Raw genomic sequence first — 112,110 nt, forward strand, 5'->3', positions numbered from 1 at the left:
ATACAAGGACAACTCCCGCCACGGTTACGATGCCACCATGGCCGATGTGATGCAGTCGATCTCCGAAGCGCAAATCGTGGAGCTGGCTTATTTTCTCGCAAGGGTGAAGTGACGTSGCGCGGGCTCACCCGCGCGACGTCATTCCGGGGCAGGCCGGGCTGCACAGCGGACCGGAATGAGCCCGGAATCCCGACATGTTCAGCTCCCACTGTCATTCCGGGGCGCGGCTGGCACTTGCCGGACGCGAACCTCAGCCATTCCACTTGGAATGGTGGGGAATCTCGGAGTGTTTTGCGCTGAACATGCTGGGATTCCGGGTTCGCGTCCGGCAAGAGCCGGCCACGCCCCGGAATGACGAGTGTGGGGCGGCGAGCCAGCACCTAACATTTTTTCCTATTTCTTATTGACAATATCCCGCCATGGATTATTTTCCCCTTCGTCCGGCCCCGATGAGAGGGGCGAGCGCGATCGTCACGTTCGCGGGGCTGGATGCGGTGGACGCCGGAGATGCGGCGTTACGCGGTTCACGGGTGACGTCTGTCTTCGGGCAGGACGGATCTGCGCCAGCACTGCCACTGGCAAGGAGACGGCCGATCTTGGGATGGAAAGACTCCCTGGACAGTGTGACGGACGACCAAGTCAAAACGCGTTCGGCTTACTCGCTTGAGGCTACCCTGTCCCTCCGCCCTGGGACATTAATTTTGGTGATGGGACCGTTCGCCATGGCAGATGTGCAGGCAACCGAAAAAACACCGTATGCGGAACGTCGGGCACTTGCTCGGCGCCTCCGAAAGTCCTGATGCACTCTAGATTGCGGAAGACCGCATTCGCATCAGGCCCAAGGGTGCAACGGGCACCCGGCGTTCCGCACGCCCTCTCGATTGAGGGTGGGAAGGAATGCTCATAGCTCGGACGCTTCGGCGCCGCGAGACTGCGAAATCGTGCCTGATTGGCAATCTCCGGCCGCCTGCGTTAACAAGCGACAAGCAATGGAGCACTGCATGAACGATCTCTGGCGCCTGTCGGCAACTGACCTCTCCGCACTCATTCGCGACCGCAAGGTGTCCGCCAAGGAGGCGACGGTGGCTGGCCTCGCACGGCTCGATGCTGTGAACCCTGCCATCAATGCCGTGGTCGACCATCGACCCAATGAGGCGCTGGCACGGGCGGATGCGGTCGATGCGGCGATTGCGCGCGGCGACGATGTCGGTCCGCTCGGCGGCGTGCCCATCACCGTCAAAGTGAATATCGACTACGCGACCTATCCGACATCGAATGGCGTGAAGATCCAGAACGAGATCATCGCCAAGACCAACAGCCCGGTGATCGACAATCTGCTGAAGGCTGGCGCCGTCATCATCGGCCGCACCAATTGCCCGGCATTTTCCTATCGCTGGTTCACCACCAATCAGCTCTATGGTGATACCAAAAACCCGCGCGATCCCTCGCTGACGCCGGGCGGATCATCAGGCGGCGCAGGCAGCGCGGTCGCCGCCGGCATCGGTCATATCGCTCATGGTACCGATATCGCGGGCTCGATTCGCTATCCCGCTTATGCCTGCGGCGTGCACGGGTTGCGTCCCACGCTCGGCCGCATCGCGGCTTACAATCAGGCGCTGCCCGAGCGCATCATTTCCGGCCAGATCACCGCGGTGTCCGGCCCGCTGGCGCGCACCATCAACGATGTCCGTCTTGGCCTCGCCGCGATGTCGCAGCCCGACGCGCGCGATCCCTGGTGGGTGCCGGCGCCGCTCGAAGGACCGACGCGCGAGAAGCGTGCCGCCATGTGCTTACGGCCTGATGGTCTCGCCATCACCGCCGACGTCGAAGCTGCCGTGCGCGATGCCGGCAAGCGGCTGGAGCGGGCAGGGTGGGTCGTCGAGGAAGTCGAGAACACGCCGGCCCTGCGCGAGGCCGCCGCCTTGCAGACGCAGCTCTGGTTCGGCGATGGCTATCAGGGCATGCTGGATGCGGCCGAACGCGAGGGCGATCCCGCAGCACTGGTCTGTCTGCGCGGACAGAAGGACAAGCTCAAGGACTTCGAGAATGGCGGCCTGTCCCGCGCGCTGGTGCGCCGTTCCACCTTCGTGCGCGACTGGGAAATGTTCTTGCAGCGCTATGCCGTGGTGCTGATGCCGATGTCCGGAGAGCTGCCGTTCCCGGATCATCTGGATATGCAGGGCCAGGAAGGCTTCGATCGCGTCTGGGCCGCCCAGATGCCGCAGATTGGCATTCCCTTCATGGGCCTGCCGGCGCTGAGCGTCGCCACAGGCCTCGTCGGCCGTGCGCCGACCGGCGTGCAGGTCGTGGCCGGCCGTTACCGCGAGGATCTGTGTCTGCTGGCCGGCGAAGCCATCGAGGCCGGCGGTACCCCGCCGATGCCTTGCGACCCCGTGACGGCCTGAGAGGGATCAGTGTGATGACCGGCATCTCCGATTTTTCTGCGAACGCACTGACAGGTGAGCCTGTCGCGCTCAAGCAGTTCGAAGGAAAGGTGCTGCTGATCGTCAATACCGCCAGCGCCTGCGGATTCACACCGCAATATGCGGGGCTGGAGAAACTGCAGCAGGATTTTGCGCCGCGCGGATTTTCCGTGCTGGGCTTTCCCTGCAATCAGTTCGGCGCACAGGAGCCCGGCGACGCCAAGGCGATCGAGAGCTTTTGCGGGGCCAACTACCACATCACCTTCCCACTGTTTGAGAAGATCGACGTGAATGGCGCCGGGGCGCATCCATTGTATAATTACCTGAAATCTGAAAAGTCCGGATTGCTGGGTTCGGGGATCAAATGGAATTTTACCAAATTCCTGATCGACCGTTCCGGACGGGTCGTCGAGCGTTTTGCGCCGACCGCCAAACCTGAATCACTGCGAGAGAAAATCGAGGCGCTGCTATGACCGACAACACCAATGCATCAGCCGATCTGCCTGATCGCCTGTCCACCGATCCGCGAAGCCCGTTCTACAATGCCGAAGTGCTGCAGCGCGATGTCGGCATTCGCTTCAAGGGTGCCGAGAAGACCAATGTCGAGGAATATTGCGTGAGCGAAGGCTGGGTGAAGGTGCCCGCCGGCGCGGCAAAGGACCGGTACGGCAATCCGCTGCTGATCAAGTTGACGGGCCCGGTGGAGCCGTATTTCCGCGACTAAACGCACCAAAAGCGCCGAAAGCCCTGCTGCGGGAAGCTGCCCTGTTCGCGGCACGCGCTGACTAGCAAAAAGGCGTTGCCCGCATAAATTTGAAGCTTAAAGTAATTGCAGTTTCCGGCTACGCTGCGTCCGTCAGCATGATGGACACAGTCGGGCCGTCGTGATTGCAATGCGTGCATGGCAAATGAAGGACCGGGAATGCAGGTGGTGTCGCTACGTTCGGACGCTCACGCCGAGTCGGAACCTTTATCCGGCCGCAAACCAGCTTCAGCCATGATCGAGATCGATCACGTTTCGCAGCGCTTCCAGACCTCCGGCAAGCAAAGCCATCTGGCGCTGTCGGATATCAACCTCACCATCGAAGACGGCGCCTTCGTCTCGATCCTCGGACCATCAGGCTGCGGCAAGTCGACCTTGCTCTATATTGTCGGCGGCTTCGTGCAGCCCACCGATGGCGTCGCCAAGGTGAAGGGCAAGGCGATCACGGGACCAGGTCCCGATCGCGGTCCGGTGTTTCAGGAATTCGCGCTGTTTCCGTGGAAGAACGTGCTCGGCAATGTCATGTATGGCATGCGCCAGCAGGGCATGAAGAAGGCTGAAGCCGAAACGCGCGGCCGCAAGCTGCTCGAGATGGTTGGCCTCAAGGGCTACGAGAATTTCTATCCGAAAGAACTCTCCGGCGGCATGAAGCAGCGCGTCGCGATCGCGCGCACGCTGGCCTACGATCCCGCCGTGCTGCTGATGGATGAGCCGTTCGGCGCGCTCGATGCGCATACCCGCACGCGGCTGCAGAACGATCTGCTCGACATCTGGGATACGCAGCGCAAGACGGTGCTGTTCGTAACCCATTCGGTCGAGGAAGCCGTCTATCTCTCCGACAAGGTGATCGTGATGTCGCGCTCGCCGGGCAGTATCAAGGAAATCGTCGATATCGATCTGCCGCGGCCGCGCAAGCGCGCCGATCTGCTGCTCGACGCACGTTTCCAGAAATACATCGTCGATATCGAGAAGATGATCGACGACGGCAAGGACCATCTGTGATGACCGTGCGCGGGGTGCTCAAGACACTTTCGCCATTGTTCGCCTGCATCGGGTTGCTGTGCGTCTGGCAGATTGCCTCGCTGCGGCTGGATACCGAAAGCTTCCCAACGGCACTGGAGTCGATCAAGGCCATTCCGTCGATCCTCGGGGACAAGGGATCGCTGCTGAACATTCTCGATTCCATCCGTCGTATGGCCATCGGTCTCGTACTCGCAGTGATGTTTGCGATCCCGCTCGGTCTGCTGATGGGGCGCATCAAGGCCGTGGCGTCGTTCTTCAATCCGCTGATGATGATCATCTACCCGGTGCCGAAAGCGGCGCTGATGCCCATCATCATGCTGTGGATGGGCGTTGGCGACGTCTCCAAGATTCTCGTCATCTTCCTCGGCGTCAGCCTGCCGATCATCTATCACGCCTTCCAAGGCTCCAAGGCCGTCGAAGAAAAGATGCTGTGGTCCGGTGCGGCGATGGGCATGTCGGCGCCAATGCGCATGCTGCGTATCGTGTTGCCCGCAGCGCTGCCTGAAATTCTCACGGGCTGCCGCACAGGTCTCGTGCTGGCGCTGATCACCATGATCACCTCCGAGATGATCGCGCGCCAGTCCGGCGCCGGCAACATCCTGTTCAATTCGCTCGACATGGCGCAATACGACACGGTGTTTGCGATGATCCTGATCATCGGCGCCATGGGCATCATCTTCGATGCGGCCTTCGAGAAGCTTCGTCTGTCGTTGGTGCGCTGGTCGCAGCCGCGCGACGACATGCCTCTCAGCTTTACGTGAGCGCAACATGAACCAGGAACGCATCAATTCGGTTCTGCTGGGCATCACGCCGATCGTGCTGTTCATTGCGCTGTGGCAGTCGCTGATCTCGTTCGGCTTCGCGCCGACGAGCTTGTTGCCGCCGCCGGGCGCCGTGTTCGGAAAGCTCGCGAAGGACTTCTTCAACGGCGACTTTCTGCACGATATTGCCGCGACGCTGATCCGTCTCTTTGCAGGCTTCGGCATTGCCGTGGTCGTCGGCGTGTTCATCGGTCTTGCCGCCGCAGTTAGCCCGGCGGTCAATGCCGTGGTCAAGCCGCTGGTGCGCGTACTGGCGCCGATCCCGAAGATCGCGCTCTATCCGGCGCTGCTGCTGATCCTCGGCTTCGACCATGCCTCGAAGATCACGCTGGTGACCGCCGACGCACTGTTCCCGATCCTGCTGTCGACCTATTACGGCGCGTCGATGGTCGAGCAGAAGCTGATCTGGTCGGCGATGGCGGCAGGCACGCCGCGCTGGCAGATCCTGTTCAAGGTCGTGCTGCCGGCCGCGATGCCGTCGATCCTCACCGGCTGCCGCATCGGCCTCGTGATCTCCTGCATCGTGGTGTTCCTCGCCGAGATGATCACCTCGACCGATGGCCTCGGTCACATGCTCGTGCAGGCCGCGCGCACGTTCCAGACCGTGGACATGTTCGTGCCGCTGATCATGATCTCGATGCTGGGCCTGATCCTGAACAGCCTGCTGCACTGGCTGCGCAGCTATCTGCTGCGGGGCTTTCCGGAAGTCTAGTTTGCACGCCATTGCTCAAGTTCGTCATGCCCGGCCTTGTGCCGGGCATCCACGTCTTAGCGACATGTAAAGACGTGGATGGCCGGGACAAGCCCGGCCATGACGGCGTTTAAGTTGCGCGTGAATGCTTCAAAGCACCGGCGGCTTCTGCAACTGGAAGTGCTTAAGCAAATCCACAAACGCCGACAGCCGGCCCTCGCGATAGGCATCCACATCGAGCCCCTCGTAATTGAGAAAGCCTTCGCCGGTCTTGAGGCCGATCTTGCCCTCGGCCATGTTGCGGCCGACGATTTCCGGCGACGAATAGCGATCGTTGTTGAGCGCGCCGGTCAGGTACTTGCTGGCGTAATACAGAATATCGCCGCCGCCCCAATCGACGAATTCGAGAAGGCCCAGCACCGCGAAGCGGAATCCGAAGCCGTATTTGATCGCCTTGTCGATATCCTCGGGGCTGGCAACGCCTTCCTCGACCATGCGCGCGGCTTCGTTCATGGCCATCGCCTGGATACGCGGCACGATATAGCCGGGCGTCGCGGCGCAAACTACGGGAACCTTGCCGATGCCTTCGAGCATCTCCTTCACGCGTGCGGTGATTGCCGGATCGGTCTTCGCGCCCGGCGAGACTTCGACCAGCGGCACGAGATAGGCCGGGTTCAGCCAGTGCGCGTTGAGAAAGCGCTCGGGATGTTCGACGGCGCTGGAAATGTCATCGACGAGAATGGTCGATGTGGTCGAAGCGATGATCGGTGAGGGGCCTGCGAGCTTTGATGCGCGGGCCAGCGCATCGCGCTTCTGATCGAGCACCTCCGGCACCCCCTCGAAAATGATTGCCGAACTGCTCAGCGCAGCGCCTGCGCCGGCTTCCGGCACGACGCTGACGCGCGACACCAGTGTTTCGATATAGGCCTCGGTGAGCAGGCCGAAACGCGCCATACTGGCGAAGGTCTTGCGGATTTCGCCGAGCGCCTCGGCTTCCAGCGCCTTGAACTTGTCGGCGTCGCGCGCCTTGAAGTCGACGATCGCGACATTGTGGCCGGCATAGGCAAAGGCGACGGCAATGCCGCGGCCCATGCGGCCTGCGCCGAGACAGGCGATGGCGGGACGGGCGCTCATGCGGCAAAGCCTTCGCGCAGCAGCTTCAGCAGCCCGGCCTGATCGAGATCGCCGAAGCCGAGGCTTGCGAGCGTACGGCCGCCCTGCAGGAAATTCTCGCCGCAGATCGCGCCGCCGATGGCGAGGAACGCCTTGACCAGCGGCGTCTCCACGCCGGCAAGCATGGCACAGGACAGGAAGAACGAAAGGCCGGTGCGCAGATCCTCACGCATATAGCGATGCTCGGTGAGCACGATGTGCTCGCGCCAGTCGCCTGAATCCGTCAGGCGATCGTGCGAACCGCGGCCATACATCCACTCTTCGCCTTCCTTGGCGTAGTGATCCGCCAGCGGGAAATGCGCCCCGTCGTAACCGAAGGCTTCGCGGATCGCGATACGTTCGCCGTCGAGTTGGTCGGTGACGCGGCGGATCGCCAGCTGGGTGCCTTCCTTGTGAATGTCCCAGGTCGGAAAATGCTCAAGAGGGCCGGCATTCATCACGATCAGCGGCGGATGGATGATCGGACCGGCATTCATCAGTGCGCCCGACAACGCATCGCCGCATGGCTCGATGACACCGGGGAAGGCCTTGTCGATGACCTTGCAGGCATAGTCGGACATCGACAGCGGGAATACGCCGGTCGGCAGCCGCTTGGCGCGGATGGTGATGGCGACCTCGAACGGGCCGTGCTTGCGCGCAAGCCAGGGCAGCGTGCCCGTTTCGGCGAAGGCGACCTTGGCGGTGTTACCGGCATCATGCGCAGCCTTGGCGAAGATCATCGAGCCGAAGGTTGCGGGCGGCAGATAGACCACTTGGCCGTCCTTGAGGTGAGGCGCGATCCGTTTGGCGATATCGGGCTGCGCAAAGGCAGGCGCCGGGCAGAGGATCAGTTCGACATCCTTGATGGCCTCAGCAATATCGGTCGTGATCAGTGTCAGCTGGGTGTCGTGCGTGCCCTGGGCGTTCTTGACCTTGATGCGCGAGCCGGCCTTCTTGTGTTCGGCCACAGCTTCGGCATCGCGGCGCCACAGGCGGACGTCATGGCCCTGCAGTGCGAAATCACCCGCGGCTGCGAACGAGCCATTGCCGCCACCCAATACTGCGATCTTCATCTTCGTCCTCTAAGTTCTAGTGTAGGATGGGTAGAGCGAAGTGAAACCCATCGCTCTGTGCCGTGTCGTTGATGGTTTTCGCGAAGACGCTCTACCCATCCTACGAAGGATTGTCCTGCTTCAGTTTGAAATGCTGCACCTTGCCGAGCGCAGTGCGCGGCAGGTCTGTGACGAACACGATGTCGCGCGGCTGCTTGTAGCGCGCGAGCTGCGTCAGAACATGGGCCTTCAGCGCCTCGGCCGTCACGCTGCAATTTGGCCGCAGCAGGACATAGGCAACCGGGACTTCCTGCCATTTCGGATCGGGCACGCCGACGACGCCGCAATCGGCGACATCGGGATGTTCGAGCAGCACGCGCTCGACTTCGGCGGGGTAGACGTTTTCGCCGCCGGAAATGATCATGTTCTTCTTGCGGTCGTGGACCCAAAAATAACCGTCTTCGTCGCGCGTGCCGATATCGCCGGTGCGATACCAGCCGTCATGCAATGCTTCGCGCGTTGCGGCCTCGTTGCCCCAGTATTCATAGAACACGTTCGGGCCGCGCACAGCGATCTCGCCGGTGGCATTGGCGGGAAGCTCATTGCCGTTGTCGTTAATGATCATGGCTTCGCAGCACAGGCCGGGCAAACCCGTCGATCCCGTACGCGACAGGTCGCCGCCGAGCCGCGTATAGACCGAGATCGGACAGGTCTCGGTCGAGCCATAGACCTGCAGTACGGGAATGCCGCGCGCCGTCAGGCGTTCGATCAGATGCGGCGGTACGATGCTGGAGCCGGTGGAGACGGCCTTAAGGCAGGACACATCGGTCGCGGCCCAGCCGGGATGCTCGCTCATCGCCTGGATGATCGCGGGTACCCAGACGGTCAGGGTCGGTCGCTCCTGCGCGATTGCAGCCAGCGTGGAGTCCGGGGTGAAGCGCGCATGGATTGTCACGGTGGCGCCGTGATGCAGCGCCGGCGTCGTCTGGATGTTCAGGCCACCGACATGGAAGAATGGCAGCACGGTCAGGACGTGATCGTCCGATGTGAGGCCATGCATGTGCTGGCTCATCACGCCGTTCCACAGCAGCGCTTCCTGGCGCAGCACGGCGCCTTTCGGACGGCCGGTGGTGCCTGACGTGTAGACGATCAGCAGCGGGCAGGAGAGGTCGGTATGCGGATTGCGGCCGTCGCCGGACGCATGCGTTAGCAGATGGTCGAAAGTCTGGCCGGGTGCGGGTGGCGCGAAATCGAGCGCGATCACGCGCGTATCCGGTAAGTCCTTCGCAAGCGATGGCAGGATGGCCGCAAAGCCTTCTTCCAGCACCAGCACCTTCACGGAGGCGTCAGAGAGGATGAACAGTTGCTCGGCGACCGCGAGGCGCCAGTTCAGCGGCACCATGATCGCGCCGAGACGTGCGCAGGCATAGAGCAGCACCAGATAATCGGGCCGGTTCATGCTCAGGACCGCGACGCGATCGCCGCGACCAACGCCGCATTCCGCCTTCAGTGCCTTCGCCGTCGCCTCGATCCGCGCATTGAACGCGGCATAGCTGAGTGTCCTGCCCTCGAAATGAATCGCGGGCTTGTCCGGTGTGAATGCGGCATTGCGTGCGATGAGGCTGGAGAGATCCACGATTACTCGTCTTTCTCACCGGCCTCGTATAGTGCTTCTCGGCCAATACGGTCGAGGCAGAGTTCGGCGGTCCAGGGCAGCATCAGCGCACCGCAGCGGCTGTCGCGATAGATGCGCTCCAGCGGCAGCGTCTTCAGCATGGCCTGACCGCCGCAGGTGCGGATCGCCAGTGCGGCGAGTTCGTTGGCGCCTTCCATCACGGTGTACTGGGCGGCATAGGCGCGCAGCACCTGCTCCTTTGACGGATTGGCGCAGGCTTCGGTCACAGCCTGGAACCAGGTCGACTTGAGCTGTTCGAGCTTGATCTGCATCTGCGCCACGGCGATCTGCTTGGTCGGATACATCCGGCGCTTGACTGGCGGCATGCCCAGGATTTCGCCGCGGAGATACTTCACGGTGAAATCGTACGATGCCTGCGCGAGACCAACGTAAGTCGGCGACAGCGTCAGGAACATGTGCGGCCAGCGCATCGCGGCCTGGAAGTAGACGCCGCGCGGCATCAGCGCTGCATCTTCCGGCACGAACACGTCCTTGAAGATCAGCGTGCGCGAAACGGTGCCGCGCATGCCGAGCGGATCCCAGTCGCCGACGACGGAGACGCCTTCGGACTTGGCGGAAATCGCCAGATACAGCGTGTTGCGGCGCGAAGCCTTCTCGCCCTCAGCGACCTCGGTGCACAGCACGCCGTAGTAATCGGCGAAGCCCGACAGCGAGGCGAAGATCTTCTTGCCGTTGACAATCCAGCCACCTTTGACGGGCCTGGCTTCGGTGCCGAAGGCAACGCCGCCTGCGGCCGCTGCGCCACCTTCGGAGAACGGCTGCGAATAGATCGCGCCATCTTCGACGATGCGCTTGTAGTGGATGGCGCGGCGGCGGTGCTGTTCGGCGCGGGTCTCGGCATCCATGTCGAGATCGTCGGCCAGCGGGCCGGACCACAGCGTCGAGCAGACGTGCATGTTCCAGGTCAGCGCGGTCGCGCCGCAATAGCGGCCGATTTCGGCAGCAGCGAGCGAATAGGTCTGATAGCCGGCGCCCGAACCGCCATTGGCTTTCGGGATCGAGATGCCCAGCAGACCCGCCTTGTGCAGGTCCTTGTAGTTCTCCAGCGGGAAGGTGGCCTCGGTATCCCACTTCGCCGCGCGACCGGCGAAATTGGTCTGTGCCAGCTCGCGCGCCTTGGTGATCAGCCCGGCCTGTTCGTCATCGAGACGATAGGCCTTCGGATCGAACATCGGCTGGTCGAGAACGATGCTGTCGAGATCGGGCTTGCTGGCAGGCTTGTTCATGAGGATGACCCCGAAAGGTTGTGGCTGGTTTTGAGGAAGTCGGCGAGCACTTCGTTGAATTCGCGCGGGCGTTCGAAACTGGCGAGATGCCCAACGCCTTCAAGTTCGACATAGGTCGCGCCCGGCACAAGTGTGGCCATCTTGGCCATTGTCTTCGCGGGGGCGTTGTTGTCTTTCGAACCAGATAGGACTAAAGTCGGTATTTTGATGTCTGCGATATTCTTGCGGAGATCGAAGCCGATCATCGCCTTCATCGAGGCGCGATAGGTGTCGGGTTTCACGGACGCCATGCAGTCCTGCGCCAGCGCAATGCCCACAGAATCGGGATTGTCGCCGATCAGGCCGGCGACCAGCTTCGGCGCCATCGACACCATGGTCTCGCCGCGGTCGAGCGGGCCAAGCCGCGCGTCGATGAAATTCTTCTGCCATTCGCCGTCGAAGCTGCCGAAGGCGGAAGTGGTCTGCGCCAGCACGATAGCGCCGGGGATGTGCGGATAGTCCACCATCAGTCGCTGCACGATCATGCCGCCGATGGAATGACCGACCAGCACGGGCTTCACGGCGCCGATCTGCGCGAGAAAGTCCTTCAGCGCCTCGGCGAAGGCTGGGATGCTGGGAGTCTCAAGTTGCTTCGAACCGCCATAGCCCGGCATGTCCCAGCCGATGGCGTAGTAGCGGTCGCCGAACGCCTCGAGCTGGTTACGCCAGCCGCGACCGGCACCGCCGATCCCGTGCAGAAACACCAGCGGCGTCGCGGCGGGGGAGCCTTTGGCTTCAAAACCGAAGCGGCCGTCCTTCGTCGTCAGGGCTGCAGAATTTGGCACGCATAGGCCTCCTGTGCTGTCGGACAAGAGTGATCCTAGCATGTCCGAGATATATGAAAAGCGATAGTTTTAGACTTAAAGGGTTCTCGATTGCCTGTTCGGAAGGCAGTTGGGTTATAGCCGAACAGGTTTTGGATCCCGACATTTAGCCCGTGTCGCTTTGCCATGTTGTGACCCTAAGGCGTTCTCGTGTTGCCGCGCGCAATCGCGCTTGTCGAAAATTTCTTTAGGTTTAAAACAATATCGATTGCCGACGCATCCAGGGAGGAAGCCATGTCCGATCAGTCATTTTTGTCCTGGCCGTTTTTCGAGGACCATCATCGCGAGCTGGCCACGGGTCTGTCGCGCTGGGCCAAGGCGACATTGCCCGGTCTGGTCGATCATCACGACGTCGATGGCTCCTGCAAGCGTCTGGTGAAGGCGCTTGGTGATGGCGGCTGGCTGCGCGCGGCAGTGCCGGCGAGCCATGGCGGAATGTTCCCGACCTTCGACGTGCGCTCGCTGTGTCTGATCCGCGAAACGCTGGCCTATGAGACTGGTCTCGCCGACTTCGCGTTTGCAATGCAAGGCCTGGGTACAGGTCCGATCAGCCTGTTCGGTTCGGAGGCGTTGAAGTCGCGCTATCTGCCGCGCGTCGGTAGCGGTGAGGCCATTGCAGCTTTCGCATTGTCGGAGCCCGATGCAGGCTCGGACGTCGCAGCGATGACGACGAACGCGGTGCCTGATGGTCCGGATCATGTCCGCATCAATGGTCTCAAGACCTGGATTTCGAATGGCGGCATTGCTGACCAGTATGTCGTGTTCCTGCGCACCGGCGAAGCCGGCGCGCGCGGCATCAGCGCATTCGTTGTCGACGCGGGTACACCTGGCTTCACCATTTCGGAGCGTATCAACGTGATCGCGCCGCATCCGCTGGCCACGTTGAAATTCGAGGATTGCCGCGTGCCTCTGGCGAACCGTATCGGCAAGGACGGCGAGGGCTTCAAAGTGGCGATGGCGACGCTCGATGTGTTCCGCTCGACAGTCGGCGCAGCCGCGCTCGGCCTCGCACGACGTGCGCTCGACGAGGCGCTGCATCGCTCGGTAACGCGGAAAATGTTCGGCCATACGCTGGGCGATCTTCAGCTGACGCAAGCGGGGCTCGCGGAGATGGCCACGTCCATCGACGCATCCGCCCTGCTGGTCTATCGCTCGGCCTGGACCAAGGATCAGGGCGCGGCGCGCATCACACGCGAAGCCGCCATGGCCAAGATGTTCGCGACCGAAGCGGCACAGACAGTGATCGACCGTGCTGTGCAGATTTTCGGCGGTCTCGGCGTGCAGTCGGGCGTCAAGGTTGAGGAGCTCTATCGCGAGATCCGCGCGCTGCGCATCTATGAAGGCGCAACCGAAGTCCAGAAGGTCATCATCGGTCGCGAGCTCATCAAGGCGGCGCAGACCAATTGAGCGGAAAAAGGCGAGCCGATCACGGCTCGCCTGACGCCTCACGCGGCTGTCGCTTCGGCCTTGTATTTCGGCGCCGAGGCGAGAAAACGCGCATAGGCATCGGCGTCCGGCGGTGTGAATTTCTCCACCAGCGCGCCGCGCCGTTTGCTGGCGGCGCCCATGTCGTCGAGCAGTTCGTCGAAATGCTTGAAGTGATACGGCGCCACGCATAGTCCGCCATAAACGCCGGCTGCGGGCCGTTCGACTCGTTTGAAATGTAGCATCTTGTCCATATCCGCATGCATCTGAGCGGCGGTCGGCTGCTTCGCCAGCTTGCCGTCGGCGTAGCGCACCAGCCAGTTGGCGGCCATTTCCGCTGTCAATACCGAGCAGAAGCTGGAATTGAAGCCGACGAAACCCATGTCTGGCAGATCCGGATTCGCGATGACGCGATACAGCCGATACTGCCCGTCAGCCTGGATGAGCTTGTCGCGATATTGCTGCGGCAGGAATGGCACGCCGAGTGTGAAGCCGATAGCCAGAACAGCAACGTCAGCTTCGACGCGCTGGCCGCCTGGCATTACGATGGTCTTGCCGTCATAGTGATCGAAGGTGCCGCGGATCGCCTTGATGCGTCCGTCGGCAACCATCGGGAAGAAATTCGGCGTGGCGATCGGCACCGAGCAGTTGATGCCGTCCTCGATGCGTCCTTCTGGCACCATGTCGCATTTCTTCAGCTTGAGCTGGGTCTTCAACATGGCCTCAAGCCCGCGCCAGTTGGCCCAGATAAATGGCTTGGCAATGGCGTGATTGAGCCGCGAGAGCGCAGTCAGGCCCCAGCCCCGAAACATCTCTTCCTGCGCGCGGATATAGAGGATGCGCTTGAAGTTGATCAGGCCGCCTATGAAATAGGGAATGCGCCAGACCGGCTCGCGATAGACAAAGGTAACGGCGCTGGCGCCGGCATTGACCGAATGCACGGCGATATCAGTGGCCGATTTTGAGCCGCCGAGCACGACGACCTTCTTGCCTTTGACGATGGATGAATCCGTGTGCTCCGCCGAATGCAGGATCACGCCGCCGGCGGCCTTGAACTTGTCTTCGCCGGGATGATGCAGTTCCTTGCGCTCGTTGAATTGTCCGGTACAGACCGCGACGAAATCGAATGTTTCCTGCGCGGTGTTGCCAGCCGCATCGCGTGTCTCAAGTGTCCAGCCGGGCAGGTTATCGTCGCGGCGTTTCATGCTCACGACGGTCGTGTTGAAGCGCATCAGCGGGATCAGATTATAGTCGCGTGCATAGTCGGTGAGATAGGCATGGACCTGCGGTCCCTTCGGCCATTCCGGATAGCTGGCCGGCATCGGCTTGTCGGTGAAGCGATAGAGCTCCTTGGGGCTCTGGGTCTGGACCTCCGGATAAGATCGCGCGGGCTCCCAGACGCCGCCGAGATCGCCGCTGCGTTCCAGCACCGTGACCATGTGCCCGCGTGCCGTGAAGGACTTGGCGGCGGCAACGCCGGCAATGCCGGCGCCGATGACGCAAACGTTCTTCTGTTTGACCATGGCTCGTCTCCTGTTTGCATGCAGCGCTGTATGGCGGACGTGCGGGCTCATGCGCGCAGACGGGTGTCTGCGCGCAACGTCCGCGATGCGTTAAAGCTGGGGGCGGCTGTTGAAGCCTAGTCGTTGGCTTCCGGCGGCAGGAAGTTTACTTCATGCTCGGCGGAGACCCGCACAATGGCTTCGATGTCGCTCATATTGTGCAACTGCTTGAACAGGGCTTCGAGCTTCTGTGTCGGCGAAACCCAGAACAGTGCGCGGGCCGGTTTGTCCGACTTGTTGAAATAGCCATGCGGAATGCCGCGCGGCAGGCGAACCAGATCGCCGGCATGCGCACGGACCCACTGGCCATCGAGCTTGAGGTCGAGAATACCCTCCTGCACCAGGATGAACTCTTCCTGGGTCGGATGGATATGCACCGGCACGAACTGGCCGGGATCGCTGTTGGTCTCGAAGGCAAAGGTGGAGTCGGTCACGGCCTTCGGGAAATAGACCTGCCCGAGGATGTTCCAGGTCGTGCCGCCATATCCGGTGCCGTTCTGGGTAATGCCTTTTTCAAGTGCCGCCATGGTCCTGCTCCCTTGGGTTTCAATCTACAAGGATGCTGCGTTACCTCGTGGTTTGTCTCTAGCCGTTGAACGAATCCGCTATCCAAACGACGAAATAATTACCGGCGCAGGCGAGGGCGCGGCTACGCTGCGCCGCACACCTATCTTTGGCGGCGGACTGCCTGCGCATTCGTTGTGCAGCACGGCAATATTTACGGCGGGGCGCCGGCTATGCGGCGTGATGCGACATGGATAGTCTAGGGTTCAAACAACGCAGGCGATCGGACCATGGTGTTGGACGCAGCCGTATCAGGGAATGCCCAGCCGGCCCGCGCTGCCAGGCTTGCGGCATTCTCTCGCGTGTTCACGACGGATATCGACGAGGCTGCTGATTCGATCGGGCGCATCTTCTGTCCGCATGCGCTGGATCCCTTGCAGCGCTCCTGGCCGGATTTTCACGCGCTCCACAATTGCGCGGCGTTCGATGGCTTCTCGGTGAACTACGTCTCCTATGGCGGCTCGGTGTCGATTGATCCCGGCTGTCTCGATCGCTTCTTCCTGCTGCAGGTACCGCTGCATGGCGGCGCCCGCATCAATACCGGCGGCCGGACGATCGAGGTGTCAGCAGGGCGTTCCGCTTCCTTGCTGTCGCCGACCATGCCGACAAAGATGGTCTGGCAGGACGATTGCGCCAAGCTGATCCTGCTCGTTGAACGACGGCTCGTCGAGGAGCGCGCGGCGGCGCTGGCGGAGAGATCTGGAGCAGTCATCGAGTTTGATCCGGAGGTCGACCTCAATACGCCGTTCGGTCTCGCGATCCGATCCCAGATCGAGTATCTGGCTGATCTCGCGGAGCATCGCGGACCAGGGCAGCAGATCTCGCCCGTGATGGCGGCGACCCTGCGTGACTCCGTGATTGGACTGCTGCTGACCGGTCAGCGGCATACGCTCACTGACACTATCGACCGCTCTTTGGCGCGCCTTGGTCCGCTGCCGTCAGTGCTGAGAAAGGCACGGGACTATCTTGAGGCTCATGCCACCGAGCCGCTCGATCTCGATGGGCTCGCGCGCGCAGCTGGCATCGGGATACGTTCGCTGCAGCTCGGCTTTCAGAAGCATTTCGGCATGTCGATTTCCGATGCGCTGCTCGATATCCGGCTGACCCATTTGAATGCACGACTGCTGCGGGCTGAGCCGGGCGAGCGCGTCATTGATATGGCCTTCGATCTTGGCTTTACCCATCCGAGCCGGATGGCCAGCTTCTACCGCGCCCGCTATGGCGAGAGCCCGTCGGATACGCTCCGCCGCAGCCGCTAGCGGCATGGCCTGGCTGTTTCTTGCAAAAGCTTGAAGTATAAAATAATATCCGGACAGGCTCATGGAGAGCCTGCGGAAGGTGATGCATGTCCGGATTGTCTCGCTCCTCCCACGCTCTGGTGACCGGCGGCGGCCGCGGCATTGGCCGCGCCATTGCGGCCTCGCTGGTGCAGGCCGGTGCGACTGTGACCATCATGGGGCGCAATCTCACAGTGCTGAACGAAGTCGTGGCAGCCGGTGACGCGCATTATGCTGTTGCCGCCGATGTGTCCGATCAGGCCGCGCTGAATGCTGCGATTGCGGACGCCGCGAAACGCCAGCCGATCGATATTCTGGTCGCCAACGCCGGTGCGGCAGAATCCGCGCCTTTCGTGAAATCAGATGCCGCGCTGTTCCAGCGCATGATGGACGTCAATTTCATGGGCGTCGTCTATGCGGCGCAGGCCGTGCTGCCCGAGATGGTCAAGCGCAAGAGTGGCCGCATCATTGCTGTTGCTTCGACGGCTGGCCTCAAGGGCTATGGTTATGTGAGCGCCTATAGCGCTGCGAAGCACGCCGTTGTTGGTCTCGTGCGCTCGGTGGCGCTGGAAGTCGCGAAAAGTGGCGTCACCGTGAATGCGGTGTGCCCGGGTTTCACGGAGACCGATCTGCTCGAAGGCAGCATCGACAACATCATGAGCAAGACCGGCCGCACGCGCGAACAAGCTGTGGCCGAATTGGCGAAGCACAATCCGCAGGGCCGTCTGGTGACGCCCGGCGAAGTCGCCGACGCGGTGCTGTGGCTGTGCGGCACCGGCGCCAGTTCCATCACCGGCCAGAGCATTGCCGTCGCCGGCGGCGAAGTCTGATTGATACGCAACAACAAGAACCGAACGAATTTCTGGGAGCCAATATGTCAGTCATGGTCAAGAACAAGGTCGCCAATCCCGTCACGCTGCCGCTGGCCGAGTTCAAGCCTGAGCATTTCCTGCTGGCGGTGGCCGACGGCATCGCGACGGTGACGCTGAACCGGCCGGAGCGCAAGAATCCGCTGACCTTTCAGAGCTACCGTGAGCTGACGGATTTCTTCCGCGCCTGTGCGATGGATGATGACGTCAAGGTTGTGGTCGTCACCGGTGCCGGCGGCAATTTCTCGTCGGGCGGCGACGTGTTTGAAATCATCGGGCCCTTGATCGAGATGAATACCAAGGATCTCACCGCCTTCACGCGCATGACCGGCGATCTGGTCAAGGCGATGCGCGCCTGCCCGCAGCCGATCGTGGCGGCCGTGGAAGGCATCTGCGCTGGTGCCGGCGCGATCATGGCGATGGCTTCCGACATGCGTTTGGCGGCGACCGGCGCTAAGGTCGGTTTCCTGTTCAACAAGGTAGGTCTCGCCGGCTGCGATATGGGCGCCTGCGCGATCCTGCCGCGCATCATCGGCCAGTCCCGCGCCTCGGAGCTGCTCTATACCGGCCGCTTTATGACAGCCGAGGAGGGCGAGCGCTGGGGCTTCTTCAGCCGCATCGTTGCGCCGGCAGAGGTGCTGAGCCAGGCACAGACACTGGCCAAGCAGATTTCCGAAGGCCCGACCTATGCCAACACCATGACCAAACGGATGCTGTCGATGGAGTGGGCGATGTCGGTAGAAGAGGCGATCGAAGCCGAGGCGGTGGCGCAGGCACTGTGCATGACCACGGAGGATTTCGCCCGGGCGTTCCATGCCTTCGCGAACAAGCAGAAGCCGAAGTTCGAGGGTAATTGAGACACACGCACCGTCATGCCCGGGCTTGACCCGGGCATCCATCTTTGGCGGCAATGCGGGTGGTAAGATGGATGGCCGGGTCAGGCCCGGCCATGACAGAGTTTCAACAAGTCGCCTCGCGCGGGCGCGAGCAAATTCAAGATGCATCGCGCCGACTGATAATTTGATGTGCATCAAAGCTGGCGAATTGCCGGTTTGTCAGGCTTGCCAGGAATTGTTTTAGGTTTAAAATATCTCCATCCAGGCACGACTGCGGAGGTTGTCATGAAGATCGCGATTATCGGTGGCGGGCCGGCGGGCCTCTATTCTGCGATCCTGCTGAAGAAGCAGCGGCCGCAGGCAGAGATCACGGTTTACGAGCGCAACCGTCCCGACGACACCTTCGGCTTCGGCGTGGTGTTTTCCGACGCCACCCTCGATAATTTCGAGAAATACGATCTTCCAAGCTATCAGCGCATCACCCAGGAATTCGCTTACTGGGATGATATCGCCGTGCACTTTCGCGGCACGGTCCACCGCGTCGGCGGCAACGGCTTCTGCGGCTGTTCGCGCCGCACGCTGCTGATGATCCTCCAGGACCGTGCCCGCGAACTCGGTGTCCATCTGCTGTTCGAAGTCGATATCACCGACGAAGCACGTTTCGCCGATGCCGATCTGATCGTGCTGGCTGATGGCATCAACAGCCACTTCCGTAACAAGTATATCGAACACTTCGCGCCCGAAGTAGATTTGCGCTCGAACAAGTTCACCTGGATGGGTTCAACCAAGCCGCTCGATGCTTTCACCTTCCTGTTCCAGGAAACCGAGTGGGGGCCGTTCATTGCGCACGCCTATCAGTATGAGGCTGGCCGCTCGACCTGGATCTTCGAGACCGATCCGGAGACCTTCAAGCGCGCCGGCCTCGAAGGCCTCGGCGAGCAGGAATCCGCTGATCGCATGCACGATATCTTCAAGGGCTTCCTTGGCGACCACAAGCTGTTGATCAACCGCTCGATGTGGCGCAATTTTCCGATGATCCGCAACAAGCGCTGGGTCAAGGACAACATGGTGCTGCTTGGCGACGCCAAGGCGACCGCGCATTTCTCCATCGGCTCTGGCACCAAGCTGGCGATGGAAGATGCTATCGCGCTGCATGATGCAATGGCGAAGGCCCCGACTGTTGAGGCCGGTTTGCACGACTACGAACACGGTCGCCGCGAGGAGGTCGAGAAGATCCAGCATTCAGCGGACGTGTCGCTAGTCTGGTTCGAGCACGTGGATCGCTTTTGGGATTTTGACCCCGTGCAGTTCGCTTTCGGCGTCATGACCCGCGCCAAGGCGATTACCTACGATAACCTGACGCTGCGCGCGCCGGACTTCGTCAAGGAAGTCGACAAGTCGTTTGCGCAGAAGGTGTGCGCGCAGGGCTTCGACGTCGATATTGATAAGCCGGAAGTGCCGATGTTCCAGCCGTTCAAGATGCGGGATATGGTGCTGGCGAACCGCGCGGTCGTCTCGCCGATGTGCATGTATTCAGCGGAAGAGGGCGTGCCGAACGATTTCCATCTGGTGCATTACGGCTCGCGCGCCATCGGCGGCGCCGGTCTCGTCTTCACCGAAATGGTCTGTGTTGGCCGTGACGCACGCATCACGCCCGGCTGCGCAGGTCTGTGGACCGACGAGCAGGAAGCGCAGTGGAAGCGTATTGTCGATTTCGTGCACAACACGTCCGCCGCCAAGATCTGCCTGCAGCTCGGTCATGCCGGCCGCAAGGGCGCGACCAAACTGATGTGGGACGGCATGGACCGTCCGCTCGCCGATGGCGCATGGGACATCGTCTCGGCGTCGCCGCTGCCTTACTATCCGGACAGTCAGGTGCCCGCGGAAATCGATCGCGCCAGCATGGATCGTGTGAAGGCGGAGTTCGTCGCCGCGGCCATCCGCGGCGAGCGCTGTGGCTTCGACATGCTTGAGATGCATACGGCGCACGGCTATCTGCTGGCGAGTTTCCTGTCGCCGCTCACCAACAAGCGCACCGATGAATATGGCGGCTCCCTTGAGAACCGGCTGCGTTTCCCCCTCGAAGTGTTCGAGGCCATGCGTGCGGCATGGCCGGCGCATAAGCCGATGTCGGTGCGCATCTCGGCGACCGATTGGGCCGAAGGCGGCAACACCGGCGACGATGCGGTGCAGATCGCCCGCGCCTTCGCCGAAGCCGGTGTCGATCTCGCCGATATCTCGACAGGCCAAACCGTCAAGGAGTCGCGTCCGATCTACGGCCGCATGTTCCAGACGCCGTTCTCGGATCAAGTCCGCAACGAGGCGCGTGTTGCCACCATGTGCGTTGGCAACATCACGTCAGCGGATCAGGTCAACACGATCCTGGCCGCCGGCCGTGCGGACCTCGTCGCGCTTGGTCGTCCGCACCTGACCGACCCGTCCTTCACCATCAAGGCGGCCGCCTGGTATGGTGCAAAGGATGCCTATTGCCCGCCACAATATATGCCCGGCAAAGATCAGATTTTCCGCAACAGCGTCAGGGACAAGCAGGATTTCGAAGACCTGAAAATTAAGGCTAAGCCGAAGACCCGCGCCGAGATGCGGGCGGAGGCCGCCAAGCCACTTGCGGCTGAATGACTGGGCATGCGAGTTTATTGATCACAAACGTAGGATGGGTAGAGCGAAGCGAAACCCATGACTGCGGCGCGTATCGTTGATGGGTTTCGCAAGGGCTCTACCTATCCTACGGCATTGTATCGAGTGGAGTTGAGCTGATGAAAGCAATCATCGTGGGCGGCGGCGTTGGCGGTCTGACCACCGCCTTGATGCTGCGGGCGCGGGGCATCAATTGCGAAATCTACGAACAGGCTGACTCAATCCGCGAACTCGGCGTTGGCATCAACACGCTGCCACACGCGATCCGCGAACTCGCTGGTCTCGGTCTGCTCGATCGCCTCGATGCGGTGGCGATCCGCACCGATGAGCTGCATTATCTCAACCGTCACGGGCAGGAAGTCTGGCGCGAGAAGCGCGGCTTCGGCGCCGGCCATGACGTGCCGCAATTCTCGATCCATCGCGGCCGCCTGCAGAGTGCGATCCATCGTGCGGTGGAAGAGCGCCTTGGCGCCGAGGCGATTCACACCGGTCGTCGCCTGGGTCACTTCACGCAAGACGAAGGTGGTGTCACCGCTTATTTCTTCGATCGCAATAACAACCATGTCGAAACCGCGCGCGGCGATATCCTGATTGGCGCTGACGGTATCCACTCCAAGGTTCGGAGCACGCTGTTCCCGAATGAAGGACATCCGGTCTGGAATGGCCTGATGCTGTGGCGCGGTGCGCGCGATTGGCCGGCCTTCCTGACCGGAAATTCGATGATCGTCGCCGGTGGTCTCCATGCCAAGGTTGTGGTCTATCCGATCGCCGAGGGTGAGACGCCGGGCAACCGGCTGACCAACTGGGCGGTGCTGGTGAAGACCGGCGAGGGTGGCACATTGCCGCCGCGCCGCGAGGACTGGTCACGCCCCGGCAAGCGCGACGAATTGATGCCGCATGTGGCGCGTTTCAATGTGCCGCATATCGACGTGCCCGCGCTGATCACGGCGACGCCGGAATTCTGGGAGTATCCCTGCTGCGACCGCGATCCACTGCCATACTGGTCAGGCGGCCGCGTCACGCTGCTTGGTGACGCCGCGCATCCGATGTATCCGGTCGGCTCCAACGGCGCCTCCCAGGCTATCCTCGATGCGCGCGCGCTGGCTGACTCGCTGGCCCATGCCGAACATCCGCGCCAGGCGCTGATGGCCTATGAGCGCAAGCGCCTGCCGATGACGGCCGAGATCGTGCGCTCCAACCGTCGCGGTGGCCCGGAGGGCGTGATCGATGCCGTCGAGCAGATTGCGCCGGATGGCTTCGACAATGTCGAGAACGTCCTGAGCTACGCCCAGCGCGAAGCTATCGTGAAGGGTTATGCGCACAAGGCTGGCTTTGCGGCGCAGCCCGGGCTTGCGGTAGTGAACGGCTGATCCAACCGCTACACGCGCGATCAAGTTGATACGAAAATGGCCGGGCTCTTTGCCCGGCCATTTTGCGTTGATGTCTGAAGCTAAAAGCGCCGCGCCTCACGCCCCGGGAGGCGGCGGCAGGAAGTGGATGTTGTATTCGGCAGCGAGCGCCACAACGTCCTCGGGCTTCTGTTCTTTCATGTTGTGGATCGCCCAGAACAGGTCATAGAGCCGGCGGCTCGGCGAAACCCAGAACAGCACCTTCGCGTTCTGATCGGATTTGTTGAAGATGCCGTGCGGAATGCCGCGCTGCAGCCGCACCAGATCGCCCGGAGTGGCCGATGTCTCGGAGCCGCCAAGGAAGAAGTCGAGCTTGCCTTCGAGGATGTAGAGATACTCATCCTGGTCAGGATGGATGTGCGGCGGCACGAAGGTGCCGGGCGGGAAGGTGGCGTGCCACGAGAACGAATCCTCGGTGCAGTTCTTGGGCACATATGTCTGGCCGAGGATGTTCCAGGTGATGCCCTGCATGCCTTCATTGGCGCGGGTGATGCCGGCGATCTCGGTTTTCATGGTTGGTCCTTCCTTGGGTCACGCATTACGACGCGTCGGGTGGTACTCGAAAACAGTTGATCAAACGTGGAGGAAACGATCCTTCACGGTGGAGTCGTTCTTGAGCTGCTCGGATGTGCCGGTCCACACGACACGGCCCTTTTCGATGACCACGTGGCGATCGGCGAAGCCGGCCAGCGCATCGACATTCTTGTCGATCACCAGAATGGACTGACGCTCGGCCTTGAGCTTCTTCAGGCAATTCCAGATCTCAAGACGAATGAGCGGCGCAAGGCCTTCGGTGGCCTCATCGAGAATGAGCAGCTTCGGATTGGTCATCAGCGCGCGCCCGACCGCCAGCATCTGCTGCTCGCCGCCCGACAACTGTGTGCCGAGATTGCTGCGACGCTCTTTGAGGCGCGGAAACAGCTCGTAGATCTTGTCCAGTGTCCAGCGCGCCGGCGGATGCCGCACGGCGGCGGTGGCGACCAGGTTTTCCTCGACGGTCAGCGTCGGGAAGATTTGGCGACCTTCCGGCACGAGACCGATACCGGCCTGAGCGATACGATAGCACGGCAACCCGGCCATCGGCTTGTCGTCGAAGGTGACGGTGCCACCGGTTGGATGAATCAGGCCGATGATGGCGTTGATGGTGGTGGTCTTGCCCATGCCGTTGCGGCCGAGCAGGGTAACGACTTCACCGGCATTGATGGTGAGCGAGATATCGAACAGCACCTTGGCCGCGCCGTAAGCCGCCTGGAGATTTGAGACTGAGAGCATCAGGCGGCCTCCTCGCCGAGATAGGCGGCGCGCACTTCCGCATTGTCACGAATGCTCTGCGGCGAACCGGACGCGATGATTCGGCCATAAACCAGGACCGAGACCCGGTCAGCCAGCGCGAAGACGGCGTCCATATCGTGTTCGATCAGCACGATGGGAAGCTCCTTGCGCAGTTCCTGCAACGTGTTGATCAGTCGCTGTGATTCATCGTGGCTGGTGCCGGCGAGCGGTTCATCGAGCAGCAGCAGTTTTGGCTTTGCAGCCAGCGCAATGGCGATTTCGAGCTGGCGTTTCTCGCCATGCGACATCTGCCCAGCCGGCACGCCTGCGCGAGCGGCGAGGCCGAAGCGCGACAGCAGGGCCATGGCGGTGTCGTTCAGCGCTGGCTCCTTCGACGCATTGCCGAAGAAGCTGAAGCTCGAACCGCTGCGTGCCTGAACGGCGATGGCGACATTCTCCAGCGCGGAGAAGCGCGGCAGGATCGAGGTGATCTGGAACGAGCGCACCAGGCCCATCCGCGCGCGCTCCGCCATCGGCAACCGCGACACGTCCTGACCGTCGAAAATGATGCGCCCGGAATCCGATTGCGCGTGGCCGGAGATCTGGTGGATCAGCGTGGTCTTGCCGGCACCGTTGGGGCCGATGATGGCGTGCAACTCGCCGGCTTCGATGTTCAGCGACACGTCGTCGGTGACACGCAGGGCGCCGTAGTTCTTGCAGATGTTCTGCAGCTGAAGCGGAGCGCTGCTCATGATTTGCTCCCGAACAATCCGGTAATGCCGCCGCGGGCATAGAGCACGACGAGAATGAGGATGGGTCCGAAGATCAGTGCCCAGTTCTCCGTGTAATGCGACAGGATATCTGCCAGCAGGCTGAACACGGCGGCGCCGATGATTGCGCCATGCAGCGAGCCGAGGCCGCCGAGCACCAGTACGAAGATCAGGTCGCCGGAGCGCTGCCAGGCCGTATAGGCCGGGCTGACGAATTCGGTCTGGTTGGCGAGCAGAAACCCGGACACGCCGGCGATCATGCCCGCAATGACGTAGGCCGTGAGCTGATAGCGATACGGCGCAAAGCCGATCGCTTCCATGCGTACGGGATTCTCGCGAATGCCGCGTAGCACCCGACCGAAGCGGGACGCGACGATAGCGCGGAGCAGCAGATAAGCGCCGAGCAGCACGCCGAAGGCGACATAATACATCGCCACGTCGTTCTTCAGGAACTTGGAGCCGAAGAACATGCTGCGCGAGGCCAGCGTCAGCCCGTCGTCGCCGCCATAGGCAGCCAGCGAAGTGCCGAGGAAGAACAGCATCTGGCCGAAAGCCAGCGTGATCATGATGAAATAGACGCCCTTGGTCCGCAACGAGATCGCGCCGGTGAAGAGAGCGAAGAGGAGGGAGACGCCGAGCGCCACCGCAAGCTGGATGAAGCCGTCGGTGATTCCGTGGCTGGAAAGGATCGCGACGCTGTAGGCGCCGAGGCCGACATAGGCGGCATGGCCGAATGAGATCATGGCGCCGTAGCCGATCAGCAGATCGAGCGACATGGCGGCGAGCGCCAGGATCATGATGCGCGTGACCAGCGCGAGGATGAAGCTCTGCGATCCCCACAGCACCGAGAGCGGCACAAGGGCGAAGATCGCGAAAACGATCAGCGGCAGCACATAGGCGCGGCTGGTACGCAGCGGCGTTGTGAGGGCAGGCGAAGCGGGGGTGTCGAGGTCGACGAGATTGTTCATGGTCTGCTCCCGTTACTGCTTGGACGGGAACAGGCCGGATGGCCGGAAGAACAGCACCGCAGCCATCAGGATATAGATCAGCATCGGCGCAATGGCGCGGCCGGTCTGGCTGGCCGCCGAGGGATCGAGCAGCAGCTTGAGCAGCGTGGGCGCGAAGAAACGTCCGAGCGTATCGACGAGACCGATCAGCAGCGCCGCGATGAAGGCACCGCGGATCGAGCCGATGCCGCCGATGACGATCACCACGAAAGCAAGAATGAGCACGTTGTCGCCCATGCCGGGCTCGACCGAGAGGATCGGTGCAACCATGGCGCCGGCGAAGCCCGCGAGCATGGCGCCGACGCCGAACACGATGGTGAACAGCAGGCGGATGTTGACGCCCAGCGCGGAGACCATGGCAGCGTTGCTGGCGCCGGCACGCACGAGCATACCAAGCTTGGTCTTATTGACGACGAGATAGAGCGCGAGGCCGACAGCAAGACCGACGGCGATGATGACGAGACGCCACACCGGATAGAGCATGCCGTCGGTGATCTCGACCGCGCCCGACAGCGCGTCAGGAATTGCAACATTTAGCGGCGCAGCGCCCCAGATGTATTTCACGGCCTGATTGAGGAAGATGATGACCCCAAAGGTGGCGAGCACCTGATCGAGATGGTCGCGATCATACAAATGTCGAAAGATCAGGACCTCCAGCAGGAGCCCGAAAATCAGGGCTGCTGGTAGCGCCAGTGCGAGGCCGGCGACGAAACTTCCGGTCATGGCGGTGAAGGCGGCGACCAGATAGGCGCCGACCATGTATTGCACACCATGCGCAAGATTGATGAAGTCCATGACGCCGAACACCAGCGTGAGGCCGGCGGCGATCAGGAACAGGATCAATCCGAACTGCAAGCCGTTCAGGATCTGGACGAGGGCAAGCGTGAGGGTCATCAGATAACTTGGTTTCTATACTGAGATAAACACGGGCCGATAAAGCACCGGGCCGTCCCGCCTTCGCGGCAACGGCCCGGTGATGAGTGATCGCCAGGACGATTACTGCGCAGCGCAGTCCTTGGCGTAGCGATCGCTGTAGTTCGAGAACACCTTCTCGACGATCTCGGTCTGGAACTTGCCGTCAGCGCGCTTGGCAACCTTGGTCAGGAAGAAGTCCTGAACGGGGTAACCGTTGTTGCTGAACTTGAAGCCGCCACGGATCGACGGGAAGTCGGCCTTCTTCATGGCTGCAGCCACCTTGGCCTTGTCCGAGAGGTCGCCCTTCACGGCAACGACGGCGCTGTTGATCAGCATGGCCGCGTCGTAGGACTGGAAGGCGTAGGTCGCCGGCACGCTGTTATAAGCTTTCTCGTATTCTGCGACGAACTTCTTGTTCTGCGGAGTGTCGAGGGTCGGTGCCCAGTTCGAGCCGCCGAACATGCCGATCGCCGCGTCCTGCTGCGCCGGCAGCGTCGATTCATCGACGGTAAAGGTCGACAGGAACGGGATGCGGTCGAGCAGGCCGGCCTGCTTGTACTGCTTGACGAGGTTMACGCCCATACCGCCCGGCATGAAGGTGAGCACGGCGTCAGGCTTCATCGATGCGATCTTGGAGAGCTCGGCCTGGAAGTCGAGCGTGCCAAGCGGGATGAAAGACTCTTCGAGAATCTCGCCCTTGAAGTCCATCTTCACGCCGGCGACGAAGTCCTTGCCGGCCTGATAGTTCGGGGTCATCAGATAGATCTTCTTGTAGCCGCGCTTCTGGGCGACGTTACCGAGGATCTGGTGGATCTGATCGTTCTGATACGACGTCACATAGAAGTACGGATTGCACTCCTTGCCCGCGTAGCTCGACGGGCCGGCATTCGGAGAGATCAGGAAGGTCTTGTTCTCGGTGACCGGCTTGTGGATCGCGCCGAGGATGTTGGAGAAGATCGGACCGACCACGAAGTCGACCTTGTCACGCTCCAGAAGGCCCTTGACCTTGGTCACGGCGACGTCCGGCTTGAGTTCGTCATCGACGACGATGACTTCGACGTCCTTGCCGCCCATCTTACCGCCGAGATCCTTGACCGCGAGATTGAAGCCGTCGCGGGCCTGCTGGCCGAGCACGGCACCGGCGCCCGACAGCGACACGATCACGCCGACCTTGATCTTTTCCTGCGCCATGGCCGGGATGGCCGAAACGCTCATCATCAGGGCGGCCAAACCGGCCAGTTTGAAAGACTGCTTCATTAACTTCTCCTCCACTCGGCCGCGACAGGCAGCCGAAAAACGTGCCAACCCAGAATTCTGTTCTTTTGCCTAGATTATGCTCACGACGGGCGCAGCCGCAAGCAATGTAAATGACTTCCAGGCGTCAGAAATCAGCCGAATACGCTATGCAAACCGTAGGCCAATTTATTTGAACCTTAAAGAAATATTCAAAATCGACGGCGGTCAAGGCTGCGGCGTTTTGGCTTGCGGTCGGACGGAAATTCCTTGAAGGTCAAAGGATCGGTATGGGGCGGTACGAGATTGTGGATTGCCGGTCTCTCGGCCGCCGCAGGAGCTTCAAGCAGGTAAGATTGCATCATGATTCTCGATTCCGAGACCAAGGCCGTCGAACTTCCCGATGATCACGGCGATGAGCTGCGCCTGTGGCTCCGGCTCTTGACCTGTACGACCTTGATCGAGGGCGAAGTCCGCAGCCGCTTGCGCGAGCGCTTCGATGTTACGCTCCCACGCTTCGATCTGATGGCTCAGCTCGACAAAGTGCCCGACGGTATGACCCTGTCGGATGTCTCGAAGCGGATGATGGTGTCGAACGGCAACGTGACCGGCTTGGTCGAGCGTCTTGTGGAATCCGGCCACGTCGATCGCCGCACCTCCGACACCGATCGTCGGGTGCAGGTGATCCGGCTCACCAAACTCGGCCGCGCCGAGTTCCGCAAGATGGCCGAAGAGCATGAGACCTGGATCGCCGAAATCTTCACGGATCTGGCGCCGAAGGATGTCCGCGAACTGATGCGGTTACTCGCCAAGACCAAGGCTTCTGCGCAGAAGGCGGCGCAAAAGGCAGCAAACGGCAAAGCGCCGTAAACGCGACGCGGTGTGCGCAGTGATCGATCTCGAAGCTGAATACAACAATCGTGCAAAAGTCCCGGAAAGCTCCGCGCTGATCGCCGGCTGGGCGCAGGATGCCAAGGCCTATCGCGATAGCGGCGTGCCGATACGGGCCATCCCATATGGTCTAGGCGCACGGCACAGGATCGACTACTTTCCCGCTGGCGACAAAGGTCCGATTGTCGTCTTCATTCACGGTGGCTACTGGCAGGCGCTGGATGCCTCGTTCTTCAGCCATCTGGCGCGCGGGCTGAACAGCCATGGCATCAGCGTGGCGATCCCCAGCTACGATTTGTGTCCGAACGTCTCGGTCGGTGATATCATCGCGCAGATGCGTGCGGCGACCCGCGAGCTGGCGAAGCTCGGCAGGCGGCTCGTCGTGTCGGGCCATTCGGCGGGCGGTCATCTCGCGGCCTGCATGCTGGCGACGGACTGGCGCGCGTTCGATTCCGCGCTGCCGCGGGACCTGATTGTCGGCGCCTATGCGATCTCCGGGCTGTTCGATCTGGCACCTCTGGTGCCGACGTCCATCAACAATGCGTTGCATTTAAACGATGTCGGCGCCCGTGAAGTCAGTCCGCTTTACTGGCCGGCGCCGTCGCACGGATCTCTCGATGCCGTGGTTGGCGGCGACGAGGGCGTCGAGTATTTGCGGCAGAGCCAAAGCATTGTCGATGCCTGGGGTGCCCATATTCCCGCGCGCTTCGAGGCGCTTCCCGGCGCAAATCATTTTACCGCCGTCGCGCCACTGGCCGATCCGCAGTCCGCCATGGTGCTGCGGCTGAAGGCGCTGGCCACGCTTTAGGCTGACTTGCCTAAACAATCCGCGCAAATCGACGTTGTCAGCCGAAAATTTCGGCGTGCCCCAAGACTCCGCAGTTGCGGAAAACTGTTTTAAGTCTAAAATGATATTTGGATGACGTTGCCGGGCATCTGACGTGACGGGAGCATTGCAATGGCCGCTGATACTCAGCTGACAAAGCCTTATACGGCGCATGTTGATACGTTTGCGCGGGACAATATGCCCCCGCCGGAACAGCTACCGGAGTTTCTGTTCACCCGGCCGGAATTTCATTATCCGCCGCGCATCAATTGCGTGGTGCCGTTTCTCGATCGCTGGGTTGCTGAAGGGCGCGGCGATGCGCCGTGCATGATCGGGCTGAACGAGAGCTATACCTATCGCGAGCTGTATGAGCTCGTGAACAAGATCAGCAACGTGCTGGTCAACAAGCTCGGCCTTGTCACCGGTGGCCGCGTGCTGCTGCGCTCGGCCAATAATCCGATGATGGTTGCGACCTATCTCGCCATCATCAAGGCCGGCGGCGTCTGCGTGTCGACCATGCCGCTGCTGCGCGCCAAGGAACTGTCCTATCCGCTGCAGAAGGCGAAGATCTCGCTGGCGTTATGCGACAGCAAGCTGTCCGACGAGATGGAAAAGGCTAAGGCGGTTTCGCCCGAACTCAAGCGCGTTGTCTATTGGGGCACCGGCGAAGCCGAACTCGACAAGATGATCGCCGAGGCGAGCCCGGAATTCACCGCTGTCGATACGGCTTCGGATGATATCTGCCTGATCGCCTTCACGTCGGGCACGACGGGCGACCCGAAGGGCACCATGCATTTCCACCGCGACATGCTTGCGGTGTGCGACGGCTTTGCGCGCAATGTGCTACGCGCTAGCCCGGAAGATCGCTTCATCGGTTCGGCGCCGCTGGCCTTCACGTTCGGTTTCGGTGGCGTACTGTTCCCGCTGCATATTGGCGCGTCCTTCGTGGTGCTTGAGAAGGCTGGTCCCGACGAGCTGCCTGTGGCCGTTGCCAAGCACAAGGTGACGGTGTGCTTCACCGCGCCGACCGCCTATCGCGCGATCCTCGGCAAGATTGATCAGTACGATCTCTCGACGCTGCGCAAATGCGTCTCCGCCGGCGAGACGTTGCCGAAGGGCACCTATGATGCATGGCTGAAGGCGACCGGCATCAAGCTGATGGATGGCATCGGCGGCACCGAAATGCTGCACATCTTCATCTGCGCCATTGAGGAAGAAATCCGTCCGGGCTCCACGGGTAAGCCGGTGCCCGGCTATGTGGCCAAGATTATCGACGACGAAGGCAACGAAGTGGCACCCGGCACGCTAGGCCGTCTCGCCGTGAAGGGCCCGACGGGCTGCAAGTATCTCGCTGATCCGCGTCAGCTCAAATTCGTGCAAAACGGCTGGAACATCACCGGCGATACGTTCCTGATGGATGAGGACGGTTACTTCTGGTACCAGTCACGTTCTGACGACATGATCGTGTCGGCGGGTTACAATATTGCCGGGCCGGACGTTGAAGCTGCGTTGCTCACCCATGAAGCCGTGGTCGATTGCGGCGTTGTCGGTTGCCCCGATGCCGACCGCGGTATGATCGTGAAGGCTTACGTCGTTCTCGCTGCCGGTCAGGCTGCGAGCGACGCGCTGGCGACCGAGTTGCAGAACCACGTGAAGCGCGAGATCGCGCCTTACAAATATCCGCGCGCCATCGAATTCGTGACACAACTGCCCAAGACCGAGACCGGCAAGCTGAAGCGTTTTGCGCTTCGCCAGCAGGCCGCGGCGGGCGCGTCACCGACCGTTGCTGCATAAGTTTGAAGACGTTTCTTTCAGGGAGGATTGCCCGGTGAATGCACCAAAGGGCCCGACATTGACCGTGGTGCCAAACGCAAAGGGCGATGTTGCAGCATCCGTTTCGCGCGCATTGCAGCCGAGTGGCTGGCCGAAGCCCAAAGGCTATGCCAACGGTATGACGGCAGATGGCCGCATCGTCGTGACCGGTGGTGTAATTGGCTGGGACGCCGAGGAGAAGCTGAAGCCGGATTTTGTATCGCAGGTGCGTCAGGCACTGCAGAATATTTCCGACATCCTCGCGGAAGGTGGCGCGAAGCCCGAGCATCTCGTGCGGCTGACCTGGTATGTCGTCGATATGGAAGAATATCTCGGCAATCTCAAAGCGCTCGGTCAGGCCTATCGCGAGATCTTCGGTGCACACTATCCGGCAATGGCGCTGGTGCAGGTCGTGCGTCTGGTTGAACTCGCTGCGCGCGTCGAGATCGAGGCGACTGCGGTGGTGCCGCGCTAAGCGGCGCTACTTTGCCTCGATAAACTCTGTCGGGCTCTTGCCCGTCACTTGCCGGAACGCGTGCGAAAACGCCGAGAAGCTGGCATAGCCGAGATCGGCAGCGAGTTGCTTCACCGACACGTTGCGGTTCATCGATAGTCGTTCGATCGCCTCTGCGATCCGGGCGCGTTGACACCAGCTCTTGAAGCTCAATTGCGTCTCTGCCGAAAAAAGCCGCGATAGTGTACGTGCAGACGTGCCCACGGTGCGCGCCAATGTTTCGATCTCGTAAGTCTGCGTCGGATCGGCCAGCACCATCTCCGCCGCGCGTCGGCAGCGCGGCTCTTGCGGCAGCGGCATGAAGGTGGCTGGATCGCCAGCCTGATGCAGTTCGAGCATGGCAATCTCGATCAACAGCTGATTGCGCGTGACGTCATCGCGCCCGTCGAATAGTGCCAGGATCGACTCGTGTAACAGGCGCGACACGCGAACCACGAACTCCGCTGCGAGATCGCCATTGCGTCGATCCCGCGCCAGCCAATCGACGTTGAAATACAGCGAGCGCATCTCGATGTCGGCCAGAACGTCGATGGCGTGGGGCAGGTGGGCCGGCACCCAGACCGCGCGATCCGGTGGCACCAGCCAGCGGCCCTTTGGAGTCGTGACCTGCATAGTGCCCGCAGCGGCGAATACGAGTTGCGCCTCGCGATGGGCATGGGTGTCCAGCCGGATGCCCTTGCGGTAGCGCGTCGCCAGGATGTGGACACCGTCGGTCGCCGAGCGCCGGCGCTCCGATAAGTCCAGGATTGGCGGTTCTGCGACATTCATTGGCAACATCCCGTTAGAGCAAGCTCATATAACGGCATTCCAAGGTTGCCAAGGAATCGATTCATGAACGTCCCCAGCCGGGTCATCACCCTCGTTAATGTCGCCCATTTCATCGACCACTACGCGATGCTGATCTTTGCGGCAGCGGTGCTCGTGATGGGTCCGGCCATGAATATGACCTATACCGAGCTGCTGCCCTATGCGACGCCGGGCTTCATGGCGTTTGGGGCCGGCTCGTTGGTGACCGGCTGGCTCGGGGACCGCTGGAGCCGTCGCCACATGATGGTGATCTTCTTCTATGGCATCGGTCTGTCGATGATGGCTGTCGGCCTGGTGCAGACGCCTTTGCAGCTTGGTGCGGCGCTGTTCTCGGTTGGCCTGTTCGCGTCGATCTATCATCCGGTCGGCACGGCGATGATCGTCTCCTATGCCGACAAGCTCGGCAGCGCGATGGGCATTAACGGCGTGTTCGGCAATTTCGGCGTGGCGTCTTCCGCACTGATCACCGGCGTACTCGGTCAGTTCCTCGGCTGGCGCTGGGCCTTCATCATTCCCGGCCTCGTCACTGTTGCAGCTGGTGTTGTCTTCATGCGCGAGGTCGCGCATGAAGATCGCTCGGGATTCAAACAGGCCGCGGCGCAAGCGCGCGTCGCGAAGTCCGACATGTGGCGTGTGATCCTTGCACTGTTGGTCACGGTGGTCGCGATCTCCACCGTCTTCAACGCCATCACCGTCGCGCTGCCAAAACTGTTTGCCGAGCGTCTGTCCGACATGACGGACAGCCCGGCATTGCTCGGCATCATTGCCGCCTGCGTCTACGTCTTCGGCGCGGCAACCCAGTACAACATCGGCAAGCTGATCGATAAGCACTCGCTGAAGGCGGTGAGCGTTCCGTTGTCGCTGGTGCTCGCGCCGTTCCTGTATTTCGCAGCGTCGCAGTCGAACATCTCACTGATTGTCGTCGCGATTGGCATTATCATTGGTCTGTTCGGGCAGATCACCGTCAATGAGGCGATCGTCGGCAAGTATACAAGCGAGGAGTGGCGATCGCGCGCCTACGCCGTGCGTTATTTCGTTGGCTTTACCGCAGCGGGAGCCTCGGTCGGGCTTGTCGCGTGGTTGTACGAGCAGGGTGGCTTCATCATGATGTTGCACGCCTTTGCCGCCTTGTCGGCGCTGGTGATCGTCGCTGCATTGATTTTGCCGCGGGAGTTGCCGCCGGCAAAAGCGCCTCTGGCGTAAAACTTCTCGCTTTACACTGGCGAGCAGCGCGGGACCGGTCTAGTTAGGCGGTGAATACCATTCGCCTCCTGAACGGCGGCTGGCGAAAGTGGCATTTCGCGCACATCAGCATCGTGATCGCAGATTTCCGAATGGTCTCGGGAATTGTCTGGTGTCTGCGGTGTTGCATGATGGGTGCTGCTTTCTCACCGTGATGACCGAGACGCGAGCCGCCGGAAACCGTGTTGCTGGATACATCCGTGAATTTTGAAACGCTCGTCGACGAGATTTATGAAGCGGGAGTTTTGCCGGAGCGTTGGCCGCAGGTGTTCGATCGCCTGGCGGCGATGGCAGATGCCGAAGGTGCGATGATTTTCGCATCCGCGCCTGGCATTCCGCGGTGGACGTCATCTGAGAGAATTCGCGAGCGGATCGATCGTTGGACCAAGAGTCCCTATGCGACCAAGAATCCACGAAGCGCCAGACTAATCGCGGAAAACGAGCCGTGGTTTCTGACGGACCTGGACCGTTTCACGATGGAAGAACTCGACAATGAGAGCTTCTATCGGGACATTCTCCGGCCGGCGGGTCTCGGCTGGTGCGCCGGTACCTCGGTACGGTCTCCCTCCGGTGATACGCTCGTGATTTCGGTAGAGAAGGCTTACGCCAAGGGGCCGGTTGAACGCGCTGTGGCGGATCAACTGGATGGCCTCCGGCCTCATCTGGCCCGCGCGGCGGTGTTGTCTGGTCGTCTGGGCTTCGAACGTGCCCGCACGGCGGTTGCGACACTTCAGATGATTGGCCTTCCCGCCAGTGCGGTCAGTCAGGAGGGGCGCGTTATCGCGGCCAATCCTGGGTTCATTTCCAGCACGACGATTGTCGGCATTGGCGCGCAGGATCAGGTGCAGTTCGCCTCGCAGGTCGCTCAGACCATGTTTATCGAGGCGCTGAGCAAGCCCTTGTCTCTGTCGAAAACGGGCCGTTCAATTCCAATTTCTGGGACTGAGCACAGCCCACCCTTGATCGCGCATGTGCTGCCCCTCCGTCTGGCTGGCCTCGATGTTTTTGCGGGCGCTATGTCGATCCTGCTCCTGACGCCGATCACCCACCAGCAGCGCAGCCCGGGTCCGGAGCTTCTGCAGGCTTTGTTCGATTTGACGCCGGCTGAAGCGCGGATCACCAGCCTTTTGATCGATGGCAACTCAGTCACCGCCATCTCGAAAATGCAGAGCGTCAGCCTGAACACCGTGCGGACCCAGCTGAAATCCGTCTTCTTGAAAACCGGCGTCGAGCGGCAGGTGGACCTGGTTCGGCTTCTGGGCCAGCCGCGAGTTCAATTGATCCCGGACCGGGACGCCTGAAAAATCCACGAAAAAGGCCGGCACGATGGCCGGCCTTGATGCGTAAGTATGTCCGGTGAAAAATCGTGCAGTCGTCAATACACGGTCCGCCGAAGCGGTAATAAGAAACCGCTGCTATGCTGCTGAAGCAGCGGCGAAACAATTCCCGGTATCGACGTAGGTTATTCCTGCGACATCCGCGTCACCAATTTGGGTGAAGCGCCCGACTATTTGTATACAACGCAGGGTTTCACGAATTCACGTGAACAAAATCCCGCAGCAGCGGGTAGATCTCGTTGTTCCAACGGCGTCCGCTGAATACACCGTAATGGCCGACACCGGCCTGCATGTGATGGACTTTGCGATAGGCTCGCACGCCGGTGCAGAGATCCTGGGCTGCTAGAGTCTGGCCGATCGAGCAGATATCATCCTTCTCGCCCTCGACCGTCATCAGCCCCATGCGCTTGATCGATGCGCAGTTCACGGTCCGGCCCTTGTAGGTCAGCTTGCCTTGCGGCAACAGATGCTCCTGGAACACGTCGCGGATGGTGTCGATATAGAACTCTCCTGGCAGATCCATCACGGCGAAATATTCATCATAGAACGTCTTGATGACTTCCGCCTTCTCGGTCTCGCCCTTGGCGAGATGCTCGGCGAGATCGACATGTGACTTGATGTGCCGCTCGAGATTCATCGAGACGAATGCTGTCAACTGAATGAAGCCGGGATAGACCTGCCGGAACGCGCCTTTGCACTGGAATGGCACGTAGTTGATCATGTTGTCTTCGAACCACTTCAACGATTTGCTCTTGGCGAACTCGTTGACCTTGGTCGGCTGAATGCGCGTATCGATCGGGCCCGCCATCAGCGTCAGGCTTGCCGGTCGCGCAGGGTGATTGTCTTCCGACATGATAGCTGCTGCAGCTAGCGCCGACACGGACGGTTGGCAAATCGCGACCATGTGGGAACGCGGGCCGAGCTCATTCATGAATGTGATCAGGTGCTCGGTATATTCGTCGAGGCCGAATTTGCCCTGATCGAGCGGTATGTCGCGCGGGTTGTGCCAGTCTGTGATATAGACGTCATGGTCCTGCAGCAGGGTCTTCACAGTGCCGCGCAGCAGCGTCGCGAAGTGGCCGGACATCGGCGCCACCAGCAGCATGCGTGGCTGCTCCGGTGCATTCTCTTTCTTGAAGTGTAGCAGCGATCCGAATGGTGTCTTGAAGGTGACTTCTTCCGTCACCTCATGCTCGCTGTTACCGACCATCACCTTGCCGATATCGAATTCGGGCCGATGATAGGTGAGGGCGGAGCGCGAGATCAGCTCAAGTGCTGCCGCAAGGCGACCGAACAGTTTCTCGGACGTGCCGGCCGGGACGAGATTGAGGTACTTCAATGCGGCAGACGCACCGGTGCGCCACGGTGCTGTCAGATCCATGTGATTCTGGTAGGCCTGATACATCATTGACATCATCCGGAGCTATCCCTGCTTTGTTGCTATGCAATATTGAAGCCAGAGAAGAGTCAATTCGTCTGGAAAACTGGCACGTGGTTTGCTGAGTAAAATTAAAGCAGCACAAGCAATGGGCAGCCGGGAACCGGTTACCCCGAGGGCTGACGGGCTGCCTGGGTACGGGCGTAAGGGGATAGGTCATGGCCAACGCAACACTCACCATCAGCAGCAAGAACTACTCGTCGTGGTCATTGCGAGGGTGGCTGCTGACAAAATTCTCAGGCCTTGAGTTCGACGAAGTCGTTACGGCGCCGGACGATGCTTCCGCCAAGGCCGAGATCCTGTTGCTGTCTTCATCGATCCTGGTGCCCTGCCTGCGCCATGAAGGGGCGGTGGTCTGGGATACGCTGGCAATCGCCGAATATCTCAACGAGATCATGCCGGAAGCTAAGCTATTGCCGGCGGACCGCATCCTGCGGGCGCATTGCCGCTCGATTTCGGGCGAAATCCATTCCGGCTTCACGACATTGCGCGCGTCGCTGCCGGTCAACATCAAGGGGCATTTTCCGAACTTCAAGGTCTGGTCGCGCGCGCAAGCCGATATCGACCGGATCTGCACGATCTGGCGTGAGTGTCTGTCGAAGTCCGGCGGCCCTTTCCTGTTCGGCACCCGCAGCATGGCGGACGCCATGTATGCGCCGGTGGTGACGCGCTTCGCGACCTATGACGTCAAGCTCGATCCGCAGCTATCAGCCTATGCCAGCATGGTGATGAACCTGCCCGAAATGCAGGAATGGATTGCCGCGGCCAGGCAGGAGCCTACCGATATCGAGGAGCTCGAGGTCGAGTACTGATTGATAGTTCGGCAACGCCCCGCCGGCTTACGGATCGGGCACGGCGTGCTCAACTTGTATCCAGAATTTGTAGCGCTCGCCCGAGGATTTGCGCGGTTTGGCCGCCAGATCACCTGCTGACGAGCGCGATTGGTATCAAAACGCCTTTGACGCCAGCTGGCGCGATTTTCGCATAGCAGCAATTTCTCGCGAGCCGCATTGCGTTGGCTGCCGATCGATTGCACGCCAATCACAGTTCGGTCCCCGGGTGTTTTTAAACACGTTGGAGGATCCCATGAATGTACATGCTGCGATCGACCTCAAATGGCCTGGGCTTAAGCACCCGAACGGCGATCCTCTCCGCCTGAATCATGGGGATTTCGTAGCGATCGATCGGCACAAGGACACGACATACGAGGCGACCTATCGCCCGCAGGCACTTTATAGCCGCGCCAATGAGGGCTTTCACGCCAACAACGAAACTTTCCTGCTCCATGAGGTCGCGACCAATCTGCCGATCTATCGCGAAGATACTGGTCCTACCGATTTCCATCTCCACCTGCCACCAGGCGGCTTCCAGCTCGTGCTGGTTACGTCGGGCATGTTCACCTTCGATTACGATGGGCGCTTCTACAATGTCGGCCCTGGCGCAGTGATGCTGCAAAGCGCGATCGTGCATCGTCAGCTGTTCTACACCTGGTCGGGATTGTCTACCGAGGAGAACCTGAAGACGCCGCAGACGGTGGTGCCCGATCCCCTCTCCATGGGCTACTCCGGCAAGTTTCTCGAAGCCTTCGTGACGGATCCGACGACCTTCCCGAACCCGACAATCGTGGGTCCGGATCAGATCAACGAAGCCGAGACGCCACGTATGGCCTGGACCCATGCGCTGCATGATCGCCCGGATGATGCAGGCTTCTGGCTTCAGGACCCGCTGGCACTGGATGCGCTCTTCAAGCCGCTGGTTGATGACAGCATCAAGTCGGCGGCGCCCGTCTATGTGCGCGATATTGGCATCGAGGCTCCGAGCGGTCATCTTGTTACGGGTCATATCATCGCAACCGATCCGCATGGCAAGTCACTCTTGCCGAAGAGTTCAGCGGCGGCCGTGGATGCCGCTTCTTTCGCGAGAGGTGAGGTTGTCGTCTATCGCGTCATTCGCGGCACGGCCGAATTCGTGGATAGTGCTGGGAAGACGTTCGAACTTGCCGCCGGTGACGTGGTGACGGCAGGCAAGAGATCCACCAGCCTCATCGGTCTCGGCGAAAATACGCAAGTCCTTCGACTTGGCCTTCTGAAGGGCATGGAGCAGCTTCGAAGCTGGACGCCGACCCAGCGCGACGAAATCGACGGCCTGGCAGCCAAGATTATTACACAGAAGGACATTCGCCCGCTGCGGACCGAAGGCAAGCCGGTCGGGTATCTGTACGAGTAAGTCGGTCGTCCGGAGCCCCGGCCCCCTAAAGCAGGCACACGGCCATCACGATGTACGTGGCAGCCGCCATCCGACCACGCGTGCCTCGACCATGCTGCCCGTCTCGGCATTGCGCCATTCGCCATCCGTGAACACGCAAGGGAAGGGCAGTTGATAGGTGCCGCTGTGGTCCTCGCACAACACTTGCACCGCCTGATCAGGCTCAGGATCACCCTGGCCATCGAATTCGGCTAGCCGTCGTTCACGCGTCGCCATGAGGTGCTCCGGTCCAAGGAACGGGCGGACATCTTCTTCGTTTCCATCACACCTGGTTGACAGCCGGGCGCCAGCACCGCTTGGTCTTGGCGGCATGACGGACATGATGGGGAAAATGATGCGCGGCCGAACAATCCTAGCGATGACATTGCTGACCATTTTGGGCGCCGCCAAGGCGCAGGCGCAGGATGTGCCGGGAATCGAGATCTGCACGGTCGAAAAGACCATGGAGCGCCGCACCAGCTGCCTGCAAAGCAACGTCAATTTCCTCCAGCAGACGCTGGGCAAGCTGCGGCTTGATCAGCAACAGCGGCTTGATGCGACCAACCGTCAGGTCGAGGCGCTGAAGGCTACCGTCGTTGCCCTGCAGAAAACGGTGGAGGAGCTGCAGGCGGCGCAGAAGAAGCCGGCGCCGGCTGCGAAGGAAGCTCCAGCTGCCGCGAAAGACGCGCCGGCGGCCAAGGATGCACCAGCGCCTGCCAAGGATGCAGCGAAGTAGGGCGCTCTCGTCCTACTCGCTGCTCAGCACGGGTCCGAACAGTTCCCAGCGTTCGCCCTTGAAACGCATCATCTGCAACTGCTGCAGCGGGCTGTAGTCGGTTGGGCTGGTCTTGACGCGGGTACCGGGCAGGAAGATGCCGACCTCATAGTCGAGACTGGTGGCCTGCTTCATCACGTTCTCCCGTGTGAGCGTGTCGCCGCAACGTTCGAGAATATGCGCCAGTGTGCGCGCGATGCCGAAGCCGTACAGCGTGTAGATGTCGTTCTTGTCGCCGTCGGGATAATACTTGTCCATGAAGGCAAGCCATTCCTTGATGGTCGGATCGTCCTTCCACTGCGGATCGGTGGGGTCCTTCATATAGGCTGCGCTGATCACGCCCTGCGCATTGTCGAAGCCTGCGGGCTTGATCACCGAGCCGACCGATTGCGACACGTTGACCAGCATCTGCACCGGTTTCCAGTTCAGCTCGGCCACCTTCTTGATCGCCTGCGCGGCGAACTTGGGCGAGGCGATGTTCAGGAACACATCGGGATTGGCGGTCCTGATCTGGACGATCTGCGAATCTACTGTCGGTGAGCTGGTCTCGAAGCTCGCCTGTACCGTGATCATCTTGTCGGCCTTGTCGCCGAGTCCTTCGCGTACGCCGCTGAAATAGTCCTTCCCCATGTCGTCGTTCTGGAACAGCACGCCGATCCTCGCATCGGGATGGTTCTTCAGAATCCATGCAGCCCAGATGCGCCCCTCATTGTGGTAGCTGGGCGACCAGCCCATGGTCCACGGGAAGTGCTTTGGGTCGGCCCATTTCGAGGCGCCGGACGATACGAAGAGATGCGGTACTTTCTTGAGGTTCATGTATTTCTGGATCGCGGAATTGGTCGCCGTGCCCAGCGGATTGAACAACAGCAACACTTCATCGCTCTCGACCAGCTTGCGCGCCTGTTCCACCGTCTTCGGCGGCGAGTAGGCATCGTCATAGCTGATGAAATTGATCTTGCGGCCGTTGATGCCACCTTGGTCGTTCAGCATCCTGAAATAGGCCGCCTCGGATTTTCCGATCGAGGCATAGGAAGATGCCGGCCCGCTATAGGGCATGATATTGCCGACCTTGATCTCGGTATCGCTGGCGCCCGGATCGTATTCCTTTTGTGCGTGAGATGGCGTGGCCAGCACGCCGAGCATGAGCGCGGCAAAAGCGAGAGTCATTCCCCGGGGCAGTATCCTGAGCATCGTTTCCTCTGACGTCTTGTATTTCCGCGGTGCGGTCCATCTGGGTGGACCATCGATTGCCGCGGCTTGCGTCGAGTATGCACGATTGAGGAGAGGGGGCCAGCAACGAGAGCGCGTGGCTCAGCACGCGTGCGTCCCCTCTGGCTCAGGAGAGGGGACGCCGGAGCGTATTGCTTACGAGTTCTTCTCGCCGGACATCAGCGGGCCGAACAGCTCCCAGCTTTCGCCCTTGAACCGCTGCATCTGAAGCTGCTCCAGCGGGCTGAAGTCGGTCGGGCTGGTCTTGATCTTGGTGCCCGGCAGATAGATGCCGATCTCCATGTTCAGGCTCGCCGCCTGCTTCATGATGTTTTCGCGTGTGAGATCGTCGCCGCATTGCTTGAGCACCTGGACGATGCCTTGCGACACGCCGTAGCCGAACACGGTGGCGCCGTCTTCCTTGTCGCCTTCGGGATAGTATTTGTCCATGAAGGCCGACCATTCCAGCATGCCCGGATCATTCTTCCATGTCGGATCCTTGGGATCCTTCATATAGGCGGCGCTGAGCACGTCCTGCGAGTTAGCATAGCCCGCGGGCTTCATCACGCTGCCGACAGATGCCGAGACATTGGTGACGATGTGAACGGGCTTCCAGCCCATCTCGCCGACCTTCTTGATCGCCTGTGCAGCGAATTTTGGCGTGGCGATGTTGATGAAGACATCCGGATTGGCTGCCTTGATCTGCACGATCTGTGAATCCACCGTCGGTGACGCCGTCTCATAAGGCACCTCAGAGACGATGTAATCTTTGACCTTGTCGCCGAACCCCTCGTGCAGTCCGATGATGTAATCCTTGCCGAAGTCGTCATTGGCATAGAGCACGCCGACTTTCTTGCCGGGATGATTTTTCATGATGTATTGCGCGTAGATGCGCGCCTCGGCCTGGTAGCTCGGCTGCCAGCCCATGGTCCATGGGAAGTTCTTCGGATCGGCCCATTTCGCGGCGCCCGTCGAGACGAACAGCTGCGGCACCTTCTTGGTGTTCATGTATTTCTGGATCGCCGTATTTCCTGGCGTGCCGAGCGGGTTCATGATGAACAGCACTTCGTCATTCTCGACCAGCTTGCGCGCTTGCTCCACCGTCTTCGGCGGGCTGTAGCCGTCGTCATAGCTGATGAAGGTGATCTTGCGGCCATTGATGCCGCCCTTCTCGTTGATCATCTTGAAATAGGCGGCCTCGGTTTTTCCGATCGTCGCGTAGGAGGACGCCGGGCCACTATACGGCATGATGTTGCCGATCTTGATCTCGGTATCGGTGGCGCCAGTATCGTATTTCTTCTGCGCGTGGCTTGCGGTGGACGTAAGCGCTACGACAACGCCGGCGAGCAAAGTCACTCGCAGAACTTTCCAGTCATGCTGCATAATCAAATGTCCTCCCTGTGGTTCGATCAACCGCATCGGCCCGTCTATGCAGGCTTTTGTGATGCGGCTCGAATGCCGGGAGTATGCACCAAGCCTTGAAGTTGGAAAGCTGACTTAATCAGCAAAGCATGACGCGGCGCACAACACCGCGTCGATATGTTTGTGCGTCGCGCTCACTCACCGGTGAATTTGGCTGGGCGCTTCTCGAGAAACGACGCCATGCCTTCGCGGAAATCCGCTGTGCGAAACAGCGGCAGCAATTGCAGGAACACGTGATGGACGTGATCGCCAAAGCTCTCGGACAGGCCTGAGCGCATCATGCGTTTGGCAGCCTGCACAGCGAGTGGCGCGTTGGCGGCAATCTCGGCCGCCACTGCATTGGCGTGCGTCATCAATTCCGCATCATCAACCACCTCGTTGGTAAGGCCCATTTCGAGGCTTTCGCGCGCCGACAGTGTGCGGCCTGTGAAGATCAGCTCGGCTGCCTTGGCCCAGCCAATCATCCTCGGCAGAAACCAGGTGCCGCCGGATTCAGGCACCACGCCACGTTTCACGAAGGCCGCGGCGAATTTGGCACTCTCCGCCATGATGCGCATGTCGCAGCCGAGCGCGACGTCCATGCCATAGCCGGCTGCGGCACCATTCATGGCGCAGATTGTCGGCTTCTCCATGTTGAACATCACGATCGGGGGCGCTGTCTTCAGATCGAGCGTGGTGCGGCTGTTGTTGGCATCGTTGGCGGAGCCGATGCCGGTGCCCTTGGTGGCGCTGGCCATGTCGAGCCCAGCGCAGAAGGCGCGGCCGGTGGCCGTCAGGATCACCACGCGGACTTCGGGATCAGCGTCCGCTTTCAGGAACAGTTCGCTGAGCTGCGACAGCATCTCGCGGGAGATCGTGTTCAACCGTTGCGGGCGATTGAGCGTGACGGTCGCGATGCCATCGGCGACAGAGTAGAGCACTTCGTCATCGGCTTCAGGCGCAACTGCGGTGTCGGTCGGCATCGGTTTCCTCGGATTTTTGTGTTTTCGTTGTCCGCAGCTAAAGCTGAATGGAAATTCCACGCAAGTGGCCATGCATTTGCGCGGCTTGGCAGCGCGGGACATGTTTGCTCTACTTCGGCCACGCTGCGTCACCCGCCCAAGGTGCGATAACAAACCAAGAAAATGTCAGGGAGTTTCCATGTCCAGCCCCAACATCCGCGTCCTCGCCACCGATCTCGCATTCCCCGAAGGCCCGGTGGTGATGCCGGACGGCTCCGTCATTCTGGTCGAGATCCGTGCGCAGCAGTTGACGCGGGTGTGGCCCGATGGCCGCAAGGAAGTGGTCGCGAAAATCCCGGGTGGCCCGAACGGCGCAGCGCTCGGTCCGGACGGCAAGATGTATCTCTGCAACAATGGAGGTTTCAGCTGGGCGGCATCGCGCGGCGCCATCATGCCCGGTGCGCCGGAGCCGCATGAATATATCGGCGGCTCGATCCAGCGCGTGGACCTCTCTAACGGCAAGGTCGAAACCCTGTTCGACAAATGCGGTGCGCATCCGCTGAAAGGGCCGAACGATCTGGTGTTCGACAAGCAGGGTGGGCTCTGGTTCACCGATCTCGGCAAGCGTCGCCATCGCGACATGGATGTCGGCGCGTTCTATTACATGAAGCCCGGCGCCACCGAAATCGTCGAAGGTCATTTCGGCATGTTGCCCGCGAATGGCATTGGCCTGTCGCCCGATGAGAAGACCGTCTATGTGGCCGAGACGCCGACGGCGCGGCTGTGGGCCTTTGACGTCGGTGCACCCGGTGAGGTGAAGCCGGCTGATGTGATCTATCGCGGCGAGCGCGGTCGACCCATCGCGGGCCTCGGCGGTTACCAGATGTTCGATTCTCTCGCGGTTGAAGCCTCCGGCAATGTCTGCGTCGCAACGCTGGTCAGCGGCTGCATCTCGGTGATTGCGCCGGATGGAAAATTGGTGGAACAGATACAAACTGGCGACCGCGTCACCACGAATATCGCATTCGGCGGCCCCGAGCTGAAGACGGCCTATATCACGCTGTCGGGCAAGGGCGAGCTGATCGCAATGGATTGGCCGCGCGGTGGCTTGCCGCTCAATTTCTTGAACAAGTAGCCCGAGCGCGATCAGCAAAAGTGGAAGCCGGTTTTGCGTCCGATCGCGCGTCTAGAACGAAGGAACGATCGATGCCGTGGCTTGAACCCGTTACGCTCAGTGGACCTCACGCCCGGCTCGAACCTCTTGCCAAAGATCACTGCGATGGCCTGATCGAGGCCGCCAAGTCAGGCGACCTTTCGAAGATCTGGTACACGGCGATCCCAACGCCCGAAAAGATGAGCGCCGAGATTGACCGTCGGCTCGCTCTGCAGGCATCAGGCGCGATGCTGCCATTCACGGTGAAAGATGCCGACGGCAAGATCACCGGCATGACGACCTATATGAATGCCGATGCCGCCAACCGCCGGGTCGAGATCGGTTCGACCTGGTATGGCAAGTGGGTGCAGCGCACCGCGCTCAACACCCAATGCAAGCTGCTGTTGCTCGGGCATGCGTTCGAGAAGCTGGATTGCATCGCGGTGGAATTCCGCACGCATTTCTTCAACCATCAGTCCCGTCGCGCCATTGAGCGGCTCGGCGCCAAGCAGGACGGCATCCTGCGCAATCACCAGATCGCGCCGAACGGCACGCTGCGCGATACGGTTGTCTATAGTATCTTGCCCGGCGAATGGCCGACGGTGAAGGCGCATCTGACCTATCAGCTGGACGAGAAGCCGCGCTGACGATCAGCCGGCGGTGCGTCGCTTGCGGGCAGGCGGATAAATCCGGTCAATCAGGCGATTGCAATAATCGGATGTCGGTATTTGTTCGCTGAACAGCGCGCGATAGATGATCGGCGCCACCACATGGTCGATCACCTCGTCGATGTCGAACGGCGTCTCGCCGCGCGCTTTGGCGCGTGCGTTAAGGGTGGTGAGGTGATCGCAGGTGAAGCCCGCGCAGGCGCTGGGCAGTCCCTCCTTGAGGGCCGACAACACGTCCCGCATCAAGGCCTGGCCGACCGGAGACGACATCTCTTCGGCATATTGCTCGATGAAAGCGCGCAGATCGCTTTCGACCGCACCGGTGTCGTCGGGATCCGCGATCGGCCGCAGCCGCGCCACGGCGACGTCGGCGAGCAGCGCGGACAGATCGCCCCAGCGCCGATAGATGGTCGACGGCGTTACGCCAGCCTCGGCAGCGATCTGCGGCACAGTGATCTGGTTTCGGGTGGAAAGAGCGCCCAATTTGCGGACAGCATCATGCACGGCGTTCTGAATACGCGCGCTGCGTCCACCGATCCGGACCCGTTCCTTCACCGTCACATCGTTCTCCGGCAATCGCGGCATGCACAGGAAACCCGAAATTCTTAACGCAAAATATTTGCATTAAGGCTTGGGCAGACCTAGATGCCTAATGCAATTACTTAGCTTTTAGGAACGGGCCATGCAAGGCAGCGCCGAAAAGACCTGTGTTTCCAATGCTCAAGCATCACCAGCCAGAGGCGGTTGGGTGTTGAAGCCATCGGTCATGACGGCATTCAGTTTTGCCGGAGCCGCGCTGGTCGCAGCCAGCAGCAGCGCGGTGACGCCGCTGTACCGGCTCTACCAACAGTCGATGCACCTCTCGCCGCTGATGATCACGCTGGTGTTCGCGGTCTATGCGATCAGCCTGCTGGCCGCGCTGCTGACCGTCGGCGGCCTGTCCGATTATGTCGGACGCCGCCCGGTCATTCTCGGCGGTCTGTTGCTGAATGCCATCGCGATGGTGCTGTTCTCCTATGCCAGTGATGTCGGGCAATTGATCCTCGCGCGTGCCGTGCAGGGCCTGTGCGTCGGCACGGCGACAACGGCCTTGGGCGCTGCGATCCTCGATACTGACCGCAAGCGCGGACCGCTCCTCAACAGCGTGACCGCCTTTCTTGGCCTGATGGTCGGCGCGCTTGGCGCGGCGGCGCTCGTCACCTTCGCGCCCGATCCGCTGCGTCTGGTCTATGAGGTTCTATTCGCGCTGACGGTTGTGATGATCGTGCTGCTGTTCGTGATGCCCGAGACCGTCTCACGCAAATCGGGCGCGCTGGCCTCGCTGCGGCCGCATGTGCGCGTGCCCAGCCAATCGCGCGCCGCGCTGCTGCGCGTTGCACCGGCCACCGTCGCCACATGGGCGTTGGGCGGCTTCAGCCTGTCCTTGATGCCCACGGTGGTCGCAACAACGATGGGCGTCTCCGCGCCTTGGGTCGGCGGCGTCGTGGTCGCGACCCTGATGCTTGCTGCAGCACTGACCGTGGCCGCCCTTCGGCAGCTTCCGGCGCAGCGGTTGCTGGTGATTGGCACGGCCGCACTGTCGCTGGGCGTCCTCGTCTCGCTGCTCGGCATCTGGCAGCACAGCGTTGCGATGCTGTTTGCCGGTTCGGTGATCGCAGGTTTCGGCTTTGGCGCGTCCTTCGCCGGCTCGCTGAGCACGCTGCTGCCGACCGCGGAGGCGCATCAGCGCGCCGGTTTGCTGGCGGCGTTCTATGTGTTGTCCTATCTGGCCTTCAGCCTGCCGGCACTCGCTGCAGGTGTGGCTGTGCCATATGCCGGACTGGCCGTCGTGGCTTATGTCTATGGCGCCGTGGTCATCCTGCTCGCGATCATGTCGATGATTGCGTCGCTGCGCGGTGAGCGCTGACGGTCAGACAGCGTCCGGCTGATACAACGTGTCCACCGTCACCGTGCCGACGACGCGTGAGACGCAGGGACAAATCTTCGTGTTGCCGCTCTTTTGGTGATCGCTGAAGAACACGTCGCGATGATCGATTTCGCCGTCGATGGCGAGGATATCGATGGCGCAGACCCCGCATTCGCCGCGTTCGCAGTCCGACATCACCTCGAAGCCGGCGTCGTTGAGCGCTGCCAGCATCGAGCGGCTTTGCGGGACCACGATCTCGGCACCGCTGTCCTTCAGCCGGACGCGAAATTCCGTAGTTGGCAGGAGACCGCTGGAGCCGAATGTTTCATAGCGCAGATCAGCGGGCGCGCGCCCGGCAGCGTTCCATTCGCGCCGGGCTGCTTCCAGCATCCGCATCGGGCCGCAGAGGACGACAATGGCATCGTGAGGCAAGGCAGCAAAGGTCGCGGCGAAATCCAGTCGTGCGCCTTCATGGCTGGCGTGCACCGTCAGGCGGTCGCCGAGCAGCGTCGATAGTTCATCGAGATAGGCGGCTTCGCTGCGAGCCTTCACCGCATAATGCAGCTGCAGGTCGATGGCTTTGCTGTGGAGCGCTGCGGCAATGCCGGTGATCGGCGTGATGCCGATGCCGCCGGCGATCAGGCAGTATGTCCCACGATTCCAGTCGATGTCGTAGAGCGATGACGGGCTGGAGATTTCCAGCCGCGCGCCGACTTGCAGTGCCCACATGGCTTTGGAGCCGCCGCGGCTATCCGGTGCCAGCCGCACAGCGATACGCAGCAACTCGTTGCTGCGTTCTCCCACCAGCGAATAGGATCGCGTCTGTGGCTGGCCGTCGATCAGGAGGCTGACATTGATATGGCTGCCGAGAGGGTAGGAAGGCAGCGGTGTATCCGGCTTCAGTGTGATCTCGCGAATGTTCGGCGCCACATTGCGCGTGGCCTCGACGCGGCATCCCATCCAGTGTTCTGCAAAACGCATGAAGGTCTCCGTCAATCCGCCGGTGTCGAGGTCAGCAATGCCAGTGCAGGCAGCAGATCGAGATGGTTGCGATTGCGCAGTGCCAGCCGCAGATTGCGCACGGCAAGCCGCGCATGTTCGCGCATGATCGCCTCGGCGCGTGCTCCTTCGCGATTCTCGATGGCGTCCACGACGATGCGGTGATGTTCCTGGCCGATCAGCAGGATGTTGTGCGCTTCCGGCAGCGCTGACTGCGCCATCACGAAGGCGCTGGGCGAGGCAAAGGGCATCGCCGAAACACGATCTATCTGCCGGATCACCGGCGCGCTGCCGGAGAGATCGGTCAGCAGCGCATGGAAACGGGCGTTCATCGTCACGTAGGCTGAAAAGGCCTCGACCGAGATCGGATCCTGTCGCACCAACTGATCCAGATCCGACAGGCATTCCTTCAACGGTTCGAGATTGCGGGCACTGGCGCCGCGCTCGGCGGCGAAGCGCGCCGCAAGACCTTCCAGCGTGCCGCGCAGCTCGATGGAGTCGAGAATGTCGCGCTCGGAAAACGCCTTCACCATGAAGCCGCCGGATGGGATCGCCTGCAGCAGGCCCTCGTCCTCCAGGCGTACCAGCGCGAGGCGCACCGGCGTGCGCGACACGCTGGTGATCTCCACGGCCTGCAGCTCGCTGATGCGTTCGCCCGAGCGCAGCGTGCCGGACAGGATCATGTCGCGCAGTGCGAGCTGCGCGCGCACGGTCTGCGAGACGGAGCGTTCGGATTCGCGTTCACTCATGATTTTACTCTGCCGCCTGCAGTTTGGGTGGCGTAGTTTCCTTTGCCACCATGCGGTCGATCACCCGTCGGCACCACATGGCACCGGCATCGATATTGAGGTTGTAAAATACGCGGTCCGGATTCTCGGTCATCGCCTTCTGCTGCGCTTCGAGAATGATCTCGTCCTCGCGGAAAATACCCGCGACGCCTTCGCGGATTTCCGTGGTGATCTTCTGTTCGGTGATGCGGTGGTTGCGTACAAAGGCCCAGAAATAGTGGCAGGTGGTCTCGGTTTCCGGCGTCATGGTGTTGAGCACGAAGCCATTGACGCCCTGCGAGCGATCGCCTTCCGGCGCGCCGGTTCCCGCCGGTGCGACGCCGACGTCGATATTTACCGTGCTCGGCGCCTGGAAGTGGATGATCTGCCAGCGATCGACGGGGCCGGGCTTGCGCAACTGCGCGGCCCAGAATGGCGGCGCTTCGATGCCCTTCATCCAGCGCGTCACCGTCACGGTCTTGTCGCCGTGGGTGACATCGAAAGGAGATTCAGCGACGTCGTCCTGGCCGATGCTGGAGCCGTGCACGAAAGTCTCGTGGGTGAGATCCATCAGATTGTCGACCACGAGGCGGTAGTCGCACTTCGCGTGAATCGTCTTGCCGTCGCCGGCCCATTCCGGATCGTCATTCCAGTGCATGTCCGGCACTAGTGCCGGATCTGCCAGCGCCGGGTCGCCTATCCACAGCCAGATGAAGCGATGCCGCTCGACCACGGGATAGGAGCGCACGCAGGCGGAGGGATTGATGGTCTCCTGCGAGGGCATAAAGGTGCAGCGGCCTTGCGCGTTGTATTTCAGGCCGTGATAGCCGCAGACCACCGTGTCGCCCTCGAGACGTCCCTTGGAGAGCGGCACCAGCCGGTGCCAGCAGGCATCTTCCAGCGCGCTGACGCCGCCATCGGAGCGTCGGTAGATCACCACATGCTTGCCGCAGATCGTGCGCGGGAAAAGCTGGTGCTTGATGTCGGCATCCCAGGCGGCGGCGTACCAGGCGTTCAGCGGGAATGAAGCGGGCATCGTGTTCCTCCTTGGCGCAGTCCTTGCGTCCTATCTGTATACAGGAATTGCGCTTGAAGGGACGATACTCCAATAAAATCGAGATGAGAACCGATTTATGTATACTGAATCTGGCTAATATTTGCGGAATAGGTATCAAAAAACCGCCCCTAAGGGCGGTTTTCCGTGAAGGCTATATACCTTGATGGTGGATCAGACTTCTCGTCTGTTCAGAAACGCCAGCCGCTCGAACAGGTGCACGTCCTGCTCGTTCTTCAACAGGGCGCCATGCAGCGGCGGGATCAGCTTGCGCGGGTCGCGCTCCCGCAGCATCTCCGGCGACATGTCCTCATTGACCAGCAGCTTCAGCCAGTCGAGCAGTTCCGACGTCGACGGCTTCTTCTTGAGGCCGGGCACGTCGCGCACCTCGAAGAAGATGCGCATGGCTTCGGCGACAAGGCGATGCTTGATGCCGGGGAAGTGGACCTCGACGATCTGGTTCATGGTGTCGATGTCGGGGAACTTGATGTAGTGGAAGAAGCAACGGCGCAGAAACGCGTCGGGCAATTCCTTCTCGTTGTTCGATGTGATCATCACGATCGGGCGCTTTGCCGCCTTGATGGTCTCGCCGGTCTCGTAAACATGGAATTCCATGCGGTCGAGTTCGAGCAGCAGGTCGTTCGGGAATTCGATGTCAGCCTTGTCGATTTCGTCGATCAGCAGCACCGGTCGCTCTGCGTGGGTGAAAGCTTCCCACAGCTTGCCGCGCTTGATGTAGTTGCCGATATCCGAGACGCGGGGATCGCCGAGCTGGCTGTCGCGCAGGCGCGAGACGGCATCGTATTCGTACAGGCCCTGCTGCGCCTTTGTGGTCGACTTGATGTGCCAGGTCAGCAGCGGTGCGCCCAGCGCCTTGGCGACTTCTTCGGCCAGTACGGTCTTGCCAGTGCCCGGCTCGCCCTTCACCAGCAGCGGGCGTTCGAGCACGATAGCGGCATTGACCGCGACCTTGAGATCATCGGTCGCGACATAGTTTTCGGTGCCGGTAAATTTCATGGAGACTTTGCCTTGTTCTTCTTGTCGCGCGGACGCGCGCCGCCGAAAATGATGGAAATCGCGGTAGGCGATCGCAGAGTGAGGGGATGCGACGTTAGCGCCGGATCAGCGACAGGATGACGAGCACGATCACCGCGCCGATGGTGGCGTTGATGATGTCGCGGATCGCGCCGACGCCAAGGCTCACACCCAGGCGCGGCAGTAGCCAGCCAGCGACCAGTGCGCCGATGATGCCGATCACGATATTGCCGAGCAGGCCGAAGCCGGCGCCACGAACGATCAACCCGGCCAACCAGCCGGCAATGGCACCGATCAGCAATGCTGCGAGAATTCCCATGGATCAATCCTTCGCGGGCGACATCAAGTGACGCGCCATTCCTGTTGTGATCATCAGCCGTCGGCCAATTTGGCCAGCCGGCACGTTTCCGGGCGAAGTTTAATTGAATTATTGGTCAGGTCCAGCCACCATTCCGGGCACTTCGCGGGACCTTTTTCGATGACGAAGAACATATCATGGCGGGGAAAAGCCGGGCGGTCTGGCGGCAATTGGCGGATCAGCCGTTGTGCGAAAAGCCCGCGCTGAAATATTCGCGTTGCAGCGCCGAATTGGCGACAACGCAATCTCGACCACGTCGTTTGGCCTCGTAAAGCGCCAGATCGGCCTCGCCGACCAGGACGGCTTCGTTGGAGGTTGGGCTGTTCCGGCTGGCGACGCCGACGCTGATCGACAGGTGGCCACGGGTTGATGCCATATTTGGAATCTCCAATGCCCTGACCCGAAGGCGCAGGGCTTCCGCGATAGTGATCGCATCGGCCTCGGATACGTCCGGCAAAACGATGGCGAACTCCTCGCCGCCATAGCGTGCGGACAATGCTGGCGTATTGATCGTGGCATCGGCAATGACGGCTGCGACGCGTTTCAGGCATTCGTCGCCGGCTTGGTGGCCGTTGCTGTCATTATAGCCCTTGAAGTTGTCGACATCGATCAGCAGCACCGACATCTGCTCATGCTGCTCATAGGCGCGGCGCAGAAAGCCGTCGAGCGTGCGCCGGTTTGCCAGTCCCGTCAGCCCGTCGGTGGTCGCGAGTTCGGCGAGTTTGGAATTCAGCGCGGTCAACTCGTCCTGCATCCTCTTGCGCAAGGTGACGTCGCGCAGCACACCGACAATCTCGACCTTTTCGCGATCCGTCGCGCGCATGGCCAGCTTGAAGTTTACTTCTACCCACGCCAGTGACTTGTCGTGGCGATAGGTCCTGAAGATCACCGTGCGGTTTGCGGTGAGATCTGTAAGCTGCGCGCTGGCAGCCTTCACGGTTTCGACATCGTCCGGATGCACCAGTTCAAAGCAGGACCGCCCGAGCAGCTCGTTCGGACTGTGTCCCAGGACGAGTTCGACCGAGTGCGAGACGAAGACGATGTTCCCGAAGCGATCGAGCAGAATGATGACATCAGCGATGTTGTCGGCAAGCAGGCGATAGTGGGACTCGCGCTCGCGGAGCGCGTGTTCCATGTTGAGCCGGAAGCGAAACTGGGTCGATAGCAGGGCGGCGAGCAGGATCACGGTGCAGAGCAGGACTGAAGCAACGATAACGTCGGACAGCAGATTGCTCTTCCATATCGCCAATACCTGATCTTCCGGAATCGCGACTGTGACGATCAGCGGATACTGCGTGGTTTGCTCGTAGCTGAAATATTTGGTGATGCCGTCGAACGGCGAATCGATCTTGTAGAAGCCTGCCAGACTCTGTTTCAGACGGGTCTGAATGAGCTGAGTTCCGGAGAGGTCCTTCCCAACTTCCATCGATGGCCAGTGAATCAGCAGTATGCCGTCGCTTCGGATCAGGCTGATGCCGCCGCTCTCGCCGATCTGGAATGTTTTGTAGAAATCGCTGAAGTACTGGTTGTCGATTGCGCCCGTCAGCACACCTTTGAAGGTGCCGTCGGGCCCGTCGATCCGCTTCGACAGGATGATTGACGTGCGGCCGGTTAGCCGCGACGTGATGGGAGCGTTGATCCTGATATTGGCGTCGGTGTGATCGCGATGATAGGTGAAATAGTCGCGGTCGGAATTATTGTGCGTTGGCGTTTCCGGCAACGAGGAATAACGCCAGTTGCCGCGCGTATCGAATACACCGATTTCGCGGAGCTGTGGCAGTGCATTCGCCGTATTGGCCAGAAACGTGTTGAAGCGATCCGGCTGCGGGTTTTGGTACTTCAGCAGATCTGCCATCCCGCTCACGGCGATATCGATGGCCTGTATCGAGCGCGAAGCATGTTCGACCAGCGAATGTGCGAGGTTTCGACTGTCGGTCTCGCTTTGCGCCAGCACGGCTTGGCGGGCATCGAGCGCCTTCCAGACGACAAGCCCGAGCACGCACGCACTCATCGCCAGCACGAACAGCGTGACGATCACACCCGGCGCGGAGGGTCGGCTCGGCGAACTGCTGGTCAGTGTCGTGGGTACGGTCATTCGATTCTATGTTGACAGCAAAACAGGCCATCACCATGGCCGTCGTTGCTTTCACGATAGCTAAGAATGCCCGCCGATGGCGGGACACCGCGCTGCGTGGTTACTGACGCCGGAATTGTTGAAACAAATACCTGCAATCTGACAAGCGATTGCTTCACCATGCCGCGGAGCGGAATTCGCCCCGGTTTGACTGACAAATCTCGCTTATTCCGGATATGCGCCGCGATGGCGCACCACGGAGCCGTGTAACCTTCTACCGCATCCGGCCCTTGACGGACGCGGGTGGTCGGGCAATCTGTCAATCATGTTCTTGCAATTCTTCACATCGCTGCGCGATGCGCAGGTCCCCGTGACCCTGCGCGAATATCTCACGCTGATGGAGGCTCTCGACGCCGACCTAGCGGATCAGTCGGTAGAGAATTTCTACTATCTGTCCCGTGCAGCGCTGGTGAAGGACGAGCGCAATCTCGACAAGTTCGATCGGGTGTTCGGGACGGTCTTCAAGGGGCTTGAGAGCCTGCTCGACGCTATGGAAAAGGCGGAGATTCCGGCCGAGTGGCTGAAGAAGCTCGCCGAGAAATATCTCACCGAGGAAGAGAAGAAGCAGATCGAGGCCATGGGCTGGGACAAGCTCATGGAAACCCTGCGGAAGCGCCTTGAGGAGCAGAAGGAACGCCATCAGGGCGGCAACAAATGGATCGGCACCGCCGGGACCTCACCGTTTGGCGCCGAAGGCTACAATCCTGAAGGGATCCGCATCGGACAGGAGAAGAGCCGCCACCGGCGCGCGGTGAAGGTCTGGGACAAACGCGAGTTCAAGGATCTCGACGGCAATGTCGAGCTTGGCATCCGCAACATCAAGGTGGCGCTACGCCGTCTGCGCAAGTTTGCCCGCACCGGCGCGCCCGATGAGCTCGATCTCGACACCACGATTCGGGAGACCGCCAATCACGGCTATCTCGACGTCCATATGCGGCCGGAACGGCGCAACGCGGTCAAGGTGCTGGTGTTCTTCGATATCGGCGGATCCATGGATTCGCATATCGAGCAGGTTGAGGAGCTGTTCTCGGCGGCAAAGAGCGAATTCAAGCACATGGAGTATTTCTACTTCCACAACTGCCTTTATGAAGGCGTGTGGAAGCAGAACAAACGCCGCTTCACGGACCGCACGCCGACTTGGGACGTGCTGCACAAATATGCCCATGACTATAAGATCGTGTTCGTCGGCGACGCCTCGATGTCGCCTTACGAGATTATGGTGCCCGGCGGTTCGGTCGAACATGTGAACGAAGAGTCCGGCTCGGTCTGGCTGGAGCGCATCACGCAGACCTATCCGAATGCGGTGTGGCTCAATCCTGTCGCCAAGCGGCACTGGGATTACTCGGAGTCCACGACCATCATTCGGCGACTGTTCTCGGAACGGATGTATCCGCTGACGATTGAAGGTCTCGAAGGTGCAATGAAGGAACTGGTGCGAAAAGCATGACGCAGACGATTACCCGCGGCTACAAGGCGCTGCTCGACGAAGCCAACGCGCAGATCGAGACCATGAGCGTCGAGGACGTAATGAAAGCGGCGGAAAGCCCGGATGTGGTCATCGTCGATATCCGCGATCCCCGCGAGATCGAACGCGAAGGCAAGATCCCCGGCTCGTTCTCCTGCACCCGCGGCATGCTGGAATTCTGGATCGATCCGGAAAGTCCCTATGGCAAGCCGATTTTCCAGGAAGACAAGAAATTCATTTTCCATTGCGCCAGCGGCTGGCGCTCGGCGCTGGCGGCGAAGACGGCGGCCGATATGGGCCTGAAGCCGGTGGCGCATCTGGGCGGTGGCTTCACCGCCTGGCGCAATGCAGGCGGCGCGGTCGAGAAGGTCGAGCCGAAGGCGTCGAAGTAGTCGTAACTCTCGGCCGTCATGCCCGGCGAATGCCGGGTATCCACGTCTTGCCGCGAGTGAAGACGTGGATGGCCGGGACAAGCCCGGCCATGACGGTGTTTCAAAATAAAAGGGCACTTGTGCATGACATCCACCGATCCTCTCGTCTCGACCGAATGGCTCGCCGCGAATCTCGGCGATCCCAAGGTGAAGGTCATCGATGCGTCGTTCAAGATGCCAGGCGTGCTGCCGCTGCCGGTTGATGATTATCTGGCGGCACACATTCCCAGCGCTGTGTTCTTCGATGTCGATGCGGTCTCCGATCACTCTGTGTCGCTGCCGCATATGTATCCGGATGCCGACCAGTTCGCGCGCGACATCGCCGCGCTCGGCATTTCCTCTGATGATACGGTCGTCACTTATGATGCCGGTGGCTGGGTCGCGGCACCGCGGGCGTGGTGGATGTTCCTCTCTTACGGCCACGCCAATGTGAAGGTGCTCGATGGCGGGCTGAAGAAATGGAAGGCCGAAGGTCGCGCGACGGAGACCGGAAAGTCGTCACCGAAGCCTGGCACTTTCAACGCCACGCTCGACAAATCGTACATCCGCAGCAAGGCGCAGGTCGTTGCCAATCTGGATTCGCGCAAAGAGCAATTGATCGATGCGCGTGCCGCCAATCGCTTTGAGGGAAGTGTCCCTGAACCGCGCGCGGGCATTCGCTCCGGTCACATCCCCGCCAGCCGCAACCTGCCTTACAACCTGTTGTTCGACGCTGCGACCGGCACGATGAAGCCGCTCGAAGAATTGCGCGCAGCCTTCACCGGCACGGGGCTCGATCTGGACAAGCCCGTCGTCACCACATGTGGCTCGGGCGTATCTGCGGCGGTGTTGACGCTGGCGCTTTATCGTCTAGGCGTGCGCGGTTCAGCGCTCTATGATGGCTCGTGGTCGGAATGGGGGCAGCCCGATGGTCCGCCCGTCGCGACCGGACCTGCGTAACCGGGATCGAGGTCAGCGCGCGACCGGCAGTCCGAACGGGTCGGTTGGCTGTGGTGCAGCGGCCGCCATAGGCCTGGCGGCCACACGTCGCTTTTTGACGACGATGCGCTTCTTCACGATCTTCTTGGCGGGCTCCGCAGCAGGCTTCGCTTTCGGCAGTGGAACCGACTCGGTATCGATGGGCGGTCCGCCCAGCATCGCAATTTTCGTCGAAGCCAATTTTGCATCATCGTCGGTCAGCGTGGCCGTCTGTTGTGGCCCCGCTACAACCTCTGCTGCGGCGGCTGGTGCTGGAACGGTGGCAGGCTCGGGAGGAGGGGCAGCAACTGGTTCGACGAAGGTCGCTGGGGCGACGGCAACCGTCGTTAGAGGTTCCCGCTCTTCGACCTTCGTTGCTTCCGACTTCGCTGCAACTTCAGGCTTCGGCGTCGCCGCCACCGGGGCAGTCATCTCGATTGTCGGTGCGGCCAGTGTCGACAGGGGCGCGGCGGTCTCGGGCAAGGCGATCTTTTCCGGCTCCGCAGGAGCCGCGATGGGGGGCACTTGTTCTGCCGCCGATGTCACGGGGACCGCTGGTGGCGCGACAGCCTCAGGGGTGGGGGCTGGTGCCTCGACGCGCAGCATGGCCAATGTCGGCGGAGCTTCGACGGGCTGCTGGGCAAAGACGGTCGGCGGCGCGCGCCTGGTCGGAATGGTCGCGAATTCCTGATGGGCAGAGCGCAGCAGGGCTGCGGCACCAAGGCCGAAGACCACCAACGAGACTGTGAGCAGGACGGCTGCGAACAGAAATCGGAAACCCGGAAGCATGAATGGCAGTTCCGCCTTCGGACAGACCGTGGAAGGCTTTCGAACGACGGGGACGCGGTGACAACACTGGAAGCGGCCCGTTCCGCAGAATCGGCTGCCGCCAAAGCGTCGCGAATCAGGACCATTTGAGGATAACGCACGGCCTCAGGAACCGTTTGTTAAAAAGTGAGATGCACAACTGAGGACGCATTCCTGAGCAGTGATTTCAGCGGGGGTGAGGCAAGATAGCCACGCCGGCGTGTGATCTCGCGAATATGACCGAAATGGGAAGCTTTTTTCCGGAATTGTCTTGAATGCGCCGCTATCCTGCGCGATCTGACGGCATGTTCCGGTTTTTGCTTGAGCTTATACAAGGGCAATGATGATCAAGCGTGTTTTGACGACATTGGCGACCGTGGCTCTCGGTAGCGTCGCGGGTCATTCGCTCGCGGTGGCGCAGGGCTATCCTGTGGGCACGCCAAGCGGCTATTCGATTCCGGCCGATCCCAACTATCCCCCGGGCGGCTATCCGGCCAATTCGCGCGCCGATCGCGCGCTGGACGCCATGCCGGACTTTGACGCACTCGACGAAGAGGACGCGCCGCCCTCTCGTGGTGGCCGGCCGATGACGGGGCTGTCCGCGCCCGGAATTGCGCCCCAGAGCCCGGTGATGTCTCCGGATGATCCGCGCTATGGTCGTCCTGCTGGTGCTGCCCCGGTTTATTCCGATCGCGCCATGCCGCAGGGGCCGGTGATGTCGCCGGACGACCCGCGTTACGGCCGCCCGATGGCGCCGCCGGCGGTGGTCTATTCGAACCGTGGCAACGGTGATGGCGCAGTGCGTCCGCCTGAAGGCATGGGCGGGCAGGGTGCCCCTGTGACCGGCTCGGTGCAGGGACAGGGTCTTGGCGCCAATGGCAGCTCCGTGATGGTGGCTTCATTGCCTCCGGAAGATCAGCCGGAAACCGGTCCGGCGCAGCTGCCGCCGCAGTTCCGCCGGCAGGAAGTCAATTTCGTCACGAAGGAGCCCGCGGGCACCATCGTCGTCGATACGCCGAACTTCTATTTGTACTATGTGCTCGGCAACAACCGCGCGATGCGCTATGGCGTCCGTGTCGGCCGCGACGGCTTCACCTGGAACGGTGTGCAGAAGATCACTCGCAAGGCAGAGTGGCCGGATTGGCATCCGCCGACCGAGATGATCGAGCGTCAGCCCTATCTGCCGCGCTTTATGGCCGGCGGCGAAGGCAATCCGCTCGGTGCCCGCGCCATGTATCTCGGCTCGACGGTCTATCGTATTCACGGCACCAACCAGCCGTCGACTATCGGCAAGTCCGTGTCGTCGGGCTGCTTCGGCATGCTCAACGACGACGTCTCGGATCTGTTCGAGCGCGTCAAGGTCGGTACCCGCGTGGTGGTGATGCCGGGCAAGGCTCCGGCAACGACCGCCTCCGCGCAGCCGGTCCCCGGCCCGAGCGCCAGCGCCGCGCCGGCACCGCTGCCCGGTACCCAGCCGACATCGGTTCAGCCGCTACCGGCCCCGGTCAGCATTCGCTGATTTCCTTCAGCTGATTTCAAGAAAAACGGGCGCTGTGTGATCACACAGCGCCCGTTTTCTTTTGCGCTTTGAACGCTTGCGTCAGTTGAGCTTGCGGACGGGGGCGCTGTTCAACCAGCCGCCGATGCCCTCGATCATCTCCACATAGATCCGCTTGTAATTTTCCGCGGTGACATAACCGAGATGCGGTGTGATCACGACATTGTCGAGCTTGCGCAGCGGGCTGTCGAGCGGCAGCGGTTCGTGGGAATAGGTGTCGACACCTGCACCGGCAATTTTCCCGGCTTGTAGCGTCTCAAGTAGCGCCGCTTCGTCGACGATCGGGCCGCGTGCCGTGTTGATGAGATAGGCGGTTGGTTTCATGCGTGCGAGATCCGCCCGTGACACCAATCCGCGCGAACGGTCGCTCAACACCAGATGGATGGTGATGACATCGGCGGTGGCGAACAGTTCTTCCTTGGTCGCGTAGGTCACGCCGGCTTTTTCGCAGGCCTCGGGTGTCAGATTGGTGCTCCAGGCAATCGTCTTCATGCCCAGCGCGCGGGCAATGCCGGCGACCTGACTTCCGAGCTTGCCGAGGCCGATGATCCCGAGCGTCTTGCCTTCGATGTCCTCGCCGACGGTAACCTGCCAGGGCTTGCCGGCCTTCATGCGTGCGTTTTCAAAGCCGATCTTGCGGGTCAGTTCCAGCATCAGGCCGATGGTCAGGCCGGCCGTCGGATTGCCCACCATCGCGGTACCGCAGACCGTTATGCCACGAGCCTTCGCAGCCTCGAAATCGATCGCGGCATTGCGCATGCCCGAGGTGATCAGCAGCTTGAGTTTCGGCAGCGCCTCGAACATCGCGCGCGGAAATGGCGTACGCTCGCGCATGGCGCAGATGATCTCGAAATCCTTCAGCGCTGCAGCCGCTTCGTCCGCTGAGGCGAACGGCTTGTCGAAGACGGTGATCTCAATGCGGTCGGCGAGTGCGCTCCAGTCACCAAGCGTCAGGGCCACGTTCTGATAGTCGTCGAGAATTGCACAGCGCAGCCGCGTCATGGGATCGTCCATCCGGTGTGGTGATGACGGTGTTGAAGCCGTCAGGGGATGGACACATTGCGCGCCTCGCGGGCGTGCGCAAGGGTCTGCATCGTCGGCGGCAGTGCGATCAGCTTAATGTGAGGGCGGGACCGGCGCGGACGGGTCCTTGGCGCGACAGGCAGGGCCTGGGCCGCGCATGTAATGCTGCTCGGGCCGGTAAGGATCGAAGGCGGCGACGAAGAACAGCTGCCAGAACGTCCGGATTTCGTGGAGTAGGCCTGGGCGCGCCGCGCGGGTTTCGGCGGCGGCGGGAGAGGGGACTGATGTAATGATCGCCATGACGAGGCTCCGCCTGTCTGCCCGCGACTTCAGTCGCGAGGGGCATGATTGATCGCCCTGCGAGCACTCTTGGCGGAAGTCGTTAAAAAGCGGTTTTAATTGTCATAATGGCTGCCTCGAAGAAGTGCAGAGTTACCAAATCCTTAAGACCCCCGGTTGCCCTTTCGGGGCCACGCCGCTACATCAGCGACAACCCATTTTTCACGCCCGCGACGGTTTTCAAGGATCACGATGGCTCGCCAATTCGTCTACTTCATGCAGGGTCTGACCAAGGCCTATCCGACCCGCAAGGTGCTGGATAACGTCCATTTGTCGTTCTACCCGGACGCCAAGATCGGCGTGCTCGGTGTCAACGGCGCCGGTAAGTCGACGCTGCTCAAGATCATGGCGGGGCTCGACAAGGAATACACCGGCGAGGCCTGGGTCGCGCAGGGCGCGCGCGTCGGCTATCTCGAACAGGAACCGCAGCTCGATGCGTCTTTGAACGTCCGCGAGAACGTCATGCTTGGCGTCGCCAAGCAGAAGGCTGTTCTCGATCGCTATAACGAGCTGGCGATGAACTACTCGGAAGAGACCGCCGACGAGATGACCAAGCTGCAGGACGAGATCGAGGCGCAAGGCCTCTGGGATCTCGACAGCAAGGTCGACCAGGCGATGGACGCGCTGCGTTGTCCGCCTGACGATGCCGACGTCACCAAGCTCTCCGGCGGTGAACGCCGCCGCGTCGCGCTCTGCAAGCTGCTGCTCGATGCACCCGAACTGCTGCTGCTCGACGAACCGACCAACCATCTCGACGCCGAATCCGTGTCGTGGCTGGAAGGCCATCTGCGCAACTATCCCGGTGCGATCCTGATCGTGACCCATGACCGCTATTTCCTCGACAACGTGACGTCCTGGATTCTCGAACTCGATCGCGGTCGTGGCATTCCCTACGAGGGCAACTACTCGTCCTGGCTGGTGCAGAAGCAGAAGCGCCTGGCACAGGAAGGCCGCGAGGACGCAGCCCATCAGAAGACGTTGGAACGCGAGCAGGAATGGATCGCCTCGTCGCCCAAGGCACGTCAGGCCAAGTCGAAGGCGCGCTACCAGCGTTATGACGAGCTGCTCAAGAAGGCCAGCGAGAAGCAGACCCAGGGTGCGCAGATCACCATTCCGGTGGCCGAGCGCCTCGGCGACAACGTGGTCGACTTCGAAGGTCTCACCAAGGCCTATGGTGATCGCGTGCTGATCGACGATCTGACCTTCAAGCTGCCGCCCGGCGGTATCGTCGGCGTCATCGGCGCCAATGGCGCCGGCAAGACGACGCTGTTCAAGATGATCACCGGCCAGGAGAAGCCCGATAGCGGCACGATCACCGTCGGCGAGACCGTTCATCTCGGTTATGTCGATCAGTCGCGCGATGCGCTCGACGGCAAGAAGACTGTGTGGGAGGAAATCTCGGGGAATAACGAACTGATCCTGCTCGGCAAGAAGGAAGTTAATTCGCGCGGCTACTGCTCGTCGTTCAACTTCAAGGGCGGCGATCAGCAGAAGAAGGTCGGCGCATTGTCCGGCGGTGAACGCAACCGCGTGCATCTCGCCAAGATGCTGAAGTCCGGCGCCAATGTCCTGCTGCTCGACGAACCGACCAACGACCTCGACGTCGACACGCTACGTGCGCTGGAAGAGGCGCTGGAAGACTTCGCCGGTTGCGCCGTGATCATCAGCCATGACCGCTGGTTCCTCGACCGTATCGCGACGCATATGCTCGCTTTCGAAGGCGACAGCCATGTCGAATGGTTTGAAGGCAACTTCCAGGACTACGAGAAGGACAAGATGCGCCGTCTCGGGCAGGATTCGATCATCCCGCATCGCGTGAAATACAAGAAACTGACGCGCTGAGGAGAACTCTCAAATGGCCGACTGGAGCGCGCAGCAGTATCTGAAGTTCGAGGACGAGCGAACCAGGCCGGCACGGGATCTGCTCGCGCAGATTCCGCTTCTCGATGCCCGCAAGGTCGTCGACATCGGCTGCGGGCCCGGCAACTCGACGGAGCTTCTGGTCAATCGCTGGCCGCAAGCGTCGGTCATCGGTGTCGATACGTCGGCTGATATGTTGCGGCAGGCGCGGGAACGTCTGCCCGCGCAGACTTTCATCGAGGCCAATATCGCCCATTGGGTGGCGCCGGCCGGCTCCGATGTCTTGTTTGCCAATGCCGTGTTTCAGTGGGTGCCGGATCACATCAAGCAGCTGAAGCGTCTGGTCGGTGCCTTGCCTGACGGTGGCGTGCTGGCCGTGCAAATGCCGGATAATCTCGACGAACCCTCGCACATCCTGATGCGCGAGGTCGCCTATCTCCAGCCGTGGCGCGCGCAGCTCTCGAAGGCTGCGGAGCTGCGTGACTCATTGCCGAAGCCCGGCGCGTATTACGATGCGCTGCAGCCGCTGTGTTCCCGCGTCGAGATCTGGCACACTGTCTACTATCACGCGTTGGCCGATGCCGCCGCGATCGTGGAATGGGTGAAGGGCACCGGGCTGCGTCCGTTCGTCGATCCGCTGGAGCCGCCGGAGCGCAAGGCTTACATCGCTGAGTATACCGCGCGCATCGCTGCCAGCTATCTGCCGCAGGCGGATGGCAAGGTTCTGCTGAAGTTTCCGCGGATCTTCATTGTCGCTGTCAAATAGCTGATGCGGCGAGTCGCCGCGCACGCCGACATCATGGCGTCCACAACCCGCGTTATATAATCGGCACTTCAATCGCGCCGCGATTCGTCCCTCAAGCGAGCCCCGACATGTCCATGACGCCTGAAACGCCCCTCCCGCCGAAGGGCTTCCCGTTGCGCCCGATCCCGATGCTGATTTTCGGATCGCGCTGGCTGCAACTGCCGCTATATGTCGGCCTGATCGTGGCGCAGGGCGTTTACGTGGTGCTGTTCCTTAAGGAGCTGTGGCATCTGTTCCACGGCGCTTTCGATTCCACCGAACAGCAGATCATGCTGGCGGTGCTCGGCTTGATCGACGTGGTGATGATTTCCAACCTGCTGGTGATGGTAATCGTTGGCGGCTACGAGACCTTCGTGTCGCGGCTCAACCTGCAGGGCCATCCGGACGAGCCGGAATGGCTGAGCCACGTCAACGCAAGCGTGCTCAAAATCAAGCTTGCTATGGCGATCATCGGCATCTCCTCGATCCATCTGCTGCGTACCTTCATCGAGGCTGGCGCGCTGGGCTCGTCCCGCGCCGGCAACTACACAGAGACCGGCGTGATGTGGCAGACCATCATCCATACGGTGTTCATACTTTCGGCAGTCGGCATCGCCTATGTCGATCGGTTGTCGAACCTTGCCACGGAAGAAGCGCGGCGGCAGGGCGCCCACGAACTGGCCGATGGCCATGGCAAGCATCATTGAGGGCGATGATCCGTATTCTGAAATATGCACTGCTGGCGCTAGTTCTGTCGGGCAGTGCCTCGGTTGCCCGCGCCGCCGACGCCGGTTTCACCACCTTCATTGCTTCGCTCTGGCCGGAAGCCCAACAAGCCGGCGTCTCGCGCAAGACCTTCGATGAGGTCACGCGCGGGCTGGAGCCGGACTACAAGCTTCCGGATCTCATTCTGCCCGGCCGTCCTGCGACCGGCGCGCCGTCGCAGGCGGAATTCGTGCAGGTGCCCGCGGATTATGTGAAGGAAGCCAGCAWCATCCGGCTGGCCGGCGAAGGGCAGCGGCTGCTGCAGAAGCATCGCGCGACACTCACCGCCATCGAGCAGCGCTTCGGCGTGCCGGCAACGATCATTCTGGCGATCTGGGGGCGCGAGACCGATTACGGTCGGTATGCGTTGCCCTATGACGGCATTCGCGTGCTGGCGACGCAAGCCTATGTCGGTCGCCGCAAGGACCAGTATCGCGGCGAGTTCATCGCGGCATTGAAACTGATCGAGCGCGGCGACGTATCGCGCAAGGATCTGCGCGTGTCCTGGGGCGGCGCGACGGGGCTCACGCAATTCCTGCCGTCGGAACTGGATAAGCACGGCGTCGATTTCGACGGCGACGGCCGTGTCGATATCTGGAAGTCGGTGCCGGATGCGCTGGCATCAGCGGCGCAGCAACTCACGAACAAGGGTTGGCAGCGCGGTCTGCGCTGGGCCTATGAAGTGCGTGCGCCGGCCAATGCCGACTGTACGATGGGTGTGCCAGAAGTCACCCGGCCGATTGGGGAGTGGATTCGTGCCGGCTTCATTCCGGTCCGTGGCGAGAAGCTCAGCGCGGCGGAGCAGGCGCAGCCGGCATCGCTGCTGCAGCCGGAGGGGATCTATGGCCCGGCCTTCCTGACGACGAAGAACTATTTCGTCATCAAGGAATACAATTTCTCCGATCTCTATGTGCTGTTCGTCGGCCATCTCAGTGATCGAATGGCCAATGCGCAGCCCTTTGCAACGCCGTGGTCGGCATCGAACCAGTTGCGCAGCACCGATGTCGAGGCCATGCAGCGGCACCTGACGAAGCTTGGTCTCTATGCCGACAAGATGGACGGTAAGGCCGGCATGAAAACGCGTGCCGCGCTCGGAGCGTATCAGAAGTCCGCGGGTCTCAAGGTCGATTGCTGGCCCAGCGAGACGGTGTTGCGCGCGATGAACGCGAGATAGTCGCACCTTCAATCGCCCAACGAAAAACCCGGCCGCGTAAACGGCCGGGTTTTGAATTTGGATCGTGCGCGCGAATGCGCGGTCTTCAGATCGGATCAATCGCAAACTTCGACCGGGCGCGAACGCCAGACGCCGCGATATTCGTCCCAGACGCGCTGGCGGACGACACGGCATTCCGGTTCGACATAAACCGGAGCGGGGGCGTAGCCGTAGCCATAGGCCGGAGCCGGACGGCTGGCTGCAATGGCGCCACCGAGGAGAGCGCCACCGATCAGGCCACCGGCAACGCCAGCGGCGATGCGGCCACCGTCGGCCTTTGCGGCAGGCGCAACAGCAACCAGCGAACCGGCAACCGTCGCGGCGGCGAGCAAGGCGGAAATCGTCTTCTTCATCTCAAGTCTCTCCAGAAGGGCGCCGCAAGCGACGCACGGTTAAAGGTCTACTCACGCTGCGATTCGAACTGACGGCCTCACTTAGAAGCGCCCAACCGTCAATTCGATGTAAACGTTAGCCAGTCAATGATCCGAAAAAGCGGTTTTTTCGGGCCATTGCAAGCATCACGCACTGGAAATGTCGTAGGTTTCCGATGCGTAACAGGAGATCAGAGTGATCTCAGAGATCACATGATCCCGCGATCTCAGCCGCACACGCGGACGCGGCGAATGCGCCAGCCATAGCCGTCCCAAAAACGCTGACGTTGCCAGAAACAATCGCCGTAATAGCCCGGGCCGGCCACATAGGCAGGACGGCCGTAATAGCCGTAGCCGGGACCATAGTATCCCGAGCCGGCAGCGATCGCGCCGCCAAGCAGGGCGCCGCCAATCAGACCTGCAGCCACCGCGCCACCGCCGCCATGTCCACGCCAGTGCTGCGCGCTTGCCGATGTCGGAGCCATGGCGGAAACGGCCAGGGTGGCAACGGCGGCAATGGCCATCAGAGTTTTCTTCATGGCATTCCCTTTCTCAATCGGGCTGCGCTCACACATAGCGCGGCCTGACGCGAAAAGTTTCATACTTCACTTGAATGATCAATGAACGGGACCGCGCGATCCAGGTTACATCTTGATATTAAAGCCATTCCGGACGGAGGTCCGCGACCCTCCCCAAGGGCATGCCGCGTTGCAGGCGGTTACTGGATAGGGGCATCTGTCGGCTAGCCGTCTTCCGATCATGGCGCTTGCGAGCGCTCAGACGAATTTTAGATTCGTTCCAATTTCTTCCATGCGATCAGTAGTTTGGAATAGCTTCAAAGTCGGCGTTTTCCTTTTGCATCGGGTCGGTCTCTTACATATCCAAGAGGGGTCCTGACCTGCGAGTTCGCCTTCATCTCATGATCGTTTGTTCCTGCAACGTCTTTTCCGACCATGATGTCCGTAGTGCCGTTGCCGGAGCGCGTCCGCCGCGTACGCCGGGGCAGGTCTATGGATGCCTCGGTTGCAGCGCCCAGTGCGGACGGTGCGTACGGACGATCAAGAAGATCATGGACGAAGCGCTGGGCGCCTGCGCCAAGTCCTGCTGTGCCGGATGCCCGCATACAGCGGCCCACGGGCAGTCTCACACCGAGACTCATGCGCATATCGAACTGGCAGATATTGCCTCGATCGAAGCGGCAGCCTAAGCGCTTATAAATTCAACAGCTTTCCAGCTTTTCCACGCCCTTTGCCGAATTGAGCAAAGAAGGGTTGTCCTGTCGTTGAATCTGATTTAGAAGCATTCTAAATTCAAACGAGGGCCTGTTTCGGACGGGTTCAGCAGACAGGAGAACATCATGAAGGGCGACCCGAAGGTCATCGAATTCCTCAACAAGGGCCTGCGCAGTGAGCTCACCGCGATCAGCCAATATTGGCTGCACTTCCGGCTCCTGAATCACTGGGGCTTGGTCGACATGGCCAAGATGTGGCGCAAGGAATCCATCGAAGAGATGAATCACGCGGATCGTTTTACCGATCGCATTCTCTTTCTGGACGGCTTCCCGAACATGCAGGTTCTCGATCCGTTGCGCATCGGCCAGACGGTCAAGGAAATCATCGAATGCGATCTGGCCGCCGAAATCGGCGCCCGCACGCTTTATGAAGAAGCGGCCACCTACTGCCACGGCGTCAAGGATTACGTCTCGCGCGATCTGTTCGAAAAGCTGATGAAGGATGAGGAAGGTCACATCGACTTCCTCGAAACCCAGCTCGACCTGATCGAGCGGATCGGCATTGATCTCTACACCCAGAAGCACATGGGTGGCCTTGAGAGCGAGTTCTAAGCCTGGATCTTTGCGGTGTCTCAATAGACGCCGGACAATGTCGTCCGCCCCTGTTCTGGCAGGGGCGGTTTCGGCATATCGCATTTCGCGAATGCCGCGCGGATCGCCGCAGTCGATCCCTCCAGCGGATATTCGACGGCCGTTCGGCCCCCGTTGATCGACCTGATCCGGACGTACAACGTCTTCGCACCGGCAAGCTCGCTGACGAAGGTCGCGATCTCTGCCCTGTCTTCGATGACGATGATCTGGTTTCCCCGCACCACCCGCGAGCCGACGTCGTCGTGACCAGGTTTTCCATCGAAGCGATAGCCGAGCACCGTGTTGCGGTTGCTGCCGATCTTGAAATCAAAGGCGAAGCGGATCAACGGCGCGCCATCGATGCATGTCAGCAGCAATGACGAGACGCGTGGAAAATCCACATTGCTGTTTGACGCTTCGGCAAAGACATAGGCGCTGGGCAATTCGGCCCCGGTAATGCGGTCGATTTGGTGCGGGATCAGCCATTCGCCCGCATAGGTTTCGTCCCGCTCCGTTACGAACGGATCACGCACGCAGCCGCCAAGCATGAGGCCCGCGACTGTCATCAGCTGGATCAACGCAACGCCATGCACAACGCTCTCCCCAAGCGTCGTGATTATACAACCTTAAGTGATAATTTCAAATAGAGGTTGTGCGTGGATGACCGCGGCTGCCGGAGCTCCTTTTGGATCCGGGCGAGGCCGACGAGCTACAACTGCTGGCGATAGGCGACGTCGATCTGTTCCTGAGTCATCGGTTCACCGAGTTTCGTCTGGTCGTGAACCATTTCGGAGATGCTCGGCATCACGGAGCGCTTTACCTGCACCTCCGGCGACCACAGCTTCGAGCGCATCAGCGCCTTGCCGCAATGGAAATAGGCTTCGGTCACGGCGATGCTCAACACTGCGCGCGGGAGCTTGCCGAACTCTTCCATCGACGCCATCAGTTCCGGGTCTTTAATCAGCTTGGCGACGCCACTGACACGCAAGGTGTCGTCGATGCCCGGAACGAAGAAGATCAGCTGCACATGGCCGCTGCCCGCCATCAGATTCTGGAACGTATCGATGCGGTTGTTGCCGGGACGGTCCGGCATCTGCAACTCGGTCGGCGAGGCGATCCGCACGAAGCCGACGCCGCCACCGCGCGGCGATGCATCGACGGTGCCGTCGGGACCCGACGAAGCAAGCACGCAGAACGGCGACAGCGAGATGAACTTGCTGGAGTGCATATCGAGCGTCGGTCGCGCCTTGGCGATCACGCGCGGATGCGGCGTTGGATAAATGGTGCGGAGTTCGTCTGCTGCGACGTCGGTCACGTCTGCTCTCCCGATATGATTTGATAACTCAAAACTAGCATGGTGGCGCCTTGCGGAAAAGTCGCGCAGACAGCACCGCAACCGACGCCGGAGTCACCACGCGACTCCATAACGAATGTTGTTTGCCGATTTGGCCCGTTCGCTATGAGTCTGTGGCGTCTTTGTGTGGCCCGGGCCAATTGATGACGCCGGCCCCCAACGCAACCGTGTGCGTGTCACGAGTGCAAGCGATGCGGCAATTTCAATGACGCCGCTGTCGATGATGAGTTCGCGCGCGAAGGGCATCCAGGCGGGCGTGATGAGCAATAAATTCGCCGGCATGGCGAGATACGCAATGCCGGCGCCATTGGACGCGTTGAGGTCAGTTGGATCATTCACCTGTCTTCGCGATCAGGCCTTGTCGATGATGTGGGTGTTGGGACGATCACTGCCCGAGGCAGTTTCCTCGTGCCACTGCCCTTTTTCGTCCTCATAGGCAATCACCTCGGTGCGTCCCGGCACCCTCTGCTCGGCCGCGGCGCGCTTGGCGGCTGCGGTGGCGAGTGCGTGCGTCGCATACGGCTCGGAGAAGACGGCGCCAACCTTATAGGCCCAACCGCCATCATGCTCGACGATCACATAGGTCACTTCCGTCATATCAGTCTCTCTTTATCCTGTAGTGCCCGCGGCGAGGTGACGGCGGGGCCAGAGTGACCTAACGCGCCGCGCGCAGAATTAGCCTCAAATTGGGCCCGATTGCCTGTGGATTGCAAGGCCGCACCCTGGCACCGTTTCGTGATCGTCATCATGCGGCGTCAGCCGGAACGAAACAGCTGATGATGATCTCGCCGCGATGGCGCACATACCAGACGACGGCTTCGCCGACGGGGTTGCCGCGATCGCGGATTACGGCACGCGTCGGCACCTCCGTCCATATGCCTTCGATCGGCACCCAATAGGCTCCGTTGCGGACGTCATATTCGGTGCGATGGCCGTCGGAGATATCGCAACACGGCACGCCATTACGGCTGATGACGCTTTTGAACCAGTTCCGGATATCGTCGGGCACATCGCTGAACTGGCCGCGATCGATGGCGTGTGCTGACGCGGTCATCACGGTGAACACTGCAAGCAGCACCACTTGAATCAATCCCCGCATGCGAACCTCACATCGGTGTTGTATCACGCGCGGACGCCGGGTGCCGCACGGGACGACTCGGATTCTTGCGATGATTAAGCCCGAGCTATGGCGGCGACGCCTGCCCAAAAATTATACCCGGAGCGACGAGCTGGGGATCGCTGCGCTGCAGTATCGATCTGTTGGTCTCCTGGCTCACGCTGCCGTGCTAGCATCTGTGTCAAGCGGCCCGATCAAATGGCTGCGCCGGGGAGGATGACGATGCCCAGCCGTTCTATGCGCGCGTTGTGCGCTGCTGCTGTCGTGACATGTGCTTCGCTTGCTGCCGTGACCGCGTTCGCCGCTGATTATCCGGCGCCAAAGCAGGGCGACTGGATCGCGAAGGATTTCAAGTTTCATACTGGCCATGTGATGCCGGAGTTGAAGCTGCATTACACGACGGTGGGCGAGCCGAGCGGCCAGCCGGTGCTGGTGCTGCATGGCACCGGCGGTTCGGCGCAGAGCATATTGACGCCTGCTTTTGCGGGCGAGTTATTCGGCGCGGGCCAGCCGCTCGATGCCACAAAATATTACATCATCATTCCCGATGCGGTCGGCCACGGCAAATCGTCGAAACCCTCTGATGGCATGAAGACCGCATTTCCGAAGTACAATTACGACGATATGGTCGATGCCCAGCACCGGCTGCTGATCGAAGGGCTCGGCATCAAGCATGTGCGCATGGTGATCGGCAATTCCATGGGCGGCATGCATGCGTGGATCTGGGGCACGAAATATCCCGATGTGATGGATACCCTGGTGCCGATGGCATCGCAACCGACCGAGATGAGCGCGCGAAACTGGATGATGCGGCGCATGATGATCGAGACCGTGCGCGCCGATCCAGACTACAAGGCCGGCAACTACACATCGCAGCCCGGCATGATCAAATTTGCCAGCGTGATGTATGGCATCGCGACAGCCGGCGGCACGCTGGCCTATCAGATGCTGGCGCCGACCGGCGAGGCTGCCGACAAGAATGTCGATGACCGGCTCAAGGCGCCATTTGTCGCTGATGCAAATGATTTCATCTATCAGTGGGAATCGTCGCGCGACTACAATCCATCAGCAGGCCTGGAGAAGATCACATCCGTCGTGCTCGCGATCAATGCTGCCGATGACGAGCGCAATCCGCCGGAGACCGGGCTGATGGATGCCGCGCTGAAGCGGATCAAACATGCGAGGATGCTGCTGATCCCGGCGAGCACCGAGACCCGTGGTCATCTCACGACAGGCGGTGCGAAATTCTATAAGCAACAGCTTCAGGAGTTGCTGCAGACCGCACCGCAGCGGACCATGTAAAAAGTAAAGGCGACGGGCCGGCATTGCGGCGCGTCGCCTGATCTGTTGTCGCGCGTCCGTATCGAACGACGCAGCGGTGCTAGTCGTCCTTGTTCTTCTTACGCTTCTTCTTTTTCTTGCCGTCGTCGGTGTCGTCAGACTCATCCGCGATGGCGGCTTCGGCCTCGATCATCGCGGCGACACGTTCAACGGCTTCCTGCTGCTCGCGCAGCAGCGCCTCTTCGCGCTCCTGGGCTTCGCGCAGGCGCATCTGGCGGTGGTCTTCCCAGGCGTCAAACACCATGTGCAGCCACGGCATGATCTGCTCGAGGCTCGGCAGCGTGCCGGGAGGACCCTGCTCGCCGCGCGGCCCGGCTTCGCCCTGCACGCCCGGCTTGCCCTGAAGGCCCTGTTCGCCCTGTGGTCCGGCTTTGCCCTGCGGTCCGATCGGACCGGGCTTGCCGTTGGCGCCAGCCTTGCCATTGACGCCGGCCTTACCTTGGGGGCCTGCTTCGCCGCGCTTGCCCTGCGGCCCCGGCTTGCCATTGGCGCCGGCCTTGCCGGCCACGCCCGGCTTGCCCTGCGCGCCGTCCGGCCCCGGCCGTCCGGGATGGCCCTGCGGTCCGGGAAGTCCCGGTTCGCCGCGGGGGCCGCGCAATCCGGTCTGGCTGATCGTTTCTTTTGCCACGCCTCACACTCCGTATTGATTCTGTCCGGCCGCTTTTAACAGGGGATGGATGACGGCTTCAATTCGCCGCTGCTGCCATGCCACCACAGACATTGCCGGTTGCGCTTCACCACATGCGGACTAGCATCGGCTGCCGCTTGACCTGCTGGCACCCGCGCCAGTTTGGCGTGGCGGCGAACAGAAGATCAGGGAGGAGAACATGCGGAGAGGGCAGGTTCTGTGGTTGCTGTGCGGCGCTGTGGCGCTGCTGGGGGCACCTGCGCCGGCCGCGGCTGCCGGACAGCTCGCTGTCGCGGTGGCCGATTTCGACTATAGCGACACCTCCGGCGAGGAGGCCGACCAGTCCGCGCAGCATCGTGACCGCATGACCATCTTCGCTGCACTGCTGCGCGACGGGCTGGCGCAGCGCGACTACCGCGTGGTGCGCCCGGCATGTCCGCAGCCCGCCTGCACTGCCATCAGCATGGCGCCCGACGATCTCGTCGCGGCGGCGCGGCGCGACGGGGCGCGTTACCTGGTCTATGGCGGCATCCGCAAGATGAGTACGCTGGTGCAATGGGGCGAGGTGCAGTTGTTCGATGTCGAGCGCGAGCAGCTGGTGATGCGTCGCGCCGTCACCTTCCGCGGCGATACGGACACCGCGTTCCGCCGCGCCGCCGATTTCGTCAGCGAGACGGTGAAGGATGCGATGGCCGGCCGATGACCGTCGTCAGAACGTGCAGGATCGCGTTCAATGCGCCGCTGGACGCGCCGCGCAGCCTGCGGGTTATCGATCACGCATCCAGTAGCGAAGCCACACATTCGATCTCGATCAGCATTGCCGGATGGGGCAGCGCCTGAACCACGCAAGTGGTACGCGCCGGATACGGCGGCGGTCCGAAGGCTTCGGCATACAGAGCGTTCATCGGAGCCACGTCGGACGCGCGCGTTAGCAGAACGTTGACCTTGACGAGGTGCGAGATGTCGGTGCCGGCATCCTTCAGCACCCGTTTGATCGTGCGCACCACAAATCCGAACTGCGCCTCGAAGTGTTCCGGCAATTGGCCATCAGCGTCGAAACCGGGAATGCCGGAGACGAACAGGAGATCGCCGACCCGCGCCGCATAAGACAGCGGCGGCGCCTTGATTCCGGGAGGGGGCGGGAAGTGCTGGATGGGCATGATCAGGCCTCGCGGTCATGTGGGACGTGCCAGCGTAGCAGGTCTAGGCAAGGTGCGCCCGCGAATTGCCGAGCCCTGTCGAACCGGAACGGGATCCGCGGCGACTTACGCTCTCATCAGGGCAACGGGCGACGACATATGAAATCCTATCTGGCGCTGCTGACCTTGTTGGCCCTCACGAGCGCAACGCATGCCGGCGAGATACGCCTAGGGGCGTCCATGCAGGTGAAACCGGATTCGATCTGGTTCGGCGATCGCGCGAATCTGGCGCGATGGCAGGCACTGAAGAAAGCCGGCGATTCAAAAGCTCTGGGGTCGTATCAGGAGGGCCTGCTGCAGGCGCGCGAGGCATGGCAGTTCACCAGGCCGCTCACTGTCAGAATTCGCGGCTTTGAGCCGAAGGCGCATCTGGTCGATGTCGAGATGCAGACCGAAGGCCGGCTGCAGAGCTCCACATGGGTGCTGGATACCGACGTGCTCCAGCAATAGCGCCATCAGCTAGCCGTGCGCCGGCACGTCGGCCCCATCCGCTGAATACTGTTTGATCTTGTTACGCATGGTGCGAACGGAGACGCCGAGCACGCGGGCGGCATGGGTGCGATTGCCGTCGCAGCGCGCCAGCGTCTGCAGCATCAGTTCGCGTTCGACCTCATGGACAGTCGCGCCGATCAGCATCGTCACGACCTCGCTGGGATCTGACGAGGGCGCAAACATGTCCATTTCAGCCGGCGAATCGTCACGCGGGCGGCGAAGGGACTCGTAAAGGGATTCCTGGATCATGGGTATCTCCCGATCAACGCCTGCTTCGTTGCGCGAAGCAACAACATCGAGAACGAACAGCCCCCAGCCGTTGCGTTGCGGCAGGTTGGGCGCGATTGGTTAACGAAAGGTTAATCAATGGGTACCATTGGGTGTATCGTCGGGATTTTGCAACAAAGAAAGTCGCTTTGTCTGCGCTCGGCGCCTTGGAACCCGGCATGTCGATAAGCGCACATCGCGCTATGTCGCCGTCGTGGCGTCGGTCGCGGTAGAGGTCACAACAGGTTCATGCCCTCCGTTAGACGGGGAGCATCAGGCGCGTGAAGCCGCGATGTCCCTTTGTTCAAACAGGAAGCATGGGCGACAAATTTTTAGTAGCCAAAGCTTTGTAGGTCTTTTCGAAAGCTCTGAAAGCTTGGGGATGCATTGCGGGTCGCATCCACGAGCGGACCTATGATGCCGGCCCAGATGAATTTTTCATATCCGATTGCTTGCCAGCCTTTGGACTTTAGTGCTGCCGACCCACCCGGATACACGGCGTCTGCCAACAACTCCCATGTGCCGCAAATAGAGTCGTATTTATAAGATTGAAGCACCGCCTTTTGAGCTTTTGGATAAGCGGTCTCAATGGCAGTCTTATCTCCAAGTAACCATGCCTCGCCTTCTTCGATGGCAAGGCAAAAGGCTGTTGCAGGCTTTTTCTTGCAGCGATCCAAGGTGTCGGAAAGCTCTTTGAGGAACCCCTCTGCATTTTTGTTGTCGAGATCACATATGACTGCAACGTGAGCCTCGTATCCATCTGGATACTTTGAGAATGCGTTGCCATAGCCTTCAAGCAGTCGTGGAAGCTGATCAAGCAGTATCCGCTTTGAAGGATCAGTCTTGCCCTTTAGATTTTTTGGGATGCGGCCAATGCCACGGTAGGCGTGAACCCGAAAAGTATGATTTGCCCCAATAAGCTTGGGGACGATAATGTCTAACAACTTCTTGCCCGACTGATCTTCTATCAGGATCTCAAGGTGCATCAGCGCGCATCCAAGTAGTCACTATACCATAGCCCGCCAAGCGGAAGCCCTTGCTCGACCATGCTTTGGACGATCACGTCGCTGCTAGCGCGTGTTACCTTAGAGAATCCGTTATCCGATTTTTCCATCACCCAAACTTCTTCAGGCGAAAGCGAGTCGACGAAATAGGGCTGATGCGTTGTGACAAAAATTTGAGAGCCACCCTTTCGCCCTGTGGCGTGTTCTCTAAATTCGGCGGCTAGAGCATCGAGCAGCTTGTGGTATAGGCCGTTTTCCGGCTCCTCGATGCATAGAAAAGGCGGCGGCTCTGGATCCTCAAGAAGCAGGAGGTAGGCGAAGAGCTTGAGTGTCCCGTCGGACATCTGCTGCGCGAAGAATGGATCCTTAAAGCCTTGATCGTTGAAACGGAGCAATAGTCGTCCGTCCTCGGTCTTGTGAGTATCAATCTTCTGAACGCCGGGAATCTTCGAAGATATTCGTTTGAGAATGTTGCGGAATAGCGTCGGGTGTTCGCGCTCCATAAATTGGACGACGTTTCCAAGATTGTCGCCATGTATGTTCAGGTGCTTTTGAGGGCCTGCGAGTGGCAAGCTCCTCGCCGCGTCGGGCGTAAAATAACTTAAATGCCACCCCTCGATGAATTGCCGAAATGCTGAGATGCGAGGGTGTTGCTTCAATGATCCGAGTGTCGCGATTCCAAGTTTTCGCTTGTCGTCGAGTTCAACGATTTCTCGATCTGCGCCTTCGTCACCGGGGGCCTTTTCAGCCGCTCGCGAAAGAAGATCGGATATGTTGACCTCGTTCTCTCGAACGCCGATTTCCTCGCCCTTCCAAGCGACGCCGCGACCGTTCTCCAAGATCAGGAATGAGAACGGCCATCCGGTGGTTTGACTTTTGCGTCGCTGCCTCAGTCGCTCTTTGCTGACATAAGGACGACCGCTTCTGTCCTCTTGAATCGAAAGTTCGTATGTAATTGGGCGAGAGTTGGCATCTTCTTTGTAGTAAATCTCGAACTCAATAGGACCGTCTTGACCCTGAGATTTGATGCGCGACAAACCTCCGCGACCTCGCAAATCGCAAGCTTCCTCTACGCCGATCTTTAAGCAGTCAGCTAGAAAACCGAAGGCGTCAAACAGGCTGCTCTTGCCGACACCATTCTTGCCAATAACGGCGGTCATCGGTGTAAGTGGGCTAATATCTCGCTGGTTCCATAATTGACCCAGCGTGACGTCTTTGAGCGCCAGGTAATTCCGCACTCGGAAGCCTTCGATTTTCGCCACTTGCAAGCCTCGGATTCAATTTGGAAGAGGAAGTGAGTAACTCTAGTTGTGTTTTACAGGAGTGGGAAACCGGATTTTTGATTTCCCACTCCTAGCATCATTAAAGAAGCGGCACTCTACAACGCCTTGTTACTATCCTTCACCGCCTGCGCCTGGACATAGACCTGCTCGCCCATGTCCTTGAACTTCTGGCTCATGCTGGCCATGCCGTCCTCGATCACGCCACTCATCGACATGCCCATCGTCGCCGTGCCGCCGAGGTTCAGTGCGGCCTTTTCGTTGTCGCCGAGGGTCGCTGCATAGTCGCGGACGTCCTGCGTGATCTTCATTGAGCAGAATTTTGGTCCGCACATCGAGCAGAAATGCGCGACCTTGTGGGCGTCCTTGGGCAGCGTTTCGTCGTGATAGGCGACGGCGGTTTCCGGGTCCAAGCCGAGATTGAACTGGTCCTGCCAGCGGAAGTCGAAGCGCGCGCGGGACAGCGCGTCGTCGCGGAGCTGCGCGGCGGGGTGGCCCTTGGCGAGATCCGAGGCATGCGCGGAGATCTTGTAGGTGATGACGCCGACCTTGACGTCGTCACGATTGGGCAAGCCGAGATGCTCCTTCGGTGTCACGTAGCAAAGCATCGAACAGCCGAACCAGCCGATCATGGCAGCGCCGATGCCCGAGGTGATGTGGTCGTAGCCCGGCGCGATGTCGGTGGTCAGTGGCCCCAAGGTGTAGAACGGCGCTTCGCCGCATTCCTTGAGCTGCTTGTCCATGTTGATCTTGATCTTGTGTAGCGGTACGTGGCCGGGACCTTCGATCATCACCTGACAGCCCTTCGCCCATGCCACCTTGGTGAGCTCACCGAGCGTCTCCAGTTCGGCGAATTGCGCACGGTCATTGGCATCCGCGATCGATCCGGGACGCAACCCGTCGCCGAGGGAGAACGACACGTCATACTTGCGCATGATGTCGCAGATCTCTTCGAAATGCGTGTAGAGGAAGCTCTCCTGGTGATGCGCCAGGCACCACTTGGCCATGATCGAACCGCCGCGCGAGACGATGCCGGTGACGCGATTGGCGGTGAGATGGATATAAGCAAGACGCACGCCGGCATGGATGGTGAAGTAGTCGACGCCCTGTTCGCACTGCTCGATCAGCGTGTCCTTGTAGAGCTCCCAGGTCAGCTTGACCGGATCACCGTCGCACTTCTCCAGTGCCTGATAGATCGGCACGGTGCCGATCGGGATCGGCGCGTTGCGCAGGATCCATTCACGGGTGGTGTGGATGTTGCGGCCCGTCGAGAGGTCCATCACGGTGTCGGCACCCCAGCGGATCGCCCACACCATCTTGTCGACTTCTTCCTCGACCGACGAGGTCACGGCGGAGTTGCCGATATTGGCGTTGATCTTGGTGAGGAAGTTGCGGCCGATGATCATCGGCTCGAGTTCGGCATGGTTGATGTTGCAGGGGATGATCGCGCGGCCGCGTGCGATTTCCGAGCGCACGAATTCCGGCGTGACGAACAGCGGCACTTCGGCACCGAAGCTCTCGCCATCGGCGCGCGCGGCCTCGGCGCGCTCGAGCTGGACCTTGCGGCCGAGGTTCTCGCGCTCGGCGACGTAGATCATTTCCTTGGTGATGATGCCGGCGCGGGCGAACTCATATTGCGTGATCATGTGATCGCCGACGCCGCGCAGCGGCTTGTGATAGGCCTTGAACGACTTCGCAGCATGGGCTGCGCCGACATTGCCATTATCTTCCGGCTTGATCTCGCGGCCCTGATATTCCTCGACGCCGCCGCGCTCCTTGACCCAATCGAGACGCGCGCGAGACAACCCGTTGTTGACGTCGATCAGCACGTCCGGATCGGTATAGGGACCCGACGTGTCATAGACGGGCAGGTTCGGCTCGCCGGCGCCTTCGGAGAGAATGATTTCGCGCAGCGGGACGCGCAGGTCCGGCGCGCTCTCCGGGATCGCGTAGATCTTGCGCGACGAGGGTAGGTTGCCGGTGGTGACGGCGGGCAGGGTGGTGTCGGGATTGGAGCGGATGTTCATGGACTAATCCTCCGTTGTCGTTCTTGAAATGTCAGGCGGCTTTGGCGGATGCGCCAAGCCATTGATGGACGCGTGCGTCCGGGTCTGCGTGTTGGGTAACGTCGCTGACGACGGCGATGGAATCCGCGCCGGCGGCAAAGATCTCTTCGGCCTGTTCGAACTTGATGCCGCCGATGGCGACCAGCGGCAGGGTGCCGATGCGCTTCTTCCAGACCGAGATTTTCGGAATGCCCTGTGGCGCGAAACGCATGGACTTCAACGTCGTGAAGAAGATAGGCCCGAGCGCGACGTAATCCGGATTGGCGCGCAACGCGATTTCAAGTTCTTCCTCGTCATGGGTCGAGAGACCCAGCGTGATGCCGGCCTTGCGGATCGCGGCGACGTCGGCCTCGGCCAGATCTTCCTGGCCGAGATGCAGATGCTGCGCCTTGAGGTCGATGGCGACGCGCCAGTAGTCGTTGACCACCAGCTTGGTCTTGGTGCCGTTGGTGACATCGAGCGCCTCGCGAAACAACGTGGTCGCCGCTGTGTCGTCGAGATCCTTGGCGCGGAGCTGCACGGTGCCGACGCCCAACTGCGTGAGGCGCTTCACCCAGGCTACGGTGTCGACGACGGGATAGAAACGGTCAGGATACGGCATGCCAGAACGGTGTCCCGATGACTGGAGTGGAAGGAGAAGCGAAATCGCGCGCGCCCATCAGGCCGGCTTCATAGCCGATGCGGCCGGCCTCGACGGCGAGGCGGAAGGCATTGGCCATGGCGACGGGATCGGCCGCCTTGGCGACGGCGGTGTTGAGCAGCACGGCGTCATAGCCGAGCTCAAGCGCTTCGGCGGCGTGTGACGGCGCGCCCAAGCCGGCATCGACAACGAGCGTGATATCCGGCAGGCGGTCGCGCATCAGCTTCAGTGCGTCGGCATTGATGATGCCGCGTGCGCTGCCGATCGGTGCCGCCCATGGCATCACCACCTTGCAGCCGGCATCCACCAGACGCATCGCGACGCTGAGATCCTCGGTGCAATAGGGGAACACCTCGAAGCCGTCCTTGATCAGGATATCGGCGGCTTCGACGAGACCAACCACGTCGGGCTGCAGCGTGTCATTGTCGGCGATCACCTCGAGCTTGATCCAGGACGTGCCGAACAATTCGCGCGCGAGCTTTCCGGTCGTGACTGCCTCGCGCACGCTGCGGCAGCCCGCGGTGTTGGGCAGCACGGTGACGTCGAGTTCTCTAATCAGCGACCAGAACGCATCGCCGGTCTTGCCGCCGGCGGATTCACGCCGCAGCGAGACAGTCACGATGCCAGCGCCGGAGGCACGGATCGCGTCCTGCATGACCGCGGGCGACGGATAGAGCGCCGAGCCGATCAGCAGGCGTGACTTAAACTCTTTGCCGTAGAAATTCACCATGAACTCGCTCCATGGTTTACGTGCTCCCTCCCCCCTTGCGGGGGAGGGTTGGGGAGGGGGGTAGAGCCAGGCGAGAGCGTCGCTGTAAGAGTCCCTTTGTGGACCCCCGCCCCCGACCCCTCCCCGCAAGGGGGAGGGGAGCACAGCGGCCTTTGCGAATTGATCACGTCAAGGAGGTGCACGTTCTCACCCTCCCTGCCGTGGCGTGATGATCTCGATCTCGTCGCCTGCTTTGAGCGGCGTTTGCGCCCATGCGCTGCGTGGCACCACGTCGAAATTCAGCGCAATGGCACAATGCGTGCCTTCGTAGTCCAGTTCCTGCAGCAGCGCACCGACATGCGACGCCTCGATCTCGCGGTGCTCGCCATTGACGATCACTTGCATTGCATCACCTCATTATCGATCTCGCCCCGCTTGATATAGTTGAGCGTCAGCTCCGCCAGCGCAGGCGCCAGCAGGAAGCCGTGGCGATAGAGGCCGTTCACCGCGATCATGTTCTTGTCGATCGCGATGCGCGGCAGGTTGTCGGGAAAAGCCGGACGCAAACCCGAGCCGAATTCGAGAATGCGCGCTTCGGCAAAGGCCGGATGCACCGCATAGGCAGCGCCGAGCAGCTCGAGTGCAGAGCGCACGCTGACGCCGGTGTCCTCGCCTTCGATGGAGGTCGCACCGAGCATGAAGCGGTTGTCGGCGCGCGGGATCACGTAAAGCGGCCATCGCGGATGCATCAGGCGGATCGGGCGCGAGAGCTGCACCTCGTCGGTCTCGATGATGATGATTTCGCCTTTGACGCCGCGCAGCTTCGGCGTGCTGGCATCATCACGTGCTGCAAGCCCGCGGCAATCGATCACCAGGCCGTCGAGGTCCTTCGGCTGCTGCTCGCTGTTGTATTTGATGATGCCGCCGGCGGCGGTGATCCGGGCGTGTAGTTGCGGGAGCACGCGGCGCGGCTCCACATGGCCTTCGCCGGGATAGAACAGCCCGTCGCGAAACCGGCCTTCGAGCGAGGGCTCGATCTCGGCGACGCCTGCTGCATCCAGCCGCGTATGGCCGGAGGTCATCTTGGCGAAGCGTTCGAAATCGGCGCGGTCGCGCGCATGTGCAACGACCAGCGAGCCATTGAACGGTGTGTCGGGGAGTTCCTCGCGCCACAGATCGAGTGCACGTAGGCCGAGGCGGGAGACCACAGGCTCGGAGACTTCGGCTTCGCACCAAGGCGCCAGCATGCCGCCGGCCCAATGGCTGGTGGCATCGCGCATGCCGGAATCGCTGCGCTCATGCAGCGTCACAGCGTGACCGGCCTTGGCCAGCATCAACGCCTGCCAAGCGCCGGCAATGCCAGCGCCAATGACTGATATCGATTGACCCGCCACGGGAGAGTCCCCGCGCGGAGATTGCGTAGTCTGAAACATCCCTGTCCCTTCGCCGGCATGACCCGGATCAGGTTCAAAGGGTCACCGCGGTCTCGCGCGTCTCTTCCGGAACAGGAAAAGTGCAAGCTTGCGGTATCTCAGCTCCTCGTCGGAGCCCCCCTCGGAACGACTCTAATGTAAACCTATGGATGGGCGTGTCAACGCGCCCCGGGAATCCCTTGACGTGTAATCCCTTGGGATTCCACCCGATCACGCACAATTACGGCTTCGGAGCCTGCGCGTTGGCATTGGCCGTGTTCTGCAGGTGCAGGCGCTCGGCGTCCTTGGCGAAGAGCGGCTGATGCGGCGGCGCAGAAACCTCGTGGCGCTGGCGCTTGGCGGCATAGTAGTAGCCGCCGGCATAGTAGGACACCGCGCGGTTGTGATTGCCGTTCGCAGCGCGGTAGGCGCCGGCGAGATACTTCACCGCGTAAGTGAGATTGGTGTTGGGATCGCGGAGGCCTTCGGCGGTGCCGGTGTAGCCAACGCCGCGCGCGGTCGCGAGCTTGATCTGCATCAGGCCGATGGTGCCGCCGCGGCCGATCAGATTGGGGTGATACTTGCTTTCGCGCACGATCACACGATGCACCAGCGCCTCGGGCACGCCATTGGCCTGGGCATGGGTGGCAACCATGGCGTCGTAGTCGGCACGCTGCTGTGCGGATGCCAGTTGCGGAAGAGCGGCAAGAGCCAGAATCGTCGCCAGGGACAGAGAAATACGTTTCATGAATGGTCTCGAAAACTTCGGTCCCCCGCCAGTAGCGGAGGCAGTCTTTCAGACGGCCTAAACCATCCGATTCAATTATCCGAGATGAGGGCTCGAATTGCGTCTTTCTGTAGGCCAGATTCGCGAGTTCCGCCCGGTATTTACCCCAAATTATGCCCTGTCATGCTTTCTTGCGGTATTCCTGCGCTTTTCTTGCGACTTTCTAAGGGCATGCCGAGCATGACGATGTCCGCCACCCATCCCGCCGAAGCCCGCAAGACGATGCACGGGCTGCTCCCGCTCTGGGCGGGAATCGCGGTCTATGCGCTGCTGCTGGCGGCGGGCAAAGCACTGCTCAACGATCCCGACACCTATTGGCAGATCGCAGTGGGGCAGTGGATTCTCGATCATCAGGCAGTTCCGCAGACCGACATCTATTCCTTTACGATGCGTGGCCAGCCGTGGATCTCCACGCAGTGGCTGGCGCAGGTCCTTTACGCGCTGGTCTATGGCGTCGCCGGTTGGACCGGCCCTGTCGTACTCGGCGCGGGTGCGGTCGCTCTCACCATCGCGGTGCTGACGCGGTTTCTCGACAAGCGTCTGCCGACCACGGCAACACTGGTGCTGGTTGCAACGGCTCTCGCGCTGATGGCGGGGCATGTTGTTGCGCGGCCGCATCTGCTGGCGATGCCGGTGATGGTGGCATGGGTCGCCGGCCTTGTGAATGCGATGGATCGCAGGAGTGTGCCATCCTTCTGGCTGCTGCCGCTGATGGCGCTTTGGGCCAACCTGCACGGCGGCTTCATTCTCGGATTGGCGCTGATCGGTCCGATCGGCATCGATGCGATCTGGCATGCACCGAAGACGGTGCAGCGCGCGCTGCTGCTGCGCTGGGCGCTGTTCGGCATTGCCGCGTTGGCAGCAAGTTGCGTGACGCCTTATGGCTGGGACTCGCTGCTGGCGTCGCGTCGCATTCTCAATCTCGGCGAAGCGCTGGCGCTGATCGGCGAATGGCGGCCTGCGAATTTCAATCATGCCGGGCCTCTGGAACTGACCGTGCTGGCAGCGTTCGCGCTGGCGCTATGGCGCGGCGTCACGCTGCCGCCGATGCGCATTGTGCTCGTGATCGGCTTCGTGTTCATGGCGCTCAGTCACGTGCGCAACGCCGAAGTGCTGGCGCTGCTGGCGCCGATGGTCTTGGCGACGCCGCTTGGTCGACAAATCGGTGGACCTCAGATGCCAGAGGCCAATCATGTATCGCCGCAGCGCAGCTTGTTATTCGCGGGGATCGCGATCTGTCTAATCGCCGGGACATTCGTGTTGGCGTCCGTGCAGCGCTACATGCCGCGTGAGGCGGCTGCGCCCGCAAAGGCGGTGACCGAACTCCAGAAGCTCAATCTCAGTCGCGTGTTCAACGATTACGACTTCGGCGGCTATCTGATCGCGCGTGGGGTGCCGACCTTCATCGATGGCCGTACCGAATTGTTCGGGACGAAGCTGATGGTCGACCACAACAATGCCAGCGGTCTGATCGAGCCTGACAATCTGTTCCGGCTGCTGAAGGACTACGACATCGAGGCGACCTTGCTGCGAACCCAGAGCGCGGCGACCAAGTTGCTCGATCGCGTCGATGGTTGGGAAAAGATCTATAGCGATGACATCGCTACGATCCATCTGCGCAAGCCGGGTGCGGTCCACAGCGTTGCGCCAGCGGTGAAGGCGAACTGAGCGCTACGCTGCGGCTCTGTCCGTATCGCGTGCCGGCAGCGTGATGCGGACGATCAGGCCACGCGGCTGACGATCCAGCAGTGTCAATTCGCCGCCATGGGCCAGCGTTACGGCGCGGGCGATCGATAGGCCGAGGCCGAAGCCGGCAGCTTCATGATCCATGTTGCGGGCGTCGTCGCCGCGTACGAAGGGTTGCAGCATCGCGCTCTTTTGTGCGTCCGAAATGCCAGGACCGTCATCGGCGACGTCGATGATGGCGCCGCCCTCGGACATCGTCAGAGAGATATTCGCTTCCGAGCCGAACTTCACGGCGTTCTCGACCAGGTTGGTCACTGCACGATGCAGATCGTCGGGCCGGGCCATCGCCATGGCGTGGGACGGGCCCTGATAGGTCACCATATGCCCGATGTCGGCAAATTGGTCGGCGATCAGCTGCAGGGTTGTGGCGATATCCGTCAGCGTCATCTCTTCCAGCCGGCGGTCGTTGCGCAGGAACGAGAGCACCGCTTCGAGCATCGATCGCATCTGGTCGAGGTCGCGCAGCATGTGGCGGCGATGGCCGTCGTCCTCGATGAATTCCGAACGGAGACGCAGCCGGGTGATCGGTGTGCGCAGGTCGTGGCTGATCGCGGCCAGCATCTTGGTGCGGTCGTCAATCAGCGTGCCGATGCGCTCGCGCATCCGGTTCAGCGCGCGTGCCACCGAGCGAATTTCTTCGGGGCCGCGCTCGGGCAGGGGCTCAGCCGAGCCGTTCAGGCTGAACTCTTCCGCTGCCTTGGCAAAGGCCGAAAGCGGCGCGGACAGCATGCGGCCCGCCCACAGGCCCAGCAGCGTCAGGCTGATCACCACGAACAGAAACGTCAGAACCCAGGGACCGCCCAGAAAGAAGCCTGGTCGTCGCTCCGGCAGACTACTGAAGGAGAACATGTCGCCGTCCGGGAGGGTGACCCCGATCCGGTCCGGCGCGCCACCGATCGTCAGCAGTCGCGCGTCGGAACCAAGCAGCCGGCGTAAGCTGTGACGCGGATAGTCGGGGCCATTGTCGGTTGTGACCGTTGCATCCCGAGGGACTGGCCGGATGTCGAATTTGGGAAAGGCGTTTTTCAGATTGACCAGAAGTTCCGGGCGATCGGCGATCGGTGTCGCCTTCAGCAAGCGAACGATCGCGATCAACTCGCCATGGCCACGATCCCGCTCCTGATCATTCGGGTCCGGTCTCATCAGCGTGAACAGCAGCGAGAGAACGATGTGGATAGCCACGATCGACATCACCACCAGGGCGGTGATCTGGCCGCTGATCCGACGCAGATTGAGGACGCTGAACATCTCGCTGAAACTAGTTGGTCGTCGCCGTCGCGACCGCTTCCACCGTCGGCGTAAACATGTAGCCGCCGGAACGCACCGTCTTGATCATTTGCGCGTCCTGCGGGTCGATCTCGATCTTGCGGCGGATGCGGCTGACCAGCACGTCGATGCTGCGTTCGAACGATCCGGCGCTGCGGCCTTGCGTGAGATCGAGCAGGCTGTCGCGCGACAGCACGCGGCCCGAGCGCTCGACAAAGGCACGCAGCAGATCGAATTCGGCCGAGGTCATGGCGACGCGCGCGCCTTCGGGATTGCGCAATTCGCGCAGGCGCAGGTCGATCTGCCAGCCGGCGAACGACAGCGCCGTGGCGTTCGGCGTGGCGCTGGCATTGAGCGCCGTGGCCTGTCGGCGCAGCACTGCATTGATGCGTGCCAGCAATTCGCGCGGATTGAAGGGCTTTGGCAGGTAGTCGTCGGCGCCCATTTCGAGGCCGAGAATGCGGTCCACGTCTTCGCCGCGCGCCGTCAGCATGATGATCGGCAGTTGCGACTCGGCGCGCACCTTGCGGCACAGGCTGAGGCCGTCTTCGCCGGGCAGCATCACGTCGAGGATCAGCAGGTCGACACGGGTGTCGGCCATCACCTTTTCCATCTCGCGCCCGTCGGCAGCGGTGGTGACGTTGCAGGAATTGGTACGCAGATACTTCGCGATCAGCGTACGGGTTTCGCGGTCGTCTTCTACGACCAGGATGTTCGGTACGTTTGCCATGCGAACTCTTTTGGCCGGGATCGGCGCGGGCTGCAGAAGTTTTTTGTTTCGGACTATTGCTGGTGGCTGGGGCGCAACAAACCGCAACATGTCAGCAAGGCAATAACAAGACCTCGTTAAGAAGGTTAACCGCAAGTTGCGAGCACTAAGCAAGCACCTTGGAGCAGATCATGACCTCTATCTCGGCTGCGTCCAGCAGTTCCTACCAATCCCCCCTTCAGAAACTGCAGCAGGAGCTGCAGGCCGAGCTTTCCTCCGGAAAGATCAGCAGCGGCGATCAGGATGCGCTGTCCTCTGCTTTAACCGATATCGACTCGTCGCTGCAGGCCGACCGTTCGAGCCAGAGCAGCGGCAGCCGGCCGTCGCCGGACGAGATGAAATCGAAGATCGACGATCTCATCAGTGCCCAGGTGTCCAGCGGCAAGCTGACCTCGGACCAGGCCACCGAATTGCAGGGCGTGTTCCAGTCGGCCTTCGCCGATGGCGGTCCGGGTGGAGCAGGCGGCGCTCGCGGTGCCGGTGGTCCACCTCCCGGCGGTGGACCCGGCGGCCCACCGCCGTCGGATAGCGCCGATAGTACCGACAGTACCGATGATACGGACAGTGCGACGAGTATCTCCGATATCATGAAGCAGTTCCTGGACTCGCTGAAGCAATCGCTGGAGGCCTCGTCTTCAAGCTCCTACAGCGCGAGCGGCACCAGCGCTACAGCATCCAGCAGCAAGGCGTCATTCACCGCCCTGCTGATCGACTACCAGACCTGATACGAAGACCGCGACGCTTACGACCAGGCTGACGCCACCATCTTTCCCGCAAGGGATAAGGTGGTGGTTTCTTTTGTGCAGGTCACTTTCGCGCTATTGCCGGAACAAGGAACACGTCCGGGCATTGTTACCCCTTCAATTGATTTATGGAGGCGACAATGACTCCCGACGTCATGACGAAGCCGCATAGCCTGATTGCGAGCGACCGGATCGAGGGAACGGCGGTACGACGTCCGAATGGCGAACGCATCGGTCATATCGAACGTCTGATGATCGACAAGATCAGCGGCAAAGTGTCCTACGCGATCCTGAGCTTCGGCGGCTTTCTCGGTCTCGGCTCGAATCTGCTGCCGCTGCCTTGGGCGCGGCTGACCTTCAATCGCACGCTCGACGCGTATCAACTTGATATCAGCGAAGAGGAATTGCGCAGCGCGCCGTCATTCACCGAGAAACGCGAGTTCGACTGGGGCGACAGGTCGCAGGAAGAAGCGCTGCATCGCCACTACGGCGTCGCACCCTATTGGGGCGAATTCTAACGACCAATTTCGGTGGAACCGGAACAGTCATTGTACCTCTGCGTTGGTTTTGGACGACCCACAACGACAGGAGGAACATATGTTCAAGAAATACATGACGGCTGGTATCGTTGGTTCGGCGTTGCTGGCAACCGCAGCTTTCGCGCAGAGCCCGAGCGCAACTACGACAACCACAGCCCCGGCAGCTGCGCCGGTCACTGCATCTGATACGACGTTCAATGGCAACTGGCGTACATCGAAGGTGGTCGGTCTGAGCGTATATAACGAAGCCAATGAGAGCCTCGGCTCGATCAACGATCTCCTGACCGACAAGCAGGGGAACATCAAGGCGGTGGTGATTGGCGTCGGTGGTTTCCTCGGTGTCGGCGAACGCCTGATCGCCGTGCCTTATGACAAGATCAAATTCGTGAACGAGCCGGTCGCAACAATGGCGTCTTCAACTGGCGGTTCATCGGGCATGAAGTCGACCTCGCCGCCAAGCGGCATGACCACGGGTGCAGCCACCTCGGGTGCAGCTCCCGCAGCCGCCAAAGCTAATCCTTGGTACCCCGACCATGCGGTGCTCAGCGGCGCCAGCAAGGATCAATTGAAGGCGATGCCTGAGTTCAAGTATGCGATGTAAGGCCTTTTTGCGTCACGTTGTGACAACGCGAGCCAAGAACCAGTAGGCTGACTATATGGGCGCCCCCATTTTGCGGGTGCGCCCTTCGCCGTGTCATCGCGTTAAATCTACAGCCCCGGTAAGGCCGTCACATTCACATTGATGGCGCCATCCGCTTCCGCGATCACCCGGAGTGTTTTGGAATCGAAGGCGATCCCGCCAAGGCGGAGGCTGCTGATCTCGGCGCCGACGCGGATGCCGTTTTCGTTTTTCTGGAAATCGGCGATGACGGCAGCGATCTTCTTTTGCGCGTTCGAGGCAAAGGGCTTCAGATCGATGGTCGCTCGTTCGGCCAGCGTCTTCTGTAGCAATGGCATAGCTGCACGTGCTGCCGCGCCGAGCAGGCCAAAGGCCGCTTCTGATTCAACGGCAAGTTCCAGATCGGTAAAGCGCAGCGTCTGTGCCGCTTGATCGAGCGCAGGCTTGCCCCAGACATGGACGGTTGCTTCGCCGCCAAGACCGAACCAGCTCTGCTTCTCCTTGGCATTCACCAGCAACGAGATGAGCAGGCGGTCGCCGGATGCCGAGACAGTTGCCTTCTTCACCGTCACTGCGACTGCGCCGGAATTGTCTTCCGGGAATGTCTTGCCGACGAGCTGCGCCTCGATGATCTTGTTCAGTTCAGTGAAAGGCATGTCCACGGGCACACCGATGCTGAGTTTGCCGGGGCCGGGCGGCACGATGGCGAGTGTGGCAGGGAACGGACAATTCGGCTGCGTCTGTGTTGAGGTTACGCGTGTTTCGGCCTCGACGCCGAGTGTCAGCGTCAAATTGCTGGCATCGATGCGCGGCTGGGCGGCGACGGCACGCGTCGGCTTCAGTTCGATGAACAGGTTCTGCAATGCGCTCGCACCTTGCAGCGGGATCGACCGGCAGAGTTTGGCCCATTCGCGCCGGGCATTCTGTTCGAAAGCGGGATCGTTGCGCAGGCGCTGCTGCAGGGCGATGATCTGCTCGTTGACAGCATTGTCGATCATCGGCTTGACCTGCGCGGGCACATTGATGCGGGCACCGGCGACCGCGACATTGGTATCGCCGAGTGTCACCTGCGCGGCCAGGTTCGGGTCGATCCGCCAGTTCGGGGTCAGCCGGGGCTGCGCCGAGACCACCACATTGCCGCGGATTTCCGCATTGGCATTGACGTTCTTGATGTTGATGTTGCCAAGCTGCTTGGCAACATTGCCGCCAAGCAGGTTGCCGAGCGCGCCGCCCAGCGCATCGCGCACATTCGTCGAGATGGCGCCGGTGACATTGAGCGCGCCGGTCAGCGGCGCGGACATGGTCAGCGTGTCCTGCGCGCCGGTCGCCGCGATCGGACCGCGTGCGGCGGTCCACTTGATATCGGCATCCTGCAGCAATTGCTGTACGGGATTGTCAGCCGTGCCGTTGAAGCTGCGCGGTGCGCCGCGGTCTGCGGCATCGCGGATCGCGGTGAGTGCAATGGCGACCGGCGCGATGATGCTTGAACTGCGTGCGGGTGAGGGTGGCAGTGGCGGCAATGCGACCAGCACCGGCGCCGATCCGGTGCCGCGCGGAGCCACATAGTCCATCACCTTGAGTGCGACCATGAAAAAGACGGCGACCAGCACCGCGCCGATGAGAATTGGTTTCAGACGCATGATGTCCCCGCTCGAAAACGCGGGGACATTACAATGCTGTGGTGACGCGCGCCAGTTAGGAGCCGCGCCTCAGATTAGCCACGCTTGCCGCTTGCGCTGTCTGCACGGCGATCCATCGGCAGCACGACGACCTTGGTGCCGACTGTGACGCGGGAATACAGATCAGACACGTCCTGATTGGTGAGGCGGATGCAGCCGGACGACACCTGCGTGCCGATGGTCTCCGGCATATTGGTCCCGTGGATGCGATAGATGGTGCCGCCGAGATACATGGCACGGGCGCCAAGCGGGTTGCCGGGGCCGCCGGCCATGTGGCGTGGCAGATAGGGCTGGCGTGCGATCATTTCAGCCGGCGGGGTCCATGCCGGCCATTCGGCCTTGCGAGTCACGGTTTGTACGCCGGACCATGTGAAACCATCGCGGCCGACGCCGATGCCGTAGCGTAGCGCCTGACCGTTGCCGAGCACGTAATACAGATAGGTGTTCGGCGTATCGACGATGATCGTGCCGGCGGCCTCGCGGGTCGGATAGTTGACGATCTGCCGCCTGAAGCGCGCGGGCTGTTCGATGGCAGAGCGCTCGTCATCCATCTGCGGCGACTGCACATAGGGCGCAGGCTCGCTCTGGACCGGCGGCGCCATGAAGAACGGAAACAGCGGCAGCGGCGTTGCGGCTGCCGGATGGGCAAAGGAGAATGCGCCGGCAAGGAGCGCGCCGATTGCGACGGCAGCGCGGCGAATTTTTCGTTCGAAAGAAGCGAGGGTGATCATGGGAATCTCCGTTTGAGCGCCTGTGAATGAGCGCCCGTTCGGCGCCTCGTTGGCAGGAGATGTACCCAGCGGCCGTTTCAGGAGATTTGCGTCAATTCTGCAAAACGGTTTCGTCGCGGCGGGGAAATGTGTCGTCGCGGGGGGAGGCGGACAACATTGTTGCACTGGGAATGACCGCCGGCGCGCTGATTTGAATCAAGCGCGCCGGGCTTCAGTGGTCACTCGTTAACGGTGGTATCCGGGCGCCAGGTCAGCAGCCGGTTTTCGATCATGGTCAGGATCCATTCGGCCAGCAGCGCCACGATCGCGATAACGATCATCGCGGCGAACACGCCGTTGGAATCGAACGAGCCCTGTGCGGTCGCGATCAGCAGGCCCATGCCTTCGCGGGCGCCCAAAAACTCTCCGACGATGGCACCGACCAGCGCGAAGCCGAACGAGACATGCAGGCTGGCGAGAATCCAGGACAGCGCCGAAGGCAGCACCACCGCGCGGGTCATTTGCCAGTTGCTGGCGCCGAGGATGCGTGCATTCGCGATCAAATTCTTGTCGGCCTCGCGCACGCCCTGGAAGGCGTTGGCGAACACCACGAAGAACACCATCACGACGGCGAGTGCGATCTTCGATGCCGCGCCAAGACCGAGGGCCACGATGAAGATCGAGCCGAGCACGACGCGCGGGATCGAATTCGCGACTTTGATGTAGATCGAGAACACGTCGGACAGGAGTTGGTTACGCCCGAGCGCGATGCCGCACAGGATGCCCATGGCGGAGCCGATCAGGAAGCCGGCGCCGGCCTCGTAGATTGTCACCCAGATCTGCTTCCACAGCGGCCCGATCGAGGTGCCGTTTTCGGTCCAGTCGATCAGCTTGGTGACGATGCCGGATGGCTGGCCGAAGAAGAACGGATCGATCACGCCGAGGCGGACGCCGAATTCCCAGCCGCCGATCAGGAATACGAGAACGGCAAGCCGCAGCGCCAGCACCAGGCGCTGATGGCGGCGCAGGCGCTGCACGGCGGTCTCGATGCGGCCGTCGGTGGCGAGGGGGGCGGTCACTGTTGTCTCGGTCATTCTAGTGTCCTGCCCGTGCGCGCAATACTTCCTCGCGCAGGTCGTCAGAGATCTTTCGCGCGATGGCGATGAAACGTTCGTCGTAGCGCAGCGTCGCGACATCGCGTGGACGCGGCAGGTCGATCGTGTGGACGGACTTCACGCGCGCCGGTCGTGTGGTCAGAACGGCGACGCGGTCGGCGAGCAGGATGGCTTCGTCGAGATCGTGGGTGACGAACAGCACCGCCGATTTCGCCTGCGCCCAGAGCTGCAGCAATTCCTCCTGCATCAATTCGCGGGTCTGCACGTCGAGCGCGGAGAACGGCTCGTCCATCAAAAGGACCTGCGGATTGTTGATGAAGGTCTGCGCCAGCGCCACGCGCTTGCGCATGCCACCAGAGAGCTGATGCGGATGGTGATGTTCGAAGCCCTTCAGGCCGACGCGAATGATCCAGTCGCGCGCGGTAGCCTCCGCCTTGTCTTTCGGGACACCGCGAAACAGCGGCCCGGCCATGACATTGCCGAGCACGTCGCGCCACGGAAACACTGCATCCTGCTGGAACACGAAGCCGACGCGGCGATCGACACCGGTCACCGGCGCATCGAACAATGTGACCTCGCCGCCTTGCGGGCGGGCGAGCCCGGCGATCAGTCCGAGCGTCGTCGACTTGCCGCAGCCGGTCGGGCCCACCACGGCCATGAATTCACCGGGCGCGATGGTGAGGTCGAAATCCTCAAGCGCGGAGAGAACGTCACCCGAAGGCGTGACGAAGCGGCGCGCGACGTTCTTCAGCGCGACGGCAGAGGGTGCGGGAGCATTCATGATTGCATTCGCTTTATTATCAGAGTCGTTGTTGAAGTCGGCGGGTAAAGCGCGCTCGTTCTGCTCCCTCCCCCCTTGCGGGGGAGGGTCGGGGAGGGGGGTCCACAAGTGACGTCCCTTGTGGCTACCCCCACCCCCGGCCCCTCCCCGCAAGGGGGAGGGGAGAAGGGCCTCAGTTCGTCGCGTTGGCTTTGACCACGAAATCCGTGGTGTACGTCTTGGCGAGGTCGATGGTCTTGCCCTTGAGGTTGGGCGAGAAGCTGTTCAGCACGCTCAGCACCGATTCCGGCGCACCCGCCGGCATCATGCCGTCCACGGAGTATTGCGGCTTGCCTTCGCGCAGACCCTGCACATAGAGATCGAGTTCGCCGGCATAATAGTCCTTCGGCATTTGAGCTGCGATTTCCTCGGGCGAATGGGTATTCATCCACTTCAGCGTTTTCACGAAGGCATTGACGACCTTCTGTGCCGTCTCCTTGTTAGCTTCCATCCAGGCGCGGTCCATATAGAGACACGCGGCCGGATAATCGCCGCCAAGTGCAGCGCGGGTGCTTTCCGGGGTCCGCAGATCGATGCCGACTTTGGCCGTGCCGTTCTTCACAGCGCGCGCCACCGTCGGCTCCGTCGTCATGCCGGAAACGATCTTGCCCTGCTGCATGGAAGCCAGGAACGTATCGCCAGCGCCGACTGGCACCAGCGTGTAGTCCTGCATCTTCAGCCCTGCTTTGGCGGCGAGCGCGCGGGTCAGGAAGTCGGTGGCAGAGCCGAGACCGGTGACGCCAAGCGCCTGGCCCTTCCAGTTGGCGGGATCCTTCAGCTTGTCGGCGTCGGCGGCTTTCACCAGCACGACTTCGCCCGGCGCGACGGCGAATTGCACCACCGAGGTGATGAACTTGCCCTTGGACTGCAGGTCGATGGTGTGATCGTAGAAACCGACCACGCCTTGCACTTCGCGCGCGAGCAGGGCGGTCGCCGCCTGTGAGCCGGAGGTGGAGTTGAACAGTTCGACGTCGAGCCCCTGTTCCTTGAAGAATCCGAGCTGCGCCGCGAGTTTCGCCGGCAGATAGATCTGCTTGTCGATACCGCCAACCATGATCTTGATCGGGGTTTGCGCCGCAGCAGGGGCTGCAAGTGCAGCGGCGAGTGATACAGCCGCAATGGCTGCGGCAAAGAATTTGCGCATAGGCGTTTCCTGACTTCTGAATTCGGCGCTGGTCTACTGCGCGGGCGGTTGTCCCGGTCCATGCGCAAGCGCTCGTAACGGGGCATCAGGCCCCGGCCTGCGTCAAACTGTCAATCGGTTACTGGCAGGTCACAACAGCAAAAAGCGCCCGCTCGGGAGAGCGGACGCCATAGGTGAGAAAGCTTTATAGGATTAGGGCTCTACAGCACGCCAAATACGATAGCGCCGACGAAGGCGATTGCCGCATAGGCGGCCACAACGCTCAGTTGGCCGAACATAGTCATGGGAACCCTCCCTTTGACGTTGTCGCGCGGAGTAACGCGAAAGCTGGCGGTCCGTTCCCGCAGAAAAGAGAAGGAAGTCGACCAACTGCGGCCGTAGCGGTACGAGCGTCGGCAACATGGTAAATCAAACGTGAATTCAATGCGTTGAAGAGTCTTTAAAACATTTCGACCACCTTGCGCGAATGACGCGCAGAGTTCGTTTGTATCTCGTCGGCTCCGTCGTCCTTGTATCGCTTGCGGGTTGCGGACGCGGTCTGTTTCAGACCCAGGAACGTGAACCATGGCGTGCCGAGGCAGAAGTCGCATGTCTCAAATCCGGCACGGTGAAAGAGGGCGCTGATCTCGTTCGGATCAACCCGATTTCCGGGCCCGGTGTCTGCGGCGCAGAATTTCCCTTGAAGGTCGCAGCCCTTGGCGAGGCCAGCAGCAGCTATGGTTTTGCCGATGAAACCTTGCGGCCGCCTGGCGGCATCAGCGGCGCAAGCCAGCCGCGTTGGCCGGTGCAGCAGCAGCCACAAACCATGGCGCGTCCTGCGAACAGCTATCCGAGTGCCTATCCGCAAGCCGCGCCGCAGCAGCCGTCCTATGGCGGTTCATCCTATGGCGGCGCTGCCAATAACGGACCGATCTCGCTGAACGCGCCGGGCGTGCCGCCGGACAATGAAGACGAAATCGAACTGCCGCCGGAAGGTTCGCCGCAGACGATGCGCGCGCCGCAGCAAGAGCAGCCGCGCGCGCCTTACGGCCGCTATAGTTCAGGTGTGCAGCAGAGCCAGCCGCCGCAGGATTATGCGCCGCAGCGTCTTGGACCGGGACAGGGCAATGTCACGGGCTCGGTCGGCCCCGTCGTCGTGAAACCGACGGCGACGCTGGCCTGTCCGATCGTCTCGGCACTCGACAAGTGGCTCGCGGAGTCCGTGCAGCCGGCAGCGATGCGCTGGTTCGGCGTCCGCGTCGCCGAGATCAAGCAGATCTCCGCTTATTCGTGCCGCGGCATGAACGGCAACTCGCGCGCGCACATCTCCGAACATGCATTCGGCAACGCGCTCGATATCTCCGCCTTCGTCCTCGCCGATGGTCGCAGTGTCTCGGTGAAGGCAGGCTGGAAGGGCATGCCGGAAGAGCAGGGCTTCCTGCGCGACATCCAGGGCGGCGCGTGCCAAGTCTTCAACACCGTGCTGGCGCCGGGATCCAACGTCTATCACTACGATCACATTCACGTGGATCTGATGCGCCGGCCCAAGCGCCCGGTGATCTGCCAGCCCGCGGCCGTGTCGGGCGAGGAGATTGCCGCTCGCGCGCAAAGTCGCAATCCCTATGCCGGGCGCAACAGCAATGACTACGGCGGCGTGACCGGCTCGATCGGGCGCACGGCCAAGAAGTCGACGCGCAAATCGCCTGACGACGAGGACTTCTACGAGAACGAATAGGCCGGCTCGTCAGATGCGGTAGGCCGCGAGGAACATCCGCACGGCGCTGTCGACGACCTTGTCGATCTCCGCGCGCGTCGGTGTCGGCTTGGCCTGGAAGATGAAGGGCTGAAACAGCGTCGCCTGGCAGGACATCATGAATTGCGCGGCGGCAAGTTCGGTATCCTTGATTTCCAGTTCCTTCGCAGCGACGCGGGCATCGAGATAGGCCGCGACCTGCCGGATCGCGTGTGCCAGCACCGCTTCATAAAAGCGTTTGCCGACATCGGGCATGCGTTCCGCGATGGCCATCACGGTGCGGATCGCCGAGCCGCCGCCGGGACGGCACAGCAACTGAATATAGGCGCGGCCGAATTCGCCGAGCGTGGTCACCGCATCGCGTTCCGGGTCAAGGTTGAAGACGGCCTTGCCCTGTTCGAGCTTCTCCTGCTCGACGATCGACTCGAACAGCGCGCTCTTGTCGGTGAAATAGACATAAAGCGTGCCCTTGGAGACGCCGGCGGCACGCGCGATCTCGCCCATGCTGGCGCCGTCGAAGCCCAGATCCAGGAAGACTTTTCGCGCGCCGTCGAGAATTTGGCGGCGCTTGGCGCTGTCTTCCTCGCCTACGGGCGAGAGGGGGGCAGGGTGGGAGGCAACCATTCGTTCAGCCTGTTCGATGAATCAGCGGGATATCGCCCGCGATGAAACCGGAATAACGCGAAATCGTGATGAACTGGCCAAACTCTATCTTGACCGAACCGTTCGGTCAATTTACATATTGCCGCAGCAAGCGGGACCCGGCATGTCCGATGGTGTCCGCATTCTCACGTTTGAGGAGGCCGGAATGGCCGGACCACGCGACCAGGCTGCCCGTATCATTCGCCCCGAAGGCGAGGCTGACAGCGCGCCGGTGCGCGTCGTGTCGCCCGCAGCGGATGAGCCTGCTGCCCGCGGTCCTGCGGATGCGCCCGCACCTGAACAACCTGCCACAGCAGCACCGGCCGCGACCGCGCAGACCGCTGCTCCAAAATCCGGCAAGAAGAAAAAAGTGCTGCTCGGTGTCGGCGCGCTGCTCGCCGTCGCAGGCGTCTATTATGGCGTGAACTATTATCTGGTCGGCCGCTTCATCGTTTCGACCGACGACGCCTATGTCCGCGCCAGCAACACCACGCTGGGTGCGCGCGTATCGGGCCACATTGCGCAGATCCTGCCGGGCGACAACGTCGCGGTGAAGGCCGGCGAGGTGATCTTCAGGATCGATGACGGCGACTATCGCATCGCCGTCGATGCCGCCAAGCGCAAGATCGACACCCAGAAGGCCACCATCGAACGGATCGGTCGTCAGGTCGGCGCGCAGGAAAGCGCCGTCGAGCAGGCGCAGGCCCAGCTTGCATCGGCCGATGCCGCTGCCAATCGCGCCTCGCTTGAATTCGACCGTCAGGAAACGCTGAGCAAGCAGGGTTTTGCCTCGCGCTCGGTCTACGAGACCTCGCAGTCGAACCGCGACCAGACCTCGGCTGCCGTCAAGGCCGCGAAGGCATCCGTCGACTCCGCCAAGAGCAGCGTCGAAGTGACGAAGGCGCAGCAGAACGAAGCGCGTGCGCAGCTCGCCGAATTGCAGAGCGCGCTGGACAAGGCCGTGCGTGATCTCGACTTCACCACCGTGAAGTCGCCGGTGGATGGCATCTTCTCCAACCGTCTCATCTCGACCGGTGATTTCGTTTCGATGGGTCAGCGTCTTGGCAATGTCGTGCCGCTCAACGACGTCTATATCGATGCCAACTTCAAGGAGACGCAGCTGCGCCGCCTGAAGCCGGGCCAGCCGGTCTCGATCGAGCTCGATGCCGATAGCAGCCGCGCCATCGAAGGCACGGTGGAAAGCCTCGCGCCGGCAGCCGGCTCGGTATTCACGCTGCTGCCGCCGGATAACGCCACCGGCAACTTCACCAAGATCGTGCAGCGCGTGCCTGTGCGCCTCAGGGTGCCGGCTGACGTCGCCAAGGAAAACCTGCTGCGCGCCGGCATGTCGGTCTATGTCCGCGTCAACACCAAGCCGGGTGCAGAACCCGCGCGCTAAGTCAGGACAAGCAGATGTCCACGACCACCACCGTGTCAGGCGCACCGCCGGCCGCTCCGGCTGCGGACTATGTCGCGCCGAAACGCCTGATCGCGTTTCTGATCATGGTGTTCGGCATGTTCATGTCGATCCTGGACATCCAGATCGTCTCGGCATCGCTGTCTGAAATCCAGGCCGGATTGTCCGCGTCGTCCAGCGAAGTCTCCTGGGTGCAGACCGCCTATCTGATCGCGGAAGTGATAGCGATTCCGCTGTCCGGCTTTTTGTCGCGCGCACTCGGCACGCGGCTGTTGTTTGCGATCTCGGCCGCCGGCTTCACCTTCGCCAGCCTGATGTGCGGCTTCACCTCGTCGATCGAGCAGATGATCCTGTGGCGTGCGATCCAGGGCTTCCTTGGCGCCGGCATGATCCCGACGGTGTTCGCCTCGGCTTATACGGTGTTTCCGCGCTCCAAATTCCACATCGTCGGCCCGATCATCGGCCTCGTCGCGACGCTGGCGCCGACCATCGGCCCGACGGTGGGCGGCTACATCACCGATGCGTTGTCATGGCACTGGCTGTTCTTCATCAACGTGGTCCCCGGCATCGGCATCACCATCGGCGTGCTCGCGCTGGTGGATTTCGACGAGCCGCATTTCGAACTGCTCGATCATTTCGACTGGTGGGGCCTCGGCTTCATGGCGGGTTTCCTCGGTTCGCTGGAATATGTGCTGGAAGAGGGGCCGCGTAACGACTGGTTCCAGGACACGTCGATTGCGATCTTCGCGGTGATCTGCTTGTTCTCGGCCATCGCCTTCTTCTGGCGAGTGCTGACGGCGAAGGAACCCATCGTCGACATCCGCGCCTTCACGGATCGCAATTTCGCGCTGGGCTGTCTGTTCTCGTTCTGCGTCGGCATCGGCCTCTACGGCCTGACCTATCTCTATCCGCGCTATCTCGCCGAAATTCGTGGCTACAGCGCGCTGATGATCGGCGAGACGATGTTCGTCTCGGGCGTTGCGATGTTCCTGACGGCGCCGCTGGTGGCGCGTCTGATGCAGAAAATCGACATGCGCTATCTCATCATGACGGGATTGGTGCTGTTCGCTGCCGGCACATGGCAGATGACATGGGTGACGCGCGATTTCGATTTCTACGAATTGCTGCTGCCGCAAATCCTGCGCGGCGTCGGCATGATGATGGCCATGGTGCCGATCAACAACATTGCGCTCGGCACGCTGGCGCCGCAGATGCTGAAGAACGCCTCCGGCCTGTTCAACCTGACGCGCAATCTTGGCGGCGCACTCGGCCTCGCGCTGATCAACACCGTGCTCGATCACCGCACCGACTTCCACATCACCCGGCTGCACGACAAGGTCACCTGGGGCAATGCGCAGGCGGTCGAGATGCTCAACATGTTCACCCAGAAGTTCCAGGGTATGGGTGACGCGTCGCGCATGGCGATGAAGCAGCTGTCGCAGATCGTGCATCGCCAGGCCGTGGTGATGAGCTTTGGCGATGCGTTTTTCGCGCTGTCGGTGTTCTATGTCGGTCTCAGCCTCATGGTGATGCTGCTGAACAAGCCCAGCAATCCCGCGGCTGCAGGTGGCGGACACTAGAGCGTTTTCGAGCGAAGTGGATGCCGGTTCGCGTCAAGAAAACGCGTCAAAACAAAAAGCTAGAGCGGCTGGAGCGGTTCTATCGCCAATCAGCGATTGAAGCCGGCCATCATGTTGCCAAAAGTCGGCAGCACATCTATAAAACTACCTTCCATTGCTCGAACTCGAGGGAGAGTCTGCATGAAGTCGATTGATCTGCTCTCCGGAATTCTCGGTTCGGTGCACGCATGCGGGTTTATGCGGGCTCATTGAGCCCCGGTTCCGCCTCTGCCGGTCGGGCCTGATGTCCCGATCATCCTGATCTTTCCCGTTTCTGTACTTTTAGGACGCTCGCGCTCGGTCTGGCCGTTGCGCGTCAAACCATGGAGCCGGTCTGCGCAGGGGCGCTGCCGGATGAAGTCATGACTCTGAAATCGAAGGACCGCGCCGCCGCCATCCGCGTGGTGATCCCTTTCGTGATCCGGCATTGGTTCCGGCAGCCCGGACGCGCGGCGACGGTTGCTGTCGGTCTGCTCGGCGCAACGGTGGCCGATCTGTTCATGCCGCTATTCTCCGGGCAACTGGTCGATGCCGTCACCAAAGGCGGTGCCGATCCGGTGGCCCGGCAGGCGGCACTCACAGCCTTCGGCGCCATCGTGGCGCTTGGCGCGATGTCGATGTTGCTGCGGCTGCTCGGCATCCACGCCATCGTCCCGTTCACGCTGCGCATCATGTCGGATCTGTCGCGCGAGTCCTTCGCGCGCGTGCAGCGTTTTTCGACCGACTGGCACGCCAACAGCTTCGCGGGCTCCACGGTGCGCAAGGTCACGCGCGGCATGTGGGCGGTCGATCTGCTCAATGACACGCTGTTGATGGCGCTGCTGCCGTCGCTGGTGGTGTTGCTTGGCTCGATGCTGCTGCTCGGCTGGCACTGGCCGGCGCTGGGCGGCGTGATCGCCGTCGGTACGGTGGTCTATATCGCCATGACCGTGTGGTTCTCCACGCGTTACATAGCGCCGGCCGCGCGCGTGTCGAATGCATGGGACACCAAGGTCGGCGGTACGCTGGCCGATGCGCTGACCTGTAACGCCGTGGTGAAATCCTTCGGCGCGGAAAGCCGTGAGGACGGTCGGCTGGGGCAGGTGATCGGCCGCTGGCGCGTGCGCGTGGCGCGCACATGGTATCGCTACAACACCACGAGCACGGTGCAGCTCGCAGTGCTCCTCTGCGTGCGCACGGCGGTGATCGGCGGCGCCTTGTGGCTGTGGCTGGACGGACAGGCCACGGCCGGTGATGTCACCTATGTGCTGACGAGCTATGTCGTCATTCACGGCTATCTGCGCGATGTCGGCATGCACATCAACAACCTGCAGCGTTCGGTGAACGACATGGAGGAGCTTGTCGCGATTCATGATGTCGCGCTCGGCATCGCCGACGTGCCGGATGCGCAGCCCATTGCGATCACCGGCGGGCGCATCCTGTTCGATGATGTGACGTTCCACTATGGCGGTCATGCCACGCCGCTCTATGACGGGCTGTCGGTCGACATTCGCGCCGGCGAACGTGTCGGTCTTGTCGGACGTTCGGGCTCCGGCAAGACGACCTTCGTGAAGCTGATCCAGCGGCTCTACGATGTGTCGGACGGCCAGATCATGATCGACGGCCAGAACATCGCCGATGTCACGCAGGAGTCGCTGCGCAACCGGATTGCGATTGTGCAGCAGGATCCGATCCTGTTTCACCGTTCGCTGGCCGACAACATCGCCTACGGCCGGCCCGGCGCCAGCATGGCGGCGATTGAACAGGCGGCGCGGCTGGCGAATGCGCATGACTTCATCACCCGCCTGCCGAAAGGTTACGGCACGCTGGTTGGTGAGCGTGGTGTGAAACTGTCGGGCGGCGAGCGGCAGCGTGTCGCGCTGGCGCGTGCGTTCCTCGCGGATGCGCCAGTACTTATTCTGGACGAGGCGACATCGAGCCTCGATTCAGAGTCGGAGGCGTTGATCCAGGAGGCGATGGAGCGGCTGATGAAAGGCCGCACCTCGATCGTGATCGCGCATCGCCTGTCGACGGTGCGCAGCCTCGATCGCATTCTGGTGTTCGATCACGGGCATATCGCGGAAGAGGGCACCCATGCCACGCTCACAGCGCGACCGGGTGGTATCTATCGCGGCCTGTTCGAACGGCAGGTGCTGGATCTCGATCGCACCGCCGCCGCGGAATGATATCACGAAGGAACGGGGGCCGCCGTTGGCCCTCGTTCGCATTTTGGCGCATGTCGTGAATGCGTTCGTCCCCCGTGGGCGAGCCGATCGTGGCGACACCCGCACGGTGCCCGTCGTGGCAAAATCGGATGTCGTTGACAGTTCCTGCTTTGCGCAACACTCTGTCGATCCTGCGACCAGTATAGACCGTATTGGGGCTCGACGATGGATTGCTCGCCGGACATTCAGACATGGTCGACTGCTCTCGTCGAGCCGGAACGACGGCTGGATTACTGGATTTCCGCTGTCTGCGAAGGCTTTCTGGAGATGGATATCGCCAGCCTCGCGCCCGCGAGCTTTGCGTCCGAACTACAGCGCGGGCAGCTCGATGTGATTGGGGTCAATCAAGTTCGAGGCGATCCCCAGCATGTCTATCGCACCAGACGCGCCATCGCGCGCGGCCGGTCCAATTTTTACTATCTGCTTTGCAAGACCGACCGGAACTGGTCGGCCACGCAATGCGAGAGAACGGCGATGTTGCGCCCCCATGATCTTCTTCTGGTGGATTCGCGGCGCCCCTATGAATTTCATTTTCCGGTGACGTCGGACACGATTTCGCTGGAGCTGCCGATGGGATGGGTCGAGCGCTGGCTTACTACGCCGGAGCAGCATCTTGGCCGGGTGATTGATGCGCAGTCTGGCTGGGGACTGGCACTGAGCGGCTTCGTCCGGCAATGGTCACCGGAACTGGCCGTTCGCAGTCCGCTGCCGGCGCCTCTCCTCGTCGATCAATTGGGAGCCCTGCTGGCTCTGACACTGGAAGGCGATGTGACGCAGTCGCCGGCGGCTTCGTCCGGCACGGCCGCGTTGATTGATCGGATTCGTCGCGCTCTGCGCGAACGCTATGCCGAGCCCAGCCTCACTGCAGCGTCGATCGCCGCGCAACTGCAAATCTCGGAGCGCACGCTGCATCGCGGTCTCGCCAGTGCATCCGTAACCTTTAGCGGGCTGCTTGCCGACTGCCGCATGTCAACGGCCCGCAAGATGCTGGCCGAGCCGCGCTTCGACCGTGTGAGTATCGGTGGCATCGGCCAGAAGGTCGGCCTGACAGATCCATCACATTTTATCCGCCAGTGCCGCAAATATCTGGGTGTGACACCTGGCGAGTTCAGGCGCCGACGATAGGCTGTGACGCAAATCGTCGATTGGGCTGGCGCAATCCGGCCATCTGCCCGGCATGTCGGTGATTATGAATGTCCGGGAAACATCGGGAGGATTGCATGGCAGATCTATACGTCCTGGTTCACGGCGCCTGGCACACGGGGAAGGAGATGGACGCGGTCGCCGGTCATCTGCGTGCGAGCGGGCATGTGGTTCATTGCCCGACGGTCGCTGGCAACAACGCGAATGACGACCGCAGCACAGTTGGGCTTGCGCAGGCTATCGCTTCGATCGCTGATTATATCGAGAAGGAAAATCTGCGGGACATACGCCTTGTCGGACACAGCTATGGCGGCATGGTGATTTCGGGCGTCGCGGACCGTATGGCAGAACGGATCAAGCGGCTGGTCTATGTCAACGCCTTCGTTCCGCTGGACGGACAGTCGCTCAACGACATGGTGCCGCCGCATTACCTTGGCCTGTTCGATTCCATCGCTGCCGCCAACAACAACGCGGTGATGCTGCCGTTCGAAATCTGGCGCGACGCCTTCATCAACGATGCCGATTTCGGACTGGCGAAGTCGGCCTATGAGCAACTCAATCCGCATCCCTACAAGACATTCACCGACAAGATTTCGCTGAGCAAGCGTCTCGCCGAACTTGCGGTCGGGAAATCCTACGTGAATTGTCAGCAGGACATTGCGCTGCCACACAGCCTGCCATGGCATCCCCGACTATCCGAACGTCTTGGTCTGTTTCGGCTGGTCGAATGTCCGGGTAGCCATGAAATGTTCTTCAGCAATCCTGCACGCCTCGCAGAGGCGATCATTCAGGCAGGACGGGACTGAAGCAGATTTCGGTGCGGTCATCGGCGCCAAAACTGGCGAAGGGCCCGGCGTTTTGCGCCGGGCCCTTCGTTGTTCAGAAAGTTATCAGCCGGCCTGTAAGCCGGGTTCTGTAGGGCATCGCCGATTTGCACCGGCGATACGTGACGGCCATTCCTCTGGGACCATAGTTGCCTATGGCCTCAAGCAACCTACCCGGACAGCGAGCAAGACATTGCCCCGCAGTGTTATCGCTCAAGGTGAGCGAACTGACTGCTTTGCCGTCCCTATTCGGTTTTGCTCCCGGTGTGGTTTGCCATGCCGTTTCCGTTGCCGGATACGCGGTGCGCTCTTACCGCACCTTTTCACCCTTACCCGCCTTCACCCTTGCGGGTTGCGGCGTGGCGAGCCCGAGGGCCTGTCGCGCCGAAGCAGCGAAGCTGCGTAGGAGGGCGGTTCGTTCTCTGTGGCACTTTCCCTGGGGTCGCCCCCGCCGGACGTTATCCGGCACCGTATGTCGATGGAGCCCGGACTTTCCTCTCCCACAGCCTTTCGACCATAGCGGGAGCGGCCGTCCAGCCGACTGACGGCACAGGCATGGAGGCTCAGAGCCGTGGCGTCAAGCCAGGAACGCGCGCAGTCTTTGCCAAAATAAATTATCCTGAAGATGTCGTTCTGCTGCCGGTTCGTTCGACTGACCGCATGATCCCGGAAAGTGGCAACCAGTTTTCGGACCCGATCATGCCCATGTCACGGCGAATGCGCCGCTCAAGAGGAGAGAACGCAATGCAGTATCTGCTGATGATCTACCAGAACGAAGCCGAGTACGCGAAAATGGACGCCGCCACAGGCAAGAAGATGCTTGAGGAATATGGCGCGTTCACCCAGTCCATCGTCCAGAGCGGCAATTTCAAGGCCGGTGACCGGCTGCAACCGACGACCACAGCGACCACGGTGCAGGTGCGCGACGGCAAGATGCTCACCACCGATGGTCCGTTCGCCGAGACGCGCGAACAGCTCGCTGGTTACTATCTGGTCGACGCGAAGGATCTCGATGCCGCACTGGCGATTGCGGCGCGGATTCCCAGTGCGCGGGTCGGTTCAATCGAGGTGCGGCCGATCTGGGTCTATAACTGACACCATGACGCTGGCCGAAATCGACAGGATCTTTCGCAACGAGGCGGGTCGCGCGCTGGCGACGCTGATCCGCCTCGTCGGCGATTTCGATTTGGCTGAAGATGCGCTGCAGGATGCCTTCGCGGTTGCGCTTGAAAAATGGCCAACCGCCGAGCCGCCGGCAAATCCGCGTGCGTGGCTTGTCAATGTCGGGCGCAACAAGGCGATCGACCGTGTCAGGCGTCTGGTATCGTTTCGCGGCAAGCAGGAACAGGTGACGCACGAGCTGTTGCTGAATGCGTGCGCAAATGACGATCGCTGTGATGACGTCGTTCTCGACGACGACATGCTGCGGCTGATTTTCATCTGCTGCCATCCGGCTTTCGCGGTGGAGGTGCAGGTGATGCTGACGCTGCGGACCGTCTGTGGATTGAGCACCGCTCAGGTGGCACGGGCGTTTCTGATCGGCGAAGACGCCATGGCGCAGCGTCTGGTGCGTGCCAAACAGAAGATCCGCATCGCCGGAATTCCCTATGAAGTGCCTGTGCTGGATGCGCTCGAACAGCGCCTGCGCGGCGTGTTGGCCGTGATCTATCTGGTTTTCACCGAAGGCTACGCTGCCACGTCAGGTGACGATCTGATGCGGCCGGACCTGGCGCGGGAAGCAATCCGGCTGGCTCGTTTGCTTGATGCGCTGATGCCGCAGCGACGCGAGATCAAAGGCCTGCTGGCGCTGATGCTGCTGCACGACGCGCGCCGCTCCGGTCGTGCGACGGCAGATGGCGATATCGTGCTGCTGGAAGCGCAGGATCGGTCGCTGTGGGATCACCAACAGATTGCCGAGGGATTGCGGCTGGTCGAGGACGCGTTGCACGCTCCGGGCCGACCCGATGACTACGTAGTGCAGGCCGCGATCGCGGCGCTGCATGCGCAGGCGCCAAGCTATCAAGCCACCGACTGGCCGCAGATCGCCGGGCTCTACGAAGTCCTGCTGCGGATCAGGCCATCGCCGGTGATCGAGCTCAACCATGCCGCCGCGGTGGCGATGGTCGATGGTCCGCTGCGTGCCTTGAATCTGGTCGACGCATTGCAGGCGAGGGGCGGACTCGACGGCTACGATCTGCTGCCGGCCGTGCGCGCCGACCTGTTGCGCCGTCTTGGCCGGCGCGATGCCGCCCGCGATGCGTATCATCGGGCCAGTGCGGCCACACAACTTGAGCCATTGCGTCGGCTTTACGCGCGGCGATTGGCTGAGCTGGACGAGATGACCGATCCCGAGATCTAGGCTGTCGCTTCGCTGGGCAGGCTGGCGAGCAGGGCCTGCAGCGTGGTCAGCGTCGAGTGATCCACGAGACCGTCGACGCGCTCGGGACGGAAATGGCGCTGGAAGGCGGTGATCACTTCCATGGTCGGAGCATTGTACTGGCCATCGGTCTCGATGCCGTAGCCATAGCGCGCCAATGCATGCTGCAGCGCCAGTACGTCGTCGCCTGCAGTGCCGAGTTTCATGGTTTCGCCGCGCACGATCGGCGCCGGCATCACCCAGTGTCCGACGCCCGAATTGGCCAGCGAGTGCCACGGGAATTTTTCGCCGGGATCCTTCTTGCGCGAGGGCGAGACGTCGGAATGGCCGAGCACGCGATGCGGCTGCAGGTCATGACGCAGCATGATGCCGCGGCATAGCGCGGTGACGGCGGCGATCTGCCGGCTCGGAAAATCCGGATAGCCCCAGTCATGGCCGCGATTGATGATCTCGATGCCGATCGAGCAGGAATTGATGTCCTCTTCGCCGGCCCAGAAACCGACGCCGGCGTGCCAGGCTCGCTTGGCTTCCGGCACCGTCTGCACGATGCGGCCGTCCTCGAGCACGATGTAATGCGCAGAGACATCGGTGCCCGCGCTGCACAGGCGCGCGATCGCGCCTTCCGGATCGGGCATGCCGGTATAGTGCAGCACGATCATGTCGGGCACGAGGCCCTTGTTACGCTCACCGAAATTCGGCGACGGGATCACGTCGGAAACGACGGATGAATCCGGGGTAAAGGTCGGCATGTCCGCGGCGCCCTTGGGAATCGGGAGGGCGCGTTGACGCTTGGAGTCGGATCCAGCGGGTGCGGACGTAGGTGAAGCCATCAGAAAACTCAAATCAGTCACGAGAACAGCGACACATATCGGTTGTGCCGCAGGCGCGTACTATCCTCGACCGGCACCTTGCTATGCAACGACTGCATGACAGTTTTGCCCCATTTTTATCCACTGTGGGCTTAAAGCATCAGCACTACGATGAAACCGGCACTTGCAATTGATCAACTGCTCTCCAACCCATCAACGCTTTCTTAACGCTAAGTGCCGTTACTGAGTGGTGAAGAGCCAACCTGAAAAGGGCGGCCAAAGTTCCATTTTGACGTTCAAATCCCATGGCAATCCCGACAAATCCATGCGGACGTCCGGCCTTTCCCGCGCCAAACGCGGGTGGTGCGTCGAATGGAACCCGCAATCGCGCGGCGACCGGGCTTTTCAGGAGGAAAAGCCAGGCGGCGCGCCGACAGTTGAGGCGACATGGGCCTGTTCGTGTCCAGTTTGATTTTGCGCCTCGATGCGAAGGAACGGAACGCGCTGTCTGCGTGCTTCCGGCAGGCGCGCCCATGAGCACGCCCGATACACGACATATCTCCGTTCTCGGCGTTGAAGCTGTGGACATGCTGAGCCCGCGCGCCGGTGGCATCTATGTCGATGCCACATTCGGCGCCGGCGGCTACTCCCGCACGATTCTCGCGACGGAAGGAACCCGCGTCATCGCCATTGATCGCGACCGGACGGCCATCGCCGGTGGTTTCGATCTGGTCGACGCGTCCGACGGCCGTCTCACCTTGGTCGAGGATCGCTTCTCCAATCTCACCGATGTGTGTGCCGCCCAGGGCGAGCCGCTCGTCGATGGCGTCGTGATGGATGTCGGTGTGTCGTCGATGCAGATCGATCAGGCCGAGCGCGGTTTCTCATTCCGTTTCGACGGCCCGCTCGACATGCGCATGAGCCAGCATGGGCCGACCGCGGCCGATGTGGTGGCGAAGGCCTCCGAAGCCGATCTCGCCAATATCATCTATATCTTCGGCGAGGAGCGGCATTCCCGCTCTGTTGCGCGCGCGATCGTCGCGGCGCGCAAGGAAGCGCCGATCGAAACGACGAAACAGCTCGTCGATATCGTGCAGAAGGTCGTGTGGGCCAAGCCCGGCGAAATCCATCCGGCGACGCGCACGTTCCAGGCGCTGCGCATCTTCGTCAATGCAGAGCTCGACGAACTCCACACCGCGCTCGCCGCCGCCGAGCGCGTGCTGAAGCCGGGCGGCCGGCTGTCGGTGGTCTCGTTCCATTCGCTGGAAGACCGTATCGTCAAGAATTTCATGACCGAACGCAGCAAGACCGGCGGCGGATCGCGGCATCTGCCGGAGGTCGCGCAATCCCGTCCGCGCTTCTCGCTCGTCAACAAGCGCCCGATCACTGCTGGCGACGAAGAACTCAAGGCCAATCCGCGCGCGCGCTCTGCGAAGCTGCGCGGCGCCGAGCGCACCGATGCGCCGGCGCAGGATGCCGGGCCGTTGCCGGGCTGGCCGACGCTTGCCTCTGTGATGAGGGGAGGCTGACCATGCGGATCATCCACCTTCTCGTCATCGCGGTTCTCGTCTTCGCCGCCGCCTATGTCTATCGCATCAAGATGGAATCCACGGTGCGCACCGAGAAGGTGCTGCGCCTGCATGCCGATATTCGCGAACAGCGCGATGCGATCGCGTCGTTGCGTGCCGAATGGGCCAAGCTGGATGCGCCGATGCGGCTGCAGGGTCTGGCTGAACGTCATCTCAAGCTGCAGCCGGTGACGGCGCAGCAATTCGACACGATGAAGAATCTGCCGGATCGGCCGCCGAATTTTGCCAAGCCGGGTGAGCCTGATCCGATCGGCGCGATGATCCATACCATCGATCCGGATATCGTGACCGGTTCGCTGCCGGCGCCGGAGGATCCGCAGTGACAGGCCCGCAACTCGACCCGAACAAACCAATCGCCCGGCCGCCGGAGCCCTGGCGCCAGCGTCTGATCCGCAGTCTGCTCTACGGACGCAACGTCGATCGTGCGGCGAAGGCACGCGCGCGCGTCGGTCTTGCGATGATCGCGTTCGGCGGCGTGTACGGCATCATTGCCGTGCGCCTGATCATGTTCGCCGTCAACGGCGACACCCATGCGGAGCGCCGCTCTACGCGTGACGCTATCGCCACTGCACGTCCCGATATCGTCGACCGCAACGGCGCGATCCTGGCGACCGACGTGAAGTCACCATCGCTGTTCTCCGAGCCACGCCGCATCATCGACAAGGACGAAGCGGTCGAATTGCTCACTGGCGCATTGCCCGATCTCGACGGCGCCGAAGTGCGCGAGCGGATCATGAGCAAGAAGGGCTTTGCCTGGCTGAAGCGCGAGATCACGCCGCAGCAGCAGCGCGACATTCATCGCCTCGGCATTCCCGGCATCGGTTTCCTGCGCGAGAACAAGCGCGTCTATCCGAGCGGTGCGGCGGTCTCGCATCTGATCGGCCTGACCAATATCGACAACCAGGGCATTGCCGGCATCGAGAAATGGCTCGACAGCAACGGCCTTGCGGATCTGCATCGCGCAGGCTTTGCTTCGGATCGTCTGCAAAAGCCGGTCGAACTCGCCGTCGACCTGCGCGTCGAACACGCGCTACGCGATGAGCTGCTCAAGGCCAAGGCGAAGTACAGCGCCAAGGCAGCGTCGGGGCTCGTCTCCAACGTGAAGACCGGCGAGATCGTCGCCATGGTCTCGCTGCCCGACTTCGATCCGAACAATCCGAAGGAAGCGCACGATCCCGACCGCATCAACCGCCTGACCACCGGCGTCTATGAAATGGGCTCGACCTTCAAGACGCTGACGCTGGCGATGGCGCTGGACAGCGGCAAGGCCAATCTCAATACGATGTATGACGCGCGCTACCCGCTGAGCTATGGCAAGTTCAAGATCCACGACACCCATCCGGTGCCGCGTCCGATCTCGCTCACCGAAGTCTTCACTTTTTCGTCAAACGTCGGTGCTGCGAAGATCGCGCTCGGGCAAGGCGTCGAAGCGCACAAGGCCTTCCTGAAGAAAGTCGGCCAGCTCGATCGCCTGCGCACCGAACTGCCGGAAAGCGCGATGCCGATCGTGCCGAAACGCTGGGGTGAACTGAACACCATCACCATCGCATTCGGTCACGGCATGGCCGTGGCGCCGCTGCAGGCGGTGATGGGCGTCAATGCGATGATCAATGGCGGGCTGCTGATCCCGCCGACCTTCCTGAAGCGCACCGAAGAGGAAGCGCGGGAGATCGGCAAGCGCGTCATCAAGAAAGAGACCAGCGACAAGGTGCGCTACATGATGCGCCTGAATGCCGAGACCGGTTCGGCGCGGCAGGCCGAAGCCAGGGCCAAGGGTTACTATCTCGGTGGCAAGACCGGTACGGCCGAGAAGGTCGTCAACGGCCGCTATTCGAAGAAGCAGGTGCTGAATTCCTTTACCGCCGTGCTGCCGATGGACAATCCGCAATTCCAGGTTCTGGTGATGCTGGACGAGCCGAAGGCGCTGCCGGAAACCCATGGTTTCATCACCTCGGGCTGGAATGCGGTGCCGACGGGGGGCAACGTGATCGCCCGTATCGCGCCGCTTTTGGGGCTCGAGCCGCGCTTCGATCTGGCGCCGTCCGACCGCCTTATTCTTGCGACATCCAAGGTGACTCAGTAACGCCGCATCTGCGCTTTACAGCCGGTGCAAAATGCGGTTTGCGTGGCGTTGCGGAACCCGATGTGTCACTCGATCTGGCCTGCCCGGAGCAGCATGAAACTACGCGATTTGTTCAACCCTGATGCCGTGATGGAGCAGTCCGCAAGGGACGTCACCGTCACCGGACTGGCTGTGGACAGCCGCGCAGTGAACCCGGGCGATCTGTTCTTTGCACTCGCCGGTGCGAAGACTGACGGTTCGCGTTTCATCGCACAGGCACTGGCGTCGGGTGCCGTCGCTGTCGCCGGTGACCACAAGCCCGACGATCTGTCCGTGCCTTTTGTGCGCACGCCCAATCCGCGCCTTGCGCTGGCTCTGGCCGCCGCCAAATTCTATCCGCGCCAACCTGCGGTCATTGCCGCCGTCACGGGGACATCGGGCAAGACCTCGGTCGCATCCTTTGCGCGCGAGATCTGGGGCCGTCTCGGATATGCCTCTGCCAGCATCGGCACCATCGGTCTCGTCTCGCCGAAGCGCACCGTCTATGGCTCGCTGACCACGCCGGATCCGATCTCGCTGCACCAACAGATCGACGAGATCACCGGCGAGGGCGTCACCCATCTCGCGCTCGAAGCGTCGTCCCATGGCCTCGATCAGTTCAGACTTGACGGCGTGCGGGTCTCTGCCGCCGGCTTCACCAATCTGTCGCGCGATCACATGGACTACCATCCGGACGTCGCGCACTATCTCAGTGCCAAGCTGCGGTTGTTCCTCAATCTGGTCGCGGACGGCGGCGTCGCCGTGATCGCCGCCGATCACGAGCACTCGCCGCAAGTGATCCATGCCGCGCAGTCGCGCCACCTGCGCCTGATGAAGGTCGGTCGCAAGGGCGACGGCGTGGGCGAAGGTATTCGCCTTGTCGATGCCACGGTCGAAGGCTTCGCGCAGAAACTCACACTTGAGTATCGCGGCAAGAGCCATCAGATCAAGCTGCCACTGGTCGGCGAATTCCAGATCGAGAACGCGCTGGTCGCGGCAGGTCTAGTGATCGGCACCGGTGGCGATGTCGATGCGACTTTCGCCGCGCTCGAACATCTCGAAGGCGCCAAGGGGCGGCTCGAGCAGGTTGGCACTCATAATGGCGCGCCGGTGTTCGTCGATTACGCACACAAGCCGGATGCGCTCGCGAAGGCGCTGCAGGCGCTGCGCCCTTACGCAAAGCGCAAGCTCGTCGTGGTATTCGGCGCCGGCGGCGATCGCGATGCCGGCAAGCGGCCGCTGATGGGCGAGATCGCCAGTGAAAATGCCGACAGCGTGATCGTTACCGACGACAATCCGCGCAGCGAGAATCCTGCAAGCATCCGCGCTGCCATTCTGGCCGCTGCGAAAGGCGCTATCGAAATCGGCGACCGCGCCGAGGCCATTCGTGTGGCTGTCGAAGGCCTGCAGCCCGGCGATGCCCTGCTGATCGCCGGCAAGGGCCATGAAACCGGACAGATCGTCGGTGACCGCACGCTGCCGTTCAGCGATCACGAGGCCGCCGCAGCGGCGCTTGCCAAGAGGACTGCATGAGCGAGTTTCTTTGGACATCAGCCGCGATAGCCGACGCGATGCACGCCACGGTGCAAGGCGCGCTGCCGGAAGGCATCACCGGCATCTCCATCGATACCCGCACCATCAAGCGGGGCGAGGCCTATTTCGCGATCAAGGGCGACGTGCATGACGGCCACGCCTTCGTCGAAGCCGCGCTGAAAGCCGGTGCTGGTCTTGCTGTCGTCGAAGCGGCGCAGCGTGACAAGTTTCCCGCCGATGCGCGCCTGCTGGTGGTCGACGACGTGCTCGCAGCGCTCGTCGAACTCGGCATCGCCTCGCGTGCACGTCTGAAGGCGCCGATCATTGCGATCACCGGCTCGGTCGGCAAGACCTCGACCAAGGAAGCGCTGCGCCGCGTGCTGGAAGCGCAGGGCAAGACACATGCCTCGGTCGCGTCGTTCAACAATCACTGGGGCGTGCCGCTGACGCTGGCGCGCTGTCCGGCCGATGTACGTTTCGCGATCTTCGAGATCGGTATGAATCACGCCGGCGAAATCGAGACGCTGGTGAAGATGGTGCGACCGCATTTTGCCGTCATCACGACCGTCGAGCCGGTGCATCTGGAATTCTTCGCCGGTGTCGAAGCCATTGCCGACGCCAAGGCCGAAATCTTTTCCGGGCTTGAGCCCGATGGCGTCGCGATCCTCAATCGCGACAATGCGCAATTCGCGCGTCTGCAGAAGAGTGCGAAGAAGGCCGGCGTCTCGCGCATTGTCTCGTTCGGCGCAGACGAGAAGGCTGAGGCACGGCTGCTCGACGTTTCATTGCATCCGACCTGTTCGGCCGTGCATGCCAATATCCTCGGCCATGACGTCACCTACAAGCTCGGCATGCCCGGCCGCCACATGGCAATGAATTCGCTCGCGGTGCTGGCCGCAGCCGAATTGATGGGCGCTGATCTCGTTCATGCCGCGCTGACGCTGTCGCAGGTCGTGCCCGCTGTGGGCCGCGGCGCTCGCCATGTGCTCGAAGTGCCAGGCGGCGAGGCGACGCTGATCGATGAGAGCTACAATGCCAATCCGGCTTCGATGGCGGCCGCCATCAACGTGCTGGGCGCTGCGGCTGTCGGGCCGAAGGGTCGCCGCATCGTGGTGCTGGGCGACATGCTCGAACTCGGCGCCGATGGCGCGAAACTTCATGCCGGGTTGCTGGATGCGGTGCAGTCCAATGGCATCGATCTGGTATTTTGCTGTGGTCCCCTGATGTGCAATCTTTGGGACGCCCTTTCCACGGGCAAGCGGGGCGGCTATGCCGGGGATGCGGCGGCGCTCGAATCGCAGGTGCTGGCCGCGATCCGCGCCGGTGACGCCATCATGGTCAAGGGCTCGCTCGGCTCGAAGATGAAACCGATTGTCTCCGCGCTCGAAAAGCGCTTTCCCGGCAACGCCGCGCTCGACGACGCCGCGGTATAGGGCGGACTGAATGTTCTACTGGCTGATCGATTTTGCGGGCACCGTCCCGGTGTTCAACGTGTTCCGCTACATCACCTTCCGCACCGGCGGCGCTGTGGTCACCGGCGCACTGTTCGTGTTCCTGTTCGGGCCATGGATCATCGACAATCTGCGCCTGCGCCAGGGCAAGGGTCAGCCGATCCGCACCGACGGGCCGCAATCGCATCTGGTCAAGGTGGGCACACCGACCATGGGCGGGCTGATGATCCTGTCCGGCCTCGTGGTCTCCACACTGCTCTGGGCCAATCCGCGCAATCCCTATGTCTGGATCGTGCTGGCGGTTACCCTCGGCTTCGGCTTCGTCGGTTTCTATGACGACTATCTCAAAGTGACCAAGCAGAGCCACAAGGGCTTTGCCGGCCGCACACGCCTGTTGATCGAATTCATCATCGCGGGTGCCGCCTGTTTCGCCTTCGTCAAGCTCGGCCGCGATCCGCTGTCCTCCTCGCTGGTGATCCCGTTCCTCAAGGACGTGATCGTGAATTTCGGCTGGTTCTTCGTGCTGTTCGGTGCCTTCATCGTCGTTGGCGCCGGCAATGCCGTGAACCTCACCGACGGTCTCGACGGTCTCGCCATCGTGCCTGTGATGATCGCGTCGGCCTCGTTCGGCATGATCGCCTATCTCGCCGGCAATGCGGTGTTCTCTGATTACCTGCAGATCAACTACGTTGCGGGGACCGGCGAACTCGCTGTGCTCTGCGGCGCGGTGCTCGGGGCAGGGCTTGGTTTCCT

112 protein-coding genes, 1 other RNA gene and 1 riboswitch (2 of these 114 only partly in view) are annotated in these 112,110 nt (G+C 61.4%); of the genes, 56 read left to right on the plus strand and 57 right to left on the minus strand.

From position 1 onward, the window contains the following. From AC1DUY_RS10945 to AC1DUY_RS10975, 7 genes are all read left to right on the plus strand, one after another. Positions 1–112, plus strand: partial view of a c-type cytochrome gene (locus AC1DUY_RS10945; protein WP_439063282.1) — the end only. It extends 476 nt beyond the left edge of the window; only the last 112 of its 588 coding nucleotides appear in the window; the start codon falls outside the window, past its left edge; its stop codon occupies positions 110–112. 889 nt (positions 113–1,001) lie between these two features. Then, a complete protein-coding gene (locus AC1DUY_RS10950; protein WP_441232160.1) occupies positions 1,002–2,405 on the plus strand; it encodes an amidase family protein in 1,404 nt (467 codons plus the stop codon). Between the two features lie 14 nt (positions 2,406–2,419). Further along, positions 2,420–2,896 (plus strand): glutathione peroxidase, encoded by a 477-nt coding sequence (locus AC1DUY_RS10955; protein ID WP_478114220.1) that lies wholly within the window; start codon positions 2,420–2,422, stop codon positions 2,894–2,896. Continuing rightward, positions 2,893–3,147, plus strand: coding sequence for a DUF3297 family protein (locus AC1DUY_RS10960; protein ID WP_120288969.1), 255 nt, complete (start codon positions 2,893–2,895; stop codon positions 3,145–3,147). Before AC1DUY_RS10955 ends, AC1DUY_RS10960 begins: the two co-directional genes overlap by 4 nt. Before the next feature lie 198 nt (positions 3,148–3,345). Beyond that, on the plus strand, positions 3,346–4,188 hold the full coding sequence (locus AC1DUY_RS10965; protein ID WP_231081171.1) for an ABC transporter ATP-binding protein: 843 nt from the start codon (positions 3,346–3,348) through the stop codon (positions 4,186–4,188). After that, complete coding sequence (locus AC1DUY_RS10970) at positions 4,188–4,970, plus strand: ABC transporter permease (protein ID WP_439063285.1); 783 nt, start codon at positions 4,188–4,190, stop codon at positions 4,968–4,970. Before AC1DUY_RS10965 ends, AC1DUY_RS10970 begins: the two co-directional genes overlap by 1 nt. Positions 4,971–4,977: 7 nt before the next feature. Next, entirely contained in the window at positions 4,978–5,742 is a 765-nt protein-coding gene (locus AC1DUY_RS10975) for an ABC transporter permease (protein ID WP_068732140.1), read from the plus strand. 129 nt (positions 5,743–5,871) lie between these two features. Here AC1DUY_RS10975 and AC1DUY_RS10980 read toward each other — a convergent pair whose 3' ends face one another. The 5 genes from AC1DUY_RS10980 to AC1DUY_RS11000 all read right to left on the minus strand — a co-directional run bounded on the left by AC1DUY_RS10980 (position 5,872) and on the right by AC1DUY_RS11000 (position 11,671). Further along, entirely contained in the window at positions 5,872–6,855 is a 984-nt protein-coding gene (locus AC1DUY_RS10980) for a 3-hydroxybutyryl-CoA dehydrogenase (protein WP_478114223.1), read from the minus strand. Continuing rightward, complete coding sequence (locus tag AC1DUY_RS10985; RefSeq protein ID WP_478114225.1) at positions 6,852–7,946, minus strand: NAD/NADP octopine/nopaline dehydrogenase family protein; 1,095 nt, start codon at positions 7,944–7,946, stop codon at positions 6,852–6,854. The genes AC1DUY_RS10980 and AC1DUY_RS10985 overlap by 4 nt, the downstream gene beginning before the upstream one ends. Before the next feature lie 100 nt (positions 7,947–8,046). Further along, positions 8,047–9,561 carry a class I adenylate-forming enzyme family protein gene (locus tag AC1DUY_RS10990; protein WP_478114227.1) on the minus strand — a complete coding sequence of 505 codons (1,515 nt, stop codon included), beginning with the start codon at positions 9,559–9,561 and terminating at the stop codon, positions 8,047–8,049. A gap of 2 nt (positions 9,562–9,563) precedes the next feature. After that, entirely contained in the window at positions 9,564–10,847 is a 1,284-nt protein-coding gene (locus AC1DUY_RS10995; RefSeq protein WP_478114229.1) for an acyl-CoA dehydrogenase family protein, read from the minus strand. Next, complete coding sequence (locus AC1DUY_RS11000; protein ID WP_478114231.1) at positions 10,844–11,671, minus strand: alpha/beta fold hydrolase; 828 nt, start codon at positions 11,669–11,671, stop codon at positions 10,844–10,846. The genes AC1DUY_RS10995 and AC1DUY_RS11000 overlap by 4 nt, the downstream gene beginning before the upstream one ends. 273 nt (positions 11,672–11,944) lie before the next feature. On the opposite strand from AC1DUY_RS11000, the gene AC1DUY_RS11005 reads away from it, so the two are divergent. Then, complete coding sequence (locus tag AC1DUY_RS11005) at positions 11,945–13,117, plus strand: acyl-CoA dehydrogenase family protein (RefSeq protein ID WP_478114233.1); 1,173 nt, start codon at positions 11,945–11,947, stop codon at positions 13,115–13,117. 38 nt (positions 13,118–13,155) lie between these two features. Here AC1DUY_RS11005 and AC1DUY_RS11010 read toward each other — a convergent pair whose 3' ends face one another. Together AC1DUY_RS11010 and AC1DUY_RS11015 are read right to left on the minus strand one after the other, a co-directional pair. Further along, positions 13,156–14,658: a flavin-containing monooxygenase gene (locus tag AC1DUY_RS11010; protein ID WP_478114235.1), complete on the minus strand. Its 1,503-nt coding sequence runs from the start codon at positions 14,656–14,658 to the stop codon at positions 13,156–13,158. Between the two features lie 116 nt (positions 14,659–14,774). Continuing rightward, the gene (locus tag AC1DUY_RS11015; protein WP_315841244.1) at positions 14,775–15,224 is read right to left on the minus strand and encodes a cupin domain-containing protein; all 450 of its coding nucleotides are present in this window, start codon (positions 15,222–15,224) and stop codon (positions 14,775–14,777) included. 267 nt (positions 15,225–15,491) lie between these two features. On the opposite strand from AC1DUY_RS11015, the gene AC1DUY_RS11020 reads away from it, so the two are divergent. The 5 genes from AC1DUY_RS11020 to AC1DUY_RS11040 all read left to right on the plus strand — a co-directional run bounded on the left by AC1DUY_RS11020 (position 15,492) and on the right by AC1DUY_RS11040 (position 22,268). Continuing rightward, positions 15,492–16,520, plus strand: a complete 1,029-nt coding sequence (locus AC1DUY_RS11020) for an AraC family transcriptional regulator (protein WP_478114238.1) — start codon at positions 15,492–15,494, stop codon at positions 16,518–16,520. 86 nt (positions 16,521–16,606) lie between these two features. Further along, positions 16,607–17,368 (plus strand): SDR family NAD(P)-dependent oxidoreductase, encoded by a 762-nt coding sequence (locus AC1DUY_RS11025; protein WP_478114240.1) that lies wholly within the window; start codon positions 16,607–16,609, stop codon positions 17,366–17,368. Positions 17,369–17,421: 53 nt separating this feature from the next. After that, positions 17,422–18,264, plus strand: a complete 843-nt coding sequence (locus AC1DUY_RS11030; RefSeq protein WP_478114641.1) for an enoyl-CoA hydratase family protein — start codon at positions 17,422–17,424, stop codon at positions 18,262–18,264. A gap of 264 nt (positions 18,265–18,528) precedes the next feature. Beyond that, positions 18,529–20,880, plus strand: coding sequence for a bifunctional salicylyl-CoA 5-hydroxylase/oxidoreductase (locus AC1DUY_RS11035; RefSeq protein ID WP_478114242.1), 2,352 nt, complete (start codon positions 18,529–18,531; stop codon positions 20,878–20,880). Between the two features lie 137 nt (positions 20,881–21,017). Further along, the gene (locus AC1DUY_RS11040) at positions 21,018–22,268 is read left to right on the plus strand and encodes a flavin-dependent oxidoreductase (protein WP_478114244.1); all 1,251 of its coding nucleotides are present in this window, start codon (positions 21,018–21,020) and stop codon (positions 22,266–22,268) included. Positions 22,269–22,364: 96 nt separating this feature from the next. Here the strand turns inward: AC1DUY_RS11040 and AC1DUY_RS11045 are convergent, their stop codons facing one another. The 6 genes from AC1DUY_RS11045 to AC1DUY_RS11070 form a co-directional block, all read right to left on the minus strand. Further along, positions 22,365–22,820 carry a cupin domain-containing protein gene (locus AC1DUY_RS11045; RefSeq protein ID WP_089267419.1) on the minus strand — a complete coding sequence of 152 codons (456 nt, stop codon included), beginning with the start codon at positions 22,818–22,820 and terminating at the stop codon, positions 22,365–22,367. Between the two features lie 60 nt (positions 22,821–22,880). Next, positions 22,881–23,579, minus strand: coding sequence for an ABC transporter ATP-binding protein (locus tag AC1DUY_RS11050; protein WP_478114247.1), 699 nt, complete (start codon positions 23,577–23,579; stop codon positions 22,881–22,883). Further along, a complete protein-coding gene (locus AC1DUY_RS11055) occupies positions 23,579–24,331 on the minus strand; it encodes an ABC transporter ATP-binding protein (protein ID WP_089267417.1) in 753 nt (250 codons plus the stop codon). The genes AC1DUY_RS11050 and AC1DUY_RS11055 overlap by 1 nt, the downstream gene beginning before the upstream one ends. Continuing rightward, on the minus strand, positions 24,328–25,317 hold the full coding sequence (locus AC1DUY_RS11060) for a branched-chain amino acid ABC transporter permease (RefSeq protein WP_478114249.1): 990 nt from the start codon (positions 25,315–25,317) through the stop codon (positions 24,328–24,330). The genes AC1DUY_RS11055 and AC1DUY_RS11060 overlap by 4 nt, the downstream gene beginning before the upstream one ends. A gap of 12 nt (positions 25,318–25,329) precedes the next feature. Next, a complete protein-coding gene (locus AC1DUY_RS11065; protein WP_089267415.1) occupies positions 25,330–26,250 on the minus strand; it encodes a branched-chain amino acid ABC transporter permease in 921 nt (306 codons plus the stop codon). A 102-nt stretch (positions 26,251–26,352) separates the two neighbouring features. Beyond that, entirely contained in the window at positions 26,353–27,528 is a 1,176-nt protein-coding gene (locus AC1DUY_RS11070) for an ABC transporter substrate-binding protein (protein ID WP_478114252.1), read from the minus strand. Between the two features lie 339 nt (positions 27,529–27,867). Here AC1DUY_RS11070 and AC1DUY_RS11075 point away from each other — a divergent pair, with 339 nt between their 5' ends. The 4 genes from AC1DUY_RS11075 to AC1DUY_RS11090 all read left to right on the plus strand — a co-directional run bounded on the left by AC1DUY_RS11075 (position 27,868) and on the right by AC1DUY_RS11090 (position 31,508). Further along, a complete protein-coding gene (locus tag AC1DUY_RS11075) occupies positions 27,868–28,374 on the plus strand; it encodes a MarR family winged helix-turn-helix transcriptional regulator (RefSeq protein ID WP_184514565.1) in 507 nt (168 codons plus the stop codon). A 19-nt stretch (positions 28,375–28,393) separates the two neighbouring features. Next, the gene (locus AC1DUY_RS11080) at positions 28,394–29,203 is read left to right on the plus strand and encodes an alpha/beta hydrolase (protein WP_478114254.1); all 810 of its coding nucleotides are present in this window, start codon (positions 28,394–28,396) and stop codon (positions 29,201–29,203) included. Between the two features lie 144 nt (positions 29,204–29,347). Further along, positions 29,348–31,015 (plus strand): AMP-binding protein, encoded by a 1,668-nt coding sequence (locus AC1DUY_RS11085; RefSeq protein ID WP_478114643.1) that lies wholly within the window; start codon positions 29,348–29,350, stop codon positions 31,013–31,015. Positions 31,016–31,049: 34 nt separating this feature from the next. Beyond that, the gene (locus AC1DUY_RS11090; protein ID WP_089267412.1) at positions 31,050–31,508 is read left to right on the plus strand and encodes a RidA family protein; all 459 of its coding nucleotides are present in this window, start codon (positions 31,050–31,052) and stop codon (positions 31,506–31,508) included. 6 nt (positions 31,509–31,514) lie between these two features. Here the strand turns inward: AC1DUY_RS11090 and AC1DUY_RS11095 are convergent, their stop codons facing one another. Beyond that, positions 31,515–32,315 carry an AraC family transcriptional regulator gene (locus AC1DUY_RS11095; RefSeq protein ID WP_439057658.1) on the minus strand — a complete coding sequence of 267 codons (801 nt, stop codon included), beginning with the start codon at positions 32,313–32,315 and terminating at the stop codon, positions 31,515–31,517. A gap of 63 nt (positions 32,316–32,378) precedes the next feature. On the opposite strand from AC1DUY_RS11095, the gene AC1DUY_RS11100 reads away from it, so the two are divergent. Together AC1DUY_RS11100 and AC1DUY_RS11105 are read left to right on the plus strand one after the other, a co-directional pair. Beyond that, positions 32,379–33,557 carry an MFS transporter gene (locus tag AC1DUY_RS11100; RefSeq protein ID WP_089267410.1) on the plus strand — a complete coding sequence of 393 codons (1,179 nt, stop codon included), beginning with the start codon at positions 32,379–32,381 and terminating at the stop codon, positions 33,555–33,557. A gap of 224 nt (positions 33,558–33,781) precedes the next feature. Beyond that, on the plus strand, positions 33,782–34,897 hold the full coding sequence (locus tag AC1DUY_RS11105; protein ID WP_478114258.1) for a helix-turn-helix transcriptional regulator: 1,116 nt from the start codon (positions 33,782–33,784) through the stop codon (positions 34,895–34,897). Positions 34,898–35,126: 229 nt separating this feature from the next. On the opposite strand, the gene AC1DUY_RS11110 is transcribed toward AC1DUY_RS11105, so the two are convergent. Beyond that, a complete protein-coding gene (locus AC1DUY_RS11110) occupies positions 35,127–36,350 on the minus strand; it encodes a polyhydroxyalkanoate depolymerase (protein WP_439057660.1) in 1,224 nt (407 codons plus the stop codon). Between the two features lie 179 nt (positions 36,351–36,529). Here AC1DUY_RS11110 and AC1DUY_RS11115 point away from each other — a divergent pair, with 179 nt between their 5' ends. Both AC1DUY_RS11115 and AC1DUY_RS11120 read left to right on the plus strand, forming a co-directional pair. Beyond that, positions 36,530–37,183 carry a glutathione S-transferase family protein gene (locus AC1DUY_RS11115; protein ID WP_093760630.1) on the plus strand — a complete coding sequence of 218 codons (654 nt, stop codon included), beginning with the start codon at positions 36,530–36,532 and terminating at the stop codon, positions 37,181–37,183. A 274-nt stretch (positions 37,184–37,457) separates the two neighbouring features. Beyond that, on the plus strand, positions 37,458–38,597 hold the full coding sequence (locus AC1DUY_RS11120; protein WP_439076387.1) for a hypothetical protein: 1,140 nt from the start codon (positions 37,458–37,460) through the stop codon (positions 38,595–38,597). A gap of 45 nt (positions 38,598–38,642) precedes the next feature. Here AC1DUY_RS11120 and AC1DUY_RS11125 read toward each other — a convergent pair whose 3' ends face one another. Next, entirely contained in the window at positions 38,643–38,852 is a 210-nt protein-coding gene (locus tag AC1DUY_RS11125; RefSeq protein WP_478114261.1) for a hypothetical protein, read from the minus strand. Between the two features lie 118 nt (positions 38,853–38,970). Here AC1DUY_RS11125 and AC1DUY_RS11130 point away from each other — a divergent pair, with 118 nt between their 5' ends. Further along, entirely contained in the window at positions 38,971–39,351 is a 381-nt protein-coding gene (locus tag AC1DUY_RS11130; RefSeq protein WP_374725678.1) for a hypothetical protein, read from the plus strand. A 12-nt stretch (positions 39,352–39,363) separates the two neighbouring features. Here AC1DUY_RS11130 and AC1DUY_RS11135 read toward each other — a convergent pair whose 3' ends face one another. The 3 genes from AC1DUY_RS11135 to AC1DUY_RS11145 form a co-directional block, all read right to left on the minus strand. Next, complete coding sequence (locus AC1DUY_RS11135) at positions 39,364–40,557, minus strand: ABC transporter substrate-binding protein (RefSeq protein WP_478114263.1); 1,194 nt, start codon at positions 40,555–40,557, stop codon at positions 39,364–39,366. 198 nt (positions 40,558–40,755) lie between these two features. Next, a complete protein-coding gene (locus AC1DUY_RS11140) occupies positions 40,756–41,982 on the minus strand; it encodes an ABC transporter substrate-binding protein (protein WP_120288995.1) in 1,227 nt (408 codons plus the stop codon). Positions 41,983–42,155: 173 nt separating this feature from the next. Further along, positions 42,156–42,983, minus strand: a complete 828-nt coding sequence (locus AC1DUY_RS11145; RefSeq protein WP_478114266.1) for an enoyl-CoA hydratase/isomerase family protein — start codon at positions 42,981–42,983, stop codon at positions 42,156–42,158. 178 nt (positions 42,984–43,161) lie between these two features. Here AC1DUY_RS11145 and AC1DUY_RS11150 point away from each other — a divergent pair, with 178 nt between their 5' ends. Further along, positions 43,162–44,097: an SMP-30/gluconolactonase/LRE family protein gene (locus AC1DUY_RS11150; protein WP_478114268.1), complete on the plus strand. Its 936-nt coding sequence runs from the start codon at positions 43,162–43,164 to the stop codon at positions 44,095–44,097. A 71-nt stretch (positions 44,098–44,168) separates the two neighbouring features. Further along, entirely contained in the window at positions 44,169–44,762 is a 594-nt protein-coding gene (locus AC1DUY_RS11155; RefSeq protein WP_309946710.1) for a GNAT family N-acetyltransferase, read from the plus strand. 3 nt (positions 44,763–44,765) lie between these two features. Here the strand turns inward: AC1DUY_RS11155 and AC1DUY_RS11160 are convergent, their stop codons facing one another. Further along, entirely contained in the window at positions 44,766–45,344 is a 579-nt protein-coding gene (locus tag AC1DUY_RS11160) for a TetR/AcrR family transcriptional regulator (protein ID WP_309947114.1), read from the minus strand. Between the two features lie 205 nt (positions 45,345–45,549). Here AC1DUY_RS11160 and AC1DUY_RS11165 point away from each other — a divergent pair, with 205 nt between their 5' ends. Continuing rightward, positions 45,550–46,689 carry an MFS transporter gene (locus AC1DUY_RS11165; protein ID WP_478114270.1) on the plus strand — a complete coding sequence of 380 codons (1,140 nt, stop codon included), beginning with the start codon at positions 45,550–45,552 and terminating at the stop codon, positions 46,687–46,689. Between the two features lie 3 nt (positions 46,690–46,692). Here AC1DUY_RS11165 and AC1DUY_RS11170 read toward each other — a convergent pair whose 3' ends face one another. From AC1DUY_RS11170 to AC1DUY_RS11195, 6 genes are all read right to left on the minus strand, one after another. Next, positions 46,693–47,670: a PDR/VanB family oxidoreductase gene (locus AC1DUY_RS11170; protein ID WP_478114272.1), complete on the minus strand. Its 978-nt coding sequence runs from the start codon at positions 47,668–47,670 to the stop codon at positions 46,693–46,695. An 11-nt stretch (positions 47,671–47,681) separates the two neighbouring features. Next, positions 47,682–48,437 carry a GntR family transcriptional regulator gene (locus AC1DUY_RS11175; RefSeq protein WP_309946706.1) on the minus strand — a complete coding sequence of 252 codons (756 nt, stop codon included), beginning with the start codon at positions 48,435–48,437 and terminating at the stop codon, positions 47,682–47,684. A 4-nt stretch (positions 48,438–48,441) separates the two neighbouring features. Beyond that, positions 48,442–49,491, minus strand: a complete 1,050-nt coding sequence (locus AC1DUY_RS11180; protein ID WP_478114274.1) for an aromatic ring-hydroxylating dioxygenase subunit alpha — start codon at positions 49,489–49,491, stop codon at positions 48,442–48,444. Between the two features lie 192 nt (positions 49,492–49,683). Further along, on the minus strand, positions 49,684–50,526 hold the full coding sequence (locus tag AC1DUY_RS11185; protein WP_068732213.1) for an AAA family ATPase: 843 nt from the start codon (positions 50,524–50,526) through the stop codon (positions 49,684–49,686). Between the two features lie 94 nt (positions 50,527–50,620). Beyond that, on the minus strand, positions 50,621–50,863 hold the full coding sequence (locus tag AC1DUY_RS11190) for a GlsB/YeaQ/YmgE family stress response membrane protein (RefSeq protein WP_068732215.1): 243 nt from the start codon (positions 50,861–50,863) through the stop codon (positions 50,621–50,623). 217 nt (positions 50,864–51,080) lie between these two features. Continuing rightward, positions 51,081–52,997, minus strand: a complete 1,917-nt coding sequence (locus AC1DUY_RS11195; RefSeq protein ID WP_478114277.1) for a diguanylate cyclase — start codon at positions 52,995–52,997, stop codon at positions 51,081–51,083. A 304-nt stretch (positions 52,998–53,301) separates the two neighbouring features. On the opposite strand from AC1DUY_RS11195, the gene AC1DUY_RS11200 reads away from it, so the two are divergent. The 3 genes from AC1DUY_RS11200 (at position 53,302) to sseA (ending at position 55,871) form a co-directional block, all read left to right on the plus strand. Then, positions 53,302–54,483 (plus strand): vWA domain-containing protein, encoded by a 1,182-nt coding sequence (locus AC1DUY_RS11200; RefSeq protein WP_068732219.1) that lies wholly within the window; start codon positions 53,302–53,304, stop codon positions 54,481–54,483. Beyond that, a complete protein-coding gene (locus AC1DUY_RS11205; RefSeq protein ID WP_068732221.1) occupies positions 54,480–54,893 on the plus strand; it encodes a rhodanese-like domain-containing protein in 414 nt (137 codons plus the stop codon). Before AC1DUY_RS11200 ends, AC1DUY_RS11205 begins: the two co-directional genes overlap by 4 nt. A gap of 123 nt (positions 54,894–55,016) precedes the next feature. Beyond that, a complete protein-coding gene (gene sseA, locus AC1DUY_RS11210; protein WP_478114280.1) occupies positions 55,017–55,871 on the plus strand; it encodes a 3-mercaptopyruvate sulfurtransferase in 855 nt (284 codons plus the stop codon). Between the two features lie 12 nt (positions 55,872–55,883). Here the strand turns inward: sseA and AC1DUY_RS11215 are convergent, their stop codons facing one another. Next, positions 55,884–56,678, minus strand: coding sequence for a hypothetical protein (locus tag AC1DUY_RS11215; protein ID WP_478114282.1), 795 nt, complete (start codon positions 56,676–56,678; stop codon positions 55,884–55,886). Between the two features lie 358 nt (positions 56,679–57,036). Here AC1DUY_RS11215 and AC1DUY_RS11220 point away from each other — a divergent pair, with 358 nt between their 5' ends. Further along, positions 57,037–58,215, plus strand: coding sequence for a L,D-transpeptidase (locus tag AC1DUY_RS11220; RefSeq protein WP_478114284.1), 1,179 nt, complete (start codon positions 57,037–57,039; stop codon positions 58,213–58,215). Between the two features lie 81 nt (positions 58,216–58,296). Here the strand turns inward: AC1DUY_RS11220 and AC1DUY_RS11225 are convergent, their stop codons facing one another. Together AC1DUY_RS11225 and AC1DUY_RS11230 are read right to left on the minus strand one after the other, a co-directional pair. Next, positions 58,297–59,256 carry a D-2-hydroxyacid dehydrogenase family protein gene (locus tag AC1DUY_RS11225; protein WP_478114286.1) on the minus strand — a complete coding sequence of 320 codons (960 nt, stop codon included), beginning with the start codon at positions 59,254–59,256 and terminating at the stop codon, positions 58,297–58,299. A gap of 114 nt (positions 59,257–59,370) precedes the next feature. Next, positions 59,371–59,577, minus strand: coding sequence for a hypothetical protein (locus AC1DUY_RS11230; RefSeq protein ID WP_315841279.1), 207 nt, complete (start codon positions 59,575–59,577; stop codon positions 59,371–59,373). Positions 59,578–59,808: 231 nt separating this feature from the next. On the opposite strand from AC1DUY_RS11230, the gene ettA reads away from it, so the two are divergent. The 4 genes from ettA (at position 59,809) to AC1DUY_RS11250 (ending at position 64,199) form a co-directional block, all read left to right on the plus strand. After that, complete coding sequence (ettA, locus tag AC1DUY_RS11235; protein ID WP_089267386.1) at positions 59,809–61,458, plus strand: energy-dependent translational throttle protein EttA; 1,650 nt, start codon at positions 59,809–59,811, stop codon at positions 61,456–61,458. Positions 61,459–61,471: 13 nt separating this feature from the next. After that, positions 61,472–62,242: a trans-aconitate 2-methyltransferase gene (gene tam / locus AC1DUY_RS11240; RefSeq protein ID WP_478114289.1), complete on the plus strand. Its 771-nt coding sequence runs from the start codon at positions 61,472–61,474 to the stop codon at positions 62,240–62,242. 107 nt (positions 62,243–62,349) lie between these two features. Then, the gene (locus tag AC1DUY_RS11245) at positions 62,350–62,967 is read left to right on the plus strand and encodes a TIGR00645 family protein (RefSeq protein WP_089267384.1); all 618 of its coding nucleotides are present in this window, start codon (positions 62,350–62,352) and stop codon (positions 62,965–62,967) included. 5 nt (positions 62,968–62,972) lie between these two features. After that, positions 62,973–64,199 (plus strand): lytic murein transglycosylase, encoded by a 1,227-nt coding sequence (locus AC1DUY_RS11250; RefSeq protein WP_478114292.1) that lies wholly within the window; start codon positions 62,973–62,975, stop codon positions 64,197–64,199. A gap of 95 nt (positions 64,200–64,294) precedes the next feature. Here the strand turns inward: AC1DUY_RS11250 and AC1DUY_RS11255 are convergent, their stop codons facing one another. After that, positions 64,295–64,591: a hypothetical protein gene (locus AC1DUY_RS11255; protein ID WP_068732235.1), complete on the minus strand. Its 297-nt coding sequence runs from the start codon at positions 64,589–64,591 to the stop codon at positions 64,295–64,297. Positions 64,592–64,836: 245 nt separating this feature from the next. Further along, positions 64,837–65,148: a hypothetical protein gene (locus tag AC1DUY_RS11260; protein ID WP_068732237.1), complete on the minus strand. Its 312-nt coding sequence runs from the start codon at positions 65,146–65,148 to the stop codon at positions 64,837–64,839. Between the two features lie 380 nt (positions 65,149–65,528). Between AC1DUY_RS11260 and AC1DUY_RS11265 the strand changes: the two genes are divergently transcribed. Together AC1DUY_RS11265 and bfr are read left to right on the plus strand one after the other, a co-directional pair. Continuing rightward, complete coding sequence (locus AC1DUY_RS11265) at positions 65,529–65,816, plus strand: (2Fe-2S)-binding protein (protein WP_068732239.1); 288 nt, start codon at positions 65,529–65,531, stop codon at positions 65,814–65,816. Between the two features lie 150 nt (positions 65,817–65,966). Then, complete coding sequence (bfr, locus tag AC1DUY_RS11270) at positions 65,967–66,452, plus strand: bacterioferritin (RefSeq protein WP_068732242.1); 486 nt, start codon at positions 65,967–65,969, stop codon at positions 66,450–66,452. Between the two features lie 20 nt (positions 66,453–66,472). Here the strand turns inward: bfr and AC1DUY_RS11275 are convergent, their stop codons facing one another. The 5 genes from AC1DUY_RS11275 to AC1DUY_RS11295 form a co-directional block, all read right to left on the minus strand. Beyond that, positions 66,473–67,036, minus strand: a complete 564-nt coding sequence (locus AC1DUY_RS11275; RefSeq protein WP_175367214.1) for a hypothetical protein — start codon at positions 67,034–67,036, stop codon at positions 66,473–66,475. Positions 67,037–67,179: 143 nt separating this feature from the next. Next, positions 67,180–67,785, minus strand: coding sequence for an MSMEG_1061 family FMN-dependent PPOX-type flavoprotein (locus AC1DUY_RS11280; RefSeq protein WP_231077607.1), 606 nt, complete (start codon positions 67,783–67,785; stop codon positions 67,180–67,182). Between the two features lie 93 nt (positions 67,786–67,878). Then, positions 67,879–68,163: a DoxX family protein gene (locus tag AC1DUY_RS11285; protein WP_478114296.1), complete on the minus strand. Its 285-nt coding sequence runs from the start codon at positions 68,161–68,163 to the stop codon at positions 67,879–67,881. 12 nt (positions 68,164–68,175) lie between these two features. Further along, positions 68,176–68,421: a DUF2188 domain-containing protein gene (locus tag AC1DUY_RS11290; protein WP_068732250.1), complete on the minus strand. Its 246-nt coding sequence runs from the start codon at positions 68,419–68,421 to the stop codon at positions 68,176–68,178. 148 nt (positions 68,422–68,569) lie between these two features. Further along, positions 68,570–68,923: a hypothetical protein gene (locus tag AC1DUY_RS11295; protein WP_478114299.1), complete on the minus strand. Its 354-nt coding sequence runs from the start codon at positions 68,921–68,923 to the stop codon at positions 68,570–68,572. Between the two features lie 255 nt (positions 68,924–69,178). On the opposite strand from AC1DUY_RS11295, the gene AC1DUY_RS11300 reads away from it, so the two are divergent. Beyond that, on the plus strand, positions 69,179–70,243 hold the full coding sequence (locus AC1DUY_RS11300) for an alpha/beta fold hydrolase (RefSeq protein ID WP_478114646.1): 1,065 nt from the start codon (positions 69,179–69,181) through the stop codon (positions 70,241–70,243). Between the two features lie 79 nt (positions 70,244–70,322). On the opposite strand, the gene AC1DUY_RS11305 is transcribed toward AC1DUY_RS11300, so the two are convergent. Continuing rightward, on the minus strand, positions 70,323–70,910 hold the full coding sequence (locus AC1DUY_RS11305; protein WP_478114301.1) for a collagen-like protein: 588 nt from the start codon (positions 70,908–70,910) through the stop codon (positions 70,323–70,325). Positions 70,911–71,109: 199 nt separating this feature from the next. Between AC1DUY_RS11305 and AC1DUY_RS11310 the strand changes: the two genes are divergently transcribed. Next, complete coding sequence (locus AC1DUY_RS11310; protein ID WP_089267378.1) at positions 71,110–71,613, plus strand: DUF2380 domain-containing protein; 504 nt, start codon at positions 71,110–71,112, stop codon at positions 71,611–71,613. 70 nt (positions 71,614–71,683) lie between these two features. Here AC1DUY_RS11310 and AC1DUY_RS11315 read toward each other — a convergent pair whose 3' ends face one another. Continuing rightward, on the minus strand, positions 71,684–72,070 hold the full coding sequence (locus AC1DUY_RS11315; RefSeq protein WP_478114304.1) for a RidA family protein: 387 nt from the start codon (positions 72,068–72,070) through the stop codon (positions 71,684–71,686). Between the two features lie 138 nt (positions 72,071–72,208). Here AC1DUY_RS11315 and AC1DUY_RS11320 point away from each other — a divergent pair, with 138 nt between their 5' ends. Continuing rightward, positions 72,209–72,559 (plus strand): hypothetical protein, encoded by a 351-nt coding sequence (locus AC1DUY_RS11320; protein ID WP_478114306.1) that lies wholly within the window; start codon positions 72,209–72,211, stop codon positions 72,557–72,559. A gap of 9 nt (positions 72,560–72,568) precedes the next feature. On the opposite strand, the gene AC1DUY_RS11325 is transcribed toward AC1DUY_RS11320, so the two are convergent. The 9 genes from AC1DUY_RS11325 to AC1DUY_RS11365 form a co-directional block, all read right to left on the minus strand. Beyond that, positions 72,569–72,790, minus strand: a complete 222-nt coding sequence (locus tag AC1DUY_RS11325; protein ID WP_089267375.1) for a helix-turn-helix domain-containing protein — start codon at positions 72,788–72,790, stop codon at positions 72,569–72,571. Positions 72,791–73,200: 410 nt separating this feature from the next. Next, on the minus strand, positions 73,201–73,854 hold the full coding sequence (locus tag AC1DUY_RS11330) for a hypothetical protein (protein ID WP_478114308.1): 654 nt from the start codon (positions 73,852–73,854) through the stop codon (positions 73,201–73,203). Beyond that, on the minus strand, positions 73,854–75,134 hold the full coding sequence (locus AC1DUY_RS11335; RefSeq protein ID WP_478114310.1) for an AAA family ATPase: 1,281 nt from the start codon (positions 75,132–75,134) through the stop codon (positions 73,854–73,856). Before AC1DUY_RS11335 ends, AC1DUY_RS11330 begins: the two co-directional genes overlap by 1 nt. 116 nt (positions 75,135–75,250) lie before the next feature. Next, a complete protein-coding gene (gene thiC / locus AC1DUY_RS11340; protein ID WP_439093959.1) occupies positions 75,251–77,179 on the minus strand; it encodes a phosphomethylpyrimidine synthase ThiC in 1,929 nt (642 codons plus the stop codon). 31 nt (positions 77,180–77,210) lie between these two features. After that, positions 77,211–77,819 carry a thiamine phosphate synthase gene (locus AC1DUY_RS11345; RefSeq protein ID WP_478114313.1) on the minus strand — a complete coding sequence of 203 codons (609 nt, stop codon included), beginning with the start codon at positions 77,817–77,819 and terminating at the stop codon, positions 77,211–77,213. Further along, positions 77,806–78,588, minus strand: coding sequence for a thiazole synthase (locus AC1DUY_RS11350; protein ID WP_478114315.1), 783 nt, complete (start codon positions 78,586–78,588; stop codon positions 77,806–77,808). Before AC1DUY_RS11350 ends, AC1DUY_RS11345 begins: the two co-directional genes overlap by 14 nt. A 186-nt stretch (positions 78,589–78,774) precedes the next feature. Beyond that, positions 78,775–78,972 (minus strand): sulfur carrier protein ThiS, encoded by a 198-nt coding sequence (gene thiS / locus AC1DUY_RS11355; protein ID WP_068732274.1) that lies wholly within the window; start codon positions 78,970–78,972, stop codon positions 78,775–78,777. Beyond that, positions 78,963–80,000, minus strand: coding sequence for an FAD-dependent oxidoreductase (locus AC1DUY_RS11360; protein ID WP_478114317.1), 1,038 nt, complete (start codon positions 79,998–80,000; stop codon positions 78,963–78,965). Before AC1DUY_RS11360 ends, thiS begins: the two co-directional genes overlap by 10 nt. Next, a riboswitch (TPP riboswitch) is annotated at positions 79,988–80,132 on the minus strand. Its footprint overlaps the gene before it by 13 nt. 88 nt (positions 80,133–80,220) lie before the next feature. Continuing rightward, positions 80,221–80,727: a transglycosylase SLT domain-containing protein gene (locus tag AC1DUY_RS11365; RefSeq protein ID WP_478114319.1), complete on the minus strand. Its 507-nt coding sequence runs from the start codon at positions 80,725–80,727 to the stop codon at positions 80,221–80,223. Positions 80,728–80,946: 219 nt separating this feature from the next. Between AC1DUY_RS11365 and AC1DUY_RS11370 the strand changes: the two genes are divergently transcribed. After that, positions 80,947–82,434 carry a hypothetical protein gene (locus tag AC1DUY_RS11370; protein WP_478114321.1) on the plus strand — a complete coding sequence of 496 codons (1,488 nt, stop codon included), beginning with the start codon at positions 80,947–80,949 and terminating at the stop codon, positions 82,432–82,434. 3 nt (positions 82,435–82,437) lie between these two features. On the opposite strand, the gene AC1DUY_RS11375 is transcribed toward AC1DUY_RS11370, so the two are convergent. Then, positions 82,438–83,760, minus strand: coding sequence for an ATP-binding protein (locus AC1DUY_RS11375; protein WP_478114323.1), 1,323 nt, complete (start codon positions 83,758–83,760; stop codon positions 82,438–82,440). 10 nt (positions 83,761–83,770) lie between these two features. Beyond that, positions 83,771–84,508 carry a response regulator gene (locus AC1DUY_RS11380; RefSeq protein WP_089267366.1) on the minus strand — a complete coding sequence of 246 codons (738 nt, stop codon included), beginning with the start codon at positions 84,506–84,508 and terminating at the stop codon, positions 83,771–83,773. A 170-nt stretch (positions 84,509–84,678) separates the two neighbouring features. On the opposite strand from AC1DUY_RS11380, the gene AC1DUY_RS11385 reads away from it, so the two are divergent. The 3 genes from AC1DUY_RS11385 (at position 84,679) to AC1DUY_RS11395 (ending at position 86,430) form a co-directional block, all read left to right on the plus strand. Further along, on the plus strand, positions 84,679–85,272 hold the full coding sequence (locus AC1DUY_RS11385; RefSeq protein WP_089267575.1) for a hypothetical protein: 594 nt from the start codon (positions 84,679–84,681) through the stop codon (positions 85,270–85,272). 158 nt (positions 85,273–85,430) lie between these two features. After that, complete coding sequence (locus AC1DUY_RS11390; protein WP_120289287.1) at positions 85,431–85,808, plus strand: PRC-barrel domain-containing protein; 378 nt, start codon at positions 85,431–85,433, stop codon at positions 85,806–85,808. Positions 85,809–85,887: 79 nt separating this feature from the next. Further along, on the plus strand, positions 85,888–86,430 hold the full coding sequence (locus AC1DUY_RS11395) for a PRC-barrel domain-containing protein (RefSeq protein ID WP_175367198.1): 543 nt from the start codon (positions 85,888–85,890) through the stop codon (positions 86,428–86,430). Between the two features lie 107 nt (positions 86,431–86,537). Here the strand turns inward: AC1DUY_RS11395 and AC1DUY_RS11400 are convergent, their stop codons facing one another. The 5 genes from AC1DUY_RS11400 to AC1DUY_RS11420 form a co-directional block, all read right to left on the minus strand. Beyond that, positions 86,538–88,088: a DUF4403 family protein gene (locus tag AC1DUY_RS11400; protein ID WP_231077591.1), complete on the minus strand. Its 1,551-nt coding sequence runs from the start codon at positions 88,086–88,088 to the stop codon at positions 86,538–86,540. Between the two features lie 74 nt (positions 88,089–88,162). Continuing rightward, positions 88,163–88,858, minus strand: a complete 696-nt coding sequence (locus tag AC1DUY_RS11405) for a L,D-transpeptidase (RefSeq protein WP_089267363.1) — start codon at positions 88,856–88,858, stop codon at positions 88,163–88,165. A 218-nt stretch (positions 88,859–89,076) separates the two neighbouring features. Continuing rightward, entirely contained in the window at positions 89,077–89,931 is an 855-nt protein-coding gene (locus tag AC1DUY_RS11410) for an ABC transporter permease (protein WP_231077590.1), read from the minus strand. 1 nt (position 89,932) lies between these two features. After that, positions 89,933–90,733 (minus strand): ABC transporter ATP-binding protein, encoded by an 801-nt coding sequence (locus AC1DUY_RS11415; RefSeq protein WP_478114328.1) that lies wholly within the window; start codon positions 90,731–90,733, stop codon positions 89,933–89,935. 172 nt (positions 90,734–90,905) lie between these two features. Next, complete coding sequence (locus AC1DUY_RS11420; RefSeq protein ID WP_093760552.1) at positions 90,906–91,916, minus strand: ABC transporter substrate-binding protein; 1,011 nt, start codon at positions 91,914–91,916, stop codon at positions 90,906–90,908. 466 nt (positions 91,917–92,382) lie between these two features. Between AC1DUY_RS11420 and AC1DUY_RS11425 the strand changes: the two genes are divergently transcribed. After that, complete coding sequence (locus AC1DUY_RS11425) at positions 92,383–93,630, plus strand: extensin-like domain-containing protein (protein WP_478114331.1); 1,248 nt, start codon at positions 92,383–92,385, stop codon at positions 93,628–93,630. Positions 93,631–93,639: 9 nt separating this feature from the next. On the opposite strand, the gene AC1DUY_RS11430 is transcribed toward AC1DUY_RS11425, so the two are convergent. Beyond that, positions 93,640–94,272 (minus strand): TetR/AcrR family transcriptional regulator, encoded by a 633-nt coding sequence (locus AC1DUY_RS11430; protein ID WP_309946654.1) that lies wholly within the window; start codon positions 94,270–94,272, stop codon positions 93,640–93,642. A gap of 184 nt (positions 94,273–94,456) precedes the next feature. On the opposite strand from AC1DUY_RS11430, the gene AC1DUY_RS11435 reads away from it, so the two are divergent. The 5 genes from AC1DUY_RS11435 to AC1DUY_RS11455 all read left to right on the plus strand — a co-directional run bounded on the left by AC1DUY_RS11435 (position 94,457) and on the right by AC1DUY_RS11455 (position 101,479). Then, positions 94,457–95,689, plus strand: coding sequence for an HlyD family secretion protein (locus AC1DUY_RS11435; protein ID WP_478114333.1), 1,233 nt, complete (start codon positions 94,457–94,459; stop codon positions 95,687–95,689). A gap of 14 nt (positions 95,690–95,703) precedes the next feature. After that, positions 95,704–97,287 (plus strand): DHA2 family efflux MFS transporter permease subunit, encoded by a 1,584-nt coding sequence (locus tag AC1DUY_RS11440; protein ID WP_478114335.1) that lies wholly within the window; start codon positions 95,704–95,706, stop codon positions 97,285–97,287. Positions 97,288–97,688: 401 nt separating this feature from the next. Then, a complete protein-coding gene (locus AC1DUY_RS11445; RefSeq protein ID WP_478114337.1) occupies positions 97,689–99,491 on the plus strand; it encodes an ABC transporter ATP-binding protein in 1,803 nt (600 codons plus the stop codon). A 204-nt stretch (positions 99,492–99,695) separates the two neighbouring features. Then, positions 99,696–100,655: an AraC-like ligand-binding domain-containing protein gene (locus tag AC1DUY_RS11450; protein ID WP_478114339.1), complete on the plus strand. Its 960-nt coding sequence runs from the start codon at positions 99,696–99,698 to the stop codon at positions 100,653–100,655. 95 nt (positions 100,656–100,750) lie between these two features. After that, the gene (locus tag AC1DUY_RS11455; protein ID WP_478114341.1) at positions 100,751–101,479 is read left to right on the plus strand and encodes an alpha/beta fold hydrolase; all 729 of its coding nucleotides are present in this window, start codon (positions 100,751–100,753) and stop codon (positions 101,477–101,479) included. An 80-nt stretch (positions 101,480–101,559) separates the two neighbouring features. On the opposite strand, the gene rnpB is transcribed toward AC1DUY_RS11455, so the two are convergent. Further along, positions 101,560–102,042: RNase P RNA component class A (rnpB, locus tag AC1DUY_RS11460), an RNA gene on the minus strand. 199 nt (positions 102,043–102,241) lie between these two features. On the opposite strand from rnpB, the gene AC1DUY_RS11465 reads away from it, so the two are divergent. After that, positions 102,242–102,592 (plus strand): YciI family protein, encoded by a 351-nt coding sequence (locus AC1DUY_RS11465; protein WP_068732310.1) that lies wholly within the window; start codon positions 102,242–102,244, stop codon positions 102,590–102,592. A gap of 4 nt (positions 102,593–102,596) precedes the next feature. Then, a complete protein-coding gene (locus AC1DUY_RS11470) occupies positions 102,597–103,856 on the plus strand; it encodes an RNA polymerase sigma factor (RefSeq protein ID WP_478114343.1) in 1,260 nt (419 codons plus the stop codon). Here AC1DUY_RS11470 and AC1DUY_RS11475 read toward each other — a convergent pair. Further along, entirely contained in the window at positions 103,853–104,704 is an 852-nt protein-coding gene (locus tag AC1DUY_RS11475; RefSeq protein WP_478114345.1) for an N-acetylmuramoyl-L-alanine amidase, read from the minus strand. The genes AC1DUY_RS11470 and AC1DUY_RS11475 overlap by 4 nt on opposite strands. A gap of 512 nt (positions 104,705–105,216) precedes the next feature. Between AC1DUY_RS11475 and rsmH the strand changes: the two genes are divergently transcribed. The 6 genes from rsmH to mraY all read left to right on the plus strand — a co-directional run. Continuing rightward, positions 105,217–106,212 (plus strand): 16S rRNA (cytosine(1402)-N(4))-methyltransferase RsmH, encoded by a 996-nt coding sequence (rsmH, locus tag AC1DUY_RS11480; protein ID WP_478114347.1) that lies wholly within the window; start codon positions 105,217–105,219, stop codon positions 106,210–106,212. 2 nt (positions 106,213–106,214) lie between these two features. After that, positions 106,215–106,595, plus strand: coding sequence for a cell division protein FtsL (gene ftsL, locus AC1DUY_RS11485; RefSeq protein WP_089267351.1), 381 nt, complete (start codon positions 106,215–106,217; stop codon positions 106,593–106,595). Beyond that, positions 106,592–108,355, plus strand: coding sequence for a peptidoglycan D,D-transpeptidase FtsI family protein (locus AC1DUY_RS11490; RefSeq protein WP_439070812.1), 1,764 nt, complete (start codon positions 106,592–106,594; stop codon positions 108,353–108,355). The genes ftsL and AC1DUY_RS11490 overlap by 4 nt, the downstream gene beginning before the upstream one ends. 93 nt (positions 108,356–108,448) lie before the next feature. After that, positions 108,449–109,906, plus strand: coding sequence for a UDP-N-acetylmuramoyl-L-alanyl-D-glutamate--2,6-diaminopimelate ligase (locus AC1DUY_RS11495; protein ID WP_478114350.1), 1,458 nt, complete (start codon positions 108,449–108,451; stop codon positions 109,904–109,906). Next, the gene (locus AC1DUY_RS11500) at positions 109,903–111,339 is read left to right on the plus strand and encodes a UDP-N-acetylmuramoylalanyl-D-glutamyl-2,6-diaminopimelate--D-alanyl-D-alanine ligase (protein ID WP_478114352.1); all 1,437 of its coding nucleotides are present in this window, start codon (positions 109,903–109,905) and stop codon (positions 111,337–111,339) included. Before AC1DUY_RS11495 ends, AC1DUY_RS11500 begins: the two co-directional genes overlap by 4 nt. Positions 111,340–111,349: 10 nt before the next feature. Beyond that, a protein-coding gene (gene mraY, locus AC1DUY_RS11505) for a phospho-N-acetylmuramoyl-pentapeptide-transferase (RefSeq protein WP_068732324.1) crosses the window boundary here: on the plus strand, positions 111,350–112,110 show its 5' portion. 322 nt of this gene lie beyond the right edge of the window; 761 of the gene's 1,083 nt are visible here — the first part of the coding sequence; its start codon is at positions 111,350–111,352; its stop codon lies off the right edge, out of view.

It is taken from the genome of Tardiphaga sp. P4_G1 (genome assembly GCF_056401215.1).

Excerpts from the sequence above, each read along its gene's own strand:
- AC1DUY_RS10950 (WP_441232160.1), top strand. The coding sequence starts at position 1,002 with ATGAACGATCTCTGGCGCCTGTCGGCAACTGACCTCTCCGCACTCATT.
- AC1DUY_RS10955 (WP_478114220.1), top strand. The coding sequence starts at position 2,420 with ATGACCGGCATCTCCGATTTTTCTGCGAACGCACTGACAGGTGAGCCT.
- AC1DUY_RS10960 (WP_120288969.1), top strand. The coding sequence starts at position 2,893 with ATGACCGACAACACCAATGCATCAGCCGATCTGCCTGATCGCCTGTCC.
- AC1DUY_RS10965 (WP_231081171.1), top strand. The coding sequence starts at position 3,346 with ATGCAGGTGGTGTCGCTACGTTCGGACGCTCACGCCGAGTCGGAACCT.
- AC1DUY_RS10970 (WP_439063285.1), top strand. The coding sequence starts at position 4,188 with ATGACCGTGCGCGGGGTGCTCAAGACACTTTCGCCATTGTTCGCCTGC.
- AC1DUY_RS10975 (WP_068732140.1), top strand. The coding sequence starts at position 4,978 with ATGAACCAGGAACGCATCAATTCGGTTCTGCTGGGCATCACGCCGATC.
- AC1DUY_RS10980 (WP_478114223.1), bottom strand. The coding sequence starts at position 6,855 with ATGAGCGCCCGTCCCGCCATCGCCTGTCTCGGCGCAGGCCGCATGGGC.
- AC1DUY_RS10985 (WP_478114225.1), bottom strand. The coding sequence starts at position 7,946 with ATGAAGATCGCAGTATTGGGTGGCGGCAATGGCTCGTTCGCAGCCGCG.
- AC1DUY_RS10995 (WP_478114229.1), bottom strand. The coding sequence starts at position 10,847 with ATGAACAAGCCTGCCAGCAAGCCCGATCTCGACAGCATCGTTCTCGAC.
- AC1DUY_RS11005 (WP_478114233.1), top strand. The coding sequence starts at position 11,945 with ATGTCCGATCAGTCATTTTTGTCCTGGCCGTTTTTCGAGGACCATCAT.
- AC1DUY_RS11010 (WP_478114235.1), bottom strand. The coding sequence starts at position 14,658 with ATGGTCAAACAGAAGAACGTTTGCGTCATCGGCGCCGGCATTGCCGGC.
- AC1DUY_RS11015 (WP_315841244.1), bottom strand. The coding sequence starts at position 15,224 with ATGGCGGCACTTGAAAAAGGCATTACCCAGAACGGCACCGGATATGGC.
- AC1DUY_RS11020 (WP_478114238.1), top strand. The coding sequence starts at position 15,492 with ATGGTGTTGGACGCAGCCGTATCAGGGAATGCCCAGCCGGCCCGCGCT.
- AC1DUY_RS11025 (WP_478114240.1), top strand. The coding sequence starts at position 16,607 with ATGTCCGGATTGTCTCGCTCCTCCCACGCTCTGGTGACCGGCGGCGGC.
- AC1DUY_RS11030 (WP_478114641.1), top strand. The coding sequence starts at position 17,422 with ATGGTCAAGAACAAGGTCGCCAATCCCGTCACGCTGCCGCTGGCCGAG.
- AC1DUY_RS11035 (WP_478114242.1), top strand. The coding sequence starts at position 18,529 with ATGAAGATCGCGATTATCGGTGGCGGGCCGGCGGGCCTCTATTCTGCG.
- AC1DUY_RS11040 (WP_478114244.1), top strand. The coding sequence starts at position 21,018 with ATGAAAGCAATCATCGTGGGCGGCGGCGTTGGCGGTCTGACCACCGCC.
- AC1DUY_RS11045 (WP_089267419.1), bottom strand. The coding sequence starts at position 22,820 with ATGAAAACCGAGATCGCCGGCATCACCCGCGCCAATGAAGGCATGCAG.
- AC1DUY_RS11050 (WP_478114247.1), bottom strand. The coding sequence starts at position 23,579 with ATGCTCTCAGTCTCAAATCTCCAGGCGGCTTACGGCGCGGCCAAGGTG.
- AC1DUY_RS11055 (WP_089267417.1), bottom strand. The coding sequence starts at position 24,331 with ATGAGCAGCGCTCCGCTTCAGCTGCAGAACATCTGCAAGAACTACGGC.
- AC1DUY_RS11060 (WP_478114249.1), bottom strand. The coding sequence starts at position 25,317 with ATGAACAATCTCGTCGACCTCGACACCCCCGCTTCGCCTGCCCTCACA.
- AC1DUY_RS11065 (WP_089267415.1), bottom strand. The coding sequence starts at position 26,250 with ATGACCCTCACGCTTGCCCTCGTCCAGATCCTGAACGGCTTGCAGTTC.
- AC1DUY_RS11075 (WP_184514565.1), top strand. The coding sequence starts at position 27,868 with ATGATTCTCGATTCCGAGACCAAGGCCGTCGAACTTCCCGATGATCAC.
- AC1DUY_RS11095 (WP_439057658.1), bottom strand. The coding sequence starts at position 32,315 with ATGAATGTCGCAGAACCGCCAATCCTGGACTTATCGGAGCGCCGGCGC.
- AC1DUY_RS11100 (WP_089267410.1), top strand. The coding sequence starts at position 32,379 with ATGAACGTCCCCAGCCGGGTCATCACCCTCGTTAATGTCGCCCATTTC.
- AC1DUY_RS11110 (WP_439057660.1), bottom strand. The coding sequence starts at position 36,350 with ATGATGTCAATGATGTATCAGGCCTACCAGAATCACATGGATCTGACA.
- AC1DUY_RS11115 (WP_093760630.1), top strand. The coding sequence starts at position 36,530 with ATGGCCAACGCAACACTCACCATCAGCAGCAAGAACTACTCGTCGTGG.
- AC1DUY_RS11120 (WP_439076387.1), top strand. The coding sequence starts at position 37,458 with ATGAATGTACATGCTGCGATCGACCTCAAATGGCCTGGGCTTAAGCAC.
- AC1DUY_RS11125 (WP_478114261.1), bottom strand. The coding sequence starts at position 38,852 with ATGGCGACGCGTGAACGACGGCTAGCCGAATTCGATGGCCAGGGTGAT.
- AC1DUY_RS11130 (WP_374725678.1), top strand. The coding sequence starts at position 38,971 with ATGCGCGGCCGAACAATCCTAGCGATGACATTGCTGACCATTTTGGGC.
- AC1DUY_RS11135 (WP_478114263.1), bottom strand. The coding sequence starts at position 40,557 with ATGACTCTCGCTTTTGCCGCGCTCATGCTCGGCGTGCTGGCCACGCCA.
- AC1DUY_RS11140 (WP_120288995.1), bottom strand. The coding sequence starts at position 41,982 with ATGCAGCATGACTGGAAAGTTCTGCGAGTGACTTTGCTCGCCGGCGTT.
- AC1DUY_RS11145 (WP_478114266.1), bottom strand. The coding sequence starts at position 42,983 with ATGCCGACCGACACCGCAGTTGCGCCTGAAGCCGATGACGAAGTGCTC.
- AC1DUY_RS11150 (WP_478114268.1), top strand. The coding sequence starts at position 43,162 with ATGTCCAGCCCCAACATCCGCGTCCTCGCCACCGATCTCGCATTCCCC.
- AC1DUY_RS11155 (WP_309946710.1), top strand. The coding sequence starts at position 44,169 with ATGCCGTGGCTTGAACCCGTTACGCTCAGTGGACCTCACGCCCGGCTC.
- AC1DUY_RS11165 (WP_478114270.1), top strand. The coding sequence starts at position 45,550 with ATGACGGCATTCAGTTTTGCCGGAGCCGCGCTGGTCGCAGCCAGCAGC.
- AC1DUY_RS11170 (WP_478114272.1), bottom strand. The coding sequence starts at position 47,670 with ATGCGTTTTGCAGAACACTGGATGGGATGCCGCGTCGAGGCCACGCGC.
- AC1DUY_RS11175 (WP_309946706.1), bottom strand. The coding sequence starts at position 48,437 with ATGAGTGAACGCGAATCCGAACGCTCCGTCTCGCAGACCGTGCGCGCG.
- AC1DUY_RS11180 (WP_478114274.1), bottom strand. The coding sequence starts at position 49,491 with ATGCCCGCTTCATTCCCGCTGAACGCCTGGTACGCCGCCGCCTGGGAT.
- AC1DUY_RS11185 (WP_068732213.1), bottom strand. The coding sequence starts at position 50,526 with ATGAAATTTACCGGCACCGAAAACTATGTCGCGACCGATGATCTCAAG.
- AC1DUY_RS11190 (WP_068732215.1), bottom strand. The coding sequence starts at position 50,863 with ATGGGAATTCTCGCAGCATTGCTGATCGGTGCCATTGCCGGCTGGTTG.
- AC1DUY_RS11195 (WP_478114277.1), bottom strand. The coding sequence starts at position 52,997 with ATGACCGTACCCACGACACTGACCAGCAGTTCGCCGAGCCGACCCTCC.
- AC1DUY_RS11200 (WP_068732219.1), top strand. The coding sequence starts at position 53,302 with ATGTTCTTGCAATTCTTCACATCGCTGCGCGATGCGCAGGTCCCCGTG.
- AC1DUY_RS11205 (WP_068732221.1), top strand. The coding sequence starts at position 54,480 with ATGACGCAGACGATTACCCGCGGCTACAAGGCGCTGCTCGACGAAGCC.
- sseA (WP_478114280.1), top strand. The coding sequence starts at position 55,017 with ATGACATCCACCGATCCTCTCGTCTCGACCGAATGGCTCGCCGCGAAT.
- AC1DUY_RS11215 (WP_478114282.1), bottom strand. The coding sequence starts at position 56,678 with ATGCTTCCGGGTTTCCGATTTCTGTTCGCAGCCGTCCTGCTCACAGTC.
- AC1DUY_RS11220 (WP_478114284.1), top strand. The coding sequence starts at position 57,037 with ATGATGATCAAGCGTGTTTTGACGACATTGGCGACCGTGGCTCTCGGT.
- AC1DUY_RS11225 (WP_478114286.1), bottom strand. The coding sequence starts at position 59,256 with ATGACGCGGCTGCGCTGTGCAATTCTCGACGACTATCAGAACGTGGCC.
- AC1DUY_RS11230 (WP_315841279.1), bottom strand. The coding sequence starts at position 59,577 with ATGGCGATCATTACATCAGTCCCCTCTCCCGCCGCCGCCGAAACCCGC.
- ettA (WP_089267386.1), top strand. The coding sequence starts at position 59,809 with ATGGCTCGCCAATTCGTCTACTTCATGCAGGGTCTGACCAAGGCCTAT.
- tam (WP_478114289.1), top strand. The coding sequence starts at position 61,472 with ATGGCCGACTGGAGCGCGCAGCAGTATCTGAAGTTCGAGGACGAGCGA.
- AC1DUY_RS11245 (WP_089267384.1), top strand. The coding sequence starts at position 62,350 with ATGTCCATGACGCCTGAAACGCCCCTCCCGCCGAAGGGCTTCCCGTTG.
- AC1DUY_RS11255 (WP_068732235.1), bottom strand. The coding sequence starts at position 64,591 with ATGAAGAAGACGATTTCCGCCTTGCTCGCCGCCGCGACGGTTGCCGGT.
- AC1DUY_RS11260 (WP_068732237.1), bottom strand. The coding sequence starts at position 65,148 with ATGAAGAAAACTCTGATGGCCATTGCCGCCGTTGCCACCCTGGCCGTT.
- AC1DUY_RS11265 (WP_068732239.1), top strand. The coding sequence starts at position 65,529 with ATGATCGTTTGTTCCTGCAACGTCTTTTCCGACCATGATGTCCGTAGT.
- bfr (WP_068732242.1), top strand. The coding sequence starts at position 65,967 with ATGAAGGGCGACCCGAAGGTCATCGAATTCCTCAACAAGGGCCTGCGC.
- AC1DUY_RS11275 (WP_175367214.1), bottom strand. The coding sequence starts at position 67,036 with ATGACAGTCGCGGGCCTCATGCTTGGCGGCTGCGTGCGTGATCCGTTC.
- AC1DUY_RS11290 (WP_068732250.1), bottom strand. The coding sequence starts at position 68,421 with ATGACGGAAGTGACCTATGTGATCGTCGAGCATGATGGCGGTTGGGCC.
- AC1DUY_RS11295 (WP_478114299.1), bottom strand. The coding sequence starts at position 68,923 with ATGCGGGGATTGATTCAAGTGGTGCTGCTTGCAGTGTTCACCGTGATG.
- AC1DUY_RS11300 (WP_478114646.1), top strand. The coding sequence starts at position 69,179 with ATGCGCGCGTTGTGCGCTGCTGCTGTCGTGACATGTGCTTCGCTTGCT.
- AC1DUY_RS11310 (WP_089267378.1), top strand. The coding sequence starts at position 71,110 with ATGCGGAGAGGGCAGGTTCTGTGGTTGCTGTGCGGCGCTGTGGCGCTG.
- AC1DUY_RS11315 (WP_478114304.1), bottom strand. The coding sequence starts at position 72,070 with ATGCCCATCCAGCACTTCCCGCCCCCTCCCGGAATCAAGGCGCCGCCG.
- AC1DUY_RS11320 (WP_478114306.1), top strand. The coding sequence starts at position 72,209 with ATGAAATCCTATCTGGCGCTGCTGACCTTGTTGGCCCTCACGAGCGCA.
- AC1DUY_RS11325 (WP_089267375.1), bottom strand. The coding sequence starts at position 72,790 with ATGGACATGTTTGCGCCCTCGTCAGATCCCAGCGAGGTCGTGACGATG.
- AC1DUY_RS11330 (WP_478114308.1), bottom strand. The coding sequence starts at position 73,854 with ATGCACCTTGAGATCCTGATAGAAGATCAGTCGGGCAAGAAGTTGTTA.
- thiC (WP_439093959.1), bottom strand. The coding sequence starts at position 77,179 with ATGAACATCCGCTCCAATCCCGACACCACCCTGCCCGCCGTCACCACC.
- AC1DUY_RS11345 (WP_478114313.1), bottom strand. The coding sequence starts at position 77,819 with ATGCCGTATCCTGACCGTTTCTATCCCGTCGTCGACACCGTAGCCTGG.
- AC1DUY_RS11350 (WP_478114315.1), bottom strand. The coding sequence starts at position 78,588 with ATGGTGAATTTCTACGGCAAAGAGTTTAAGTCACGCCTGCTGATCGGC.
- thiS (WP_068732274.1), bottom strand. The coding sequence starts at position 78,972 with ATGCAAGTGATCGTCAATGGCGAGCACCGCGAGATCGAGGCGTCGCAT.
- AC1DUY_RS11360 (WP_478114317.1), bottom strand. The coding sequence starts at position 80,000 with ATGTTTCAGACTACGCAATCTCCGCGCGGGGACTCTCCCGTGGCGGGT.
- AC1DUY_RS11365 (WP_478114319.1), bottom strand. The coding sequence starts at position 80,727 with ATGAAACGTATTTCTCTGTCCCTGGCGACGATTCTGGCTCTTGCCGCT.
- AC1DUY_RS11370 (WP_478114321.1), top strand. The coding sequence starts at position 80,947 with ATGACGATGTCCGCCACCCATCCCGCCGAAGCCCGCAAGACGATGCAC.
- AC1DUY_RS11375 (WP_478114323.1), bottom strand. The coding sequence starts at position 83,760 with ATGTTCAGCGTCCTCAATCTGCGTCGGATCAGCGGCCAGATCACCGCC.
- AC1DUY_RS11380 (WP_089267366.1), bottom strand. The coding sequence starts at position 84,508 with ATGGCAAACGTACCGAACATCCTGGTCGTAGAAGACGACCGCGAAACC.
- AC1DUY_RS11385 (WP_089267575.1), top strand. The coding sequence starts at position 84,679 with ATGACCTCTATCTCGGCTGCGTCCAGCAGTTCCTACCAATCCCCCCTT.
- AC1DUY_RS11390 (WP_120289287.1), top strand. The coding sequence starts at position 85,431 with ATGACTCCCGACGTCATGACGAAGCCGCATAGCCTGATTGCGAGCGAC.
- AC1DUY_RS11395 (WP_175367198.1), top strand. The coding sequence starts at position 85,888 with ATGTTCAAGAAATACATGACGGCTGGTATCGTTGGTTCGGCGTTGCTG.
- AC1DUY_RS11400 (WP_231077591.1), bottom strand. The coding sequence starts at position 88,088 with ATGCGTCTGAAACCAATTCTCATCGGCGCGGTGCTGGTCGCCGTCTTT.
- AC1DUY_RS11405 (WP_089267363.1), bottom strand. The coding sequence starts at position 88,858 with ATGATCACCCTCGCTTCTTTCGAACGAAAAATTCGCCGCGCTGCCGTC.
- AC1DUY_RS11410 (WP_231077590.1), bottom strand. The coding sequence starts at position 89,931 with ATGACCGAGACAACAGTGACCGCCCCCCTCGCCACCGACGGCCGCATC.
- AC1DUY_RS11415 (WP_478114328.1), bottom strand. The coding sequence starts at position 90,733 with ATGAATGCTCCCGCACCCTCTGCCGTCGCGCTGAAGAACGTCGCGCGC.
- AC1DUY_RS11420 (WP_093760552.1), bottom strand. The coding sequence starts at position 91,916 with ATGCGCAAATTCTTTGCCGCAGCCATTGCGGCTGTATCACTCGCCGCT.
- AC1DUY_RS11425 (WP_478114331.1), top strand. The coding sequence starts at position 92,383 with ATGACGCGCAGAGTTCGTTTGTATCTCGTCGGCTCCGTCGTCCTTGTA.
- AC1DUY_RS11430 (WP_309946654.1), bottom strand. The coding sequence starts at position 94,272 with ATGGTTGCCTCCCACCCTGCCCCCCTCTCGCCCGTAGGCGAGGAAGAC.
- AC1DUY_RS11435 (WP_478114333.1), top strand. The coding sequence starts at position 94,457 with ATGGCCGGACCACGCGACCAGGCTGCCCGTATCATTCGCCCCGAAGGC.
- AC1DUY_RS11440 (WP_478114335.1), top strand. The coding sequence starts at position 95,704 with ATGTCCACGACCACCACCGTGTCAGGCGCACCGCCGGCCGCTCCGGCT.
- AC1DUY_RS11445 (WP_478114337.1), top strand. The coding sequence starts at position 97,689 with ATGACTCTGAAATCGAAGGACCGCGCCGCCGCCATCCGCGTGGTGATC.
- AC1DUY_RS11450 (WP_478114339.1), top strand. The coding sequence starts at position 99,696 with ATGGATTGCTCGCCGGACATTCAGACATGGTCGACTGCTCTCGTCGAG.
- AC1DUY_RS11455 (WP_478114341.1), top strand. The coding sequence starts at position 100,751 with ATGGCAGATCTATACGTCCTGGTTCACGGCGCCTGGCACACGGGGAAG.
- AC1DUY_RS11465 (WP_068732310.1), top strand. The coding sequence starts at position 102,242 with ATGCAGTATCTGCTGATGATCTACCAGAACGAAGCCGAGTACGCGAAA.
- AC1DUY_RS11470 (WP_478114343.1), top strand. The coding sequence starts at position 102,597 with ATGACGCTGGCCGAAATCGACAGGATCTTTCGCAACGAGGCGGGTCGC.
- AC1DUY_RS11475 (WP_478114345.1), bottom strand. The coding sequence starts at position 104,704 with ATGGCTTCACCTACGTCCGCACCCGCTGGATCCGACTCCAAGCGTCAA.
- rsmH (WP_478114347.1), top strand. The coding sequence starts at position 105,217 with ATGAGCACGCCCGATACACGACATATCTCCGTTCTCGGCGTTGAAGCT.
- ftsL (WP_089267351.1), top strand. The coding sequence starts at position 106,215 with ATGCGGATCATCCACCTTCTCGTCATCGCGGTTCTCGTCTTCGCCGCC.
- AC1DUY_RS11495 (WP_478114350.1), top strand. The coding sequence starts at position 108,449 with ATGAAACTACGCGATTTGTTCAACCCTGATGCCGTGATGGAGCAGTCC.
- AC1DUY_RS11500 (WP_478114352.1), top strand. The coding sequence starts at position 109,903 with ATGAGCGAGTTTCTTTGGACATCAGCCGCGATAGCCGACGCGATGCAC.